This is a genomic window from Humidesulfovibrio mexicanus, assembly GCF_900188225.1.
GTDB lineage: Bacteria > Desulfobacterota > Desulfovibrionia > Desulfovibrionales > Desulfovibrionaceae > Humidesulfovibrio > Humidesulfovibrio mexicanus.
Map to the genome: position 1 here is coordinate 310,596 of NZ_FZOC01000001.1, position 115,343 is coordinate 425,938.

General features: G+C 63.7%; 96 protein-coding genes and 5 tRNA genes (1 of these 101 only partly in view). 42 read left to right on the top strand and 59 right to left on the bottom strand.

Going from position 1 to position 115,343, the window contains the following annotated elements:
* From CHB73_RS01515 to CHB73_RS01525, 3 genes are all read right to left on the bottom strand, one after another.
* Window positions 1-75: transfer RNA gene (locus CHB73_RS01515), tRNA-Gly, on the bottom strand.
* A 5-nt stretch (window positions 76-80) separates the two neighbouring features.
* Window positions 81-155: transfer RNA gene (locus CHB73_RS01520), tRNA-Cys, on the bottom strand.
* Between the two features lie 8 nt (window positions 156-163).
* A tRNA-Gly gene (locus tag CHB73_RS01525) sits at window positions 164-238 on the bottom strand.
* Window positions 239-526: 288 nt separating this feature from the next.
* Here CHB73_RS01525 and dksA point away from each other — a divergent pair.
* Window positions 527-889, top strand: a complete 363-nt coding sequence (gene dksA / locus CHB73_RS01530) for an RNA polymerase-binding protein DksA (protein ID WP_089271368.1) — start codon at window positions 527-529, stop codon at window positions 887-889.
* 156 nt (window positions 890-1,045) lie between these two features.
* Window positions 1,046-2,641 carry an NFACT RNA binding domain-containing protein gene (locus tag CHB73_RS01535; RefSeq protein ID WP_179216846.1) on the top strand — a complete coding sequence of 532 codons (1,596 nt, stop codon included), beginning with the start codon at window positions 1,046-1,048 and terminating at the stop codon, window positions 2,639-2,641.
* Between the two features lie 67 nt (window positions 2,642-2,708).
* On the opposite strand, the gene CHB73_RS01540 is transcribed toward CHB73_RS01535, so the two are convergent.
* The 4 genes from CHB73_RS01540 to CHB73_RS01555 all read right to left on the bottom strand — a co-directional run bounded on the left by CHB73_RS01540 (window position 2,709) and on the right by CHB73_RS01555 (window position 8,608).
* Complete coding sequence (locus tag CHB73_RS01540) at window positions 2,709-3,722, bottom strand: VgrG-related protein (RefSeq protein ID WP_089271372.1); 1,014 nt, start codon at window positions 3,720-3,722, stop codon at window positions 2,709-2,711.
* Window positions 3,723-3,856: 134 nt separating this feature from the next.
* Entirely contained in the window at window positions 3,857-5,011 is a 1,155-nt protein-coding gene (gene mutY / locus CHB73_RS01545; RefSeq protein ID WP_235641464.1) for an A/G-specific adenine glycosylase, read from the bottom strand.
* A gap of 17 nt (window positions 5,012-5,028) precedes the next feature.
* The gene (gpmA, locus tag CHB73_RS01550; RefSeq protein ID WP_089271374.1) at window positions 5,029-5,772 is read right to left on the bottom strand and encodes a 2,3-diphosphoglycerate-dependent phosphoglycerate mutase; all 744 of its coding nucleotides are present in this window, start codon (window positions 5,770-5,772) and stop codon (window positions 5,029-5,031) included.
* 40 nt (window positions 5,773-5,812) lie between these two features.
* Entirely contained in the window at window positions 5,813-8,608 is a 2,796-nt protein-coding gene (locus CHB73_RS01555) for a tetratricopeptide repeat protein (RefSeq protein ID WP_143337287.1), read from the bottom strand.
* 57 nt (window positions 8,609-8,665) lie between these two features.
* On the opposite strand from CHB73_RS01555, the gene CHB73_RS01560 reads away from it, so the two are divergent.
* Together CHB73_RS01560 and CHB73_RS01565 are read left to right on the top strand one after the other, a co-directional pair.
* Complete coding sequence (locus CHB73_RS01560) at window positions 8,666-9,028, top strand: molybdenum cofactor biosynthesis protein MoaE (RefSeq protein WP_089271378.1); 363 nt, start codon at window positions 8,666-8,668, stop codon at window positions 9,026-9,028.
* Between the two features lie 60 nt (window positions 9,029-9,088).
* Window positions 9,089-10,192 carry a glycosyltransferase family 4 protein gene (locus tag CHB73_RS01565; protein WP_089271380.1) on the top strand — a complete coding sequence of 368 codons (1,104 nt, stop codon included), beginning with the start codon at window positions 9,089-9,091 and terminating at the stop codon, window positions 10,190-10,192.
* Window positions 10,193-10,222: 30 nt separating this feature from the next.
* On the opposite strand, the gene CHB73_RS01570 is transcribed toward CHB73_RS01565, so the two are convergent.
* The 5 genes from CHB73_RS01570 to CHB73_RS01585 form a co-directional block, all read right to left on the bottom strand.
* Complete coding sequence (locus CHB73_RS01570; protein WP_089271382.1) at window positions 10,223-11,128, bottom strand: lytic murein transglycosylase; 906 nt, start codon at window positions 11,126-11,128, stop codon at window positions 10,223-10,225.
* Window positions 11,129-11,186: 58 nt separating this feature from the next.
* A complete protein-coding gene (locus CHB73_RS17205) occupies window positions 11,187-11,408 on the bottom strand; it encodes a dual CXXC motif small (seleno)protein (RefSeq protein WP_263598086.1) in 222 nt (73 codons plus the stop codon).
* A 9-nt stretch (window positions 11,409-11,417) separates the two neighbouring features.
* Entirely contained in the window at window positions 11,418-12,821 is a 1,404-nt protein-coding gene (locus CHB73_RS01575) for a TolC family protein (RefSeq protein ID WP_089271384.1), read from the bottom strand.
* A gap of 143 nt (window positions 12,822-12,964) precedes the next feature.
* The gene (locus tag CHB73_RS01580) at window positions 12,965-13,789 is read right to left on the bottom strand and encodes a MogA/MoaB family molybdenum cofactor biosynthesis protein (RefSeq protein ID WP_235641465.1); all 825 of its coding nucleotides are present in this window, start codon (window positions 13,787-13,789) and stop codon (window positions 12,965-12,967) included.
* A gap of 15 nt (window positions 13,790-13,804) precedes the next feature.
* The gene (locus CHB73_RS01585; protein ID WP_235641466.1) at window positions 13,805-14,542 is read right to left on the bottom strand and encodes a DUF1614 domain-containing protein; all 738 of its coding nucleotides are present in this window, start codon (window positions 14,540-14,542) and stop codon (window positions 13,805-13,807) included.
* A 185-nt stretch (window positions 14,543-14,727) separates the two neighbouring features.
* On the opposite strand from CHB73_RS01585, the gene rfbA reads away from it, so the two are divergent.
* Window positions 14,728-15,594 carry a glucose-1-phosphate thymidylyltransferase RfbA gene (gene rfbA / locus CHB73_RS01590; RefSeq protein WP_089271388.1) on the top strand — a complete coding sequence of 289 codons (867 nt, stop codon included), beginning with the start codon at window positions 14,728-14,730 and terminating at the stop codon, window positions 15,592-15,594.
* A 32-nt stretch (window positions 15,595-15,626) separates the two neighbouring features.
* On the top strand, window positions 15,627-16,067 hold the full coding sequence (locus CHB73_RS01595) for a hypothetical protein (protein WP_089271390.1): 441 nt from the start codon (window positions 15,627-15,629) through the stop codon (window positions 16,065-16,067).
* Window positions 16,068-16,094: 27 nt separating this feature from the next.
* Here CHB73_RS01595 and CHB73_RS01600 read toward each other — a convergent pair whose 3' ends face one another.
* The 5 genes from CHB73_RS01600 to CHB73_RS01620 form a co-directional block, all read right to left on the bottom strand.
* On the bottom strand, window positions 16,095-16,388 hold the full coding sequence (locus CHB73_RS01600) for a hypothetical protein (protein WP_089271392.1): 294 nt from the start codon (window positions 16,386-16,388) through the stop codon (window positions 16,095-16,097).
* 29 nt (window positions 16,389-16,417) lie between these two features.
* The gene (gene pdxA, locus CHB73_RS01605; RefSeq protein ID WP_089271394.1) at window positions 16,418-17,455 is read right to left on the bottom strand and encodes a 4-hydroxythreonine-4-phosphate dehydrogenase PdxA; all 1,038 of its coding nucleotides are present in this window, start codon (window positions 17,453-17,455) and stop codon (window positions 16,418-16,420) included.
* Window positions 17,452-19,356, bottom strand: coding sequence for a 1,4-alpha-glucan branching protein GlgB (glgB, locus tag CHB73_RS01610; protein ID WP_089271396.1), 1,905 nt, complete (start codon window positions 19,354-19,356; stop codon window positions 17,452-17,454). Before glgB ends, pdxA begins: the two co-directional genes overlap by 4 nt.
* Window positions 19,357-19,464: 108 nt before the next feature.
* Window positions 19,465-20,049 (bottom strand): GDSL-type esterase/lipase family protein, encoded by a 585-nt coding sequence (locus CHB73_RS01615; RefSeq protein WP_089271398.1) that lies wholly within the window; start codon window positions 20,047-20,049, stop codon window positions 19,465-19,467.
* A gap of 13 nt (window positions 20,050-20,062) precedes the next feature.
* Window positions 20,063-20,530: a pyridoxamine 5'-phosphate oxidase family protein gene (locus CHB73_RS01620; protein WP_179216847.1), complete on the bottom strand. Its 468-nt coding sequence runs from the start codon at window positions 20,528-20,530 to the stop codon at window positions 20,063-20,065.
* A 170-nt stretch (window positions 20,531-20,700) separates the two neighbouring features.
* Here CHB73_RS01620 and CHB73_RS01625 point away from each other — a divergent pair, with 170 nt between their 5' ends.
* Window positions 20,701-21,384: a DUF2064 domain-containing protein gene (locus CHB73_RS01625; RefSeq protein WP_089271402.1), complete on the top strand. Its 684-nt coding sequence runs from the start codon at window positions 20,701-20,703 to the stop codon at window positions 21,382-21,384.
* A 9-nt stretch (window positions 21,385-21,393) separates the two neighbouring features.
* On the opposite strand, the gene CHB73_RS01630 is transcribed toward CHB73_RS01625, so the two are convergent.
* Window positions 21,394-22,758, bottom strand: coding sequence for an aminotransferase-like domain-containing protein (locus CHB73_RS01630; protein WP_235641467.1), 1,365 nt, complete (start codon window positions 22,756-22,758; stop codon window positions 21,394-21,396).
* A 202-nt stretch (window positions 22,759-22,960) separates the two neighbouring features.
* On the opposite strand from CHB73_RS01630, the gene CHB73_RS01635 reads away from it, so the two are divergent.
* Together CHB73_RS01635 and CHB73_RS01640 are read left to right on the top strand one after the other, a co-directional pair.
* Window positions 22,961-23,599 carry a LysE family translocator gene (locus CHB73_RS01635; RefSeq protein ID WP_089271406.1) on the top strand — a complete coding sequence of 213 codons (639 nt, stop codon included), beginning with the start codon at window positions 22,961-22,963 and terminating at the stop codon, window positions 23,597-23,599.
* Between the two features lie 15 nt (window positions 23,600-23,614).
* Window positions 23,615-23,806, top strand: a complete 192-nt coding sequence (locus CHB73_RS01640; protein WP_089271408.1) for a hypothetical protein — start codon at window positions 23,615-23,617, stop codon at window positions 23,804-23,806.
* A gap of 3 nt (window positions 23,807-23,809) precedes the next feature.
* On the opposite strand, the gene CHB73_RS01645 is transcribed toward CHB73_RS01640, so the two are convergent.
* From CHB73_RS01645 to CHB73_RS01660, 4 genes are read right to left on the bottom strand one after another with little or no spacing between them, the layout of a single operon-like run.
* Window positions 23,810-24,436 (bottom strand): ABC-type transport auxiliary lipoprotein family protein, encoded by a 627-nt coding sequence (locus CHB73_RS01645; protein WP_089271410.1) that lies wholly within the window; start codon window positions 24,434-24,436, stop codon window positions 23,810-23,812.
* A gap of 15 nt (window positions 24,437-24,451) precedes the next feature.
* On the bottom strand, window positions 24,452-25,600 hold the full coding sequence (locus CHB73_RS01650; RefSeq protein WP_089271412.1) for an MlaD family protein: 1,149 nt from the start codon (window positions 25,598-25,600) through the stop codon (window positions 24,452-24,454).
* Window positions 25,597-26,445 (bottom strand): ABC transporter ATP-binding protein, encoded by an 849-nt coding sequence (locus CHB73_RS01655; RefSeq protein WP_089271414.1) that lies wholly within the window; start codon window positions 26,443-26,445, stop codon window positions 25,597-25,599. Before CHB73_RS01655 ends, CHB73_RS01650 begins: the two co-directional genes overlap by 4 nt.
* A gap of 24 nt (window positions 26,446-26,469) precedes the next feature.
* Complete coding sequence (locus tag CHB73_RS01660; protein WP_235641468.1) at window positions 26,470-27,606, bottom strand: ABC transporter permease; 1,137 nt, start codon at window positions 27,604-27,606, stop codon at window positions 26,470-26,472.
* Between the two features lie 232 nt (window positions 27,607-27,838).
* Here CHB73_RS01660 and CHB73_RS01665 point away from each other — a divergent pair, with 232 nt between their 5' ends.
* The 3 genes from CHB73_RS01665 to CHB73_RS01675 all read left to right on the top strand — a co-directional run bounded on the left by CHB73_RS01665 (window position 27,839) and on the right by CHB73_RS01675 (window position 34,781).
* Window positions 27,839-28,348: an Lrp/AsnC family transcriptional regulator gene (locus CHB73_RS01665; RefSeq protein ID WP_089271418.1), complete on the top strand. Its 510-nt coding sequence runs from the start codon at window positions 27,839-27,841 to the stop codon at window positions 28,346-28,348.
* Between the two features lie 3 nt (window positions 28,349-28,351).
* A complete protein-coding gene (gene pruA, locus CHB73_RS01670) occupies window positions 28,352-31,387 on the top strand; it encodes an L-glutamate gamma-semialdehyde dehydrogenase (protein WP_089271420.1) in 3,036 nt (1,011 codons plus the stop codon).
* Window positions 31,388-31,571: 184 nt separating this feature from the next.
* The gene (locus tag CHB73_RS01675; protein WP_089271422.1) at window positions 31,572-34,781 is read left to right on the top strand and encodes a DUF748 domain-containing protein; all 3,210 of its coding nucleotides are present in this window, start codon (window positions 31,572-31,574) and stop codon (window positions 34,779-34,781) included.
* Between the two features lie 48 nt (window positions 34,782-34,829).
* On the opposite strand, the gene CHB73_RS01680 is transcribed toward CHB73_RS01675, so the two are convergent.
* On the bottom strand, window positions 34,830-35,564 hold the full coding sequence (locus tag CHB73_RS01680; RefSeq protein ID WP_089271424.1) for a class I SAM-dependent methyltransferase: 735 nt from the start codon (window positions 35,562-35,564) through the stop codon (window positions 34,830-34,832).
* 57 nt (window positions 35,565-35,621) lie between these two features.
* Window positions 35,622-36,038, bottom strand: coding sequence for a MarR family winged helix-turn-helix transcriptional regulator (locus tag CHB73_RS01685; RefSeq protein WP_179216848.1), 417 nt, complete (start codon window positions 36,036-36,038; stop codon window positions 35,622-35,624).
* A 402-nt stretch (window positions 36,039-36,440) separates the two neighbouring features.
* On the opposite strand from CHB73_RS01685, the gene yjgA reads away from it, so the two are divergent.
* From yjgA to CHB73_RS01700, 3 genes are all read left to right on the top strand, one after another.
* On the top strand, window positions 36,441-37,025 hold the full coding sequence (gene yjgA / locus CHB73_RS01690) for a ribosome biogenesis factor YjgA (RefSeq protein WP_089271428.1): 585 nt from the start codon (window positions 36,441-36,443) through the stop codon (window positions 37,023-37,025).
* A gap of 101 nt (window positions 37,026-37,126) precedes the next feature.
* Window positions 37,127-37,390, top strand: coding sequence for a hypothetical protein (locus tag CHB73_RS01695; RefSeq protein WP_179216849.1), 264 nt, complete (start codon window positions 37,127-37,129; stop codon window positions 37,388-37,390).
* 141 nt (window positions 37,391-37,531) lie between these two features.
* Window positions 37,532-38,470, top strand: coding sequence for a sensor domain-containing diguanylate cyclase (locus tag CHB73_RS01700; RefSeq protein WP_089271430.1), 939 nt, complete (start codon window positions 37,532-37,534; stop codon window positions 38,468-38,470).
* Between the two features lie 376 nt (window positions 38,471-38,846).
* On the opposite strand, the gene CHB73_RS01705 is transcribed toward CHB73_RS01700, so the two are convergent.
* Complete coding sequence (locus tag CHB73_RS01705; protein ID WP_179216850.1) at window positions 38,847-39,665, bottom strand: hypothetical protein; 819 nt, start codon at window positions 39,663-39,665, stop codon at window positions 38,847-38,849.
* Window positions 39,666-39,726: 61 nt separating this feature from the next.
* The gene (locus tag CHB73_RS01710; RefSeq protein WP_089271432.1) at window positions 39,727-40,662 is read right to left on the bottom strand and encodes a hypothetical protein; all 936 of its coding nucleotides are present in this window, start codon (window positions 40,660-40,662) and stop codon (window positions 39,727-39,729) included.
* A 605-nt stretch (window positions 40,663-41,267) separates the two neighbouring features.
* Between CHB73_RS01710 and CHB73_RS16965 the strand changes: the two genes are divergently transcribed.
* The 3 genes from CHB73_RS16965 to CHB73_RS01730 are packed head-to-tail and all read left to right on the top strand — an operon-like array spanning window position 41,268 to window position 42,953.
* Entirely contained in the window at window positions 41,268-42,254 is a 987-nt protein-coding gene (locus CHB73_RS16965; protein ID WP_218819323.1) for a helix-turn-helix domain-containing protein, read from the top strand.
* A gap of 28 nt (window positions 42,255-42,282) precedes the next feature.
* A complete protein-coding gene (locus CHB73_RS01725) occupies window positions 42,283-42,537 on the top strand; it encodes a hypothetical protein (RefSeq protein WP_089271438.1) in 255 nt (84 codons plus the stop codon).
* 5 nt (window positions 42,538-42,542) lie between these two features.
* Entirely contained in the window at window positions 42,543-42,953 is a 411-nt protein-coding gene (locus CHB73_RS01730) for a hypothetical protein (protein WP_143337288.1), read from the top strand.
* Window positions 42,954-42,960: 7 nt separating this feature from the next.
* On the opposite strand, the gene CHB73_RS16360 is transcribed toward CHB73_RS01730, so the two are convergent.
* The 16 genes from CHB73_RS16360 to CHB73_RS01805 all read right to left on the bottom strand — a co-directional run bounded on the left by CHB73_RS16360 (window position 42,961) and on the right by CHB73_RS01805 (window position 71,910).
* Window positions 42,961-43,311 carry a hypothetical protein gene (locus tag CHB73_RS16360; protein WP_143337289.1) on the bottom strand — a complete coding sequence of 117 codons (351 nt, stop codon included), beginning with the start codon at window positions 43,309-43,311 and terminating at the stop codon, window positions 42,961-42,963.
* 102 nt (window positions 43,312-43,413) lie between these two features.
* Complete coding sequence (locus tag CHB73_RS01735) at window positions 43,414-45,207, bottom strand: GmrSD restriction endonuclease domain-containing protein (RefSeq protein WP_089271442.1); 1,794 nt, start codon at window positions 45,205-45,207, stop codon at window positions 43,414-43,416.
* Window positions 45,208-46,295: 1,088 nt separating this feature from the next.
* Complete coding sequence (locus CHB73_RS01740; protein ID WP_089271444.1) at window positions 46,296-50,540, bottom strand: Eco57I restriction-modification methylase domain-containing protein; 4,245 nt, start codon at window positions 50,538-50,540, stop codon at window positions 46,296-46,298.
* The gene (locus CHB73_RS01745; protein ID WP_089271446.1) at window positions 50,537-53,386 is read right to left on the bottom strand and encodes a helicase-related protein; all 2,850 of its coding nucleotides are present in this window, start codon (window positions 53,384-53,386) and stop codon (window positions 50,537-50,539) included. Before CHB73_RS01745 ends, CHB73_RS01740 begins: the two co-directional genes overlap by 4 nt.
* On the bottom strand, window positions 53,383-58,566 hold the full coding sequence (locus CHB73_RS01750) for a DEAD/DEAH box helicase (RefSeq protein ID WP_089271448.1): 5,184 nt from the start codon (window positions 58,564-58,566) through the stop codon (window positions 53,383-53,385). Before CHB73_RS01750 ends, CHB73_RS01745 begins: the two co-directional genes overlap by 4 nt.
* A gap of 110 nt (window positions 58,567-58,676) precedes the next feature.
* Window positions 58,677-59,393: a recombinase family protein gene (locus CHB73_RS01755; RefSeq protein WP_089271450.1), complete on the bottom strand. Its 717-nt coding sequence runs from the start codon at window positions 59,391-59,393 to the stop codon at window positions 58,677-58,679.
* Between the two features lie 768 nt (window positions 59,394-60,161).
* A complete protein-coding gene (locus CHB73_RS01760; protein WP_089271452.1) occupies window positions 60,162-61,949 on the bottom strand; it encodes a site-specific integrase in 1,788 nt (595 codons plus the stop codon).
* Window positions 61,950-62,038: 89 nt separating this feature from the next.
* Window positions 62,039-62,132 (bottom strand) — tRNA-Ser (locus tag CHB73_RS01765).
* Window positions 62,133-62,207: 75 nt separating this feature from the next.
* Entirely contained in the window at window positions 62,208-63,728 is a 1,521-nt protein-coding gene (gene der, locus CHB73_RS01770) for a ribosome biogenesis GTPase Der (protein ID WP_089271454.1), read from the bottom strand.
* A 68-nt stretch (window positions 63,729-63,796) separates the two neighbouring features.
* On the bottom strand, window positions 63,797-64,582 hold the full coding sequence (locus CHB73_RS01775) for a sulfide-dependent adenosine diphosphate thiazole synthase (RefSeq protein ID WP_089271456.1): 786 nt from the start codon (window positions 64,580-64,582) through the stop codon (window positions 63,797-63,799).
* A 210-nt stretch (window positions 64,583-64,792) separates the two neighbouring features.
* Window positions 64,793-65,833, bottom strand: a complete 1,041-nt coding sequence (mtnA, locus tag CHB73_RS01780) for an S-methyl-5-thioribose-1-phosphate isomerase (RefSeq protein ID WP_089271458.1) — start codon at window positions 65,831-65,833, stop codon at window positions 64,793-64,795.
* A gap of 15 nt (window positions 65,834-65,848) precedes the next feature.
* Complete coding sequence (gene gatB, locus CHB73_RS01785; RefSeq protein ID WP_089271460.1) at window positions 65,849-67,279, bottom strand: Asp-tRNA(Asn)/Glu-tRNA(Gln) amidotransferase subunit GatB; 1,431 nt, start codon at window positions 67,277-67,279, stop codon at window positions 65,849-65,851.
* 24 nt (window positions 67,280-67,303) lie between these two features.
* Window positions 67,304-67,960, bottom strand: a complete 657-nt coding sequence (locus tag CHB73_RS01790; protein WP_089271462.1) for a DUF4254 domain-containing protein — start codon at window positions 67,958-67,960, stop codon at window positions 67,304-67,306.
* On the bottom strand, window positions 67,957-69,306 hold the full coding sequence (locus tag CHB73_RS01795; RefSeq protein ID WP_089271464.1) for an MltA domain-containing protein: 1,350 nt from the start codon (window positions 69,304-69,306) through the stop codon (window positions 67,957-67,959). The genes CHB73_RS01790 and CHB73_RS01795 overlap by 4 nt, the downstream gene beginning before the upstream one ends.
* Entirely contained in the window at window positions 69,307-71,046 is a 1,740-nt protein-coding gene (locus CHB73_RS01800; protein WP_089271466.1) for an ARMT1-like domain-containing protein, read from the bottom strand. It lies immediately after the preceding gene.
* A gap of 6 nt (window positions 71,047-71,052) precedes the next feature.
* Entirely contained in the window at window positions 71,053-71,910 is an 858-nt protein-coding gene (locus CHB73_RS01805) for an NAD(+)/NADH kinase (RefSeq protein ID WP_235641469.1), read from the bottom strand.
* Between the two features lie 179 nt (window positions 71,911-72,089).
* Here CHB73_RS01805 and CHB73_RS01810 point away from each other — a divergent pair, with 179 nt between their 5' ends.
* Window positions 72,090-72,506 (top strand): DVU0524 family FlgM-associated protein, encoded by a 417-nt coding sequence (locus tag CHB73_RS01810; RefSeq protein ID WP_089271470.1) that lies wholly within the window; start codon window positions 72,090-72,092, stop codon window positions 72,504-72,506.
* Between the two features lie 24 nt (window positions 72,507-72,530).
* Complete coding sequence (flgM, locus tag CHB73_RS01815) at window positions 72,531-72,830, top strand: flagellar biosynthesis anti-sigma factor FlgM (protein ID WP_089271472.1); 300 nt, start codon at window positions 72,531-72,533, stop codon at window positions 72,828-72,830.
* Window positions 72,831-72,957: 127 nt separating this feature from the next.
* Here flgM and fliW read toward each other — a convergent pair whose 3' ends face one another.
* The 11 genes from fliW to flgF all read right to left on the bottom strand — a co-directional run bounded on the left by fliW (window position 72,958) and on the right by flgF (window position 83,476).
* Complete coding sequence (fliW, locus tag CHB73_RS01820) at window positions 72,958-73,446, bottom strand: flagellar assembly protein FliW (protein ID WP_089271474.1); 489 nt, start codon at window positions 73,444-73,446, stop codon at window positions 72,958-72,960.
* On the bottom strand, window positions 73,425-73,661 hold the full coding sequence (gene csrA / locus CHB73_RS01825; protein ID WP_089271476.1) for a carbon storage regulator CsrA: 237 nt from the start codon (window positions 73,659-73,661) through the stop codon (window positions 73,425-73,427). Before csrA ends, fliW begins: the two co-directional genes overlap by 22 nt.
* Window positions 73,662-73,768: 107 nt before the next feature.
* Window positions 73,769-75,415, bottom strand: coding sequence for a flagellar hook-associated protein FlgL (gene flgL / locus CHB73_RS01830; protein WP_235641470.1), 1,647 nt, complete (start codon window positions 75,413-75,415; stop codon window positions 73,769-73,771).
* A 21-nt stretch (window positions 75,416-75,436) separates the two neighbouring features.
* On the bottom strand, window positions 75,437-77,554 hold the full coding sequence (flgK, locus tag CHB73_RS01835; RefSeq protein WP_089271478.1) for a flagellar hook-associated protein FlgK: 2,118 nt from the start codon (window positions 77,552-77,554) through the stop codon (window positions 75,437-75,439).
* Window positions 77,555-78,037, bottom strand: coding sequence for a flagellar export chaperone FlgN (flgN, locus tag CHB73_RS01840; RefSeq protein WP_089271480.1), 483 nt, complete (start codon window positions 78,035-78,037; stop codon window positions 77,555-77,557). It abuts the gene before it with no gap.
* Window positions 78,038-78,144: 107 nt separating this feature from the next.
* The gene (locus tag CHB73_RS01845; protein ID WP_089271482.1) at window positions 78,145-78,936 is read right to left on the bottom strand and encodes a rod-binding protein; all 792 of its coding nucleotides are present in this window, start codon (window positions 78,934-78,936) and stop codon (window positions 78,145-78,147) included.
* A gap of 1 nt (window position 78,937) precedes the next feature.
* Entirely contained in the window at window positions 78,938-80,101 is a 1,164-nt protein-coding gene (locus CHB73_RS01850) for a flagellar basal body P-ring protein FlgI (protein ID WP_089271484.1), read from the bottom strand.
* A gap of 19 nt (window positions 80,102-80,120) precedes the next feature.
* The gene (locus tag CHB73_RS01855; RefSeq protein ID WP_089271486.1) at window positions 80,121-80,816 is read right to left on the bottom strand and encodes a flagellar basal body L-ring protein FlgH; all 696 of its coding nucleotides are present in this window, start codon (window positions 80,814-80,816) and stop codon (window positions 80,121-80,123) included.
* Between the two features lie 36 nt (window positions 80,817-80,852).
* The gene (gene flgA, locus CHB73_RS01860) at window positions 80,853-81,863 is read right to left on the bottom strand and encodes a flagellar basal body P-ring formation chaperone FlgA (RefSeq protein WP_089271488.1); all 1,011 of its coding nucleotides are present in this window, start codon (window positions 81,861-81,863) and stop codon (window positions 80,853-80,855) included.
* An 18-nt stretch (window positions 81,864-81,881) separates the two neighbouring features.
* Window positions 81,882-82,664 carry a flagellar basal-body rod protein FlgG gene (flgG, locus tag CHB73_RS01865; RefSeq protein ID WP_089271490.1) on the bottom strand — a complete coding sequence of 261 codons (783 nt, stop codon included), beginning with the start codon at window positions 82,662-82,664 and terminating at the stop codon, window positions 81,882-81,884.
* A 29-nt stretch (window positions 82,665-82,693) separates the two neighbouring features.
* Entirely contained in the window at window positions 82,694-83,476 is a 783-nt protein-coding gene (gene flgF, locus CHB73_RS01870; protein ID WP_089271492.1) for a flagellar basal-body rod protein FlgF, read from the bottom strand.
* 198 nt (window positions 83,477-83,674) lie between these two features.
* Between flgF and CHB73_RS01875 the strand changes: the two genes are divergently transcribed.
* The 11 genes from CHB73_RS01875 to pnp all read left to right on the top strand — a co-directional run bounded on the left by CHB73_RS01875 (window position 83,675) and on the right by pnp (window position 94,570).
* Window positions 83,675-83,749: transfer RNA gene (locus tag CHB73_RS01875), tRNA-Gly, on the top strand.
* A 109-nt stretch (window positions 83,750-83,858) separates the two neighbouring features.
* Complete coding sequence (locus tag CHB73_RS01880) at window positions 83,859-84,341, top strand: ribosome maturation factor RimP (protein ID WP_089271494.1); 483 nt, start codon at window positions 83,859-83,861, stop codon at window positions 84,339-84,341.
* Between the two features lie 159 nt (window positions 84,342-84,500).
* The gene (nusA, locus tag CHB73_RS01885) at window positions 84,501-85,778 is read left to right on the top strand and encodes a transcription termination factor NusA (RefSeq protein WP_089271496.1); all 1,278 of its coding nucleotides are present in this window, start codon (window positions 84,501-84,503) and stop codon (window positions 85,776-85,778) included.
* 42 nt (window positions 85,779-85,820) lie between these two features.
* Window positions 85,821-86,006, top strand: a complete 186-nt coding sequence (locus CHB73_RS01890) for a YlxR family protein (protein WP_327438364.1) — start codon at window positions 85,821-85,823, stop codon at window positions 86,004-86,006.
* 14 nt (window positions 86,007-86,020) lie between these two features.
* Window positions 86,021-89,161, top strand: coding sequence for a translation initiation factor IF-2 (gene infB, locus CHB73_RS01895; RefSeq protein ID WP_089271500.1), 3,141 nt, complete (start codon window positions 86,021-86,023; stop codon window positions 89,159-89,161).
* A gap of 61 nt (window positions 89,162-89,222) precedes the next feature.
* The gene (locus CHB73_RS01900) at window positions 89,223-89,525 is read left to right on the top strand and encodes a DUF503 domain-containing protein (RefSeq protein ID WP_089271502.1); all 303 of its coding nucleotides are present in this window, start codon (window positions 89,223-89,225) and stop codon (window positions 89,523-89,525) included.
* Window positions 89,522-89,866 (top strand): 30S ribosome-binding factor RbfA, encoded by a 345-nt coding sequence (gene rbfA / locus CHB73_RS01905; protein WP_089271504.1) that lies wholly within the window; start codon window positions 89,522-89,524, stop codon window positions 89,864-89,866. The genes CHB73_RS01900 and rbfA overlap by 4 nt, the downstream gene beginning before the upstream one ends.
* Window positions 89,838-90,806 (top strand): DHH family phosphoesterase, encoded by a 969-nt coding sequence (locus tag CHB73_RS01910; protein ID WP_089271506.1) that lies wholly within the window; start codon window positions 89,838-89,840, stop codon window positions 90,804-90,806. Before rbfA ends, CHB73_RS01910 begins: the two co-directional genes overlap by 29 nt.
* Window positions 90,807-90,813: 7 nt before the next feature.
* On the top strand, window positions 90,814-91,767 hold the full coding sequence (truB, locus tag CHB73_RS01915; RefSeq protein ID WP_089271508.1) for a tRNA pseudouridine(55) synthase TruB: 954 nt from the start codon (window positions 90,814-90,816) through the stop codon (window positions 91,765-91,767).
* A 65-nt stretch (window positions 91,768-91,832) separates the two neighbouring features.
* Window positions 91,833-92,102: a 30S ribosomal protein S15 gene (gene rpsO / locus CHB73_RS01920; RefSeq protein ID WP_089271510.1), complete on the top strand. Its 270-nt coding sequence runs from the start codon at window positions 91,833-91,835 to the stop codon at window positions 92,100-92,102.
* A gap of 230 nt (window positions 92,103-92,332) precedes the next feature.
* Window positions 92,333-94,570 (top strand): polyribonucleotide nucleotidyltransferase, encoded by a 2,238-nt coding sequence (pnp, locus tag CHB73_RS01925; protein WP_089271512.1) that lies wholly within the window; start codon window positions 92,333-92,335, stop codon window positions 94,568-94,570.
* 99 nt (window positions 94,571-94,669) lie between these two features.
* Here the strand turns inward: pnp and CHB73_RS01930 are convergent, their stop codons facing one another.
* Complete coding sequence (locus CHB73_RS01930; RefSeq protein WP_089271514.1) at window positions 94,670-95,074, bottom strand: winged helix-turn-helix domain-containing protein; 405 nt, start codon at window positions 95,072-95,074, stop codon at window positions 94,670-94,672.
* Between the two features lie 163 nt (window positions 95,075-95,237).
* Between CHB73_RS01930 and CHB73_RS01935 the strand changes: the two genes are divergently transcribed.
* The 4 genes from CHB73_RS01935 to CHB73_RS01950 all read left to right on the top strand — a co-directional run bounded on the left by CHB73_RS01935 (window position 95,238) and on the right by CHB73_RS01950 (window position 101,283).
* On the top strand, window positions 95,238-96,617 hold the full coding sequence (locus CHB73_RS01935; protein ID WP_089271516.1) for an MATE family efflux transporter: 1,380 nt from the start codon (window positions 95,238-95,240) through the stop codon (window positions 96,615-96,617).
* The gene (locus CHB73_RS01940; protein ID WP_089271518.1) at window positions 96,614-97,492 is read left to right on the top strand and encodes a DUF2156 domain-containing protein; all 879 of its coding nucleotides are present in this window, start codon (window positions 96,614-96,616) and stop codon (window positions 97,490-97,492) included. Before CHB73_RS01935 ends, CHB73_RS01940 begins: the two co-directional genes overlap by 4 nt.
* 252 nt (window positions 97,493-97,744) lie before the next feature.
* The gene (locus CHB73_RS01945) at window positions 97,745-99,055 is read left to right on the top strand and encodes an alkaline phosphatase family protein (protein WP_089271520.1); all 1,311 of its coding nucleotides are present in this window, start codon (window positions 97,745-97,747) and stop codon (window positions 99,053-99,055) included.
* Entirely contained in the window at window positions 99,052-101,283 is a 2,232-nt protein-coding gene (locus CHB73_RS01950) for an ATP-dependent helicase (protein ID WP_089271522.1), read from the top strand. The genes CHB73_RS01945 and CHB73_RS01950 overlap by 4 nt, the downstream gene beginning before the upstream one ends.
* A gap of 6 nt (window positions 101,284-101,289) precedes the next feature.
* Here the strand turns inward: CHB73_RS01950 and CHB73_RS01955 are convergent, their stop codons facing one another.
* Both CHB73_RS01955 and CHB73_RS01960 read right to left on the bottom strand, forming a co-directional pair.
* Window positions 101,290-102,168, bottom strand: a complete 879-nt coding sequence (locus CHB73_RS01955) for a hypothetical protein (protein ID WP_089271524.1) — start codon at window positions 102,166-102,168, stop codon at window positions 101,290-101,292.
* Between the two features lie 185 nt (window positions 102,169-102,353).
* Window positions 102,354-104,087, bottom strand: coding sequence for an HD family phosphohydrolase (locus CHB73_RS01960; RefSeq protein WP_089271526.1), 1,734 nt, complete (start codon window positions 104,085-104,087; stop codon window positions 102,354-102,356).
* Window positions 104,088-104,286: 199 nt separating this feature from the next.
* Between CHB73_RS01960 and CHB73_RS01965 the strand changes: the two genes are divergently transcribed.
* From CHB73_RS01965 to tsaB, 4 genes are all read left to right on the top strand, one after another.
* Window positions 104,287-105,093, top strand: coding sequence for a phosphatidate cytidylyltransferase (locus CHB73_RS01965; protein ID WP_235641471.1), 807 nt, complete (start codon window positions 104,287-104,289; stop codon window positions 105,091-105,093).
* Between the two features lie 9 nt (window positions 105,094-105,102).
* A complete protein-coding gene (dxr, locus tag CHB73_RS01970) occupies window positions 105,103-106,320 on the top strand; it encodes a 1-deoxy-D-xylulose-5-phosphate reductoisomerase (RefSeq protein WP_089271530.1) in 1,218 nt (405 codons plus the stop codon).
* Window positions 106,321-106,420: 100 nt separating this feature from the next.
* Window positions 106,421-107,482, top strand: a complete 1,062-nt coding sequence (rseP, locus tag CHB73_RS01975) for an RIP metalloprotease RseP (RefSeq protein ID WP_089271532.1) — start codon at window positions 106,421-106,423, stop codon at window positions 107,480-107,482.
* Window positions 107,457-108,275, top strand: coding sequence for a tRNA (adenosine(37)-N6)-threonylcarbamoyltransferase complex dimerization subunit type 1 TsaB (gene tsaB, locus CHB73_RS01980; RefSeq protein WP_089271534.1), 819 nt, complete (start codon window positions 107,457-107,459; stop codon window positions 108,273-108,275). The genes rseP and tsaB overlap by 26 nt, the downstream gene beginning before the upstream one ends.
* A gap of 121 nt (window positions 108,276-108,396) precedes the next feature.
* Here the strand turns inward: tsaB and CHB73_RS01985 are convergent, their stop codons facing one another.
* Window positions 108,397-109,755, bottom strand: coding sequence for a chromosomal replication initiator protein DnaA (locus CHB73_RS01985; protein WP_089271536.1), 1,359 nt, complete (start codon window positions 109,753-109,755; stop codon window positions 108,397-108,399).
* Between the two features lie 519 nt (window positions 109,756-110,274).
* Window positions 110,275-110,673 (bottom strand): Hsp20/alpha crystallin family protein, encoded by a 399-nt coding sequence (locus CHB73_RS01990; protein ID WP_179216852.1) that lies wholly within the window; start codon window positions 110,671-110,673, stop codon window positions 110,275-110,277.
* Between the two features lie 238 nt (window positions 110,674-110,911).
* On the opposite strand from CHB73_RS01990, the gene CHB73_RS01995 reads away from it, so the two are divergent.
* Complete coding sequence (locus tag CHB73_RS01995; RefSeq protein WP_089271540.1) at window positions 110,912-112,216, top strand: cytochrome ubiquinol oxidase subunit I; 1,305 nt, start codon at window positions 110,912-110,914, stop codon at window positions 112,214-112,216.
* A gap of 33 nt (window positions 112,217-112,249) precedes the next feature.
* Window positions 112,250-113,266, top strand: a complete 1,017-nt coding sequence (gene cydB, locus CHB73_RS02000) for a cytochrome d ubiquinol oxidase subunit II (RefSeq protein ID WP_089271542.1) — start codon at window positions 112,250-112,252, stop codon at window positions 113,264-113,266.
* A gap of 206 nt (window positions 113,267-113,472) precedes the next feature.
* On the opposite strand, the gene CHB73_RS02005 is transcribed toward cydB, so the two are convergent.
* Window positions 113,473-114,918, bottom strand: coding sequence for an MFS transporter (locus tag CHB73_RS02005; RefSeq protein ID WP_089271544.1), 1,446 nt, complete (start codon window positions 114,916-114,918; stop codon window positions 113,473-113,475).
* 99 nt (window positions 114,919-115,017) lie between these two features.
* Between CHB73_RS02005 and CHB73_RS02010 the strand changes: the two genes are divergently transcribed.
* Window positions 115,018-115,343, top strand: partial view of a CerR family C-terminal domain-containing protein gene (locus CHB73_RS02010; RefSeq protein ID WP_089271546.1) — the 5' portion only. It continues 319 nt past the right edge of the window; the window shows 326 of its 645 coding nt (coding positions 1-326); it begins with the start codon at window positions 115,018-115,020; its stop codon lies off the right edge, out of view.

Genomic DNA, 115,343 nt, shown 5'->3' on the forward strand with positions numbered 1-115,343 from the left:
TGGAGCGGGAAACGGGATTTGAACCCGCGACTTCAACCTTGGCAAGGTTGCACTCTACCGCTGAGTTATTCCCGCTCGTGTGGAGGCGGCATCCGGATTTGAACCGGAGAATGGAGGTTTTGCAGACCTCTGCCTTACCACTTGGCTATGCCGCCATCTCTTTTGGAGCGGGAAACGGGATTTGAACCCGCGACTTCAACCTTGGCAAGGTTGCACTCTACCGCTGAGTTATTCCCGCTCAAAAGGGAGCCCCTTTTACCTTTGCCCCCCACACCTGTCAAGCAAGGATTTTCAACTTTCCAGATTTTTTCAAAAAAACCTTTGTGGGCCAAGCCCCTCGCATGGGCGCACGAGCCGAAACCATGGCCCAAACACTCTGGGACGCCTCTGCCGCCCAAGCCAGGCCGTCACTTTCCAGGGGCTTTACAACACCTCCGGTTTCGGTTTATCACGCGCATTCGTTTGTACCCGGAGGGGCCCGACGAAGACGTTACCCGAACCGCCCCTCCCATCCAGGAGATTGCCCATGGAAGCCAAAGACATCCAATTCTTCCGGGACATGCTCAACTCCATGCTGGAGGACATCCTCCAGAAGGGACAGGCCACCATCGACGACATGACGGAAACCGTCGAGGTCTACGCCGATCCTGCCGACCGGGCCACAGCAGAGTCCGACAGGGCCTTCACCCTGAGATTGCGCGACCGTGAACGCAAGCTGATCAAAAAAATCCAGCAGGCCCTCACCCGCATCGATGAAGGCGAGTTCGGCATCTGCGTCGAGTGCGGCGAGGAAATCGGCATCGCACGGCTCAAGGCCCGCCCCATGACTACCTTGTGCATCAACTGCAAGAGCAAACAGGAAGAAGACGAAATGGTCCGGGGCGACTAGCCCGGACACGCGTATGGCCGCAGACGGAAGCACCAGGCCGTCTGCGCGTCCATGCACAGCCCACCACCACGGCCTTCCCGACCGGACGGCCCGCCCAGAGTCGATGAACCGACCGCACGTTCCCGTCGCCCCCCAAGCCCAGCACAAGGAGACCGGATGGAGGCCAACTTCTTCCGCGTTCTGGCAGACGAGCTGACAGCGGAACTCATTGGCCTGCGCATCGAAAAGATCCACGCCCCGGCCGAGGACGTGCTTGTCCTCGCCCTGCATGGGCACGGCCGATCGCGGCGGCTCTGTTTTCGTCCAGGCAGAACAGGCGGCCTGCTCTTCCTCTCCGAACAGCGTCCGACCAATCCGGCGCAGGCGTCGGCGCGGGTCATGTGGCTGCGCAAACGGCTGGTCGGACGAAGACTCCTTGCGTCCCAATCGGACTGGCCAGCGCTGCGCCTTGCCTTCGCGCTCACCCCGCGCGACCTGCCCCAGGCAGGCGGCTGGCTCGTGTTCGACCTGCGGGCCGGGCTCACCCTGGAAGAGGGGTTTCCCTGCCCCCCAGAGCCGCTGTGGCCAGATCTCGCCACAGCACTGGACGACGTCGAAGTCTGGCGCGCGTTCCCACAGCTCACCCCACCGCTGCGCCGACGCTTGGCTGCACTCGCAGCAGGCGACCCGATTGCGGCCAATGCCCTGCTTGAGCGACTGACCCAGGCACGACCGGAAGGCTTCTTCCTCCCCGCCGAGGGCGAACCTTGCGTCTGGCCGGGCGAGCAATGCGGGCCAAGCTGCGCGACCGCTCTGGAGGCGGCCCGCATCCACGGCGAGCGCACCCTGTTTTCGCAGCTTGCCCGCGCCGAAGAGAAGGACGGCCGGGAACTGGCCGCCCAGGCCAAGCGCCGCCTGGAACGCCAACTCGCCCAGCTTGAACAGGACCGCGCGCGCCATGCACGGCTTGCGGCCCTGGCCGTGGCGGCCGAGGCCCTGCAAATCGCCTTGTCCGGCCTGGAGGCCAGGCCAGGTTGCGAACGCGTCGAGCTCCCGCACCCCACCCAGGGACAGGTTGAGGTTCCCCTCGATGGGCGGCTTTCCCCGGCCGAAAACATGGCCCGGCTCTTCCGGCTGGCCGCCAAGGGACGCAGGGGGCTTGAGCATGTGGAGCGCCGCCGGGCCTTGCTGGTCTCCGGAGCCGGACTGGAGACATCGTCGACCAAGCCCACGGGCGCCGGTTCGTCCTCCCCTTCCGTCGCCCCAGTGCTGCCCATGCGCTACAAGGGCCTTTCCGTGGCCTGCTTCCGCACCACGGACGGTTTTCTCGTCCTGCGCGGCAAAAGCAGCCAGGCCAACCACGAAATGCTCTCGCGGGCGGCCAGCCCGCACGACTACTGGCTGCACGCGGCAGGCGGCCCCAGCGCCCATGTGATTCTCCGGCGCGACTATCCGGACCAGGACGTGCCGGAACGCAGCCTCGCAGAAGCCGCGACCCTGTGCGCCCTCAAGAGCTGGCGCAAGGACGACGCCAAGGCCGAGGTGCTGCTGGCCAAGGTCAAGGACGTGCGCAAGGTCAAGGGGGCGGCCATGGGAAGCGTGGCGGTTGATCAGGTGGAACGCACTCTGCTTGTGCCGCTCGATCCGGCCCTGGAAGAGCGTCTGGCCGTGACGCTGCCGGTGCTGGAGGCCATCCATCCGGCTCCGTTCAGCTCTGGCGGGGCCGCAGTGGGCCGCGGCGCTTCGAAGCGCCAAAGAAAGGACAAACGCTGAGGCGAACGCCAAAAAGCCCGCAAGACGCGGGCCGTTGGAAAATCCGACTTCCGGAAACGTCTGCGCTCTACACCACGCGGTTCATGCCCTGCCTGTCCAGCATGGCCAGCACAAGCTCTTTTTCCTGGCGCAAACGGCCACGCACACTGGCCCGGACGGCCTCCGTGCTGCCGCCGAACTGCCCCTGCCTGCGGGTGTACACCTCGCTCACCAGAGCTTGTTCCAATCCATTCGCCGCAAGATCCATTGGCCGCTGCACGCCGCCTTTTCCCAGGAACTTGTCGATGGCCTGGTTGAAAATGCGCGCCGCGCCGCTGGGACCGTGCTGCACGGCGGTGCTGAACAGCGCCTCGCGCAGGGCAGGCTTGGTGTTCTCAATGTCCAGTCCTGTGCGCTCCAGAATCTTGTCCCGCGCAGGCTGGTAATGGTCCTTCTTGATGAACTCGGTCTGAAGGGCCTCGAAACGCTCGGGCATTTCCGTGGCGATCTTCATCCACTCGGCGGGCATCCGCCCCTGTGTGGAGCCGGTGTTGGCCGGGCCGGAGCGCCGCAAGCGTTCGGCGATGGCCGGATCACGCTCGGAAAGAAAACTCAAAAAGCGGTTCATGGTGCCTGCGCGGGAGGAAATCTGGAACTTTCCGTAACTGGTGCCGCCCGTGCGGTCATAGCCAATGGCCGCCACGCCCTTCTCGCCGGACTCGAACATGGCCGCGATGGCCCCAAGCCCGTCGCCGCCCACGGCATTCGGATTGCGCGTGAAGGCCTTTTCCGGGGCCTGGGCGTATACGGGCCGCTGCTGCGGCAGGCCCTGGCCGGTGAGCCGCGCGATCGTGGACAGGGCATCCAGCATCATGCTGTCCGAGGCCATGCTCAGATCCAAACCATAGGTCTCGGCAGACGCGCCGCTCTCCGCCACATCGCCCGTGCCGATGGCCTGCTGCGCCATGCGCATCTGCGCCTGAAAGGCGATGGTCTTCGGGTCGGGCTTGGCAGGCTGGACAAGGCTTCGCCCCGGCATTGGGCCGGACTCGGCGTCCTTCAGCACGCGAATGACTTCCGCGATATTGGTGTTGCCGGACATGTCTTCCCTCCGGTGTCGGCCTGGGCGTGCGCTGCCGCGCATCGACGTTTGGGCCATGACACGATTCCGCCGACACTAAAGCATGTACCATGCCGGAGAGAAAATTCCACGCGATGACTGGCAGTTGAACACCATCAATCCGCTGCGAGAAAGGCTTCCAGGCGCAGGTCCGTCAGAAGTTTGGCCACAAGCCGGGCGTGGCCCGAGGGGAAGGCATAGGCGCGCAAGTCATCCGGGGCGACAAAACGCGCCTCGTCGGCCTCGTTCAAGCGAAAAGCCTGTTCGGGATCCACCCCGTGCGCAGCCGAGCAGAAAAAGCCATGCAGGGTGATGCGGTAGCGGGTGTAGCTGCTGCGCACCACGGCGATGCGCCCGCCGGGCAGAACGTCGAGAGCGGTCTCCTCGCGCAGTTCACGCACAAGGGCGTCCTCCGGACGTTCGCCCTCCTCCAGCACGCCGCCGGGGAACTCCCACAGGCCAGGCCACACATCGTCGGCGCGGCGTTTCTGGATGAGGATCCTGCCCCGGCTGGCCAGCACCCCGCAGGCCATCTGGATGCGCACGGTCTCCGGACCGGGGCGGAGCACCGGCCGCCGGGCCACGACCCCACGTTGGAAGGCGAGACAGAATGCCGACACCGGGCAGGCTTGGCACTCTGCCTTGCGCGGTCGGCACACCAGCGCGCCAAGCTCCATGAGCGCCTGATTGAAGGCGCGCGGCTCTTCTGGATCCAAGAGCTGTGCCGCCTCGCTTTCCATGCTCCGCCGCGCCGCTGGCGTGTCCACGGGCTGGTCCAGGTCCAGCAACCGGGCGAAGACGCGCAGCACGTTGGCGTCCACGGCGGGCACGGGCTCGTTGTAGGCCACGCTGGCAATGGCCCCGGCCGTGTACGGCCCCACGCCGGGCAGGGCGCGGATGTCGGAAAGCTGTACAGGAAACACGCCGCGGTGGCGCTCCATGATCTGCCGGGCGGCGCGACGCAGATTGCGCGCGCGCGAGTAGTAGCCAAGGCCTTCCCAGAGCTTGAGCACCTCGTCCTCGCCCGCGGCGTCCAGGCTCGCCACATCCGGGAATCGCTCCACAAAACGCTGAAAATAGCCCACGGCCCGGTCCATCTGCGTCTGTTGAAGCATGATTTCGGAAAGCCAGACATGATAGGGGACCAGCGTCCTGCGCCACGGCAGATCCCGGGCGCTGGCGGAAAACCAGTCGAGCAACTTCCGGCGGAACGTGGCGATATCGAAGCTCCAGGCGCTTCCGGTCTGGGCGGGGAGAGAGGGTTTCGGCACCGGCGCGTCCGTCTCCGCTATGCCTTGGCCTGTTCCGCCACGGCCCTGGCCGCGCGCTCCACGGCCTCCGGATCGCCCATGTAGCGGCGCCCCAGGGAACGCAAGTCCGCGTCCAGCGTATAGACCAGGGGCACGCCTGTGGGGATGTTCAGACCGGACACCTCGGCATCGCTCATGCCGTCGAGATACTTGACCAGCCCGCGCAGGGAATTGCCATGCGCGGCAACGAGCAGCCGCTGCCCCGCCCGTATCTGCGGGGCCAACACCTGATGCCAGTACGGCATGACGCGGGCGATGGTGTCCTTCAGGCTTTCGCAGCGCGGCAGTTCGGCTGCCGCAAGTCCGGCGTAACGGGGATCGTGGCCGGGAAAGCGAGGATCTGCGGGGTCCAGCGGCGGGGGCGGCACATCGAAGCTCCGCCGCCACTGGAACACCTGCTCGTCGCTGTACTGGCGGGCGGTCTCGGCCTTGTTCAAGCCCTGCAGCGCGCCGTAATGCCGTTCGTTGAGCCGCCAGCTGGTCTCCACCGGCAGCCACATGAGGTCCATGCGCTCAAGCACGAGCCAAAGCGTCCGTATAGCCCGTTTGAGGTAGGAGGTGTGGCAGCGGTCGAAGAGGAACCCTCCCTCTTTCAAGAGCCGCGCCCCTTCCTGGGCCTCGGCCAGCCCCTGGTGCGAAAGATCGACATCGGTCCAGCCGGTGAAGCGGTTCTCCAGATTCCAGACGCTCTGTCCATGGCGGATGAGCACCAACGTATGCATGACTGGCCTCCTCGGCTTGCCCTGGCCGGAACAGAAAGCGCTATTTCCCGCCGGAACGCTTGGCGCCGGGCTTGGGGGCGGGTTTGGCGGACTTGCTCCCGTCCCCTTTCTGCTTGGCGTTTTTTGACTGGGCGCCCCCCTGCTTCGAGGCGGCCTCGCCCGCGTCCTTTGGCTTCCCCTCCGCACGCCCGGCCTGCTGCTTCGCGGAAGGCTTCGCCGTGGCTTTGCGCTGCCCGGCCCTGCGGTCGGCGTCGGCCTCGAAGAGATGACGTTTCTTCTTTTCAAAGGTCAAAACGCTCAACAGCGAGGCCAAACCCAGGGCGAACAGCGTCACCAGGAAGATGAGCCCCTTCTGGAAGGCCCATTTCTGGGCCAAAATGCCGTCAATGACCCAATTGCTTGCGATTTTAGTTGAATAATAGAGCAGGACGGGAATGGTCAAGAGCGCCAAGGCCAGCCCCACCACCTCGATCCAGACGAAATTCTTGCCCATGAGCATGGCGAAAAGCGTGCTGTCGCGCACGATGCGCAACGAGACCAATCGCTTGGACAAGGACTGCAGATGGTCTTCGATCTCCGGCACGTGGCGGCGCGCGGTACGGAAATTGTCGGCCGTGCGCAGGGACTGCGTCATGATCCAGTTGATGCGCTGCACGCAATGGTTGAAGTCGCGGTTGAAGTCTCGCAGCAGTTTCGGAAAGGGGAACCAGCCCGCCTCATACTGCACCTCGCGCAGGCGCTGGGCGTAGGTGCCCACGCGTTCCTTGATGCGCTTGATCTCCTCGTCGATCTGCTTCTGCATCTCGACGGTGAAACCGTCCATGCCGCGCACCACCTCGCGGAAGGCGACATAATTCTCCGTATTGGCCAGGGCGTCCATGCGCTCAAGGTGCGCCTGGGCGGGTTTGCGGAAGGCGTGGTCCTCCTCGAACCATTGGGGCAGTTCCTTCAACAGGGACGTAACCTTGATTCCGATGTTTTTGGCCTTCACCTGGGCTTCAAGCCAGGGCTCCCAGAGGCCGGCAAGCACATGCACGCGGCCGCGGTCGGTCTCAAGGTCCACCAGAATGCGGTTGAAGAACATGGGCTCGCGGTTCACCAAGTCCGCGAAGATGTCCAGGGACTGCCCGGTGAAGCCCATTTTGACCATGCACACGCCTTCCCTGTAGGTGGGCTCCAGCCACTTTGGGGATCCCATGAGCACCTGCCGATAGAGACCCAAGGCCTCGCGGTACTCCCCGACCACCTCGCGCAGGCGCGCCTGCAGAAACAGCACATAGCACTGCTGGATGTTGGTCTCGGCCAAGCGACCGGCCTCCTGCCAATAGAACTGGGCCATGTGGTGATCGTCGGCCTCCAGCGAAACAAAGCCCTCCAGGCAGGCGGCCTCGAAGCTGCGCCCGCTCTTGGCGCACACGGCACGCAGCAATTCCTTGGATTTGTCCAATTCGCCCGAAAGCAGGGCAAAATGGGCCTCAGCCAAAGGCCATGGCTCCTCGGGGTTCAGCTGCTCGGGATCCAAAGGCCATTCCCTGGCCTTGACGCGCGGCAGCACGGGCAGAAGTCCGGGCTGGTACGGGGTGCCGATGGAAAACACGGCCCGCACGAGGTCGGCCTCCATGCTCTGCGCAGAAAGCAGCGACCCGATCTTCCCCAAGAATTTGTCCGAGTCTCCGGCCTCGTCCAGGGCTTTGAATCCCAAGGCCATGTCGGACAGGTTGGCCCGCCCCAACGCGACCCAATTCTGCGCCCGGAAGGCGGGCATGGTCCTGGACGGACATTGGGCGGACGTGTGGTTCTTCAGTCCGCAGTAGAAGCACTCCTTCCCCGCCCCGGCAAGCCAGCGCCGTGGCAACGGCATCTCGATGGCCCCTTGGCCGCCCTGGCCATCGGCCTGCCGTCTGGTGACATTGCACCAGGAGTCGAGGGACTCCTGCTCGCCGCCATAGTTCACCTCGTTCACCTTGAAGGCATCATAGAGGGAGAACCCGTCGCGGTAGCGCATATGCAGAAAATCCGGGGTCAACCGGTTCCAGTCGAGCCCCATGCGGTGCGGCAGATCCATGGAAAAACTCATGCCCCGCTGCTCGGTGACGGCGAAGACGCAAGGCCAGTAGGCCCGCTGGGTGGCTTTCAATTCCGCCAGCAGGGTGGCGAGCTCCACGCAATACTGGCGCACCTGCCGGTAGCTTTCCAACGGAAAGATGACGAATCCCTTGGCGTCATCGGCCAGATACTTGATGTTCAGACGCTGGAACACGCCCTGGACCTCGGAGAAGAAGGCCCGCCAGCCGGCGATGGCCTCGCGCTCGCCCAGGCGGCCCAGAGGTCGGATGACGCCGTACCAGTTGGTCGGCGAGGAATAATCCAGGCCCTGATCGGCCACCAGCGGCGTCCAACCGAGGTTCGCCAAGCCCTGCATGGACACGGCCTGCCCCAGCGACAGCCCATGGATGCCCCGCACCGCCTCCGCCAGCTTGGGGTGCAGCAGCACCTCCAGATCCTCCGCCACACCGGCCTGCTGGCGGGCGATCTCCCGCGGGACCGAGGCCGAGAGGCTCATGTCGTAGCCCACCAGCGCGGTGACGGGAAAGACCTGACAGAACAGAGGAAGCGGATTCAGCCTTGCCCATATCTGCAGCTTGGCCATGGCCCGGAAGACCTCTGGCGTGAAGGAAAGCCACAAGCTCTGGCAGGGATCCTCCACAAGCTGCACCAGCCCATGGTCGCGCAGGGTGTGGCCCACGGCGTTGTTGAACGATCCGGACCAGACCATCCACAACCCGTAGCCCGAGCTGATGAGCCGCGCCTGGGAGACGCCTTGAAGTCTTTCCAAGAGGGTCGAAAGGGTATACATTTCTTCTCCAGTTCAACCCCATTCCGGAGGTTTCACATGGACATAAGCCAGGCCATCGCAGAACTCAAGAAGCAGCCGGGCTTCGCGGACAACGTGGGCATGGTGCTGGTGCACAACGGAACCGTGCGGGGCTGGTCGCGCACGGACCATTCCACAGTCACCGCCATCGAAATCACGCCGGACCGCGAAAAGATGCTCGCCATCTGCCGGGAGATCGAACAGCGCCCCGGCATCTTCCGCGTTGTGGCCCACGCCAACGAGGGCCTCATGCACCCCGGCGACGACGTGCTCTTCCTCATCGTGGCCGGAGACATCCGCGAAAACGTCAAGCCCGCCCTCTCCGATCTGCTCGACCGCATCAAGAGCGAGGCCGTCACCAAGCGGGAACTCTGTGACTAGACGGTCCTGCCCACGCACTTCTCATCGGCGCGCCAGCGCCGGAGCATAAGGCCCCCCAGCATGGTCGTCGTACAGGTCGTCAACGTCCGCTGGTTCAACGCAACCGCATGGTATGGTCTTTCCCTCGCCCGGCTGCTTCAAGAGGCCGGGCATACCGTGGTCGTGCTTACCCAGGGCGGCACGGAAAGCCACAAAAAGGCCCTGGAATGGGGCCTCGACGCCCGGCCCGCCGACCTCAACACGGCCAATCCCATGCGCCTGGCCGCAACCCTGTGGCGCCTGATTCTGCTGTTGCGCACGCTCAAGCCGCAGGTGGTGAACTGCCACCGGGGCGAAGGCTTCTTCCTTTGGGGGCTCTTGAAACCCTTCTTCGGCTTCCGGCTTGTGCGCACGCGCGGCGACCAGCGCCCCCCCAGGGCCAATGCCGTAAACCGCTTCCTGCACGCGAAGGTCTGCGATGCGGTGGTCGTCACCAACTCGCGCATGGCCCGGCACTTTCTTTCGGTGATGCGCACCCCTGAGGACAAGGTTTGGCTGATCCACGGTGGAGTGGACACGGAGCGGTTCCGTTTCGATGCACCGGGTCGAGAGCGTGTGCGCGCCGAATTCGGCTTCGGCCCGAGGGAGACGGTCATCGCGCTGGTGGGCCGCTTCGACATGGTGAAAGGCCAACGCGAGACCATTGAGGCCGTGTCCCGCCTGGTCCACGCCCAGGGGATGCGCCGCGTGCGGCTCATGCTGCTGGGCTTCAGCAGCGCCACAGGCGAAGACGAAGTACGCGGGTGGATACGGCAGTTCAAAATGGAGCGCTTCACCGTGGTCACAGGCAAGCGTGACGACATACCCGCATGTCTTTCCGCCGCGGATGTCGGCATCGTCTCCTCCCTGTGGTCGGAGACCATCGCCCGCGCAGCCTTGGAAATCATGGCCTGCGGCAGGCCGCTTTTTTCCTCCGATGTGGGGGTGATGCCCGACCTGTTGCCGCCGGAGGCCCTGTTCCCGGCTGGCGACGTGGACGCCATGACCCGTCTCCTTGCCAGCGCCATGGAAGACCCGGCGATGCTCCGCGAAAACCTCCGGGCCTGCGGGCTCACCCTCTCGCAGCTCTCCGGGCGCGACTTCCTCCAGCGGACGCTCACCCTATACGAAGGCCTGGTGGACTAGCGCTCCAGGCCACCGCCGACCCCGCGGCCGCTACCACATGCCCAACGGCCCGGCTTCTCCCCGCAGGCGATCGGCGACGGCCATTATGGTGCGCGTGTAGGAATGGGAGTGGTTGTAGCGATAGATGACGACCAACTGCCTCTCGCGGGACAGGTTGGCCCGCCAGCCGTTGGCGGAAAGAAAGCGCGCGGTGCTCAAAATTGCGTCGCCAGGGTCGAAAAGGTCCACGCGGCCATCGCCGTCCAGATCCTCGCCATAGCGCACGGCGTTCGTGGGCATGAACTGGCACAGGCCTATTGCACCGTACACCGAGCCAGGAATGCCAGCCGGGTCCACACCAGCGGCCTTGGCGTAGGCCAGCAGGGCCTTGAGCTCCTTGTAGGCCCAGGCGGCCTTTTGCGCCGTACGCCAGCGCAGCCACTCGGACATGTCGGGCGAGAGATCACGGCGCTCAATGTGCGGGGCCACCAGAGAGAAATCCACGGCCAGGGCCATGCTTGCCAGGGTGGACAGAGCGCTCTTGCCGCCCAGGTTGCTGCCAAGCTTCGTCTCCACCAGCAGCAGCGCCGTGAGAATTTCCTCTGGAACGCCGTACCGTTGCCGGGCTTCGCGCAGCGAAGCCTTGTGCGACTCCATGAAGGACCGCGCCTGCATGATAAGCAGCGGATTCAGATAGCGGACGTAAACCTCTGGAGGTTCGGTCTTTGCCTTCGCCTGGGAAAGCTTCACCTCCAGCAGGGCATTCATCTTCCGGGCCATGACGAGCGGGTCGAAGCGGACCTCGGGGCGGGCGAACAAGGCGTTCATGGCCGCAGGATCGAAGCCGTCACCGGTGAGCCTGCGGGTCAGCGGATCCCAGGTCGGCTGGGCGTATGCGCTCAGGGGGAAAAACGCCAGCACCAGAAGCACAAGCGCGGCCCCGAAAGGCCGCGCCATGAGATTCCGCAGCCAAGCGGTCAGGGCCACAGGGCGGGGTTCGGCCTTGCAGGCATGGTCACAGCCTGTCCATGGGCACAAAGCCCACCTCCTCCTCGAAATCGTCGTCCAACTGCGCCGCAAAAACCTGCAACCCGTAAGATGCGCCGCACACCGTGCAGCGCAGGGACACTTCCCGTCAGGCCCGGTTGAGGACCACGCCCCCCCCGCAGGTCGGACACGCCAGCCCCGGCACGGCGCGGGGCTGCTGGCGCTTGCGAAAAGGGGACAGCAGGCTCACGCCATGTCCCTAGCGGATATCCAGAGGCGGATTCTTTTCGCCCATGGCCACATACAGGTTGGACAACGCGGTCTGGTAATCGGACAGCGCCTGGGACAGGGAGGCCTCGCTGCTGCTTACCTTTGCCTGGGCGTCAAGCACGTCGGTGTTGGTGCCCACCTGGGCCTGGTAGCGCGCAAGGGCCATACGGTAGCTCTCGCGCGCAGCCTCCACGGATTTGCGCGCCACGGTGATGCGGTCCGCGGCCTCGCGCTGGTTCAGCAGGTACTGTTTGACCTCGAACCCGGCGCCCAGCTTGGTGTTCTCCAGATCCGCGCGCATCTTGTTCACGTTCTCGCCGCCGCTCTTGTACTTGTTGTAGGTGCTGCCCCACTGGAAAAAGGTCCAGGAGGCGTTGGCGCCCACCGTCCAGTACTCCTTGGCGGAATTGGACAGATACTTGCTGTCGTTCAGGGAGGCGCTGTCGCCCTTCTTGTAATAGTTGTAGTCCGCGCTCACCTGCGGGTAGAAGGAACTGCCCGCGATGGTCTGCTCCTTCTCGGCGATGGCCACGCTCTTGACGCCGACCTGGATGTCCGGCCGGGCCTTGTAGGCGCGGTTCAGACACTCCGAGAGTTCGAGGCCGAAGGGAGTGTAGGTCAGCTCGCCCACATAGGTCACAGGCGCTTCCAGCGGCAGATTCAAAAGCGAGTTGAGCTTGGCGCGGGTGGTGTCCAGGGAGTTCTGCGCGGTGAGCAGATCCTGTTCGGCCTCGGCTTCGTCCACCTCGGCCTGCAGCACATCGAGCTTGGGCTTGAGCCCGACCTCGTAAAACGCGGTGGTGACCTTGAGCTGGGACTTGAGGCGCTCCACGGAGTCCTGCGCGCTCTTCACGTCCATCTTCGCCTTGAGGTGCGCAAGATAGTTGGTCTGGATGGCGCCGATGAGCGAGAGCTCGGCCTGGGTCATCTTGGCCTGGTTCTGTTCCTTGGCGAGCTTGGCCTTCTGGTAGCTGGACAGGAGCTGGAACCCGGTAAACACGGGCTGGTGCAGATTCAACTGGCCCGTCCAGACGGTCTGGTCCGCGCTGTTGACGCCGCCGGACTTGGGCTGGCGATCGTAGTTCAGCACACCGTAGTTGGCCGTGGCCGTGGGAAGAAAGTCGGCCAGCGCCGAGTTCTGGTCGTATTCGCTGCCCAAAAGCTGCGCACGGGCGGACACGATGGTGGGGTTGTTCGCCAGCCCGAACTCGACGGCCTGCTTCAAATCAAGGGCGGACGGAAGTCCCTGCGGCGGCTGGACCGCTCCGGCCGTGGCCGGGGGGGTGACGGGCGCGGGAGCGGCGGGGGCCGCATCCTGAGCCAGGGCTGGCGCGGCCAGGCACAGGGTCAGCGCAAGCGCGGCGAGGGTGCGGAACGGCGTTTTGCGAATCATGAGGTGTCCTTCTTGCTGCTCGGTTAGGGTAGCGGAGGAAGCCAGCCATTGTATCGGCAGCGTTTAAACACGTGTTTATACTCAACGCGCGCGCGGGACGCAAGGATCAAAAATGCTCAAATCAGCTGTGCGAATAGCGCACTTCATCCCGTGGCGCAGTCTGCCGGGTCGCCCTGCAGCTTCTCGATGGTGTGCGCAAGGGCGGGCAGCACAGCTCCCAGGCACTCGCGCACGGCCTTTGGGCTGCCAGGAAGATTCACTATGACCGCCCCGCCAAGGGTTCCGCACACTGCGCGCGACACCGCCCCGCGCGGGGTCTTGGCCAGGCTGACGGCGGTCATGGCGCGCTCGAAACCGGGCAGGCGCTTCTCTATGACGCGCAAGGTGGCCTCAGGGGTTACATCACGCGGGGCCACGCCCGTGCCGCCCGTGGTGCAGATCATGTCGAAGCCGTCCACCAGGGCCAGATGCGTCATAAGCGCCACGATGTCGCGCTCCTCGTCCGGCAGCACGAAGCCGCGCGCCAGGCACAGCTCCATCTCCGCACGCGCCAGCTCCTCGATGAGCGGGCCGGAGGCGTCGGCGCGCAGGCCCGCCGCGCCCTTGTCGCTCAGGGTGATCCAGGCCAGGGCAAAGCCCGCGCGGGACAGAGACAGGGTGCGGGTCTCGTCGGCCCCCGCAGGCGCGGGCAGCAAGGTCTCGGCCAGCCAGCAGGGCCTGCTTACGCCGCCCTCCAGCCCCGGCCACCAAACACGGCCCAGAACGCGGTGTTCCTCGCGCTCGCCGCGCAGCAGGTGCCCGGCCTTGAGGTCCGGCAGAGCCTCGGCCACGGCCAGCGGAATGCCCGTCGGCAACGGCGCGGGAGCGGCCCCGGCGAAGAGCAGGAAGCGCTCCCCGGCACATTGCCCGGTGCCCCCATCGCCATGGCGGAAGAAACGGATGTCCAAAGCGGCGGCGGATGCGTTCACGGGAGTCCTCCTAGGTCAGGCGAGCAGGACGGCGATGATGCCGGCCAGAAAGATGCCGTCAAAGGTGCCCGCACCGCCGATGGACAAAAGCGGCGCATCGAGCACGGCCAGGGTTCGGCGATTCAGCAGGTGCGCCAAGTCCGCGCCGATGAGCGTGCCCAGCGCGCCCGCCATGTAGGCCGCGCGCGGGGCAAGCGACTCGTGCCCCGGCACAAGGCTGGCGTCCGGGGCGAGCAGAATGGCGGTAAGCGCCGCCACTGCCGGTGGCAGCAGCACCGGCACCCCGATGCCGATGCCCGGCATGGGCCGCGCCAGCAGGTAGCACGCCAGGGCCGAAATGAGCACGCACAGGGCCAGCCAGGCGCCCAGCACGCCCGCAATCTGCATGTGCCACACAAACCAGGCCGAGAGCAGGCAGGGCACCACGCAGCCGCCCACGTTCACGGCCACGGTCTGCTCGGAGAGCGTCAGCTCGTCGTCCTGCCCGAAGCCAAGCGGCCCACGGCCCAAAGGACCACGGCCGAAACGAAGGCGGCCCACCTGCCCGGAAAAGCCGAACAGGCGGCTTGCGGGCGCGGGCTGGCCGCGCACCAGGCGCGTGCTGCGGTAGAGGGGGATGTTGTACCTGCTGCCGATGATGGTGAGCAGGAACACGGCCAGCCCCTGCGCGCCGGTGAGGCCCAGCTTGCCGAAGGCGGCCGCCACAAGGCTCACCGGGAGCACGACAAAGAGCCCCACAAGCAGCAGAACCACAAAAGCCAGAAGAAGGAACGGCGGCCCGGCCTGATAAAACATAACGCTCCCGCGACGAGGTGGCGGCCGCCCGCCGCGCGGCTTGGTGTTGCCAGGCGGGGGCCAAAGGGGGTATCTCCCCGGCGAGACTAGCAACCATGGCCCGCGTTGTAAACCGCGCGCGGCCCAATCACGCGGAGCAGCACATGAAGGGCATCATCCTGGCCGGAGGCTCCGGCACCCGGCTCCATCCCCTTACGCGAGTCATCAGCAAGCAGCTGCTGCCCGTGTACGACAAGCCCATGATCTACTACCCGCTCTCCACGCTCATGCTTGCGGGCATCCGCGACATCCTGGTCATCTCCACCCCGTCCGACCTGCCCCGCTTCGCAGACATGCTGGGCGACGGCTCCAGCCTGGGACTCACCTTCAGCTACGTGGCCCAGCCAAGCCCGGACGGCCTGGCCCAGGCCTTCCTCCTCGGCGCGGACTTCATCGGCCGAGACACCGTGAGCCTGGTGCTGGGCGACAACATCTTCCACGCCCAGGGCCTCTCGCATGTTCTGCAGCGCTGCGCGAAACTCGAAAAAGGCGGCATCGTGTTCGCCTACCCGGTCAAGGATCCGGAGCGCTTCGGCGTGGTGGAGTTCGACGAGGAGCAGAAGGTGCTGTCCATCGAGGAGAAGCCGCGCGTGCCCAAGTCGCGCTACGCGGTGACCGGTCTTTACTTCTACGACAACGATGTGGTGGACATCGCCCGTTCGCTCACCCCCTCGGCCCGGGGCGAGCTGGAGATCACCGACGTGAACAACGCCTACCTGAAGCGCGGCGACCTCTCCGTCGAGCTGTGCGGCCGCGGCTGGGCCTGGCTGGACATGGGCACCCACGAGTCGCTTTTGCGCGCGGCCAACTTCGTGCGCATGGTGCAGGACAACCAAAGCCTGCGCATCGCCTGCGTGGAGGAGATAGCGTACCGCATGGGCTACATCGACGCCGCGCAGTTGGAGACCCTCGCCGGTTCAATGCTCAAGAACGAATACGGCCAATACCTCATGGAAGTGCTGCGCGGGTAGCCGCTCAGAATTCGCCCCCCAAGGAAGGATGTATGCAGGAGACCTACACGCCCGCCGCCTCGTTCGACGTGCGCATCATCAATCTGCGCAGCACGCTGCACGGCATGACCGATGGCGACGTGGCGCGCCTGAACCGCCTGGTGCGGGGCCTGGGCGACGCGCAAGGGGAGGCGCCGCTGGCGAAGCTGCGCCAGGGGCTGAACCCGGCGGGCAAGACCGGGCGCGAGTTCGGCGGGCAGTGCGCCCAGGACCTGCTGGACCTGCTGGGCGAGCTTGAGACCGCGCACGGCCCGGCAAAATGCTTCGGCCTCTTCATGGACGAGCTGAACCGGCACAACGCCATGCGCAACGTGCCGGACACCCTCCAGAAGATTGAGCCCGAGCCCCTCTTCAACCCCAGCAAATGGATCGCCATCGCCATTCTCCTGGGGCTGGCGGTGTATTTCGTGCAGAAATACTTGAGCATGAAATAGGGGGGCTTACGCCCATGCAACCGTTCTCTACCGCCCCTCCCGGCACCGCACCAACTGCGCTTCGCAGTCGCGCAGGCAGTGCTTGAGGTACAGCATGTCCCCATTTTCGGCGTAGTCGTCCTTGCAGATGATGCGGCAGATGGCGAAGGCCTCCGCGCAGCAGTCGGGGTCGTCCGGGTCGCGGCCGGGGCGGCAATCGCCGCGGTAATTCTTGAGGGAAGGCGCATCGCTGCGCGGCCTGAGCGCGCCTTCGGCCGCGGCCGGGGTGGGATCGCACGCGGCCAGCGCGAGAACGGGAACAATCCACAGCCACACACGCATACGCCTCCCCCCTGCGAAATGTCAGTCCCCTACCCCGCCAGCCTGCGCGCCAAATCCAACGCGGCCTCGAAGCTGGTGGTTTTCGCCCTGCCCGTGCCCACCAGGTCGTAGCCGGTGCCGTGATCCGGGGATGTGCGGATGATGGGCAGGCCCAGGGTCACGTTCACCGCCTCGCCGAAGTGCAGAAGCTTCAAGGGGGCCAGCCCCTGGTCGTGATACATGGCCACCACGGCGGAGTAGCGCCCGCGCGCGGCGAAATGGAACAGCGTGTCCGCCGGAACCGGCCCCTCGACATTCAGCCCCGCCGCCCGCGCCTCGGCCACTGTCGGGCGCACCACGTCCTCGTCCTCGCGCCCGATGCGCCCGCTCTCCCCGGCGTGGGGATTGAGCCCGCACACGCCGATGGGGCCAAGCAAGCCCAGGCGCTCCGTGAACTCCGCCGTGTGTCGGATGGCCCGCAAAATGGCCTCCCGCGTCACAAGGCGCGGCACGTCGGCCAGCGGCGGGTGCGTGGTGACGAGGCTGACGCGCAGGGCCAGGGGGGGAGTCTGCCCCGGTTGCGCTGGTGGCGGCAACGGTCCGCACAGGTGCATGGTGACGTTCCGCGCGCCCACGCCAAGCCCCTCGGCCAGGAACTCCGTGTGGCCGGGGAAGTCGAACCCGGCCTCCTGCAACATGGCCTTGTTCAGCGGGCAGGTGACCACCCCCTGCACAACGCCGCGCCGCGCCAGGTCCACGGCAAGCCCCAGGCTTTTGCCCGCAGCCAGACCGCCCGCAGGCGTCGGGACTCCAGGCGGAAAGTCCAGCCCGGCCAGTCCCTCCGGCTCCACGAAGCAGATGCCCGGACCATGCCCGGCCAGCTCGGCGGCGAGGCCCGCACCTGCGCACAGCACATCGAAGAAGCGCGGACGCCCGGCCAATTCGCGCTCCAGCGCCGCCAGCGGGCCGATGAACAGCAGGGTTTCTCCGCGCCGCGCGCAGTCCGCCCCAGCCAGGGCCAGGCAGCGGACGACAAGCTCCGGCCCAAGGCCGCAGGGGTCGCCCAGGGTGACGGCGAGGACGCTCACAGCCCCTCCCCTGCCCGACTGAAGGCCAGGGCGGCCAGCGGCGGCAGGGTCAGGGTCAGGAAGGAATCCGGCCCATGGGTCACAGCCTCCACGCCGCCGCCGTTGCCCGCATTGGAGCCGCCGTATATCTCGGCGTCGGTGTTGAGGATTTCCCGCCACCAGCCGGGGCCTGGGCAGCGCACGCCATAGTCATGCCGCACAACGGGGGTGAAATTGAACACAAACAGCACGGGCTCGCGTCCCGGAGCCTTGCGCGCAAAGCTGATCACCGAGTTGGACCAGTCGCGGAAATCCATCCACTCGAAGCCGTCCCAGCTGATGTCGGCTTCGTGCAGGGCCGGGCGGCTCTTGAGCAGATGGTTCAAGTCGCCCACCAGCCGGGCAATGCCCGTGTGCGCGGGGAAGCAATGCAGAATCCAGTCCAGCTCGCGCTTGCAGTTCCACTCGTTCCACTGGCCGAACTCCCCCCCCATGAACAGAAGCTTCTTGCCGGGGTGCGCCCACTGGTAGGCGAAGAGCAGGCGCAGGTTGGCCAGCTGCTGCCACTGGTCGCCGGGCATCTTGGAGAGCAGCGCGCCCTTGCCGTGCACCACCTCGTCGTGGGACAGCGGCAGCACGAAGTTCTCGGTGAAGGCGTAGAGCATGGAGAAGGTGAGGCTGTTGTGGTGCCAGGCGCGGTGCACGGGCTCCTTGTGCATGTAGGAGAGGGTGTCGTTCATCCAGCCCATGTTCCACTTGAAGGTGAAGCCCAGGCCGCCGGTGTACGTGGGGCGCGAGACCCCAGGCCAGGCAGTGGACTCCTCGGCGATCATGGTTGCGCCGGGAAAATGGGAGTGCACCACCGTGTTCAGCCCCTTCAAGAGTTCGATGGCCTCCAGGTTCTCGCGCCCGCCGAAGTGGTTGGGGATCCACTCGCCCTGCTTGCGCGAGTAGTCCAGGTAGAGCATGGAGGCCACCGCGTCGATGCGGATGCCGTCGATGTGGAACTCTTTGAACCAGTACAGGGCGTTGGCCAGCAGGAAGTTCCGCACCTCGTGGCGGCCGTAGTTGAAAATGTAGGTGCCCCAGTCCGGGTGCTCGCCCTTGCGCGGGTCCTCGTGCTCGTAGAGGGCGGTGCCGTCAAAACGGCCCAGGCACCAATCGTCCTTGGGAAAATGGCCGGGCACCCAGTCCAGAATGACCCCGATGCCCTCCTGATGGCAACGGTCGATGAACTGCCGCAGTTCGTCGGGCTCGCCGAAGCGCGAGGTGGGTGCGAAATAGTGGCTGGTCTGGTAGCCCCAGCTCTCGTCCAGCGGGTGCTCGGCCAAGGGCATGAACTCGATGTGCGTGAAGCCCAGCTCCTTGACGTAGGGAATCAGCTCGTCCGCCAGCTCGCGGTAGGTGAGGAAGCGGCCGTCGCGCAGGCGCCAGGACCCGGCGTGGACTTCGTACACGGACTGCGGACGCGCCAGGGGCGGATTGTAGCGGGCGCGCTCCTCAAGCCAGGCGGCATCGTTCCACTGGTAGCCGTCGAGCGCGCAGGTGCGCGCAGCGTTGCCGGGCCGCATTTCGGCGAAAAAGGCGAAGGGGTCGGTCTTGAAGCTGGTACGGCCGTGGCAATCCTTTACCGCGAACTTGTACAGCACGCCGGACGCCAGACCGGGCACAAAGCCCGCCCATATTCCGGAAGACCCCACGGGATACAGCGGATGCGCCTTGCCCCACCAATCGTTGAACGGCCCCACCACGCTGACCTTGCGGGCGTTGGGCGCCCACACGGCGAAACGGTAGCCGGATTCGCCCCACTGCTCGTGCGGATGCGCGCCAAGAACCCGGTACAGGTCCCAGTGCTCGCCCTTGCCGAAAAGATACAGGTCAAAGGGCTCGATGAACACCGGCTGGGTGACGTGCTGGCTCATGCAAAAGGCTCCTGGTTGCGGCGAAGCAGTGGGCGGGTGCGCCGAATTCGGGCCGCATAGCCTTCTCTACCCCACTTGCCCGCCGCAGACAATCGCCGCGCCAGCCGCCTACAATCCCAAAAGCCTCGCCAGCGGAGACCAGCCGCTCAGGAGTTCGGCCATGCGCTCATAGCCCGCCGCATCCGGGTGGATGCCGTCGGCGGCGAGGGACGCCATGTACGCGGGCTCTGCGGCAAGGGGCGCGTGCAGGTCGAAGGCGGGGACGCCCAGTTCCGCGCACAGGCCGCGCACCTGCGCGCCAAGCTGGCGGATGTGCCCGCTCCAGGCCGCATCAAAGGCCGGGGGAGGAGAGGCGTACAGGGTTTGCCCAAGGGCGGCCGCGCCTTCAAGCACCTGACGCGCCGCTGTGAGGCTCTCCTCGCCGGGCAGGTCGAACTTGCCATCGGCCGCGCCGAAGCTGAACACGAAGGCCATGTCTTCTCCCTGGCGGCGGCGGCGGTCGGTCTCCTCGCGCCAGCGGACGGCGATGCGGGTAGAAGTGTCGCTGCGCAGTCCCAGGTTGCACACCGTAAGGCTGCGAGAACGTGTGGGATCCTTGAGGTAGCTTTCCCTGGCCAGGCGGCCCACCCAGCCCAAGGCCAGTTCGTCGCCAATGCCCTGGGTGAGGGAATCGCCAATGAAGCAGACAACCATGATTCCGTGCCCCCTAGGCCAGCTTGAGCCGCGCGGTGGCCTGGCCTACGCGCAGGGCCAGCACGGCGGTTTTGGTTAGAATGCCTTCGTCATAGGGGAAGTCGTCGCTCCCGGCGTACTTCGCCATGATGACGCCGAGTCCGGCGCGAGCCTCTGCCGGGTCCGACAGCTCACGCACGGTTCCGGAGCCCAGCACGCAACGGAAGGTGTAGCCCCACTGGCAGGCCTTGTCCCCGGTCTTCACCTTGAGGTCCGTGGCGGCGCTGAAGGCCACGGACGTTCCGGCCGCCTCGGCACGGCGCAGGGCCTCGATCTTCCGGCCCTTTTTGGCGGAATGAAAAAACAGCACGCCGTCCCGGCAGGCGAAGTTCACCGGCACGCAGTACAGCCCCTGCGCATCCTGCACGGCGAGACTCATGAACTCGGCCGCGCGCAGCACCTCGGCCACAATGGCCGGATCGTCGGTCACGTCTTTGCGCATCATCACTCCATACGTGTTCAGATTGCCACGACGAAGGCTTGTCTACGCCCAACTTTGGCGGGGTTCAAGACACGCCTTCAGCCAGAAAATGGGCCTATGCGGGGATTGCCAGCGGACAGAACCGGATTTACCTTCAGCGCCTTCATCATCCATTGCCCCAGGAGCCGCCCATGAAATCCGCCGTGATGCTCTTCGCCGACCACCCGCTTCCTGTACTCCAGGGCCTTGAGGCAGGGCAGGAGCCGGATCCGCTTGCCTTGGCCCTGCTTCGCGACACCCTGCGCACCCTGGCCGACGTGGCCGCGGACGTCTTCGTGTTCCTGGCTCCAAGCATGGACAAGGAACAGGCCAAGGCCCTCCTTGACCCCCATGGCGTGGGCGGATTCAAGCTGGCCAGCTCGCTGGGCAAAAGCCTCCAGGCCAGGCGGCGCAACGCCTTCCGGCTGCTGTTCTCTCGCGGGTACGAGAAGGCCCTGCTGCTGGCCAACGCCCTGCCCGACCTCCCCTCCCACGCCGTGCAGACGGCGCTCGACTCCCTGGGCTGGAAGCGCTGCTGCCTCGGACCGATTCCGGGACCGGACGGCGAGCCGGACGGGGTGTATGCCATGGGCTTCGACTTCGAGGGCTACACTACGGACGCGCTGGACATGGTGGACCCCGACAAGCCCAAGCTGTTTGGCCGGATGGAGACCCTGCTGCTGTTCTACGAGCGCACGGTCACAGTCCTGGCCCCGCACAGCCCCGTGGACGGCCCGGAAGCTGTCCCGGCCCTTGTGGCCCGCTGCCGCGACACCCGCTTCACCCTGCTGCCCTCGCTGCGCCTGGCGTCGCGGCAAAGCCAGACCGGAGCGTGAGACGCGCGCTTAGACGATGGCGCGCACCGGGCGCGGCGTCTCGCCCACAAGCTGCGCCAGCACGGCCAGCCCGCGCTCCAATTCGTCCATGCCCCGTGCAGCGGAAAGCGATACCCGCACCGCCGCGGGCGCGGCCGTCTGGCCCACGGCAAAGGCGTCGGCCCCGATGACCGTCACCCCGCGCAAGCCAGCCGCGCGCTCAAAATCCGACGCCCGCCAGGGTTCGGGCAGACGCAGCCAAAGAAAGTAGCCCTGCCGCAGCCCGGTGCAGTCCAGGCCGCACAACAGCTTCCGCGCACACGCCATGCGCCGCGTGGCCTCGGCGCGCTTGCGGCGCAGCACCACCTCGGCCGTGCCGTCGGCCAGCCACCCGGAGGCGATCTCCACGCACAGGGGCGAGGCCATCCACGTGGTGCCGGTGATGCCCAATTCAAGGCGCTCCACCATGTCCGGCGGGGCGGCCACAAAGGCAACGCGCAAGCCGCCCGCCACGGCCTTGGACACGCTGGCGATGAAGGAAGTCCGCTCCGGAGCCAGGGCCGCCACGGTGGGCAGGGGCTCCTCGGCCGTCAGGGCGTAGGCCGCGTCCTCGATGATTTGCAAACCACGCGCCCGCGCCACCTGCGCCAGGCGTTCCTGCCGGTCGGCTGAAGGCGAGGCGCTGGTGGGATTGTGCGCGCCGGGCATCAGGTACACCCCGCGCACGGTATCGCGGGAACAGGCTTCATCCAGCGATTCCGGCACAACACCTTCGGCGTCGAGGGCCACAGGGACCAGCCGAAGGCCCAGCAGCCCGGCCGCGGAGAGCAAACCCGGATAATTGAGGCAGCCCACGGCCACCCTGTCGCCGGGGCGAAAGAGCACGGAGAGCAACACCAGCAAACCGTGCTGGCCGCCCGCCGTCACCAGCACGCGCTCCGGCCCGGCCTGCACCCCGTACCGCGCGCACCAGCGCGACCCGGCCTCCCGGTGCCGGGCCATGCCGCCTGAGGGCTGGTAACGCAGCAATTCCTGCACGTCCACGCGCCGGGGCAAATCCTGCAAGGCCGCGCCCAGGTCCGGGTCCAGGCCGTACATGCCCGTCACCAAACCCAGATCGATCCCGCCAGCCCCCTCGCCGCCCCACCACGGCCCGGAAGCCTGACCAGCCGGAGCAGCCACGGTGCCGCGCCCGACCTCGCCGCGCACGGCTCCGCGCCGCGCCGCCTCCGCATAGCCGCGCGTCACCGTGCCCACCGTCACGCCAAGGGCCTCGGCCAAATCGCGGTGCGTCGGCAACCGCTGGCCGGGCAAAAGTTCGCCGCGGCACAAGGCGGCATCGATGGAATCGGCCAGGGCCAGGTACTTCGGGCGGCCAGGCGCAAGAAGGGGCATCCACATTGTCATGGAGACAATAAATACATTGACCAGCGCAAACCGTCAACATAGAAGCTGAGGCAAATCGCAATCCATATGTTTTCAAGATATTGTTGCACCATTCACAATAGAGACAATTGGAAATTGTATCCATCGCAACACTTTCGGGGAGGGTGGCGTGCCCAAGGAACCATCCCGCTCCCTGACACAGGAGAAAACCATGAGTCCGGAAATGCTGGCGTCCTTGTGCCTGTTCGCCTTCAGCACCTCCATCACGCCGGGGCCGAACAACGCCATGCTCTTCGCCTCCGGCGTGAACCACGGCGTGCGCCGCACCATGCCGCACCTGCTCGGCGTCACCCTGGGCTTCACCTTCATGCAGCTCGCCGTGGGCCTGGGCGTGAGCGCCGCCTTCGAGGTCCTGCCCGGCCTGTACCCCGCCCTGCGCGCCTTCGGGCTGGCGTACATGCTGTACTTGGCCTGGCGCATCGCCACCTCTGCCCCGGCGGAGCAACAGTCCAAAGCGCACGCCACGGGCGAGCGCCCAGGCAGGCCCATGACCTTTCTCGAAGCCTCGGCCTTCCAGTGGGTCAACCCCAAGGCGCTGATGATGTGCGTCACGGCGGCCAGCGCCTATGCGCCGCCGGACAGGCCGGTCATGGGCGCCCTGGTGGTGACGGGCGTGTTCTTCGTGGCCGGAATGCCCTGCGTGGCCCTGTGGGTGCTGCTGGGGCGGCTTATGCGCTCCATGTTGCAGGACCGGGCGCGCCTGGTGCTGTTCAACCGCGCCATGGCGCTGCTGCTGTTGGCGAGCATGGCCCCCATGGCGCAGGAAGCCCTGCGCGAAGGGCTGTTCTAGAATCGGGAGGGAGACATGGTTGCGCTCTTGTCGGAATTGTGGCGGCTGGCGGCGTACCTGCTGCGGCCGGAGGACCTGCGGGAAGGCGGGCGGACGGGCAGCTACGGACGGACGCAACGCGCGGCGTCCCTGGCCGGGCTGGCCAAGGCCGTGTTCTGGATGGCGCTCTCCGTGGCGGCCGGGCTGGCCCTTGCGCGACTGGGCTAGGGCTCAGCGTGCGGCGAGGGCCTGGCGCAGGTCGGCCTCCAGCTGTGCGAACAGGGCGGTCACGGCCTGGCGCTCGGCCCGGACCACCTCCTGCGGGGTCCGGGAGACTACGGGCGCCGTGGTGCGATACTGCCGGGTCAACAGCACGCGACGCTCGTCGGGCCCGCCGGAGAGCAGCAGGAACTGCCCCTCCGCCACGGCCTGCGGCGGGCTGGCGGCGAAGTCCGCATACAGGCCCGTGATGTTGCCTTCAAGGATGTGGCTGGGCGTGACGAGGCTGGACGGGTCCACCACGTTGGCCCACAGGCCGGAGGCCGTGAGCCAGGCCCGCAGATCCTGCGTGAGCATGTCGGCCGGGGCGACGAAGAACACGTTGTAGTAGTCGGCGGTCCAGGCCGAGGGCGCGGTGCGGTACACCAGTTCGCGCCCGGCCAGACGGGACGAGGTGGTAAGCCTGCGCACCAGCAGCACGGCCGGGGACTGGGCCTTTGTCGCCGGAACCAGCGCGCCGGGGCGCACGGTCTCCAGGGCGTAAAACCGCTTCTCAATGGGCTGGCGTTCCAGCTTCACGCAGGACGCGGCCAGGGGCAGCGCCAGGCACAGGGCGATGAGCACGGCGAGTGCGCGCATGGGGCCTCCGATTTCCTACTGCCCGCCCAGGGGCGATTTGTCCGGCGGCGGGCCGAAGAGCACGCCTGCCGGGTAGCGCTTGGCCTCGCCGGTGAGCTCGCGCAGGTTGTCCACCAGCCCGCGGGCGCTCTCCAGAATGCCTTCCACGTTGGCCTGCTGCGCTGCGGTGAGCTGCTCCACGCGTCCCAGCACGGAGTTCAGGCGCTTTGCCGCGGAGCGCAGTTCGGTGACGGTCTCCCGCGCCTGCTGCATGGCGCCGGGCATGGCGTCCAGTTGCTTGCGGGTCTCCGGGTCGGCCAGAAACTTTTCCAGGGACTTAGCCGACACCTTGAGGCTGGCTGCTGTCTCCCGTGCGTCGCGCACCAGCAGCACCGCGTCCGGCCCGGCCCCTTCCACCACTGTGCGCAGGCCCGCCACCGTGCGGGCGGCGTCCGGGACGATGGTCTCCGCAGCCGGGTTCGCAAGCAGATGGTTGATGCGCGAAAGCAGCCTGCGCGTCTCCTCTAGCGTGGCCGAAAGCCTGCCGCCCAGTTCCTTGGCGTCCGCGCCCTCAAGGAAGGTGCTGGCGCTGTCGGCGAAGCGCCGGAAGCTCTTCACCGCCTCGGGCAGCTGCGCTTCCTCAAGCCCGGTGAGGGTATTGCTGATGCCGAGCACGGCCTGCTCCACCTGGGAGAGGGTGCTGGGGGCCGCAGGCACATAGATGCTGGCCGGCTCCCAGTCTATGGGCAGGGGCTGGTAGCGGCCGGGATCCACGTAGTCGAGCCCCAGGAACTGCTGGCCGGTGAGGCCCTGAGAGATGGTGCGCGCGCGCAGTCCGCGGGCCACTTCGGCGGCTGCCTGCTCTTTGGCCGAGCCCGCTCCCATGGTGCCGAAAAGATCCTTGTCCAGGGTGCACAACACGTACACATACCGGTATCCATTGGCCTTCTGGCCGTACTTTTGGGCCACAAAGCCGATTTCGCTGACGCTGCCCACGCGCACGCCCCGGAACTTGACCGCCGTGCCCACCTCCAGCCCGTTGACGGACTCGTTGAGGTAGGTCTCCATTTGATAGGTGCGCTGGAAAAGCTTGCCCGCGCCAAGGGCGAAGAGCACCACGAAAAGCAGCACCACACCGCCGATGACAAACAGTCCGAGCTTGAAGAAATCGCCGCCGCGGTTCATGAGCGGGCCTCCGGGGCTGTGCCTGGCGCTGGTTGGAACACGTTGGGACGGTCGGACGAGGTCGCCTGCTCCGGCACCCTGGCCTCCCGGTCGAAGAAGCGGCGCACGCGCGGGTCCACGCTTGCGGCGTTGAGCTCGCGCGGGTCGCCCTCAGCCACGATGCCCTTGGCCTGCGGATCGAGCAGGATCACCCTGTCGGCTATGGACAGAATACTCGGCAGTTCGTGAGACACGATGACGAAGGTGATGCCCAGGTTCTGGGCCAGGCTGCGCACCACCCGGTCCAGTTCGGCGCTGGTCACGGGGTCGAGCCCGGCGCTGGGTTCGTCCAGAAACAGAATGGCGGGATCGAGCGCCATGGCCCGGGCTATGGCCGCGCGCTTGACCATGCCGCCGGATAGCTCGGACGGCAGCACATGGCCGAACTGCTCCAGCCCCACCAGGGCGAGCTTGACCAGGCTCACCATCTCGATGGCCTCGGGCGGCAGGTCCGTATATTCCTCCAGCGGCAGGCCGACGTTCTGCAGAACGGTCATGGAGCCGAAGAGCGCGCCCATCTGATACATCACGCCAATGTCCTTCAATATTTCCAGCCGCTCGTCGCCGCCAGCGCCCACGATGTCGCGCCCGTTCAAAAGCACGCTGCCGCCCATGGGCTCAAGCAGGCCGATCATGTGCTTCAGAAGCGTGCTTTTGCCGCAGCCGGAGCCGCCGATGACGACAAAGACCTCTCCGCGCGCCACATCGAAGGACACATCGCGCAGCACCACACGTCTGCCGTACCCGCAGGTGAGGCCGCGCACGCTGATGATGGTGTCGCCGCTCTGGCTTGTGCTGGTTCCCATGCCCTTGTCCCGCAACCACCCGTATCAGAATTTAAAATAGTAGAACAGCACCGCGAACAGCCCGTCGGCCACGGTGATGAGGATGAGCCCGGCCACCACGGCCCCGGTGGTGGAGCGGCCCACCGCATCGGCCCCGCCGCCTGTGCGCAGCCCCTTCAGGCAGCTCACCCCGGTCACCAGCACGCTGAACACCAGAATCTTGATGAGGCTGCCGATGAGGTCCGTGGCCGTGACGTTGGCGAACACGCGCGAGGTGAAGGTCACCAGTGGAAAGCCGATGGAGACCATCACCAGCGCGCCCCCCACGAGGCTGGCGAAATTGAAGAACAACGTCATCACCGGCACCACGGCCAGCGACGACAGCAGCCTCGGCCCCACCAGGAAGCGCACCGGGCTTATGCCCATGGTGGAAAGCGCATCCAGTTCCTCGTTCACATGCATGGTGCCGATCTCCGCCGCGAAGGCGCTTCCCGAACGCGCCGCAAGCAAAATGGCGGTGACCAGCGGCCCCATCTCGCGGAACATCACCAGCCCCAGCATGTTGGGCACATAGATTTCACCGCCGAAGCGCTGCAAGGTGATGACCGACTGGAAGCTCATGATCATGCCCATAAGAAAGCCGATCAAAAGCAGTATGGGCAGGCTTTCCACGCCAACGGCCACGGCCTGGCGCAGCACGTCCTTCCAGCGCACCGTGCGCGGACGCCGCAAGGCGTTCCATACGACCAGCGCGCTTTCTCCCACAAAGCTGACGAGCAGGCGCAGGTCCGCGGCCAGATGCTCCAAAGCGGCACGGGTTCCGGGCTTTGGCTGGTCGTCCTCCCGCGCGGTCCCGGCGGTGCGGGCGCGCTGGGCCAGCTCCAGCAGGTGGCGATAGCGCTCCGGCAGTCCGGAAAGGGACACAGCAACTCCGGCCGCTTCGGCCTCGGCGCGCAGGGTGACCAGCAGCGCGAGGCCCGATCCGTCTATGTAGCGCACGTCGTCCAATTTCACCTGCAAGGACGTGAGGTCGCCCGCGCGAACGCGCGCCAGGGCGGGCTCCCACAGCCTGGCCACAGTGGCGGCGCGCAACTCGCCAGAAAGGCGCACGGCCAGCGAACCTGGACCGTCCATGCTGGCTGCGAGGCCGGGTATCTCTATGGGCTGGGATGGAGGACGCATCGTGCCCTTGCGGTAGCGCAAAGTCGGGCGAAAGGCAAAGGGGGAACAGACGCACGCCGCGTTTGCGCGTTCAAGAACAGCAGGAACCGCCCTCTCAAAAGGCCCCTCATGCTCGGAATCTCGGCAAAGGGCGTACCGGGCGTTTCACCGCGAACCCACCCTCAGCACCGCACATCCTACTTGACTTTTTTCGCAAAACAGAATTTTATTCTTCAAACGGAAGGGTATCAGAATGATCGACAAAATTGACATGACCATCCTGAGCATTCTTCAGGACCAGGGCCGCACCTCCAACGCCGACATCGCACGGGCCGTGGGCATGGCCCCCTCGGCCGTGCTGGAGCGGATGCGCAAGTTGGAGCGCAAGGGCGTCATCCGCGGCTTCGAGGCCGTGCTCAGGCCCAAGGACGTGGGCTTCGCCCTCACGGCCTTCACCTTCGTCCGCGCCGATGAAGGCGTGGGCTCGACAGACATCGGCAAGGCGCTCTCCCGCGTGCCTGGCGTGCTGGAGACCCACTACACCGCGGGGCAGGACTCCTACCTGCTCAAGGTGCGCGCCCGCGACACCGAGCACCTCCAGCTCATCCTGCAGGAGTTCGGCGCCATACCCGGCGTGCGCGACACCCGCACCACCGTCGTGCTCACCACACTCAAGGAATCCCGCTCCCTGCCCCTGGCCGATGACGCCGCGACCGGCCGCCAGGAACAGCGGGGCACCACAAAAGAACAGAGCAAGGAGTAGCCAATGGCAGCCATCGACACCGCCGCCCTGGAGCCGAAGATCGTCGCACGGGGCAAGGAATTCTTCCAAAGCATCGCCGGAGAGGCCCCGTCCATCTTCAATAAGGGCTGGTGGACCGGCAAGGTTATGGACTGGGCCATGAAGAACGAGGACTTCAAGGTCCAGATGTTCCGCTTCGTGGACGTGCTCCCCTACCTGACCACCAGCGAGTCCCTGTCCCGCCACATCGAGGAATACTTCGGCGACAAGGACGCCAACATCCCGGATGTGCTCAAGTGGGGCGCGGGCAAGACCGGCTTCGGCGGCGGACTTGTGGCCATGGTGCTCAACAAGGCCATCCGCTCCAACATCGAGGGCATGGCCCGGCAGTTCATCATCGGCGAAAAGGCGTCCGAGGCGGTGAAAGGCATCCGCCAGCTGCGCAAGGACGGCTTCGCCTTCGTCATCGACCTCTTGGGCGAAGCGCCGCTGAACGAGAAGGAATGCGACGAGTATGCCGCAGGCTACATGGAGGTGCTGAACGGCATACAGGCCGAATACAAGAAGTGGGACGGCCTGGATGTCGAGAAGGGCGCGGGCGGCGACCTGGACTGGGGACACGCTCCCAAGGTCAACGTAGCCGTGAAGCCCTCGGCCTTCTATTCCCAGGCCAAGCCCGTCGACGTGGCCGGAAGCGTGGAGGGCATGTACCGCCGCATTGAGCCCATCTACCGCAAGATCAAGGAAATGGGCGGGTTCATGTGCATCGACATGGAGCAGCTCAAGTACAAGGAAATCACCATAGAGCTCTACAAGCGCCTGCGCAGCGCCCCGGAGCACCGCGATTACCCGCACTTGGGCATTGTGTTCCAGTGCTATCTCAAGTGCACCGAAGCCGATGTCTCCGGAATGATCGGCTGGGCGCGCAAGGAAAGCCTGCCCATCTCCATCCGCCTGGTGAAAGGCGCGTACTGGGATTCCGAAACCGTGCTCGCCAAGCAGAACGGCTGGGAGATCCCCGTGTGGACCATCAAGGCCGAGAGCGACATGGCCCACGAGCGCATTTCGCGCCTGATCCTGGAAAACCACGACATCTGCCATTTCGCCTGCGCTTCGCACAACATCCGCACCATCTCCAACGTCATCGAAACCGCCAAGGCCCTGAACGTGCCCGAGAGCCGCTATGAATTCCAGGTGCTTTACGGCATGGCCGAGCCCGTGCGCAAAGGCCTGCGCAACGTGGCCAAGCGGGTGCGCCTGTACTGCCCCTATGGCGACCTGATTCCCGGCATGGCCTACCTAGTGCGCCGCCTGCTGGAAAACACGGCCAACGAGAGCTTCCTGCGCCAGAGCTTCGCCGAGGGCGCGGAACTGGAGCGCCTGCTCGAAAACCCCGAAACGACCCGCGAACGCGAAGTGGCCGCGAAAAAGGCCGCGGTCGCGCCCAAGGCCGGTCCCGGCGGCTACCCTGCGTTCGCCAACCATCCAGGCGTGGACTTCACCATCCCGGCCGCCCGCGCGGGCATGGCCAACGCGCTGGCCACGGTCCGCAAGGACTTCGGCGCCACCTACCCGCTCCTCATCGGCGGCAAGGAGGTCAAGACCGCCGAGACGCTGGACTCCTACAACCCGGCCAAACCGTCGGAAATCATCGGCCGCGTGTGCCAGGCCGGAGTGAAGGAGACCCAGGACGCGTTGGCCGTGGCCAAGAAGGCCTACCTGGCCTGGCGGGACGTGGAGCCGCTGGAGCGCGCCAAGGTGCTCTTCAAGGCGGCGGACATCATGCGCCGCGACATCAACGAGCTTTCCGCCCTGCAGGTGCTTGAGGTGGGTAAGCAGTGGGACCAGGCCCATGCCGACGTGGCCGAGGCCATCGACTTCCTGGAATACTACGGCCGGGAGATGATCCGCCTTGGCGCGCCCCGGCGCATGGGCAACGCCCCGGGCGAGGTGAACCAGTACTTCTACCAGGGCAAGGGCGTCACCGCCGTCATCGGGCCCTGGAACTTCCCGCTGGCCATCAGCGCGGGCATGGCCGCCGCGGCCATCGTGTGCGGCAACGCCGTGGTCTACAAGCCCTCTGGCCTGTCCAGCGTGGTGGGCTACGGCATCGCCCGCATCTTCAAGGAGGCGGGTCTGCCCGACGGCGTGTTCAACTACCTGCCCGGCAAGGGCTCGGTCATGGGCGACGTGCTGGTGGAACATCCAGACGTGTCCGTCATCGCCTTCACGGGCTCCATGGAAGTGGGCCTGCGCATCCAGGAAAAGGCCGCCCGGGTGCAGCCCGGCCAAGTGCAGTGCAAGAAGGTCATCGCGGAGATGGGCGGCAAGAACGCCATCATCATCGACGACGACGCCGACCTGGACGAGGCCGTGACCGGCGTGCTGTACTCGGCCTTCGGCTTCCAGGGGCAGAAGTGCTCGGCCTGCTCGCGCGTCATCGTGCTGGACCCCATCTACGACCGCTTCGTGTCCCGCCTGGCGGAGGCCGCAAAGTCCATCAAGATCGGCCCCTCGGAGGATCCCTCCAACGCCATGGGCCCCGTGGTGGACACGGCCGCCCAGGCGAACATCATCAAATACGTCGACATCGCCTGTTCCGAGGGCAAGGTGCTGGTGAAGCGCACCGACTTCCCGGCCGATGGCGGCTGCTACGTGCCGCTCACCATCGTCGAGGGCATCGACAAGAGCCACCGCATCGCCCAGGAGGAGGTCTTCGGCCCCGTGCTGGCCGTCATGCGCGCCAAGACCATCGACGAGGCCCTGGACATCGCGGGGTCCACCCGTTTCGCGCTGACCGGCGCCATCTACAGCCGCAGTCCCAAACACCTGGAAAAGGCGAGAAAAGAGTTCCGCGTGGGCAATCTGTACCTGAACAAGGGCAGCACCGGCGCCATGGTGGAGCGCCACGCCTTCGGCGGCTTCAACATGTCCGGCGTGGGCTCCAAGTCCGGCGGCCCGGACTACCTGCTCCAGTTCATGGACCCGCGCCTGGTTTCCGAGAACACCATCCGCCGCGGCTTCGCCCCGGTGGAGGAGGACGACGACTGGATCGCTTAGCGCGGACGCAAAACCGAACCGCAAGGCCGGGGGTGAAAACTCCCGGCCTTTTTTACGCCTCCGGCCCGCCCCGCCAGGGCAAAGGCCGCCTTGACTTTGCCGCGCCATTGCTCAAAACTGCGCACAGAATGTGCTTTCCAGGCCTCAAAGGTCCGGACGCGAAACTCCAAACACCGGCGACACCATGAACGACACGCAGCCACACAAGCGATCGGCTCTGGACAAAGGCAAGGCCCTCCTCGGCAGCCGCGCCCTGCGCATCACCCTGGCCAGCCTCGCCGCCCTGTTCCTGCTCTTCGGCGCGCTGGGCTACTTCTGGCTTCCCGGTTTCGCCAAGGCCAAGCTGGAAACGCTGCTTACCGAGGAATTCGCCCGGCCCGTAAGCGTGGATAAAATCGAGATATCGCCGTACGCTCTCTCGCTCACGGTGCGCGGCTTCAGTGTGGGACAAAAAGGCGTCCAGCCCGGCCAGCACGCGGGCAAAGGTCCAGACGCCGAGCTCTTCGGCTTCGACAGCCTGTTCGTGGATCTTTCCACGTCCAGCATGGCCCGCGGCATCCCCGTGGTGTCCAAGGTCGCCCTCGTCGGCCCCAGGCTGCACCTTGCCCGCACGAAGGACGGTCGCCTCAACGTCTCGGACCTGCTGGACAAATGGCTCGCCGGGCCGTCCTCGCCCACACCGGAATTCTCGGTTTCCGACATCACCATTCGCGGCGGCGCTGTCACCTTCAACGACACGCTGCTTGGCGCGCGCCATGAGCTGGCCGAGCTCAACCTGGGCATCCCGTTCATCGCCAACACCTCCGGCACGGTGGAAAGCAGCGTGGAGCCCACGTTCAGCGCAAAGGTCAACGGTTCGCCGCTGAACCTTGCTGGAGCGGTGAAGCCCTTCGCCCCAGGCAAGGACGCTAGTCTGGACATCGACATCAGCGATTTCGACTTGATGCGCGTCATGCGCTACGCTCCGTCCGACCTGCCCCTGGCCCTGGAGTCCGGCCGCATGGCCGCGCAGCTCAAGGTGTCGTTCGCCAAGCCCGAGGGCACAAACGCGGCCGTGCGTCTTTCCGGAACGGCGGAACTGGACGGTTTGGCCGCCAGGCTTCCCAGGGCTCAGGGCCAGCCTCTGCGCCTGCGCCTGGACAAGGCCGCGCTCAAGCTGGACGAGGCCACGCTGGCAGGGGTTCTGCGCTGCGGCCTTTCCCTGTCTGGCGCAAGCCTGTCCACGCCGACGGCCAAGGAGCCGCTCCTGGGCTTCGGCAGGCTCGATGTCTCCGGGATCAGCGTAACTTCGGCCGGGCGCAAGGCGGAGGTTGCGGAACTGCGTCTGGACAAGCCGTACGGCCGCGTACGCAGGCAGCAGGACAAAGGCTTGGACATCGTGGCCGCTCTGGAAGGTCTGGGCCAGGGCACAGCGCCCGCTCCAAAGGCCACTGCCAAGCCGACGCCCAAACCGGCTGGCAAGACAACGGCCAAGCCTACAGGCAAGACGCCCTCCCCGTGGGCCTGGAGCGTGGGGCGCGTGGTGGTCTCCGGCGGCGGCCTGCACTACGCCGACGACAGCCTCGGCCAGCGCATCCGCCCCCTGGAGGTGCGTGAACTAGCCATTTCCGTTGCGCCGCTTGCAAGCGCGGGCCAAACGCCCTCCACGGTCTCCGTTTCCGCACGCATCAACGACCGCGGCACCCTCAAGCTGGACGGCAACGTCCGGCGGGAACCGCAAGTCAAGGCCGACCTCGCGCTCGACATGAGCCACGTGGACCTCGTCGCCTTGCAGGGGTTCGCGTCCACCGAGCTGCACGCCCTGCTCACCAGGGGCGAGGTGTCCCTCAAGGGTGCGCTTTCCGCCGATGGCCCCAAGGCCTCCTTCACGGGCGACGCGGCCCTTGTGGACTTCAGCGTGCTGGACAAGGTCAACTCCGCCGACCTGCTGCGCTGGCGCAGCGTCACAGTCTCGCGCATCAACCTGGGCACGGAGCCCCTGCGCATAGACATCGGCGAAATCGCCGCCTCCAACTTCTTCGTGCGGCTGCTGCTCACCTCGCAGGGCAGGCTCAACCTGAACGACGTGCTGCGCAAGGAGGAGGACGAACAGCGCCAGGCCCAGGCGACGGAAGCCACGTCCGGGGCCAAACCAGCCCCTGCGGTGGAAGCCGCGCCGCCCGCTGTCGCCACTGCCAAGCCGACGGCCAAGCCGACCGGCCCCGCCCCGCAAATTCGCGTCGGCCGCATCGTGCTGGCCCACGGTGGCATCAATTTCACGGACCGCTTCGTCAAGCCCAACTACACGGCCAACCTTACCGACCTTTCGGGCCGCATCGGCGAGCTCAAGGCCGGGAGGCTCACAGACATCGCCCTGCGCGGCAAGGTGGACGGCACAGGACTGCTGGACATCTCCGGCAAGGCCGACCCCCTGGGCGAGCAACTGAACCTGGATCTGCACGCAAAGGCCACGGGCATCGAAATGGCGGGCTTCAGCCCCTACTCCGGCCGCTACGTGGGCTATGTCATCGAAAAGGGCAAGCTCTCCGTCGACCTGCGCTACCTGGTCAAGGACGGGCAGCTTGAGGCCCAAAACAACGTCTTCCTCGACCAGCTGACCTTCGGCAAGAAGGTGGAGAGCCCGGACGCCCTGTCCATCCCGGTGGGGCTTGTGGTGGCGCTGCTCAAGAACTCCAGAGGGGAAATCGACATCGATCTGCCCATCAAGGGCTCTCTCGACGATCCGGAATTCAGCGTCGGCGGCGTCATCGTCAAGGTGCTCATGAACCTCATCACCAAGGCCGTCACCTCGCCCTTCACGCTCCTGGCCTCGCTCTTCGGGGGCGGAGAGGAGTTGTCCTACGTGGCCTTCGAGCCCGGCCGCGACGACCTGACGCCGGAAGCGCAAAAACACCTGGAAACCCTGGCCAAGGCCCTGCGCGACCGCACGGGATTGAAGCTCGAAATCGCCGGCGCGGCCGATCCGGCCAGAGAAGAAGACGGACTCAAGCGGGCTCGCCTTGAGACGCGCGTAAAGACCCAGAAGGCCACGGAACTGGCTCGGCAAGGCAAAACCACCGGCGGCGTGGCGGACATCACCCTGACGCAGGAGGAATACGCGAAGTACCTGGAGCGCGTGTACAAGGCCTCCGATGTCAAGAAGCCGCGCAACATCGTGGGGTTGGCCAAGAGTATTCCGGTTGAGCAGATGGAAGCCCTGCTGCTGGCGGACATGCAGACCCCGCAGGGAGCCATGGAGCGCCTGGCGCGCAACCGCTCCGTGGCGGTGCAGTCGTGGCTTGTGGAGACCGGCGGCGTGGAACAGGCCCGCGTGTTCCTGCTGGCCCCGCGCGTGGGCGTTGAACCGCCCAAGGGCGCGCCAGCCGGTGGGCGTGTCGACTTTTCCTTGCGCTGACGCCACCCCACGGCGAGTCGGCTGAAACCCTCTGGATGCGGACGGCCATCAGTCCCGCCGTACCCGCAAGCACAGGTCCCAGCCGCCCGGGGCCAGGTGCTCCTCGATCGCGCCGAAACCGGCGTGCGCAAGCCGCTGCGTGAGCGCCCGCACCTCCTCCGGGTAGAACCCCGGCGTCTTGCGCACGCGGTCGGGCCACTGCAGGTGGATGGCGAACACAACCACGCCCCCAGGCTGCACCATGCGATGCAGTTCGGCCAGACAGCGGCTTGCCGGGCGCCAGAACTGCACGTTGCTGACGCACAGCGCACGGTGGAAGCGCGCATCTGGCCAGCCGACTTCCGCCACGGAACACAGCGCCAAACGCATCCGCCCCTGGGCGATGGCCTGGGCGTTCCGCGCCGCCGCCCGCGAGAGCATCAGCACGGAGCGCTCCACCCCGCACACCATGCCACGCTCCCCCACGGCCTCGGCCAGCATTGCCAGGGCCACGCCCGGCCCAAAGCCGATTTCCAGCACGCTCTCCCCCTGCAAGGGCCAGAGCAGATCCACCGCAAAACGATTCAACGCCACATTCTTCCTGGCCATGACCAGCCCGGCAAGGCGGCCAAGTCCCCCTTCCGGCGCTGCGAAAGCGCGGAACAGCGGGTTGCCCTGGCGTTTCTCGAAAGCCCGCGCCACGATCACGTCCCCCTGTCCGCATTCCTCCAGGCTTGCGGTCTCGCAACGATGCGGAGCAAGGCCCTGGGCACTCTGTTCCGGGGAAACTTCACCTGTTTCCATAGCGGCATCCTCCGTCAGTGGAATTTTACGTTCATCGTAATAAATTTTCAAAAAAAATTACCCCTGTTTCAATTCACGGGCCACGCGTTCCAGGGTGCGCATAAACAGGGCCCGCTGCTTCTCGTCTGGCAAAGCCTGGCAACACAGTTCGGCAAGACGTTGGTCCAGGGCGCGGTGCGCCTCCTCCACAGCAAGCCCCTTCTCCGTGACCACCAAGCCGTAGGATCGCCTGTCCTCGGCGTTGATGACCCGACGGACCAGCCCGCGCCGCTCCAGCCGATTCACCGCACTGGACAACGTGCTGTTGGGAATGTCCAGAATTCTGCGCACTTCGCCAACGGTTATGCCCGGGGTGCGTGACGAATGGTGGATAATGCCGACATCCAGCGCGGCGAGACCGTCCAGCCGGGCATCCCACTTGGCAAGGTTTTGCAGGCTGAAGGCGGCCACAAATCGATGCAGCGCTTCAGCCATAGGCATGTTGTCTTTCATATCCGCCTATTACGTCCTTCGAACTATCCTTCAACCGCAATACACATCGCAACCCGGATCGTCAAGGGTTCATTCCGGTTCCGTCTCAGATGACGACACACTTCCTGGACAAGGACACGGGATTGCTGAAGTTGCCGGAACAACGCAGAGCGGCGCAAAGCCGCAGCGGCGGCGTGGAGGCCGCATCCAGCAATACGATGGCGGAGGTTCTGGCGGTCTCCGAATGCAGCCCTTTCCACCCGCGCGCTGCTTGCGCATTCCCCATGGCGCGAAGCGCATCACCCGGGCATATCGTGCAGGGGCAATGCCGCTCTTGCCTCTTGCCACAGCGGCGAAAAGCAGGGAATATGCGTCCGCGCGCACAACACGCGCTCAAGGAGACCCATGCGCAAGCCCAAGCCCTACGACTACTCCGACCCCAGGCCACCCAGCCGCTCGCAAATGAAGCGCGACAGCTCCGCATTGCAGGTTCTGGGGGGCAAGCTGGCCGATCTCCCGGATTCGGCCCTCAAACGGCTCGCGCTGCCGCAGCGCCTTGATGAAGCCATCCGCGAATACAAGAAGCTCACGCGGCACGAAGCCAGACGCCGCCAACTCCAGTTCATCGGCGCGCTGATGCGCGAGACCGACACCGAGCCCCTTGCCCGGGCCGTGGAAGACATGGAGGCGGGCAACCGCACCCAGGCCCGCGAATTCCATGAGATCGAAGCCTGGCGCGCAGCCCTGCTCCTGGGCGACGAATCCGGCCTTGAAGAGATGCTCGCCCCTGTTCCGGAACAGGACCGGGCCGAACTGCGCAGCCGCATCCGCACCCTCGCCCGCAACGCCCGAACCGAGGCGGAGAAGGCAAAGCCCCCACGCGCCGCCAAAACGCTGTTCCGCCTGCTGCGCGAATTGCGCTCCGGAGTGCGGCCCCTGGGCGACGATACGGAGGCGGAAGAGGGCGGGACACCGGAAGCCGCACCATAGGAAGCCAGGCCTTCCCCGGAGCAGCGCCCTTGACGGCGGCCTTTGGCGACTTATTCTGCACCGCAGCGCCGCCGCACCCATAGCACAGAAAGGAGCCCCCAGTGATCCACGAGTACGCAGGCATCGTCACCGAACTAGAAGACCGCGTGTGCCCCCACTGCCACAAACCCATGGAGGCATGGCTGGCGCCGCCGGACAGCGGCTGGGGAGTCATCGTCGTCTGCTTCAACAACGAATGCCCCCACTATGTCGGTTCGGACAAGGACATCGCAAACAAGCGCGACGAGTCCCGCATGGGCTGCCGCTACGCCGAAAACCCGGAGAACAACTACGCGCCGTTCAACCTCGTCGCGGTCTGTTTCTAATCGCCCGCACGCGCTGGCCACATGGACGCCCCGGACCTTTCCGGGGCGTTTTTTTTTCGCTCGCGTCGCATTGTTCTTGCGAGACCCGCGCACTCTACGTATTTACATCCTGCAAACTAATCGAACCGTCCGGAGCGCGCTGTGGACCAAGACGACTACAAATGCATCCTCGACAACCTGTTCGACGGCGTCTACTTCGTGAACGCCAAGCGGGTCATCACCTACTGGAACCACGGCGCGGAACGCATCTCCGGCTTCAGCGCACAGGATGTCGTCGGCAAAGGATGCGCTGACGGCATCCTCCGGCACATCACCGGCAGCGGCGAGGAACTGTGCACGCGTCTCTGCCCGCTGGCCAAGACCCTTGTGGACGGCGAACCGCGCGAGGACGAAGTGTTCCTGCACCACAAAAACGGGCACAGGGTTCCGGTATCGGTGCGCATCGCCCCGCTGCGAGACAAGGACGGCGCGATCATCGGCGCTGTGGAGGTTTTCTCCGACGCGACGCCACAGCAACGCCTGCGGGAAGAGGTGAACGAATTGCGCAGCCTGGCCATGACCGACCAGCTCACCGGCCTGGGCAACCGCGCCGCCGCCGGGCGACAGTTCAAGCGTCGCATGAGCGAATGCAAACGCTTTGGCGTGCCGTTCGGATTGCTCTTCGCCGACATCGACCACTTCAAGAAAGTCAACGACACCTACGGGCACGACACGGGCGATTGCGTGCTGGCGCAAATCGCCAAGACCCTCAAAAGCTCCCTGCGCGGGGTGGACGCCCTGTGCCGATGGGGGGGCGAGGAATTTGTCGCCCTGGTGCCCAAGGTCGACGAAAAGGCCTTCCACTCCATCGCCGAGCGTATGCGCCGCTTTGTGGAAGCCACATCCATTCCTTCTGGCTGCGGGCACCCTCCCCTCCGCTTCACCATCTCCGTCGGCGGCGCGCTGGCGCGGCCGGACGACACCTTGACCAGCCTCGCGGCCCGTGCGGACACCATGATGTATGAGGCCAAACGCTCCGGCCGAAACTGCATCAGGCTGGATTGCAACTGCGAAGCAGCGGGCGAAGATTCTGCGGATTGACGAGGGGAGAGTCCGGGGCACAGGTTCCGCCCCCAGGCCATGACGGCGGGTGCGTTGCGCCAGATGCGCGAACCCGTCCCTGCGGTGAGGCTCACGGCTCTGCCCGATGTGGGGTTCTGCGCGCAGCGCCGTGAGGGGGCGGAGAGACCCTAGGCGAGCCCATGTCCCCTCGTGTTCGTTAAAGGGTACAGGTCCGGGGTACGGATTTGACTTTTAAGGCCTGTTTCAGACGCAAAAAAGGGGTTACGGCGAAACCGTAACCCCTTGAAAATGGCGGAGAGGGAGGGATTCTCGTCGGGTGACAGGCGAATCCTTTTATTTCAGCCAGTTGCACTCACTGTTCCTGCACCAAATGTAACGCCCCACTGGAACAGTTTCAAGTCTTTTCCTCATCCTTCCGCCTGCGCCTGACCACCCAGCCTTTCGGATAGGGTCGAACCGCCGAGGTCCCAGGCACGCCCTGCTCACGCACGTAAGCCTGGACCTCCGCGAGGTGATGGTCCACCAGCAGCTCCACCGCCGACTCCAGGGCCTCGCCCAGGTGGCGGAGGACACGGCCACGGCTGCGGGGATACACGTGCAGTTCCTGGACCTGGGCCTGCTTCTGGCTCGGCCAGACAGGCGAAGGCACTTCTCGCACCCAGCGGCGATGTGACCCGGAGGCCATGCGGTGAACCACCTTGGCCGCCTGGACGCGCTTGAACTCGACGCTGTGAACGGGCTGAGGATCATCCAGAAGGATCAGCTCCACAGCCAACCACGCTGCGACCACCAGCCGGGGGTCGATGCCATGCTGCCTGAGCCTCGCCAGAGCCGCCTTGGCCCGCTCCTGGGGCGGCATACCTCGGAGCCGGAAGGCCTCGATGTACGGCCCGGCCTGCTGGTAGAGGCTCCGCACCCGCTGGACGGCGTTCTGCACCCAGCGGCTGTCCTCATGGGCCACAATCCACGCCAGGGCGGCCCTGCGGTACGGATTCAGCTCCCTGGCCGTGTACGACCCCTTGAGCGGGCTGCCGTGCCGCTGGTGGTGGTCGGCATGGGCGCGGCAGTACCGTTCGTCCAGGCCGTCCGAGGTTCCGGCCCTGGCAGGCCTGCCGCAGTGGATCACCCGGCAGTAGGCGTACATGTGATTCGGGACGCTGGCGCGGTCCTTCACGTCCTGCTTGCGCTTCTGGCGCTGGCTCCAGTCGGTCATGGCTTACGGGTCCCACAAATGGAGAGTGGGTGGATTCCCCTGTAGGTATGCTTGTTAATGTTCATCCTACCACCTCATCCACAAGACCCTGTACTCCCACCACCTTGAGGAAGCAGGAGAGCATGATCTCCTTGACCTTGTCCTTGTTTGACTTGGCCACCAGCACGGAGTCATGGATGGGCAGGGCATGGATTTCCAGCTCACGGAGGGTGAGCAGGACCTCCACCATCACCTGGCTCTCGATGAACTGGGCCTCGTGACCCATCCCTTTGAAGAAGCTGTCCTTGATGGCCGGGTGTGCGTCCTCGATGGCCTGCATCACCTGCTCCACCCGGTGCTGTTCCTCAAACTCCTTGCGGACGCCCTTGGGCATCCTGGTCAGGCGCTTGGTGGCGAAGATCATGGAGTTCATGACCTTCTTCACCCCTGGACGGAATCGCTGGTAGCCGGGGATGTCGTAGGCGTCGCAGTCGAGCGGCTGCGCCCCACAGAGACCGTAGAGGATGCGCGGGTTCATCTGGCCGTAGTCCAGCTCCACCACCTCCTCCCGGTTGATGGACAGGCCCTTCAGCCGGGTCTCCTTCTTCAGGTGCTGCCAGAAGCCCCCGTACAGCCTGCCCCCGCTGTCGAACCGTCCTTGGGTGAACACCCGCCGCAGACGCCGGTCCAAGGTGTCCACGGGCCTGCCATCGGGCCAGTAGCACTCGTCGAACTCGATCTCCGCCGCCTCCAGCCAGGCGTTGATGGCCCGGAGCTGCTCCCGGTAGGCGATGGTCTCCGGGGTGTCCTCGTACTCCTCCAGGCCGCCATCATCCCAGCCCCCCTGCTTGATCCGCTTGAGCTGGATCACCTCCTGGGTGTGGTCGAGGCCGAAGTCCTCTGGCTGGAGATCATGCTCCACCACACGCCGAATCAGACGCGGCCCTGCCCAGATCGTGGTCTCCTTGGCCCGCCCGAAGATGCCCTTGTGGCCCAAAACCATCACTACAAAGGCCATCTCAGGTGCCTTCAGGCAGTCCAGGATGGTCGGAAGGGACTTGGTGAAGACGAGAGGGCTGTATCGGCTCCTGCTCCCCAAGTACCTGTTGGACCGCGTGATGCGAACTCCCTCACCATGTCCCATTACATGATGGTAGACGAGATTCGAGACGATGGCCGAAACAGCGGCCTCAAATCTCTCCTGGTCAGCCCGTCTGCGACGACGCTGTCGGAGATGATGATACTCCTCGTAGGCCTGGAGTTGTTGGATGACATCCAGAGTGACCGCCTTGGCCTTGTTCGTCTTGGGTATGCGCCACGGGTTAAAGAGACGGTCACGAAGTTGCTCTTCAAACTCCGTTTCCTCAGTGCAGTTCTCGAGCGGGTCCACGAACATCCTCTCCTTGCACACAAAATGACCACCCCGCCATTAGCCACCGAGGAGTCCGATAAACGAATGAAGGCGGACTTGTCTAGAAACGGGTGCTAAACAAAATTAACCCTAACCATAGCAGACAGTTGAAGCTGAAAAGCACCTGAGATATACAGCCAACCCAGACCAGAACAATCTCCGAAGGCAGTAGGGTAACACTCTAACGACAAACACATTCTCAGGGCTTGGTCATGACTTCGAAAAAGCTAGACATCGAAAGATTTTCAAAAGTTTACAATCTCATGAATTCAACGTGTTACGATGGAGAACGGGAAGCCGCCAGAGATAGAGCTGAGGCAATTGCCTGTGCAGCAGGCATGACCTTCGAAGAGGCCGTCGACGCGATCTCTCAGCTCGAAGCACCCACGCCAATGGCAACGGAATCATTTCGTAACCCCTTTGCAGGCTTTGCTGAATACATGGAGCAACGAGAACCAGGATATATGGCTCGGGCTGCTGAGGAGGCTCGGCAACGCGAAGAAGCACGCCTTAAAGAATGCGCCAAACTCATTGAGCAGTACGGCTCAGAAGAGGCCGTCATGGCCGCATGTGAAAGGGAAGTTTTACTAGAGAAGGCCTGCGCTCATTTGGCAGAAGTGGAAGAGGACGGCTACATATCCAATTTGGACGGATGGGGACCATTGTCGAAAGATGAAGACCTTCCGGTGTCAGTCCGTCAAGCGGTAGCCGACGCCTACATCTTGCCAAAAACAGTCGTCGAAGCTTGGGAAGAATGGCGTTACTGGAACCGACGTATGCTTGAACGAAGCACACTAGATCGATACATGGATTTTCATCCACTACCGGTGAATGCTCGTGTCGTAGTTTTAGAAGAACTGTTGTTTTCCCTGCCAGCAGCAACCGTAGGAGACGTTATAGCGCGAATCGACCGGTTCGAAGAACTTTGCAATCAGGGCTGGGATGTGAAGCAAGAGGATCAGGACAAATTTATTAAGCAACTCCGTAATGATGTAGACTTTCTATCCAACAGTGTCCAAGTTGGACGACAGACTCCATTTACCAACGCCAAGAAGAGAGACGCCGTGCTGGAGTACCTCAAGTGTCCCGAGCGGTCACTGCTGTCAGACCGCGAGATTGCCCGTATCGTCGGGGTATCACCACAGACCGTGAACAACTGGCGCAAGCGGCTCAACGTCCATTTTGGACACAACCGATAAAGCTACGACCTAGACGCAGGAGATTCGAATGTACGAGATCGGATACTGGGGCCGCCCTGGTCACCCGGATGGAGCACGGCACATAATCTTCACCGTGAATGGTGAGCGCGTGACTTACTGCGGAGCGCACAAGATGCTAGTCCCAGACGTAGAGTTCACTCAGGCTGCCAGCGGGCTGGTCGAAGAAAAGGTGACCTGTGGTCACTGCAAGAGGATACTCAGCTCCCCTACGCTCCGATTGAAGCACCTGGGCGAGGAGAAGTCGGACAGCGCCAAGGACTGATGGCTATGCTGACGCTGACTCCCAGAAAATGGTTTGGCTGGCAGATGCTCCCTGGCTATGGCATGGCCCCCTATTTCTCGCCAATCAGGGTTGAGGAGATCACCGCCCTCAAGACGGGCCAGAGTATTCTCCGCCTCAGGTTCTTCAACGCGTTTTACGCCGCTGGTGTCCAGAACTTCGAGAAGACCCTGCGCGTACTCAGACGCCACCCCGAGTACATTGTCTGCGACATCATCCATGACGATGACGGACGAATGGCCATCATCACGGCCTGTACTCCTGAGTTTCTGATCAAGCATGCCGATCCAGCATATGTAGAGCAAAACCGCACATTGTTACTTAATAGCGATCTACAAGCACTTCTGGACAGTGTGTATGGTTTTGACAACTCGCTCGGCGACAGAAAGGAAGGATAGCGAGAAGCTATTTAATCCCAAAAAGCAATTTGATAAGCCTGCCAACCTGATTAATCTCTCGTTTTTGGGGATCTAGATATCCAGGCCGACCATGGCTTGGCCCATAAGAAACGTAAGCCTCAATTTCGAGATCAGTCACACTAAACGATTTATCGACATTGACGAAAACAGGTATGAAAACTGCCTCTCTATATTCAGACTGTAGCGTCACGCGATACGTGCCATCCTCTCTCACCCATTCGTTTCCATACATGTCATCACCGTAAGCTTGAGAGTCTCCATCGCTTTCATGCCATGCGATGTTCTTGATGGATTCAGGCAGAGCCAAGCCAATAACCTTACTTTGCCATGTATTCACACATCCCCCCTTGACTATACTCCATTCAACAAGCGAAACAGACTCAAAGAGGAAGAACCTCACCTTGGCAATGATGTTAAATCACCGCCCACCTGCTTCCCTCTACAACGTGTTGTAGTACGTCTTGATCTTCTGCGCCATCAGCTCTCGCCGCGCCTTGAGGAACTCCGCGTAATCCCCCTGCTCGAGATCGAGCGATGCGCCGGGGATGCAGTTCTGGATCAGGTTATTCTCCAGCTCAACTCGGTCATTGATGCCTCCCAGCTTGAGCGGCCCGCCAGCGCACTGCTCCAGGGCCTCAGCGAAGTAGGCCTTGGGGGCCTTGTTGCCGATCCGGATGTTGATCTCCGACTGGGTGAACACGAAGTTGGCGATCTGATTGTAAGCTCCCTGCTTCATGCCAAACTTCTTGAGGTAGTCACGCGGGAAGATGTGGTGGATGTCGCCCTGGTGGGCGATGAGCTGCCCCACCGTGATGTCTCTCGAAAGGAATCCACGATCCTCAAGCTTCACCTGGGCGGCCCAGAACAGGTTCAGGTACGGACTGTTCGTGCTTGCTTTCTCCAGTTCCTGCACCAAGCCAAAGCTCCAGAACGAGTCAGACAGCACGGCCTGCTCCGTCTGGGCCAGAAACTCGCTGAAGTCCCCTTCCTTGGCACGTTTGATGTCCGAGTCGAACTGACTCTCGAAGGCTCCGGAATAGCGGGCGGTGAGCAGTGAGAGGACGAACCAGCGCCTTACAGTGCGTTCGATGACTGCCGGGTCATACTTGTCCCGGCGAAGTTTCAGGTACAATGCATAGGCAAAGTTCAACGCGTTCTGGGACCGGATGAGACCAGGGGCGATGAACCCGGCGGAGCGGATGATCATGAGGAAACGCTGGAAGTGCGTCTCCTTGATGAAGTCCATGATGCCCTCGCCCAGGCGTACGAACGACTCAGCGGCGATCTCGTCCTCATACTGGCGAGTCTCGAAGTTCCTGCCCGAGAGTAGGCTCACAAGGTCCGACAGTTTGCCACGCTCAAAGGCCGCGATGCAGGCCACGCGGAGCATGTCTGTATAGGACGGATCGTAGAGGTCATCGTTCTCGTCCTTGAGCCAGGCCATCTTCTTGAACCAATCCGTGGCGGCAAACTCCGGGTCGCGCTCGGCGATTTGCCCATAGAACTCTGGCGCCACAGCCATGTGGCAGAAGTAGTCGATGGCCTTGCGCAGCATCGGCCCGCCGTAGCTCTCGCTGGCGGCGATCTTGGACATGGCGAAGTCCGACTGGTTCAGCACCACGCCTTTGGAGTTGATGCGGATGAAGATGTCCGTAACCGTTTCGATGTCCAGGTCGTGCGCCAGCTCCACAAAGCCGATCAGGTTGTTCCGAATGGCCAGCAGGTCCGTGATGGACTGCATGACCTGCTCCTGGTCCACCGTTGGGTTCTGGGCGCAGTAGGCCTTAAACACTGTGAACGGGTTGGCCGCGTTCTTCATGGCCTCGGAGATGTCCGGAATCCACGTCACGTCCTTCTCGATGGCCGGGTTGAGAACCTCAAACTTTCGGCTCAGCGGGTTGAAGGCGATGCGGATGCGCGTGAGCTTGTATTCCTTGGTGAGGACCTGATAGCCCAGCACGGCGGCCATCAGGGCCGTCACGCGCTGCTGGCCGTCGATGAGGACCTTCTTGCCCTCGCTCAGGGAGCCGTCCCGCAGACGTACGCTGGGGTTACGCCACGCGATGAGGTAGCCCACCGGGTAGCCCTGGAACAGCGAGTCCAGCAGATCACGGACGTTGGTGGCATCCCACACGAAAGGACGCTGAATCTCAGGGATGGCGATCTCCCCGGCCTTGACCCAGGACAGGATGGTTTCAACGGGATGACTGTTGACGGAATAGCATGGGGGCATTAGCGGTCCTTAACCTTCAGATATTTTTGCACTAAGTGACGGACGTTTCGGACACCTATCAGACTGGTGGCTTGGGAGGGTCGCCTTATTCATTCTCGTGTCGCACCATGGGCAAACGACCTCGTTTTTCCCCAACGGGCGCGGAATCGGATGTTGAGCAGGTGAAGCGGCTGCCACTGGTGCGGCCCTTTCCCGAGAGACTGGGGTTGAGCAGCCAGTGCAGGTCTTTGCCAGATGCGTTTTCAAATGCTCTGCCTTCACAGGTATCTGGCACCGTGGGCAGACCACAATCCCAGGTCCGAGCTTGGTAGTCAAAGTTGGCTTGACTGGAGGCTTAACCGCCTGCTTTGACACTTTGGGAGCAGCGACTGGCTTGACCTTGCCATGCAGTTTTGGACAGCGTTCACGCAAGTGGCTGTCCAAGTTGGACGCATTGACCCCTGCTTGGCAGTGCGGGCAGATAACTCGCCCAGGAATTAGGGGAACCTTGGCTTTGCCTTTGGTCCGTGGCGTTGTCGGTGTTGGTGTGGTTGGCCTGCGCTTCTGAAATGTGTGCAGTGCTGGGGTCTTCAGGTACCCGGCGATGCCACCCACGAAGTCATTCACGTAGATGGCTTGCGCCCCAAAAATCAGCTTGCCCTTTGTGCCGTGGCCATAGCCGGAGTAGGTATCCCCACGATAATTGGCGACGGAGCCGCGCACAATGGAGGTCAACTCCCCGCCAAGTCGCTCCCATGACTTTACCGGCACCGGCAGAACCTGCTGCTGTTGAATCCATTGCCGGATGCACTGACAGCAGTCGTGGACTGCTGCGGAGACCAGGAATGTGTTGGCCCCGAACTCGACAGACCAGTTTCTCTCGCCACCGTCGAGCCGGTCAGCATGCTTTGGCGCACGGACAGGCCCAGCAGGATGAGACTCCCACCACGCACTGCCCGCCACGAGGTTCTCGGCCACGTGGCGAGGCACTCTCCCGTCGCGGCTGCAAACCTCATCGAGACGCCTCAGCAATTCGTCACGCCAGGGTTTCAGTTTCTCCGACATGCCACAGACTCGCTCAGGTTTGAGTGCGTAAAGACCCCGTGCCGCTATGCGCTGTCTCTCATCGCTCCTGCCATCTCGTCATACTTCTCCAGAATCATCTCCTTGGTCCGGTAACAACCATGGGCCGCCTCGTCCTTGCGCCTCACGATGGGGAAGGTGTCCATGATGTAGTCCACGTCCTCGCGGCTGATGCCGTAGAGGTGGAAAAACGCTGCGTCGAGTTCACAGCGGATGGCGAAACGCTCTTCAAGGCTACGCGGCTGGTACGTGATGTTCAGCAACTCTGACATCTGGTAGTCGGAGGCATAGAGCGCCCTCGCCCTTGCCTGAATCCAGTCCTGAAGTGGTTCGCGCAAAGTCCACGGAGCGGGAACATCGAATTGGTTCGGGGGAAGAACAGGAATCTGCTTGAACACATGGTACTTCAAGTGCGTTCCACCAACCTTCTGCCTCGCAGCATAGTCCAAGGCGAATGACGTCAAACTTGAGGCTAGTATCGGCGATTGTTCACGGGTATTCACGGCAGGGAACATGAGCAAAAAGGTATCGCCGAATGCCGCTGCCGGTGTGATGCCGGGAATCACCGTCCGCTCGTTCGTGGTGTTGGTTATATCCCTCCACCCCATGAACCACTTGGGCGTGCGGCTGAGGACCAAGTCGCGGCCCTGTTGGATGGTATCGCCAGTCAGGGCCTGCTTGACCTGCTCGGCCTCGTCCGGCGTCAGGGGGTATTCTTCCTCCATCGCCTGGACAGCCACCCCGCCCGTGGTGGAGGCAATGAGGCTTGCCGTGCGGGGCTGCGTTGCGGCCAGGAGCTTGTTGCCCAGTTCCTTGTCGCCGTGGTTCAGGTGGTAGCCCGCCAGCCACATGACCAAGGCGCTGGTCACGAGCTTGCGCTCCGCCTCTCCTGGGTCTCGCTCAGCAGCAGCCAGGGCCTTGATGACCGCATCCGGGCAGCGGCTGGCCCGCTTGGCCACCTCCCACTCATGCACCCAGTAGCGGGGCATCACCACGAAATCCGAATCCTGCTTCTCCTCCAGAGTCACGTTCCTGGTGCTGCCATCCGGCTCGTAGGTGGCCCAGCGGTGGTCATAGTGGTGGATCATCTTGGCCTCATACAGAGGCAGGTGCGTTTCCTCGTCCTTCACGAAGTGGTTGCCGCGAAGCGTCCAGCCTGCCTGCTCAAGATCGCTCTTAAATTTGAACAAGGCGGAATCGTTAGCCATGTGAAACATCACCATAAAGCGCAGCCCCCAAGGATTGACTTCAGGCTCCTTCTCCGTGGCCTCGCGGATCAGCACCGGCACACGGCGGTAGATGCCCTTGGTGATCTCGGCATCGCGCTTGGAGCGGAAGATGGGGCAGGTGCGCGTATTCGGGTTGATGAGGGCGATATCCTCGGCAGTCAGCTTGAACCGGCGTTCCTCTTCACGAATCTCTGCCACGTCGTGCAGGAAGAAAGCGAACTCTGCTCCTCCCTTGGCCGGACGCTTTGCTCCCGTCAGCGTGAGCAGGCAGAACTTCATCCGGCTATCGACCGCAGGAAACAGGTTCTTATTCTCGAAGTCATACAGGGACACCAAGCTCTGCCGCTCAACGATGTCCTGAAAGAAGAACTTGGTCGTGTCGTCCGAGGCGATTCCCGAAGGCACAATGCAGCCCAGGCGGCCAATGGGCGACAGGACTGACCGCCCCAGCTCGGTGAAAATGGTGTAGGTATTGATGTCCCCGCGCCCGCACAGCGGATAGCGGCTGGAATTGCGCAACAGGTGGCTCTCGCCTTCGGCCTTGCGCTTGTCCTCGTTGAAGGCCTTGAGCAGGTCGGGATCGGTCTGGGCCAACTCACGGATGAGCCGTTGCCGCTCGGCGGCATTGCGGGCGTTGGCAATGTCCGGTCTCTTGCCAGCGAACCACTCCTTTTCCTGAATCTTGATGCGCTCCCACGGCGGATTGCCCAGCACCACGTCAAAGCCGCCGTCCCAGCCCGCCGGGGCATTCTCCGGTGCATTGCCCTTGCAGGGCAGGCGGAACACCTCGGGGAAGGCCAAGTGCCAGTGGAAGAACTGGTACTGCCGGGACAGCCGCTCGATCTCCTTCTGCATCCAGTCGGGGATGCTGAACGGATTCTTCTCGATGCGCCGGAACACGTCCTCGGTGATGGGATAGAACGCCTCGCCTGCCGGGGCCTTGATTTTCTTCCACACAAAAGCCGCGCACCAGGCATCAGCCCACATGCGACCAAAGCGGTATCCGCTGCCACTGGCTAGGCTCTCCCACATGCGCTGGCGCTCGCGGACACCCTCGATGGTGGAATCGTCAACACGCATGAACGCCTGCACGGACTCGGCAAGATTGCCAAGCTGGATGAACGGCTCCTCGGCGTAGGGCATCAGGCCAGAGCGCTTCAGCCGGGCCGCGTGGTCCTTGCGCTGTTCCTTGTTGCTCTTCTTGGCGGCTTGGCAGCGTTCCTTCTCGTCGCCCTCAATGGGGCTGAAGGCCTCATCCGGGATGCCAGCTCGCAACAGCGCGGGCGTGGCCCCAAGCAGACTGTTGCCGCACTGGACATGGCTGTCCAAAAAGGACAGCGGCTTGCCAGGGTCCATGGACTCCAGCCAGAGGCTCACCTTGCACAGCTCCACGGCCATGGGGTTCAGGTCCACACCGTAGATGCAACGGCTGATGATGGCGCGCTTGGCATCGCGCACGGCCTCCGGCGCTGGCTCGTCCTCGCCCGTGCGGGCAGCGGCCAGGGCCTTGGCCATGCGGTTGGCGGCGGCCAGCAGGAAGTGGCCGCTGCCGCAGGCCGGGTCGCACACCTTGAGGTCCAGGATGGCCTGCTCGGGGTTCTCCGCCTTGCGGGCCTCGGCCAGGACCGGATCAAGGGCCGTGTCCAGCAGGCTCTGGATGAGGCTCTCCGGGGTGTAGTAGCTGCCCGTGGTCTTGCGCTCGTGGCCTGCGGCGGTCTCCAGCTTGAAGCCATCGTCCATGTTGGGGTGCAGTTCCAACAGGGACTCGTAAATGCTGCCCAGCTCCTCGGCCCCAAGGTTCTTGAAGTCCACCGGGCGCAGGCCCTCAGGCCCTGTAATGGTGGCCAGATGCCGCACTGCGGCAAGCAGCGACTCATTGCTGATCCGGCACGGCTCAATGTCGGGCATGGCGGACTTCGAGAACAGCATGCTCCCAAGCGGGGCCAAGCCAAGCTCTGGGCAGCCTTCATCGGTGCCAAGGCGTTGCATGATCAAACGCAGACCTTCAAAAAGGTCATCGTGGCGGGTGCCTCGCAGGCTTGCGGCAAGAGTTCTCAGCCGGGCAGTGGAGTAGAACCTGAGGAACACCTCCGCCTGCCGGGAAGACGAATCCTTGAGCAGCAGACCGCGATCCTCGGAAACGAAAAGGAACAGCAACCGGTAGATCAGGCGGAGCAACTGGCGGAAGTAATCCTGCTTGTCCAAGGCTCCCGAAGCCAGCTTGGTTCGGATGTCCAAATTAGACGGATGTTTCAAGAAGCCCGTGCCGAGTTCGTTGATGGCGGACTCAACCCCGGTGCGGAGATGCTCAAGCACGCGGGAGCCGATGTCCCGAGCCGCCTTGGACCACTGCTCAAGGAAGCAGTCCTCTGGCCTAGCAGCTTCCACACGGGACTGATGGCATACCAGCCACAGGAGGCGGAAGTCCGGATAGACCTGGCCTTCCATCATGGCCTCGAGGTCGAACTCGACAAAGGCCTGACGGGTGAAGCTGATGTTGTCGCGCAGGATGCGCAGCTTGAGGCCGTTGGTGACAAAGGCCCAGAGGTGGTCGTCCGAGCGGTTCAGGAGTTCCTGAACAAGCCCATGAGGCGCTGCGATTGTGGCGCCCTGGATGCCCCTGGTCTTCTTGTCCAGCGGCACATTGCAACCGAGCAGATGGATGGGCGTGCTGCCCCAGCCGTGAGAGATGGAGTAGGACTTCCCGCCCAGTTCAATGGCCTTGGCTCCCAGCAAGCGGCCATAGCCCAACTCGTTGAAGAGGGGCAGGAGCCACTTCTCGCGGGTCTCGGAGGTTCCGGGCTTGTCTCCAGGTATCGCCTCGCGGACAGTCTTGAAGCTACCCCAGGCGGCCAGCAATCTGTTCCAGGCACGGTTGGTGGCCTCAGAAAGCTTCTCCCCGCCTGTGAGGTGGTAGGCTTCAGGCGTCAGGCCGGGAAGTGCCTGATCCAGGTCCGCAACCCGCTGGAGGATGTCCGGCGGCAGGGCCGAACCTTCCGTGGTGACGGTGGCGAAGATGTCGCGGGACTTCTTGATGATCATGCGGCACCTCCTGCCTGCCGAGGAACCGGCATGAAGACGTAGAGGCCCAGCACGTCAGGGGGCAACTGTGGCTCTATGGCATAGGAGACGCCCTTGTGGCGGCTCTCCGTGCGAACTCGCCTGTGGGCCGCCAGCAACTCTTCCCCCCTGCTCCTGGCGAAAGTTTCCAGTTCAGGCCAAATGGCGTCGAAGCCTTGAATTATCGGGCTGAGGAAACTCCTGGCCATGTCAGGTGGCACGCTGGCATCAGGCATTGTCAGCAACAGCTTCTCAGCTTGCTCTTCTGGAATCCAGACCATTGCATCGGGAGACCCCTCAAACCCCAAAAGGCGGCAGTCCTCAGCCAAGAGCGGCGTCTCGACCCCGTCCTTGCGCGTGATGATGTGGTAGCGAAACCGCACCATCAGGATCGTGGTGCGGGTCGTCACCGCCCTGGTGCGGATGGCACCACAGCGTTTGGCAATGCCTTCCTGGATGGGATCAAGGGCGGTATCCATGACGTAAGCGGCCAAGCTTTCGACGAAGTTATGCGTGCGGTGCAGGTATACCTCATCGTCCTGCACCGGCATGGCGAACCGAGCTTTGAGAGTATCGCTGATTGGGAGGGAATCTTTAAGCGCCTGAGGAGTCCCTCTCAGTTCGGCGCTCAAGCGCGGACCAGCCACAGAGACTGTGGCCCCCAGCGCCTGGAGGGCCTCGCGGGTGAACCGCTCCACCTCCACACCGGAACCGATGGCTGAACGCATGGCATCCAGTTCCTTGGCCACCTCGTCGGTCTTGATGGCTTCCTGGGCGAACATGGTGCGGGTGCGCTTCTCTCGCTTGGAGGCGTTCTCCCACTCGGCGTACAGGGCCTCGGCCTTGGGTTTGATGAGTTCCTCCATGCCCGGCAGGAAGAGGCTGCGCTGGCCCTGAGACTGAGCCGCGCCACCGCGCAGCAGCAAGCCCTCGAAGATGGCCTGGACCACAGCGTCGCTCTCCACGGGAACGGGAACGGAAATGCCGAGATCGTTCTTGATGGTCTTGTGCTTTTTGATGAGGATGTCGATGATGAAGCCGTCGATCTGATTGTCGATGCCGAAGTACGTCATTATGCGCACGACAGGCTTGGGCTGGCCAAAGCGGTCCACCCGGCCTTCCCGCTGCTCATGACGAGTCGGGTTCCACGACAGGTCATAGTGGATGACCGCATCAAAATGCTCTTGGAGGTTGATGCCCTCGCTAAGGCAGTCAGTGCAAACAAGAACGCGTTTGGGGGCTTTGGATAAGTCGTACACGCGCTCCTCGCGTTCCGCCGGGGGCAGCATGCCGGTGACCGAGTCGACGACAACGCCTGTGAGCTTCTTGCGCAGTTCCTCTGCAACATAATCCGCCGTTGGAATGAAACGGCAGAACACGATGGGGTGGAATCCTTCGTCCAGCAGCTTCTTCACCTCAGTCAGTATCGTCTTCAGCTTCTGGTCTTCGGCTCCCATAAGAGCTTCGGCCTCTCGTGCCATCTGCAAGAGCCGCCTGCGGACCTGGCTGTTCTCGTCTTCCACATAGACATCGCTGCCAGGGGCGACATCAAGTGCGTCTCCCCCCTCCTCGTCCAGCAGGTCCAGCACGGTCTGCCGTCCAAGCTGGTCAGCTTCCTCTGCGCTCTCCGTGTCCGCAACGCTGGCACGGCTGCGAAGCGTAGCAGCCGCAGCAGCCGGGCTGGAAGCCAGGGACCTCAACAGGCCCAGCACGGACCACCAGCGGACCCTCTGCCGATGCCTGCCTTCGTCCTGTCCAGCTTGGACGGTCTCCCGGGCGTACTCCAGCACCTTGTCAAAAAGCTTCTTATAGTTCGGAGACAGACGGTATTGGAGTTCCCGCTCTTCCCTGTCTGGGAAGGGGGTATCGGTGGAAAGGAAGTGCCGGATGTCCGCCCGCTTTCTCTGAACAAAATGGGCAGCCAGTTTACGTCTGTTCTGCTCCTGCTCAGGACCAGCCAAGTCCTCTGGCAGGTTGCTAAACTCGGGGTTGAGCAGCGACAAGAGCGAGCGGAACGCGGCGTCCTTGCCGCTATGCGGCGTAGCGGTCACCAAAACCATGTGTTGATCAGGCTTGGCGGCAAGATCCTTCACGAGGCGGTGCCGCTGATGGCGAACACCACGTCCGTCCTCGCCCCACGCGCAGGTATGAGCCTCATCGATGATGACCAACTCAGGGCAGGTTCGAATGAACTCATCGCGGCGGTGATCGGTTTTGATGTAGTCCAAGGACACAACGGAATAAGGGTAGCGTTCGAACAGGGATTCCCCCGGCCTGCAATGACGCTCCAAGCTCCTTGCCGTGGAAGGCAGGATCAACACCGTTTCGATGTTGAACTTCTCGCGAAGCTCGCCTTGCCACTGTTCAGCAAGGTGTGGAGGGCAGAGGATTGCCAACCGCTGTATTTCGCCACGGTCCAGCAACTCGCGTGCGATGAGCGAAGCCTCTACGGTTTTGCCAATGCCCACGTCGTCGGACACGAGAATACGAACAGGATCAAGCTTGAGGGCCATGAGCAGCGGAACCAACTGGTAGGGCCGAGGTTCCACCGCAATCTTACCGAACGAACGGAAAGGCCCGGCACTGGACCGGAACCCAAGCCGGACGGCATCCCGCAGCAGACGCGACGTAATGAAGTCTCCGGGCTTTCCCGGATCTGGCAGGGCAAACTGGGCAGGTCCTACAGGCTCCAGAGCAGGCAAGACACCGGCAATCTCCTTATCCGTTCCACCAAGTGGACGTAGGACCAACAAATCATCCGAAGAGTCTGGGAGCACGACCCATTCCCGGTTCCTGGCCTTGACGAGTGAACCAACGGCGTAGCTCATTTGATCTTCCCAAAGATGGATTGGTGGTTGGAGATGATGCCTGTCCACGTGGACGAGTCGCCAGGGAACCGAATGACAAGGTATCCGGCGTTGGCAAGACAGGCCTCTTGCTTGGCGTCCTTGGCCTGAACGTCGGCATGGCTATGCGGATGGCCATCAATGTAGATCGCAGCCCCCTGCCCTTCATAGAAAAAGTCTGGCCGCGTGCTGCACTCCGGGACAAGAAATTGCGCATGGCTGGGCAGCCTAAGGCCTTTTCCCTCCAGGAACATGAGCCAATCCTTTTCGAGGGTGGAGCCTGACAACTTAAGGAGGTCATCCAGGTGAGACTGCCTGGGCTTCGGCCCAGGAGACGAGGAAACAGCAGCCTGGGCCATGTCCAGGAGGAATCCTTTGATCAACTGCCGGTCAAGCAGCCCGTGGTCTCGCTGGTTGGCGTAATTCAGCAAGCAATCGTAGCAGGCCGCCTCGCACTCCTCTATGGCGCCAGGAGGCAGCCGCCTATCTTCGCCCGTATCCGGGTCAAAATGGCAAATTTCAAGCGCCAGCCGGGCGACCTCAGCAAAATCCTGAGGCCCGTCAAGGAGCCTGCGAAGCACACCAGCCCCCCCTTCAGCGGATTCATAGAACAGGATGGTCCGCCTATCACGGCTGCTGGGCAGCGGCTCGGCGGCGAGTTCCATGCTTTCAAGCTGGTACTTGACCTCGATGGCTCTTTTTAGCGCAGACTGGAGAGTAGCCATGAACTCAATGCTCAGCTCTCGCTTTGGCTCAAGGATCAAGCTGTTACGCCTGTCCGCCACGTACGGAATGACCCGCTGGGTGTTGCTGGTCATCGGATCGGTATCATCGTCATCTTCGTCTGCTTTATTCTTGGACCAAAGGCCCTTGTCCATGTCCAGAACAAAGCCATGTTCGTCCTTGTTCTTGCGCCTGCTCCAGCCCATATTGATCCGCCACAGCGTTGCACCGTGGCCATAGATCAGCCTAGCAACCTCACCCTTGTCACCGGCTACGCTTCCATGCCTGAAGGTCGGGGTGCCATCCTGGTCGTCAAACCGGACAGTGGTGACCAAGTCGAACCCGTAGCGCATCCGCTCTTCTTCATCGGAGTTGATCTTGTCTCGCCTCCGGGTGGCAACGTTCTGCATACGGAAGAGCGGGCCAAGGGGAAGGTTCAAGGGATTCTCGCACTGTTCGCACAAGTCTGGCCCCCCGGTTTCCGGGCAATTGTGCAGGTATCCGCAAAGAGGACAGATTTTGGCCTTGGTCAGCAGTGGCTCGTCTTCACTGACCGGCATGATGACCTTGTGGATCACGTACCTGGCACCTTCGTGATAGAGCACCGCCCTTGGCCCGAACTCCGAGATGGCAAGGAATCTCGGACGTGAGAGATACTCGTCCCGCTGCTTGGCCTTGCGTGCTGGGATGAAGGCTGAAAGAGGCAACCTGGGGAAATTGTAGCCAGGCAGGAAACCTTCGCTCGCAAAGTAGCGATAGCAGTAGAAATCCGACTGCTGAATGTCATCAACGTCCGCCAGCAAGGCGAGTTGTGCTTCCGCCTCTTGCCGTTGGCGTTTAGCCCTCTGCTTCTCATCGTGCGATCGTGTTGGATCGCGAATGATGTCATCTTGCTCGCCAGCCTGAGCCAATGCAGCACGATAAAGTCCGCGCCAACGATCACAAGCTTGGTCAAATCTCCGTGTGACATAGGCGAAGACACTGTCGAGCCATTTGTCATCATACCAATCCACCTGGCTCAGGTCGTCCTGAATGCTCGCAAGAACATGCCGCGCTCGAATGAGCGCCTGCTTCTTGGGTTCAAGGGCGTTCAGTTTCTCCAAAACGGAAGGCAGGAAGGGATACTGCTGCTGCCCACTGCTGAGGTCCAGGATATCCCTGAGCGACTTCTTGAGGTCGAGGTCGGACTCGGCAAGCCAAATCGCCTGCATGTGAGCGCGGACGAGGTCTTCATTCGTCAAGTCCAACCGGGGCGGAGTTACGCTTCCCGCCACCATCCTTGTCGGGCGCTTGAAGAAATATTGGTCGTGGGAACTGCCGGTGGTGCAGTAGGTGAACACAAGCGCTGGCTGACCGCCTCTACCTGCACGGCCACTGCGCTGCGCGTAGTTCGCTGGCGTGGGCGGAACATTCCGCAAGTTCACGACATTCAAGTCAGAAATATCGATGCCAAGCTCCATGGTCGGGGAACAAAACAAGATGGGGAGCCGAGCCTCGCGGAAAGCATTCTCCCGCTCCTGCCTGAGATAGTTTGGCACTTGAGCCGTATGCTCTCTGGCCAGGTATCCTTTCAGCCCGGACGCTACGATTCGATAGAAATCCACGAAGAATGGGTTTGTGCGGAGTCCAGAGTCCGAGGTACGTGGTACCCTGATTGGATCATGGTAGGCCTGGGTTCCGGCCCCAGCCTTCCAGACGAGGGCAGCGGCCCGAAGCTGGTAGCCAGGGACGTCATCCGGCTTTCGAGGTGGCCTGACAATCTCGAGCAAACCGCCTTCCGTCAAAATGCGGAGCAGCTCTGCAAATATTCCAGGCAATTCCTCCTGCTTAATACGCTCCGCGTACTCAGGAAATGTCTTTCTCCTCCCAAGGAATTGACCAAAGCCACCTCGCGGGGAGAGGTAAACGTACCCCTGATACTCTTTGGGTCGAATCCCTCTTGGATATAAGACTGAGGCATGCTCCATCTTCTTTTGCTCAGCCTCATCAAGCCCCCATGGCTCAATCAAGTACTGAGAACTCTGCTGCTGGATGGATTCCTGGATGCCGCTGTCCAGGTAGTCCACCTTCACAGCCAGATTACGCCTGAAGTAGTCCAGTAGAACCTTGCAGATGTAGGTTTTGGTCGCGACATCCGCCGAAGACAACGCAGGATGGCACCCGCCCCAGGCGGCAGCGTTGGCGCAAATGGACGGCAGTGCCGGGTAGTCAATCTCAAGTAGGCCACACTGCTCAAGGTTCGGAGACGTCACGCGCCAACCGCGCTTGAGATCATTGTAGAGACGATACCCCAGAACATTCCTCAACGCCTTGCCAGCGTTGAGCAACTGGATTTCAGAAGCATCTCGGGTCAGAGTCGAGTACTCTTCCGGATCAAGCGCCAACGCCCTGAACACGCCGGAAGTCAAATTGTCATGGGAGATTCCCTCTGGCCCGGCATCCAAGGCCGCACGGTAGAGCGCCGAGCGAAGCAGGCTTACTTCGATAAAGTCGTTGAAATGACCGGCCTGAAGCGAAGCATCCTGTCTGTTATCGGTAAAGCTGAGGAGCTTCTTGGCCTCATCGTCCAACCCCTCTTCGGCACGCAAAAGCTTAACGGTGGATAGCCCAAGGACCGTTGTCGCTGTGCTACGGCCACCAGTGGCGAGCGAACTCAACTTGGAACTGTCAGCCCGCTGGCGAGCATCGTATGCCACGCCACATTGCAGGCAGAAGCGGAATGGTGCGGGGACGAATGCGGCATCCACACCATCCTTGCTGGCAACACCTGAGCCAGCGATTCTGATCGCTTCGGGGACCCGGTCTTTGACGGTACTCTTAAGCCGCCGCTTGCCATTCTTCTCCTCAACCCAATCCTCAGGGACACGCTCGATGACCTCAGCAGCATCCACTGGCCAGGCATTGTCCTCGGATATAAACAGGAATCCTGGCAGGGATTCGTCATCCGTAAATTGGTCGGAGTAGTCGCGTGCTTCGAAGCATGTTTCACGCGTTTCTGCATTTTTAACTCTGCTGACGCTGTAGTACTCCTGGCCACATTCCCGGCAGAATACGACCGGAAACAAGACGCGGTCTCGGTTTCCTGGCACATACTTTTGCCCGTTCAGGGTAATATGGCGATCCGCAATGCCCTCAGGCGAGGCATATACTGCATCTCCCCTCGAGATGAACTGGTGGAGCCTGAAGGCGAACGGCTTGAAGCCAGTGACGGGATTCGGATCGCACTGAGTTCCGCCCAGTAGCGCCGCCTTGATCGCCATGGAACAGGTCTCGGCCCCAAGTCCGGTGAGATTGCTGAGAAGCGCGGCAGCCCCATCCTGTCCGTCAACGCTTTTGGGCGTGGCTCGAACGAGGCGGCCAGAGTCTGCCTCCTTATGGATGCCCAACGTGCTTTCAATCCAGCAGCACAGGGGATCGCGGACAAACTCATCATAGCGGACCGGAAAAGGCCGGGAAGGATCAGCAGCCCGCTCGGCCAAGTCCTTGACGAATGCGGGGTCCGCCTCATCCCGGTATGGAGTGGTCCGAAGCAAGGTCTCGCCGATAATATGCTCAGGGGCAACGTCGGCACCAAACAGTTTGGAGGCGACACCAGCCACCTCGACTCGCTGCTGCTCAAAAGTCCCAGCGCCGCCCAGCGTTGCCGAAGTGCCGACACATTGGAGGCCAGCACCGGCAAGGCGGTCTCGGACTCGCCGGACAAGCATGGCGACGTCTGCTCCCTGCCGCCCCCGGTACGTGTGCAACTCATCAAGGACCAAGAACTTCAGCCCAACTGCGGCCTTTATGAGTTCTCGTTCGCGAGGCCTTGTGAGCATCAGCTCAAGCATGACGTAGTTGGTGAGGATGATATCCGGTGGGCTGGTGATTATCTCTTGCCGGTCTTTCTCGGACTCCTGCCCAGTGTAGCGCCTGAAGGTCACCGGGGCCTTCCCGTCCGGGTACCCCAGGCACAAAAACTTCTCGAGTTCTCCGTGCTGGCTGTTTGCCAATGCGTTCATCGGGTAGATGATTATGGCTTTGGTCCCTTTCCCCGAGCCGTTGCGAAGAACAAAATCCACGATTGGCAGGATATACGAGAGACTTTTGCCGGAGCCAGTGCCGGTAGTCAGGACGTAGTTATGGCCGCTCCTGGCCGTCCGGACCGCCTCTTCCTGGTGAGTGTACAGCCGAACCGGCGTGCCTTCTCCCTTGTCCTTTCCCTTGCGGAAGATCTTTTCTGCCTCCGGGTGCAGAAGCTTTTCCGACACGAGGTCTGGAACAGACTTGCCTGGAGCATACGAGGGGTTGAGCTGAATCAGCGGATCAGGCCAGAGCCGTCCTTCGTTGATCTGTTCGGACACCTCTTGCCGAATGCGGGGATCACGGATCGTCAGAAAGCTCTTGATGTAGGTCGAGTAGTCAGCAATCAGGCGCTCTCGAAAATCGAAAATATTCATGATACCCCCAGAAGAACATCTTGATACTTCTGGGTCTATACATGGCTGACAGCCAGTTGAAAAGACAAAGATATCTCAGACGGAAAGAGGAGTGTTTGCTCACAAGGCCATCAGCCAGCAATGGAAACTTGGGCAGGCGGAGAGTTGCCCGCAATCCGGCTGATCCGCAGCAGTAGATTGGAGACCGAGGACTTGTGCCAACGCCCGCCACGAGGTGTCAGCATTCCGCGTTCGTTGAGGGATCGAGCCAAGGCTCCGAGCGATGTAACCCCCTCAGCCTGAAGGGACGCGATGACAGGCGCGAGATCTGAGGCGTGGCGATCCGCACTCGCCTTGATGCTGTCAATGCTCTGCACGTTGCCCTTCCCTGCCCGCCGCAGGGCCGCTGCACCGTTGGGATTCCCCAGACGCACGCCACGCGCCTTGGCGGATGCCAGGGCCTCTCTGGTGCGCTTTGCGATGGCCTCACGCTCCTGCTGTGCGACCAGGGCCATAATGCCCACGGTCAAGTCGTTGGCCTCAGGCATGTCAGCAGCGACGAAACGAACCCCACTGTCTCGGAGCGCGAGCAAGAAGGCCGCATTACGTGAGAGTCTGTCCAACTTTGCGATGACCAGCGTTGCGCCGGTAACCTTGGCGAGATGAAGCGCCTTAGCCAACTCAGGGCGCCCATCGACCTTTCCGCTTTCGATCTCTGTAAAGGAACCGACGAGGGTGGCGTTTTTAGAACGGACATGCTCCTGGATGGCTCGATCCTGAGCTTCCAGCCCCAGGCCACTCCGGCCCTGGCGGGCTGTAGAAACACGTTGGTAGGCGACGATCTTCACAGGAGGCCCCCTTGGTACAAAACGGAGCAATGTGCGTTAGTCCATTTTGTACCTAGCACCACTGGCTACTTGGTGGCAAGCACCTCGGCAAGCGGACGCCACTGAGGGAATCCCTGGACTCTCCCGATTAAGACTTGCGCTGCAGTAGCCTTTACGACACCACGAACCACCTGGCTACTTCCATCCTGTCTATAGCAGTCAGGCTCAAGGGCTAACCCGCATTTTGGGATTCTCAGAACGCATTGAGTCCGATGTCTCCCATTGCGAGGGCCACGTGTTGAATAGTGTGCGATATCTGCCCAGTTCATGGCCCCTCTCCATGACTTGGTAAAAAATACGCCCGAGTTGCAGTGCGTCCTCGGTACAAGTTTCTCAGACCAGACAGGACGTTTGCCTGCTATCAAACCTTCCTGGGCAATCCCGGCAAGGTTTCCGCAAATAGTGCCATGGTATACATAGCGATCGGCCTCATCACCCAAAACATTTTCAAGTGCTTTTGCAAGCACAACAGACTCGGCATTGCTATTTGCCATGTGCCATAGATGATTATACTTGAGCTGATTCAAAAAATGCTGAGCTACAGCATTTAGAAGATCCCTAACTTCGATTGATCGTCCTTGATCAAGCGCTGCGACTTGGAGATGCCGAATATGCTCGCTGCGATGCTGGCCATCGTACGACTGGTGTCGCAACGCATCGACACACTCAATTAACAACTCATCGAACAAGACATGGGGTACGGGGGGAAGACGTGAATCGACCATCATGCTACGGCCTCTCAGATTTTTGCACCAAAACATTGAGGTGCGAAAGATCGAGATCGCGGTATTTCAGTCGCCTCATCGCTTCATCAAGTTTCCTCAAGTAGTAGCCCCGCCCATAGCGCTCGGACATACCTTCCTGACCATGCCCTTGAAGGGCGTCCATGATCTCCTTGGGAATTTCGGAGTCACGACAGGCGTCTTCGAAGCTGTGCCGGAAGCTATGAAAGGCATTCTTGCGACTCTTGATTCCAACGGCCTTGAGAAAACGGCTGAAGTGCTTGGAGAATGGCGTGGAATAATATCCATCTTCGCCCATGGCGAGATCGGGGAACAAGCGCTTATGCCCTTGACGACGGCAAAACTCCACATGGTCCATGAACCCCATGTCCAAGATGGACGCATGAATCGGAATCGAGCGCTTCGAATACGTCGTCTTGAGACGTTTATCATCACCGTTGTCGTTGATATCAAAGAATAAGATCCCGTCCTCTTCACGAACATCTTCAACATAGAGCTGTATGATCTCGCCCATCCTGGCACCCGAAAAAAGGCTGATCAGTGGGACCCAGAACATCCCTGAATTGCGAGGCACAAGGCTGCCAGGATCCTTCCAGGATCTTAAAGAAGCACACCCGGTGTAGATTGGGGCATTGAAGATGGCCCGAAGCTCTTCAACGGAGAACGGGTCACGCTCGTCGCGCACTCGTTTCCGTTGCTTGATCTTGAGACCTCTAAACGGGTTTACCGGGGCTTCATCATATTGGTCTGTGGCCCAAGTCCAAAACGAGCCGACGAACCCGAGCAACTTGTTCACGTTGCTCTCGCTCATTGGCTCAAGTCCAAGCTCTTGAGCTTTCTCCGCAGCCTTCGCGAAAGGCAAGCCTTGAAGCTCTCCATACTTGACCCAATTGGCCGGTAGTTTGAGCAGCATGGCTTTGTATGCTCGGGCATCTGACTTGGTGTAGGTATCTAGCGGGCGGTCTCCGATTGAATCGAGGAAGTACCCCATCCATGCGCAATGCTCGCGCTTTGTCTTTTCGACCCAGCTTGTCCTCGACTTTTCCTCAACCCACTGCTTCACGGCCTCTGAAAGCAGCGGGGAGTTCGACTCCGGCCTAATACCCGAGGTTTTAGGCGTTTCGACCACCTCACCTTCATTCCTAGCACGAATGGCCTTTGCGGCCCTGATGGTCGCCGCCTGGAGTTCACGAGCCACTTTGCGCCAACTAGGGGAGGCAGGGTCTAAGTTCACGCTGATCTCTTCCCAGGTCAGAACCTCTTCGGCCTCGCCCATATAAAACGAGTTCACCTTGCCACGGGCATAGTCGTGGCGGGTCAACTCATCAATTGCTTCACGGTCCTCGCCGTAGCTTTCGAAAGTTGGTGGTCGGAATCCATGGTTTTTAATGATTTCATCAACATCCGAATCTGCATCGAGGACGATGGTGGAACGCTCCGAATCCGAGAACTGTTCGGAGCGAATGTTCTCATCCTCTTCAAGGAGATACGTGTAGTAGACTTCGCCGATGCGCTTAATCTCATGCTCGGACAGTTCCTTGAGCGGAGGCTTCGCCTTTTGGGCAAGCATCCTGCGATGAGCCTCGAACCTCCTATCGACCTCTGCGGCAGCGATCCGAACCCGCCTCACCGCTTCCTGATAGTCCTTTGTGTGCAGCGAGAAGGTTTCTTCGCGCTTCGGATAGGTGTCGGCTATGTCAGCGGGGATCGCAGCGCGGTGATAGTAGGTAGCACCACGACGAAATAGCCTAGGGTGTTTCGGCATCTGCTCCATACCTCCACTGTAACAAAGTACTGGAGCAGTGAAAAGAAAAAAGCCTTGTTCTCCGGCAACATACCGAGGAACAAGGCTTTTTAATTTACTGGCGGAGAGGGAGGGATTTGAACCCTCGATGGGCTTTTAAGGCCCATACCCGCTTAGCAGGCGAGCGCCTTCGGCCGACTCGGCCACCTCTCCAATTCCGCGTCCCTTTCAGGCGCGGTCGAACCCTTTACCTCCTCGCGGCTGGAAATGTCAAGCCGCAAAGTAACGTCATCCCTTTCTGCGCGCGGCGGCCGTCTTCGCCCCTGCTGCGGCCTTGGACCCTGCCCGCGCCTTGCCCGAGGTGCGCGCCGGTTTCGGCTTGGCTGACTGATGGGGCTTGTCCTCCTTGGCAGCGGCCATGTCGCGCCGGTCCTTGCCAAGCCTGGGCGCGCGGTTGGTCAGCGGGCGCTCGGCCTCCTTCTTCTCGTGGCTGGAGCGGAACACCGCCGCCAGCGGCGCCTTGCGAATGCCCAGGAGCTTGCGCAACTGCCCCTCCAGGTACTTGCCGTACGCAGACGTCACAAGCTCGGAGTCGTTGACGAAGAACACGAACATGGGCGGGTCCTCGTCCGCCTGGGTAAGGTAGTAGAACTTGGCGCGGCGGCGCTTGATGACCGGTGGCTGGTGCTTGGTGATGGCCTCGGCCATGGCGCGGTTGAGCTGGCCCGTGCCGATGCGGATGACGCACTCCCGGCGTATCTCCTCGGCCAGGGAGAGGATCTTCCCCGTGCCCGCGCCGGTGAGGGCGCTGACGTACAGCACCGGAACGTGCGCACAGATGCGCAGGGCCTCCTCGTAGGCGGCGCGCAATTCGTCCATGCGCGTCTTGTGGACCAAATCCACCTTGTTCACGGCGACCATGAACGGCGTGCGCTGCTCGGCCAGATAGGCGATGAGCCGCTTGTCCTGATGGCTCAGGCCCTGCACCGCGTCGAGCACCAGGATGGTCACGTCGGCCCGCTTGCTGGAAGAAAGGGCGCGGAACACCGAGAGCTTTTCCAGATGGTCGGTGATGACCGCCCGGCGGCGCACTCCGGCGGTGTCTACAAAAGTGTAGCGGCGGCCGTCCTTCTCGAAGCCGATGTCCACGGAGTCGCGGGTGGTGCCCGCGATGTCGCTGACGATCTGCCTGGCCTCGCCCACAAGGGCGTTGACCAGCGAGGACTTGCCCGCGTTGGGACGCCCCAACATGCACAGCTTGAGGCCCAGCTCCGGGCCGTCGGCGGGCGCGGGCTGCACAAAGGGTCTGGCCAGTTCGGCCACGCGCAGGCGCAAGTCCGACAAGCCATACCCGTGCGCGGCGGAGACCGGGGCGATCTCGAAGCCCAGGGCGTGGAAGTCCGCAAGGGCCTTGGCCTCCTGTTCCGGCCCGTCCACCTTGTTCACCACCAGCAGCACCGGCTTGCCCGAAGCGCGGATCTTCTCGCTCACGGCCTGGTCAAGGCCGGTCATGCCGTCGCGGCCGTCCACAACGAAAAGCGCCACATCGGCCTCGTCCAGGGCCTCCACGGCCTGCTGAAACACGCTTCTGTCCATCCCGCCGCCGTCATGCTCGGCCGCATCGGGCAGCATTCCGCCGGTGTCTATGACGGCGAAACGGACCTCGTCCTCCGTGGCCTCTCCGTAGATGCGGTCGCGGGTGACGCCGGGCAGGTCGTGGGTAATGGCCTTGTTCTGCCGCACCAGGCGGTTGAACAGGCTGCTTTTGCCCACGTTGGGGCGGCCAAGAAGAGCGATAATGGGCAGCATGGTCGTTTTCCAGATGCCCAGCCGCCCCCTCCCACAAGGAAGAGGCGGCCGGGACTTGGTGTTTTCGTTTACAACAGGGCGTCGATGGCCTCCGCCACGCGCACGCCGGAGAGCAGCATTCCTCCGAAGATCGGGCCCATGCGGTAGGAGCCGAAGGCCGCGTTGGCCGCCATGCCTGCCACCCACACGCCGGGATACACCTCGCGGGTGTGGCGCACGGTGTTGGCCTCGGCCACATCGGCCCACATGCTCTGCTCGCCCTCAATGCCGCCGCTGGGGGTGTTCAGCTTCACCCCGTTTTTGCGCACCAGGGTCTTGAGCATCTCCACATCGTGTCCCGTGCACTCTATGGCATGTTTGCAGTGGAGCACAAGCGGGTCCACGTGCAGCCGCGCCATCTCGACCGGGCTGGAGTTCACCACCAGGCCCATGACGCGCTTGACCCCGTCCACCTCGCGCAGCACCACGTCCTCCACGCTGGTGCAGTTGAACACGCGCGCGCCAGCGCTGGTGGCCCGGTAGGCCAGGGCAGCGGTTGCGGCCACGGAATCGGCGGTGAAATAGCCGGACTTGAACTCGCGAACGGCCACCCCCGCTTCCTCAAGGATGCCCTTGGCCTCCTCCTGCACCACGATGCTGGTCCAGGTCATGCCGCCGCCCCACATGCCGCCGCCCACGGAGAGCTTGCGCTCGAAAAGTCCCACCTTGCGGCCTGCGCTGGCCAGCTTCCACGCGGCGGTAAGTCCCGAAGGACCGCCGCCCACGATGGCCACGTCGAGGTCGAGGCTGTTCTTGAACTTCTCGAAGTAGGTGCTGGCGATGGCCTCGGACACAATTCGTTCATCAATGATCATAACGCACTCCTGCAACTGTTGATGGTTCCGGTTCAGGGCCCCAAACGAAAAGCCGCCCCGTGAAGGGACGGCTTTCCGCCAGTGCAGAATTTCCCTTCGTCGGCATTACCCGGACAGGTTCGTCGGTCGACCCCACAAGCCCGGCGCGCAGTCGGGCAAGGGGTCCTCTCAGCCCGGTTTATCCGAGCTCCCGCAGGACGGCTTTATGGACTATTTGAAAAGCTTGGCGATGGCCTCCGTGTAGGGCGCGGCAAGCACGCCGCGTTCGGTGATGATGCCGCGGATGAGCCGGTTGGGCGTCACGTCGAAGGCGAAGTTGTACACGGGCACGCCATCGGGGGTGATCTGGGTCTGGCCCACATGGGTCACTTCGCGGGGGGTGCGGTCCTCAATGGGAATGAGGGAGCCGTCGGCGGTTTCGGGGTCGATGGTGGACACCGGAGCCGCAACGTAGAACGGCACGCCGAATTCCTTGGCGATGAGCGCCACGCCGAAGGTGCCGATCTTGTTCGCCGCGTCGCCGTTGGCCGCGATGCGGTCCGCCCCCACGATGACCTTTTGCACCAGGCCGCGCTGCATCAGAAGCGCGCAGGCGTTGTCGCAGGCCACGGTGACCGGAATGCCGTCCTTGTGCAGCTCGTAGGCGGTCAGCCGCGCGCCCTGCAGGAACGGCCGGGTCTCGTCGGCGATGACGCGCACCTTCTTGCCCTGGGCAACGGCCGCGCGGATGGGAGCCAGCGCCGTGCCGTACCCGGCGGTGGCCAGGGCGCCCGCGTTGCAATGGGTGAGCACGGTGTCGCCGTCGTCGATCAAATCCGCGCCCGCCGCGCCGATGGCCATGCAGGTGGCGATGTCCTCGGCGTGGACGGTCTTGGCCTTCTGAAGCCAGAAGGCGCACAGGTCGTCCAGAGAGAATTCGGGGCGCTTGTTCCATTCGCCCTGCATCAGCCGCACGGCCCAACGCAGGTTCACCGCTGTAGGACGGGCCGAGGCCACCTGCTCCAGCTTGGCGGAAAGCGCGCCTTTCCAGTCGGCCACGCCGGAGGCCTGGACCTCGCGCGCGGCCAAATAGCAGCCATAGGCCGCGGTGACGCCGATGGCCGGGGCGCCACGCACCACCATGACCACCAGGGCCTCGCAGATGTCGGCCACGGTCTTGCAGACGAACCATTCCTCACGCGTGGGCAGGTAGCGCTGGTCAAGCAGGACAAGGGCGTCCTTCTCGGGGGAAAACTGGATGTGCTCGGTCATGGAGAGTCCTGCGTGTTATTTGAGTTTGTCCGCAAGCAGTTGGTTCACCACCGCGGGGTTGGCCTGGCCCTTGGTGCGCCGCATGATCTGCCCCACGAAGAAGCCGATGAGCTTGGTCTTGCCGGCCTTGAACTCGGCGACTTCCTTTGGGTTTTCGGCCAGCACGGCGTCGATGTCGGCCGCCAGGGCCGAGGTGTCGGAGATCTGCGCCAGGCCCTTGGCCTGCACAAGGGCCTCCGGGTCGCCGCCGCTCGCAAGCAGTTCGGGCAGAATGTCCTTGCCGCTCTTGGCGCTGATCTTGCCCTCCTCCACCAGCCGAACCAGCGCGGCCAGGCCCTGCGGGGCGAGCTTCAAGTCCGCCGCGCGACCGCCGGTGGCGTTCAGTTCGCGCAAAATGTCGGTCATGACCCAGTTGGCGATCTTCTTCGGCTCGTTGAAATCGGCCACGGCGGCCTCGTAATAGTCGGCCAGGTCGCGCTCGGCCGTAAGCACCTCCGCCGCATCGGCGGAGAGGCCGTACTGTTCCCTGAAGCGCGCCTCGCGGGCCTTGGGGAGTTCGGGCAATTCGCCCTTCCAGCGGGCCAGCCAAGCCTCGTCCAGCACCAGTGGCACCAGGTCTGGACAGGGGAAATAGCGGTAGTCGTGGGCTTCCTCTTTTCCGCGCATGGAGTTGGTCACGCCCTTGTTCGCGTCATACAGGCGCGTCTCCTGCACCACGGCCTCGCCGTCCTCGACGAGGTCGATCTGGCGCTCCACCTCGTACTCGATGGCTTTCTGCACATGCTTGAAGCTGTTCAGGTTCTTGAGCTCCGTGCGGGTGCCGAAGGCCTCCTGGCCGAAGGGGCGCACGCTTACGTTGGCGTCGCAGCGGAAACTGCCCTCCTCCATGTTGCCGTCGCAGATGTCCAGGTACACCAGGATGCTACGCAGGGCCTTCAGGTAGGCCACGGCCTCCTCGGCGCTGCGCATGTCCGGCTCGGAGACGATCTCGATGAGCGGCACGCAGGCGCGGTTCAGGTCCACATAGCTTTTGTTCTCGTGCGCGGCGTGGATGTTCTTGCCCGCGTCCTCCTCCATGTGGATGCGCGTGACGCCCACGCGCTTGGGCCCTTTGGAGGTGACGATGTCCACATGCCCGTGCTCGCAGATGGGCAGCTCGAACTGGGACGTCTGGTAGCCCTTGGGCAGGTCGGGATAAAAGTAGTTCTTGCGGGCGAAGACGCTGGTGCGGTTGATGTCGCAGTCGATGGCCAAGCCCATCTTGGCGGCGTACTCCACCACCTTGCGGTTGAGCACGGGCAGCACGCCGGGCATTCCGGAACACACGGGGCACACGTTCTCGTTTGGCTCCACCCCGAAACGCGTGGAGCAGGAGCAGAAGATCTTGGATTCGGTCTTGAGCTGGGCGTGCACCTCAAGCCCGATGACGGTCTCGTACCTGGCCATGTGCCCTCCTTCGCCCCACAGGGATTACGCCCCGGCCTTGCGGGTGTAAAGCTCCGGGTTCAGGCGCGGGTCGTTGTACATCTTGAACTGGTAGTAGACCTTGGGCCGCTTGAGCCCCACGGCGTAGTCCTCCACAAGGTCCAGCACGCTGTCCAGCAGATCGGCGCGCTGCTCCACAAGCACGGAGGCCTTGCGCTGGCACTCGGCCACGAAGTCGCTGGTCACACCCGCGCGTTCGGCCTGCTCCCCCATGTGGTAAATTTTGAGGGCCAGGATGGAGGCCCGGTCCAGGGCCACGCCGATGGTCTCGGTGTTGTAGCGCTGGCGGCCGCCCTGCGGCGCGGAGGGCAGGATGGGGGCGAAGGCGCGCACAAGGAACGTGTCCAGACGCTCGATCAAATCATTGCGCTCCTGGTTCAGCTTGTCGATGGCGTACTTGCAGTCGGCGATGAGCTCGGCCCCGGCGTCCTTCCTGCGGGCGCGGTCCTCCACGTGCCACAGGCGGAAATTGCACCAGTGCTGGCGCGAAAGCAGCTCCAGAAACCCCTCCTGGTCCTGGGCCTCTGGCAGGTCCACAGGGAAGTCGGGCTCCTGGCGGTGCCAGTCGGCCACGGTTTCGGCCTGGGCCTCAAAGGCCTTGCGGAGCAGCGAACGGATGTCGTCAAAGCAAAGGTTCTTCATTGTCCTCTCGTGTAGGCGTTGGAGCGCAGGGCGTTCTTGCTCACCAAAAGATGCAGCCCTGCGCTGGCGCGCAGGTTCGCCTCCAGGCGCGCGGCGGGCTCGCCGCCGCCAAGGTACAGGTCGAGCCGGTGCCCCCTGATGGCCGATCCGACATCCTGCGCCAAAACAAGCCCATGCAGTCCCACGGGCGCGCCTGCGTTTGATCCGGGCAGACCGAGGTCCAAGACGGCCACGGCGCCCATGGGCAGAAGACTTGGGTCTGTAGCCAGACTGACCAGCGCAGTCAACGGTTTTTCCATGGCACCAACGGTCGGGCCGCTGCGCAGCTCGAAAAAGACATAACTGCGATTCTGCGCCATAAGTTCTTTTGTACGCTCGGGATTTTCCAAGCACCAGGCCCGTATGGACTCGCGCGAGAGCCGTTCCCTGGGGAGCGCGCCATTGGCCAGCAGCAACTCTCCCAGGCCGGTAAACGCGTAGCCGTTGGACGCCGCGAATTGCACGCGGCGGCGCGTGCCATCGGGCAGGACAAGAACGCCTGCGCCCTCGGTCTGCAGCAGAAACGCGTCCACGGGGCTCGCCACCCAGGCGATCTCCAGCCCCTGGCCCGTTAGCGCGCCATTCAGGTCGATATCGCGCCGGTCGTGGTACGGCACAATGGCCCCACCCTCGGCGCGGTAGACCTTGGGACGGCCCTGGCGCTCCTCCTCGCCGCTTGCCCGGCGCAGATCCGGCGGCAGGCCGTACAACGGCGTTTCGAAGCCGGGCCGCCGCGTCAGGCTGGCGGCGACCTCCGGGCTGTAGTAGCCAGTGACGAGCGGGGCGGGCGACAACTCGTACCACACAAAATGCTCGGAAAGCAGCCCAGGGTCGGCATCAAGAGCGGGCAGCAGGTCGCGCAATTCCTGGGCGGTCTGCAGCAGTTGCCCCCAGCTGAGGCTCCCGCCCGGCTGAACCAGCGCGGCCTCGCCGTGCGGCCTGCGGGAGAGAAACGCTATGCTGTGGGCCAGCGGGGCGTCCAGATCGGCGAAGCCGGACAGGGACTGGCTTGCCGGAGCAAGACGCGCGGCCAGGCCGCGGGCGCTGCCGCCGGAACGCGGACGGAAAACCGATCCGTCCGCTTCGCCGCCCTGCCCCTCGTCGGGCAAACGGCGCACGTCCGACGTGTCCTGGATATCCATCGGCGCGGAGTCTCCCCGCGAGGCGCGGGCGCGGCGCACTTGCTCCGCCGGACGGCCCGGCGAGCTTCGGGGCAGCAGGTCCAGCAGGGCGCAGCCGCCCAGCGCACAGGCGAGCAGGACGCACAGGGCGGCCTGGAGGGCGAAGGGAAACGCCCGGAGCGGCACCTAGCCTCCCACCACCACGTCAGAGAAGCGCCCCACGCCGTACTCGCGCCGGCGCAGGAACTTCTCCGGCCCCGGACCGATGATCTGGAGCTCGGGCTGGCGCTTCTGCACGGAGAGCGCGATCTGCATCTCCTTGGTGCATCCGGTGGAATAGGTGGCGTCCTTGCCCGCCCACACGGGGGGCACCTTTTTGCCCATGAGCTGAAAACTTTCCTCGATGTCGGTGTGGGTCTGAAAACGCCAAACGTTCAGATACCCGCTGCGCTGCACCCGCTCCCACATGAACATCAGGTCGTCGGCGTCCATGCCCTCCTCGAAGTGCTCGCCGGGGTTGATGATGAAGGTGCCCTCCAGGCGGGAGCGCAGGTGCGCCACAAAGGTGTTCAGCACCTCGATGGCCGTCTTGACCTGGCCGGGAATGCTGCCCACGACGGCGCTGTAGAACATCACGGTCCTGCCCTGGGCCCTGGCCTCGCGCATCTGGGCGATGATCTCGTCGGCCTTGGCGATGATGGCGTCCTCGCTGAACTTGCGCTCGCTTTCGGGCTTGGGCTTGAAGAACATGCGGAACTTGCCCTGCTCGTCGGAGAAGAACACCAGGATGTCGCGGGTGAATTGATGGCTTGTGCCAATCAGGCGGCGATAGTGCGCCTCCCCTTTGGCCAGCACCAGATCGCACTCCTTCCAGGCCCTGGCGAAGGTGACGCTCAGGCGGTACGGGTTGAAGCGCTCGCGGGTGCCGTCGGAAATGACCACAAGCTGGTGCTCGCGGATGGCCTGCAACAACTCGTTCTTGGTCACCCTGTCGTTGTTCAGGAAAAACGCGCCCCGAAACGCCTCGGCCAGCACGGGGTCCGTGTCGATGTCCCACACGGTGGGGCTGTCGAAATAGAAGCCTTCCTTCAGGGCCAGCACCACCCTGTGCCCCTGCCGCAGCAGCGAGCGCACCACTTTCAGGTCGAGCAGGATGCCGCCGCTGGCGCGCGGCAGATACAGAATGCGCAGCGGTCCGCGATCCTGGGCGAAGATATTGCGCAAGGGGGAAAAGTCCACCCCGTCCAGGCTGTGGCGCATGGCGTCGGCGTCAAGGCCGTCTGTGGCGCAGTCATCGACCCAGAACGGCTTGTGCGTGGAGAAGAACAGAAGCCGGGCCATTTCCAGCAGGTCCAGTTCGAAGCGCAAATCGGTTATGCGCGAGCACTCGATGCGCTCTTCCGGGCAAACGTTGACCAGCCTGTTGAAAAAGGCGCTTTCCAGAAAAGCCTTGGCGCGGCGGTTCTTCGCCCGCTTCTTCTCGTGATAGGGATCGGGAATGCCGCTCAGCGCCAGAAAGATGGTCAACATGCGCTTGAGCAGGCGCGAGGGGATGAGGATGGGCGTGTTGAGCGCCATGCGGAACTTGTAGCGGCACAGACGCAGCACGCGCTTGCGGCCAGGCCCCTTGGGCATGGCGCCGCACACGGTGCGCACCAGAAGCCGCCACTGGTCCGCATATTCCCGCTTGAGGGAATCGTCCAGGCGCGACTTGAGGAGAAAATGCAGCATCCAGTCCCCGCACGGCGCGTAAAACGCGTCCTCGTCCAGGGAGACGATGAAGCGGATCTGCTCCGGCGTGGCGTTCTCTGGATCAATGGAGTGCTCCAGGCCGTTCTCGGTCATGAAATGCAGCAACAGCGCGTCAAGGACCGGGTCCGCGCCATAGCGGATCTCGCGAGCGGAATTGAAGGCGAAATCGTGCACGGGGAACTACCTTTGGGTAAAAAAGCCCTTGTTGGCCAGCTTGGCGAAATAACTGCCGCATTCCGCGGTCTGGGCCATGAGGAGATCGTCCGGGCAGCGCACAAGGCGCACAACGTCACCGTGCTCCAGGGCAAACGCCCGCTGCCCGTCGACGGTCATGCGCACCTCGCCCCTTGGCTCCTCCACCGCAATGCGCAGGGGCGCGTCAGCCGGAAGCACCATGGGGCCGAAGGTGTTCAAAAACGGGCACACCGGCGTAAGGCACAGGGCGGCAAGTTCAGGGTAGACAAGAGGACCGCCGGCGGAATACCCGTACGCCGTCGAACCGGTCGGCGTGCTGACGATAAGCCCGTCGGCACGCATCTCCCCCACGCGCTCAAGGCCGTTGGCCGACTCGCGCTCCACCTTCAGCCGGATGAGCCGGGCCATGTCGCCGCGGCTCACAACCACATCGTTCACGGCGATGCCGGAGCAGACCGTGGCGGCCCCGCGCGACACCGCATAGCCCAGGCACACCCTGCGCGAAAGGACATAGCGCCCGGACTGCAGCGCTTCCAAGCGCTTGGGCCATTTGTCGGCCCCCTCGGCCAAAAAGCCCACGCGGCCCAGATTCAAACCCAAGAGCGGGAGGCCGAGATGCAGACAGACCCGGGCCACGCCAATGAACGTGCCGTCCCCGCCAAGCACCAGGACCAGATCCCAGGGAGCGTCTTCCGGGGCCTTGCACGCCTCAAGCCCGCCGTCCACCCGGTGCTCGCACAGCGTGGCGCGCAGGCCGCGGCGCTCAAGCCAATCGGCGATTTCCTGGCCAAGGGACCTAGCCTGTTCATCGCCCGTGCGCAGCATCAACAAAAGGGACTTCAAGGTGTTTTGCATTGCACGACCCTAGACAAATCGACCAAAACATTCAACAGGCCCGGCGGGATGGGACGTCGAATCCAGACCCCTGTTCAGAACCGAAGCAAAATGATTTTTTCTTCACAACAGCCCTAAAGTAATTCACAACACCTGACGATATGGAATCCAAGCGAGGAGTGTATGGAATGGTTGTTCAACCGGTGAATGTTCGCCTGATGCTGCGCACCTACGGCAAGCAGCTCACAAGCGCCAAGCGGCTTGCCCGCTTCAAGCGTGCGCTTGCCCTCTCCGGTGCGCAGGACATGGTGAGCATTTCCCGGGAGGCCCGCCGAAGAGAACTTGTGGAGCGAATCGCGCAGGAGGTTATTGAAAACCTCCTGGTAAACGGGCAAGACAATCCTGTGGTCACACGGGTTCTGGAAGAGCTGGAACAGGAGCTTGGCGAAAAGGTGCTCTTCGACTATCCCTTGGACGGCGGCGAGGTCCAGATTCTGCGCCAAACCGACCAGGGCCCGCTTGAAATTGCGCCCGAGGAAAAGCTTGGCATCATGCGCAGGCTCTGGGAAATCACCATCGCCAACGTGGACGAGACGATGCTATAAAGCCCTCAACACGGGGGGAGAATCATGGAAATCAAGAAGGCTTATGGCGAACTGAACGCCTATTCCGCCCAGAAGCTGCAAGAAACGCAGCGGGTGCAGCAGGATCAGACGGCCAAGACCGCCCAGCAGGCTGGCGACAAGGTGGCGCTTTCCTCCGAGGCCAGGCTGCTTGCCGCGGCCAACAGCACCGCAAGCGCCGCGCCGGACGCCCGCGCCGAGAAGGTGCGCGAGCTGAAGGAGCAGGTTCAGGCCGGCACCTACAATCCCGACATCCGCAAGGCCGCCGCCAACCTCATTCGCGATGAGCTGAGCCTTCCCCGGTAAACCCGCGTTGGGGGCGATGGCCCGACTGCGCCCTCTGGAATAAAAGAATTCCCCACAGCATCACAACGCAAAACGCCCCTGCGAAACCATGGTTCGCAGGGGCGTTTTGCATTTTCGACAGTCGGCATCATCCCGCGGCGGGCTCTCCATCGGGACGGGGCGCGGCGCGCTGGGCGTCCACCAAGCGGAAGTGCAGCGGGTACTTGGAGTCCGTCTGCGGAACCTGCAGGCCTATGCGGGCCTTGCTGTTCAAAATGATGGGGCCGGAGAGGTTCAGCGTGGTCTCTTCCGGGCGGTTTCGCGGAATGGTCACCGTGACGAGCACCGCGATCTGGCGGATTGTCTCCACGCGCAGGATCTTCTTCTCCGCCTGCTCCAGCCGTACGTTGTAGTCCGGCAGAAACGGAAAAGGGTCCGCCACAAGCAGGCCGAGTCCGGGATCGGTGACGCACTGCAGCAAAAGGAAGGGGGAATTCTCGCGCACCGGGATGAGCACGAACTCGCGCTTATCGTCCAGGCCGATAAGGCCGTGCGGAAAATACACAACGCTGTCGCGCCGCACTTCCCGCTCTCCCAGCTTGGTCTGGATGACGACTACTTTTGGTCTTCCTGCCATAACGACGCCGCCGCAAGCAGATCCTGCCCACTGGCCTCAAGGGCCAGGCTGTTCTGTTCCTTGATCTTGAGGTAGACCTCTTCCCGGTACACGGTCATATCCTCAGGCACGTCCAGGCCAAGCTTGATCTGCTTGCCCTGGATGCTCAACACCTTGAGTTTGATGTTCTCGCCCAGGTAGAGACTCTCTCCCGGGCGTCTGGTGAGGATGAGCATATGCCTCGCGTTCCCGCCTGTATTTTCGTGTGCCCAATGCGATGCGAGAGGGCACGCTAGCCTATGCGGCGTTCCGTGTCCAGCGCGGATGCCGCCAAGCGCGCCGCCTAAACGTAGTCAAGCAGGCTCATCTGCATGACCATGGACGAACTCTTGAGCACGGCCTGGTATGCGGTTTCCTGCTGCGAAAGCTGTATGAGCAGCTTGGTCAAGTCCACATCCTCCACGCTGCTCAACTGCGAGGTGACGCTGTCCGAGAGGTTGCCCACGATGGTCTTGGTGGTGGAAAGCCGGTTCTCGCGACCGCCAACACTTGCCAGCGCGGTGGTGATCTGCGTCTGGCAAAGCTTGATGCCGTCCAGCGCCTGGCTGATGCCCTGCTGGTTGTTGGTCTCCATGAAGGCCACCAGGTTGCCGATGGTCTCGAAAAGGTTCTGACTTATGTTGCCGCCATTGCTGGTGTAGATGCTTGTGGCGGAGCTGAAGACGGCGGAGGCGTTGCTGCTTGAAAGGGTGAGCCTGTCGCCCCCGTTTGCCAGCACCTTCTGCGGATCCTGATAGATGCCCCCAAAAATGTCCTTGCCGACATCGTTGACGCGGATGGACTCACTGGAGCTCACCTGCAGGCTCACTGCCGCCGTGTTCGGCGTGATGAGGAACTGCGTGCCCGGCTGGAGCATGTTGGATCCGTTCGACGCCAGCGTGAGCAGACCGCCGTTGGTCAGGTTCAGCACTGTGGCGTTGGAGGTCGTGTCCGCCGAAACCTTATTGCCGGTCACCCAGGTGATGCCGTTGTCCAGGCTGTAGGAATACTCGATCTCGCCGCCCATGCTCACGGCGGTGGAGTTGTCTATGCGCACCATCGCGTTGGTGCTGAACGCCCCGCGCGCCGTTGCTGAAATCTGGTTCGCCCCGACGCCCGTGCCGCTGACCGAGGTTGCGGAGTTGTCGGCATCATCCCCGTTGTACACGGCCGAAGGACGTATCCACATCCAGGTACCGTTGGCGTCGTTGGTGTTGGTCATGCTGTTGGCCTTCACCTGGGTATCCTTGGCGAAGGTGATGGAGGTGCCGCTCTCCGGCATACTGACCACGATCTCGCCTGCGGCGTTGGTGGCCACGCTGCCGTCCAGGAAGGTCACGCCGCCATCTATGCTGTAGCGCACGTCGCACGCGCTCATAAGGGCGGAGCTGCCGGTTGTGGCGCCGCTGTTCACGAACTGCACCAGCACGGTGTAGTCGGTGTCGCCCTCAATGCGGAAGGAGTTGCTTGTGCTCAGCGACGCCTCGTTCGAAGTCATCCACAGGCATTCCGTGAAGGCGTTCTGGTCCGTCACCTGGCCGCCGTAGATGCTCTTGTTCTGGTACTCGGTGTTGGCCAGGGCGATGAGCTGTTCGTAGATCTCGCGCATCTCGTAGGCGATCTGCTTGCGGTTTTCGGCGCCCAAGGTTCCGGTGGCGCCCTGCTCCGCCAGGCCCTTGGCGCGGGTAAGCAGCGTGGACACCTGGGTCAGGGTGGTGTCGGAGGTGGACAGCCAGCCCTGCGCGGTGGCGATGTTCTCCAAATACTGGTCGTAGGTGGAAAGCGTGGTGCGCAGGTTCAATATCGTCGCCGCGCCCACCGCGTCGTCCGAGGGTCTGTTCACGCGCTTCTGCGAGGAGGCCTGTTCATTGAGTTCAGTGAGCGTGGAGAGCTTGCTGTTCAGATAGCTCACCGACTGGGTGTACATCATTTGTGTGGAGACGCGCAGCATGGGCTTCCTCCTTGAGACGCGCTAGGACTTGAGCGAGAGCAGCACCTGCATCATCTCGTCGGCCGTGGTGATGAGCTTTGCAGCGGCCGTGTACGCGTGCTGATATTTGATAAGGTTGGTCATCTCCTCGTCGATGTTGACCCCGGAGATGGCCTGCTGCTGGTCGTCGAGATCGGAGGCCAGCGCCTCTGTGTACGTGTACTTGTACTTGGACTGCGCCGTATCCGCGCCGACCTGGCTCACCAGGCCGGAGTAGAAACTGCTCAGGGTCTCGCTGACGGTTCCCTCGCGCAGGGTGTTGATGGTGACCTTCTTGTCCAGCAAATCGGAAATGGCCGTGGCGGTTGTGCCGTCGCCCTGGTTGGCCTGCCCGGCGCTGTTCACGTGGCCTGCGCACAGGCGGTCGGTGTCCGTGGTGACGGCTGTATTCAGTCCAATGTCCGAACATGAGGAGCCGGTGAAATACGTGTTCAGCCCCAGGGCCGCATACAGGCCGGTGGAGTCGGTGCCCATGTTGAACGAGTAGCCGTCATTGGCGGAGATGGTCAGCTGGTGGTTCACAATGCTGGCCGTCATGTAGGTGCCGTAGGTGTTGTTGATGGCGTCGCGCACGTCCTCCAGGGTATGCACGCTGGGGTCGAAGTTCGCGCCGCCGCCGAAATCCAGCGCACCGCCGTTGGACTGCAGGCCAGTGGTGATCTGCAGGCCGGTGGTGCTGTTATAAACGTACATGAAGGCGCTGCCGGCCGTGAGCTTGTCGCCGAAGGCCAGGCCCGCGCTGTTGCTGCCCAGCGCCATGTCATCGTGCTTCGCCGAGTAGGTTCCGTAGACATCGGTGATGTTCTCAAGCCCGGCGCCCTGGCTGTGCAGGCGGTTCACTTCCCAGACCACGGTCTCGGCCACGGCGTCGAGCTTTTCGCGATAGGCGCCCAGGTAGTCGTTCTTATAGGTGCACAAGGCCGAGAGCGTGCCGCCTGTGAGTCGCGAACTGTCGAGCACGCCCGAAGAATCCGTGTAGGGGGTGATGTTCTCCTTGATGGAGGTGTTCTCGTTCCAGTACAGCGCGCGCGTGGGCACAATGCAGAACTTGTCGCCCACGGAAAGGTTCGTCGTGGGCGCGACATCCGAATCGGAGCTGGTGCCGAACCAGATGGACAGCGCTCCAACTTCGGCCGCCGTGTCCTCATTGCGGGCGGAGACGTGCAGTTCGTTTCCATCGTCGTCCTTGAGCCAGGTGCGGCCGCCGTCCACGGAGACGCGGAACAGGGCCGCGCCGGTTCCGCTGGTCACGCTGCCCCCCTGCACGACCTCAAGGGTGTACTCCTGGTTGTCGGAACCGGAAAAATACACCTGCCCGTCAAAGGAGGACGTGCTCTTGATGTCCGCCGTGGCCTGGGGCGCGTCGTAGGAGATGGAGTAGTAGTTGAAGCCATCCACCAAAGCCTGGCCGGACTGGGTGGTGATGGTGATGTCGCCGCGGCCGTTATCAATGTAGTTGATGTCCATGTACCCGGACAGCTCCCGCACAAGCTGCGCGCGAGTATCCTGCAGGGCGTTGGTGTCGGCCAGGGTGTTGGAGATCTTCTTGTTCAGTTCGGAAATCTGCTTGAGCAGGTCGTTGACCTCGCTCACCTGCTGGATGATGGCGGCCTCGGCCTGCTGCTGCTGGGTGATGATGTCCTCGTTCAGTTCGCGCAAGGTGGAGATGAGCGTTTGGCTGTTCTCAATGACGTTGCCACGGCTGCTGGCGTTGTCCGTGGACTGGACAAGATCCTCCCAGGACTTGAAGAAGTTGCTCAAGGTCTTGGAAAGGCCATAGCCAGAGGATTCGTTGAACAGGCTCTCGGTGTTCGAAAGGTTGGTGTACAGGCTCTCCCAGCGGTCGCGCAGGGACGCCTGGTCGTAGTACTGGTTCTCGATGTACTGACTGAAATTGCGCTGAACCTCGTTGGCCCAGACGCCTGACCCCACCTGCCCGCGGACGCTGTCGTCCACGTAGGCCTCTGCGAAGCTTACCGTGCGCCTGCTGTACCCAGCGGTATTGACGTTGGTGATGTTTTCGCTGGTGACGGCAATGGCCGCCTGGGCGGCGGTGAGGCCCGTCTTGGCCACACCCATGATGGAGGTCATGCTCGACATTTAGACACCCCCGCGGAAAACCGACGCCTGTGGGGTCTTGTTGTCTGCGTAGCGGCCCCGGCGCGAATACACGTCGCTCTTGCCCGGTTCGATGGCCTTGTGCAGCCGCTTGAGCAGCGAAAGGCTCTGGTCGTAGAGCCCAAGCACCAACTGGCGGTTCTTGTCCGCCTGGATGGCGCACATCTGCTCGGCGCGGTCCAGATCGGCCAGAAGCGCGGTCAGTTCCTGCGCCTGTTCTGTGGAAAGGCCCCTGGCCACTTCGGCCACGCGGGACATGCCGGGGTAGCTCCCCGAGATCACGGCGCGCAGCGAACGGCGCTCCAGGGCTATCTGGCGCATAAGCTCCTGGATGGAAAGCTCAAGCTCGCTCACATCATGGGGCTTGCGGGCCAGCAAATGGGAAAATTCTTCTTCCAGAAGGGTGGAGAGGAGTTCCAGCGCACGAATCTGCCGGGTCAAATTTTCCTGAATGGTTGCGATCATGGCCTCGTCCCCCCTGCGGGTAGGCGCGGCAGCGCCATTTTTTCTATTCTATTTCAATCGGTTGCCGTCATCCCTTCGACACCTGTCTTGCGACGGCCATGTCGGGCCTACCCGATGATTGCAAATTTGCGGCCAGGCAAAGGCGTCTCGACGCTGGAAGCGCCATAACGCCCGGCGCGCAATTGGGCGCTCGCGGTCTCCACCTGCCTGCGGTCGTAATCGGCCTCAATGCGCCGGGCCAGCGCCTCCACATCTGCCATGTCGGCCGCGGCGACCGAGGCGGGAGGCAGCGGAACCGAACGCCCGTCCGCAACGCCAAGCGTCCTGGAGGCCTCGGAGATGGTCTGCGAGGCGGAAGCCAGGGTCTGCTCCGCAGCGCCCACGGTTTTCCGTGCGGCGGCGCCCTGGGCGGCCATACCGTTCTTCGAGGCGGGCACGGCGAAGGTCTTGGGTTCGGGGATCTTTCCGTCCGTGCCGCGCTCGTCCACCGGGGCCTTGACCAGGCTCCCGTTCAGCATCCGCTCGCCGGTGACACCCGTGCTCTTGCCGCCCCCCGTGAGCTTGTCTTGAAGCTGCGAGTACAACATGTCGCCAAGGCCGATGCCCCCGTCCCGGGCCATTTTTTCCGTGAATTCCCGGTCGAACATGGAGCGGTACATCTCCTCCTGCTGGGAGTTGAACATGCCGCTCTTGGGCACGGTGGCGCGCATCTGCTCCCACAGTTTGCTGATGAACACGGCTTCGAAGTTCTGGCAGGCCGAGCGCAGCTTTTGCCGCTTGTCCGGCCCGGGGGTCAGTTCGTTCTTGAGCTTGTCCATCTGCCGCTTGAGGGCGACAAGTTCGCTGTCCTGAGCCTTCTTGGCCGCCGTGGCGGCGTCCTGGGCGGCGATGTTCGTCATGCTAGATGACCTCCAGGTCGGCGTGGAGCGAACCGGCAGTCTTGAGCGTCCGCAATATGGAGATGAGGTCGCGCGGGGTCGCGCCGACGGAGTTCAGGCCATCCACCAGTTCCTGCAGGGTGGCGCCCTCCATGAGCAACAGACGGTTGTTCTGCTCCTTCACGTTCACGTCGGTCTGCGGGGTGACAACTGTCTGCCCGCGCTGGGCAAAGGGGCCTGGCTGGCTCACGTTGGGCGATTCGGAAACCACGATCTGCAGGTTGCCGTGGGCCACGGCCACCTTGGTCAAGCGCACGTTTCCGCCCAGCACCACAGTGCCGGTCTTTTCGTCCACCACCACGCGGGCGCGGGAATCGGGCGAGATGTCCAGATTCTCCAGCGAGGCCACCAGCGGAACGATATTGTTCTGAAACTTCTTGGGAATCGTCATCTGAATGGTGGCCGCGTCCAAGGCCTTGGCGTGGCCGCCGCCAACCGCGGAATTGATGCGGTTGACAACCTGCATGGCGGTGCCGAAGTCCGGCGTGCCGGCGATATTGATGGTGAGCCCCTCCTGCCTGTTGAAATGGAAGGGCACCTCGCGCTCGATGGTGGCGCCGTTCGGAATGCGGGCCACCGTGGTGATGTTCTTCTGGGCCGTGGCGGCCTGGCCCTCGGCCGAATAGCCGCCAAGGGTCAGCGAACCCTGGGCCACGGCGTACACGCGGCCGTCCAGTCCGCGCAGCGGGGTCAGCAGCAGCACGCCGCCAAGCAGGCTCTTGGCGTCGCCCATGGAGGAAATGGTGACATCCAGCGGCGAGCCCGGCCTGGCCGAAGACGGCATACGCGCCGTAACCATGACTGCGGCGGAATTCTTTGGCTTGAGGTTCGTGGGGTTCACGGACACGCCCATTTTTTCCAGCATGTTGGTGAGCGAGCGGATGGTGAACTCGGACGTGGTGCCATCGCCTGTGCCGGCAAGACCGACCACCAGGCCGTAGCCCACCAATTCGTTGTTGCGCATTCCGGAAAAGCTGGCGATGTCCTTCAGGCGCACGGCGTTTGCCGGAACAGCCCCGGCCAGCACAAAGAGCGCCAGGGACACGATGATGACCGCCAAGTTGCGCAGGCGCTCCCTGCGGCGCAGCCGTTCCGCCCGTGCGATGATGGAATATTGATGGCGCATGGCCTGTCCTCCTCTCCGGCTAGAACGGCCAGACGTTGTCGAGCATTCTGGAAAACCATCCAGCCCGCTGCTTGTCGGAAAGCGACCCCTGCCCGTACACCTCGATGCGGGCTTCGGCCAGGGCCGTGGACGGCACGGTGTTGTTCGCGTTGATGTCGCGCTGGCGCACCAGGCCGCGCACCACCAGGATCTGGGTCTCGTCGTTGATGCGTATCTGGCGGGCGCCCTCCACCTGCATGACCTTGCCCGGCAACATGCGGATGACGCGCGTGGCCACCGTCGCGGTAAGATTTGACTCCTGCTTGGTCTCCCCGGTGCTCTTGAGGTCGCTGGCGCTGCCTGTGCCCACCCCGGGAACGCCGACGTTGGTGACGCCGGGAACCACCTTGCCCAGCGTTCCGTACACGCCCGTCTTGGGCATGGCGGTAATGCTGTAGGTGTTGGTGTTTTCCTTCGTGGCCGTGGTGTCGGCCTTGTGCTTGCCCGTGGTGACCTCGGTGACGGAGACCATGACGATATCGCCGACCTTGTTGGCCCGGTTGTCGTCAAAAAGAAAATCCGACTGCCCGGCCTCGAAAAGCGAACCGGGGTTGTTCACCGGCTCGGGTTCGATGTTGTTCAGCGGGGTGAGCATGGGCTCGGGCATGGGCCGCTTCTCCGCGGCGCAGCCCAGCAGCAGCGTCGCCAGCAGGAGCACGGGAATGCGCGTATTCATGATAAAAACCTCTGTGTTTATCCAGGTCTGGCGCGACTAGCGGACCACAACGGTGGACGAGTCGCGCACGGTAGCCAGGATCTTTCTCTTGCTTTGCAAATTGCGGACCTCAATGGCCTGCCCCACCCCGCCATCGGCAAGGGCTTCGACCTTGACGTTCAGGCGCAGGTTCTGCCCCTCGAAAACAAGGCGCACCTTGTCGCCGCGGGCGATGACCGGCACAGGCTCGATGTCGGACATGGTGATGGCCTGGTCCACGCCGATGCTGCGGACCATGCGCCAGGGGCCGCCGGTGCCGTCCCAGGCGTTCTGGTTGTGGGCCAGGTTCTTGCGCTTGAACTGAATGTTGGCCAAGTCCACCGGCTGCAGGCGATTCAAGGGCCGCAGGGCGCAGGGCAAGGCCCTCCACACGTTGGCGAAGGCGGATGCCGCGTATCGGCGCAGCACCTTGCCGTCGCTGCCGCGCACTTCGAACAGCAGGTTGATGCGCCCGGGCTTGAGCGGACCGCCGGCGATGAGCTCAAGCCGGTCGCGTCCGTTGCCCAGAAATATCGCCGAAGGCACATGGATATCCTTTATTTCCAGCTCGCCCCCCAATTCGGCGGAGCGTTCCGTCAAATATCCGACAACACGGCGTTCGATGTCGGCTGCGGAGACAACCGACCCGCCACGCTGCACCACCAACTGGGCGGGCAAGGCGCAGGCGTCGGCCAGATCCTGCGCATGATGGCGCAGGAGCGCCAGCAGCCGCTCGCGCGAGAGCGCAGTCTGGTTCCCGGCGCGCTCCGGCGCGCTCCACAGGGGCCGCTGGGCCATCTCGCGCCAAACCTCTTGAGACATTTCTCCCTGCGGCAGGGCGATGTCGCCAAGCAGCACCTTCGGCCCCTTGGCGCAGGCCGCCTCCTTGACCTGCAGCCACCAGCCCTGGCGCATTTCCGCCGCGCGAACCTGCCCGGCGAAGGCCAGCAGGCAGGCTGCGGCCACCAGCGATGCCGCCAGGCAACGCAGCGTCCGTCGTGCACGCGCGGCGATGCGGTTGCGTTTCATGCCTGTTCCACTCCCCGGCTACCGCTTGACGTTGATGGCGGTCTGCAGCAGCCCGTCACTGGTGGTCATGGCCTTGGAGTTCACCTCGTAGGCGCGCTGGCCGATGATGAGACCAACCATTTCGTCCACCATTTCCACGTTTGATGTTTCCAGATAGCCCTGGGCCAGGGTGCCGAAGTTGGTGTCGCCGGGGGTGCCCTGGGTGGCGGAGCCGGAGCCGTCGGTCTCCACGTAGAGGTTGCGGCCCATGGCCTTAAGCCCGGACGGGTTCACGAAGTTGTAGATGGGGATGTCCGCCGAGGCGAGCTCGTTGCCGTTGGAGTCCAGCGCGGAGATGCGCCCCTTCTCGGTGATGGTCAGGGTGGTGGCGTCCGTGGGCACGGTGAATTCGGGCTGCAGCGCATAGCCGTTCGGGTTGACGATGCGGCCGTTGTTGTCGAGCTTGAAGTTGCCGGCGCGGGTGTACACGTCCTCGCCGTCCTGGTTCAGCTTGAAGAACCCCTGTCCCTCGATGGCGATGTCCAGCGTGTTGCCGGTGTTCTGGAAGCTGCCCTGGGAAAAGAACTTGTGCACGGTAACCGGCCGCACGCCCATGCCCACCTGAAAGCCCGTGGGCAGGCGGTCGCCGGACTCGTTGAGCGTGCCGGCCACGGAAAGGGTCTGGTACATCAGGTCCTCGAACTCGGCCCGGCTTTTCTTGAAGGCCGTGGTGTTCACGTTGGCCAGGTTGTTGGAAATGACGTCGATGTTGGTCTGCTGGGCGACCATGCCTGTGGCGGCTGTCCAAAGTGAGCGCATCATGTCGAGAATCCTCCTGAAAAGTGCACGGCCTAGCTTATCTGGCCGACCTTGTTGATGACGAGGGACTCCATGCTGTCCGTGGTGGTCATGAGCTTCTGGCTGATCTCGAAAGCGCGCTGGGCCTCCATCATGTTGACCATCTCGGAGACGATCTCCACGTTGGACTTCTCCAGATACCCCTGCTGCACGGCGATCTCCTCGGCCGGAATCTCCTGCGCCGGGCTGCCGGGCTGGATGCGGTAAAGATTCTTGCCCTGCTTCTCCAAAAACCTGACGTCCGAGACATCAACCAGGTCCAGTTGCGAAAGCTGCACGCCATCGGCGGTCACGCGGCCGTTGGCGTCGATCTCGATCTTGTTGTCCCGTGGCAGGGTCACGGTGGAGCCCCCATCGCCCAGCACTTCATAGCCCTGCTCGGTAATCAGCTGGCCATCCGCCCCAAGCTGGAAACTGCCGCTTCGGGTCAGCATGTCGCCATCTGGGGTGCGGACCTTGAAGTAGCCTTTGCCCACAAGCGCCAGATCCAGGGGATTTCCCGTCACCTGCAGGCCGCCCTGGCTCTGGTCGGAATACTCGTTGGAGAGCCTGGGGCGGGCCATGACGTAGGCCCTGGGCCAAATTTCCTTGTCACGCACGCTGACCCGGTCGTCCGGCAGATAGTCGTGGGCGAAGCGCTGAAAGGTGTCGTGAAAGGCGTAGGCGTCTTTTTTGAAGCCCGTTGTGTTCACGTTCGCCAGATTATTGGCGATGGTGTTGAGCCGCATCTCGTTGGACATGGCTCCGAAAAGCGCACTGTACATGCTTTCGCGCATGGGTCCCTCCTGGTCTTGCCGTAGCCATGCAAGGACTGCGCCATAAAAATCGCTCCGGCGGGCGCCCTCCCCTGCCGTCTGGCCGCCGACGTTCCGGAGCTTCCCCGGTCGGGAATTCCGCAATGGAGATAAAACTGCTTGCCCGTACCAGCTTTTTCGTTGACAAGGCCCTATGGCCCGAATAGATAGGCCGTGCGGGCGGGTGTAGCTCAATGGTAGAGTACGAGCTTCCCAAGCTCGGTGTTGCGGGTTCGATCCCCGTCACCCGCTCCAAGGCCTCAAGGATTCGACCGCCTGTACCTCGCCGGTTCCCGAGATATGGTGGGCCTTTTGGTCCACTTTTTTATTTGTGCCGGAACCGCAAGAAGAGACGGTTAGACATATGACGCACCATCCCCTGCTTGAACGGCTTGCCGGAATTGCTGCCCCGGCCCTGGAGCCCCTGGGCGTGACGCTCTGGGGCATGGAGTTCGCCTCCGCGGGCAGCCGCATGGTGGTGCGCTTATATATTGATGCCGAGGACGGAGTGAGCATTGACACCTGCGCCAAGGCCAGCCGCGCGCTGGGCGTCGTGTTCGACGCCGAGGACGTGATGCCGGGGGCCTATGTGCTGGAGGTGTCCTCTCCGGGCCTGGAACGGCGGTTCTTCAACGCCGGGCAGATGCTCCCGTATGTGGGACAGGTCGTCGATGTGCGGCTTTTCGAGCCCCAGGACGGACGCAGACACCTGCGCGGCCCGCTGGCCGCGATCGAAGGCGAGGATGTGCTGGTGGACGAGGCGGGACAGGTGACGAGGGTGGCCTTTCCGCGTGTGAAGTCGGCGCATCTTGTACACGAATTTCCCGAGCCCCGGACAAAGGCCTAGCGCCCCGGCCGGATCACCGGGCTGAAGCATTTTATGGACGGGCCGCCCCCCCAGGCCCCGTAAGGCAGGCCGCCAGTCGGCCCCAGTTGTTGCACGGACGCAGATTCTCGCGCCGGCCGTCCCGTCAGGGTCGGCTTCGGCGGCACCGGAGGGAGCGCCATGAGTTCTGAATTGAAGAAGGCCATCGACCAGATAAGCAAAGACCGCGGCATCGACCGCGATCTGCTCATCGACACGCTTGAAGAGGCCGTGCGGTCCTCCGTGGCCCGCAAATACGGCGAGCAGATGGACATCGAAGTGAATTTCAACGAGGAGCTTGGAGAGATCCAGGTGTACCAGTTCAAGGTCGTGGTCAGCGAGATCAACGACCCCGTGAGCGAAATCACCCTGGAGGAAGCGCGCGAGCACGATCCCAACATCCAGCTCGACGACGAGATGGGCTTCAAGGTCAAGATCGAGGACCTGGGACGCATCGCCGCGCAAAGCGCCAAGCAGGTCATCATCCAGCGGATGCGCGACGCCGAGCAGGAGATCATCTACGAGGAGTATCGCGACCGCAAGGGCGAGATCGTCTCCGGCATCGTGCAGCGCCGCGACCGCACCGGCTGGATCATCAACCTGGGCCGCACCGAGGCCCTCTTGCCCAAGGAAGAGCAGATCGCCAGGGAGCGCTACAAGCGCGGCGACCGCATCCAGGCATACATCATCGAGGTCCAGAAGGAGTCGCGCGGGCCGCAGATCGTGGTTTCCCGCTCGCACCCGGACTACATGGGCGCGCTCTTCGCCCGCGAGGTGCCCGAAGTCTACGACGGTACGGTCAAGATCATGGGCGTTGCGCGCGACCCTGGCCTGCGCGCCAAGGTGGCCGTCACCTCCCGCGACCGCGACGTGGACCCCGTGGGCGCCTGCGTGGGCATCCGCGGTTCGCGCATCCAGAACATCGTGCAGGAGCTCAAGGGCGAGCGCATCGACATCGTGGTCTGGAGCCCGGACATCGCCGTCTACGCCCAGAACGCCCTGTCTCCCGCAGTCATCAGCCGCATCATGGTGGACGACGAGGAAAAGACCCTCGAAGTTGTGGTGCCGGACGACCAGCTCACCCTGGCCATTGGCCGCAAGGGGCAGAACGTCAAGCTGGCCGCGCAACTGCTCGGCTGGAAGATCGACATCTTCACCGAGAGCCGTTACGGCGAACTGAATGCCGACAAAAAAGGCATGGACCAGCTGGCCAGCGTTGCCGAGGTGCCCATGGAGACCTTCATCTCCGCCGGGTTCGAGACCACGGCGCAGCTTGTCGGCGCCACCGAGGAGCAGTTGCTCACCATCTCCGGCATGACGCCCGAGAAGGTGCGCGACATGCGCGCGGCCATCAACATTCTTGGACTGGCCGCCCCCCAGGAGGCTGAAGAAACCGACAACGCCGGGGACGGCGAGTAACCGGCGATGACGACGGCCGAACTGGCCACGGGCCCTGTGCGCATGTGCTGCATTTGCAGGCAGCGTCGGGCCAAAGCCGAGCTGCTCCGGCATGTGCGGGCGGCGACCGGGGAAGGGTTTGTGCCCGACCCCAGGGGAATAATGCCCGGCAGAGGGCTGTATGTGTGCGATCAGGGCGAATGCCGCGAGAGGTTTCTCCGCTACGGGGACCGGCGGAAGAAGCGCTAACAAGGGGAACGTGAATGGTGACAAAGCTCAAGGTGAAGGACCTGGCGGCCGAACTGGGTATCGGCCAGCGGGAGATCCTGCAGCATCTGCGGGATATGGACATCCAGGTCAGAAGCTTCATGAGCACCCTGGAGGATGACGAGGCCGACCGCATCAGGCAGTCGCTTCGCGGCACTCCCGCCGCCCAGACCGAGGTCGTGCGCCGCGAGGTGCAGCCCGGCGTCATCGTGCGCCGCCGCACAGCGCGGCATGGCGCCGAGGAGCAAGCCGAAGAGCGGACCAAGCCCGAGTCCAAGCGCCAAGTAGCGCCCAAGGAGGCGGAGCTGGTCACGTCCGAGGAAGCCCCTGCGGCCGAGCCCGTGGCCGAAGAACCAGTCGAGGTCGCGACGCCCGCCACGGCATCGGCTCCCCAGGCTGCGGAGGAACAGCCCGCCGCAGAAGCCCCGCGCGAAACCGCGAAGGTGGTTCGCCGCCCGGCCGAGCCCGTGATCGACCGCCCGGCGCGCATCATCCATCGCGAAGAGCCCGCCGCAGCGAAAGCCGCCGAGGCCGCTGCCGAAACCGTGCCGCCCACGGAGCCCAGTCCCACGTCCGAAGCTCCCGTTGTGGCCCAAACGGCTGCGGAACCCGCTGCCGCTATTGAAACGCCCACGCCTGCCGAGTCTGCACCGGAAGCGCCCCAGGCCGAATCTGTTGCGGCGGAAGTCCGCCCTGTGGTCGCGGACGAAGCCGCTGCCAAGGACGCCGCAGCCGAGGCCAAGCCTGAAGCCCCGCTGGCCGAAAAGCCCCAAGCGGAGAAGGCCGAGGACCAGAAACGCAAACCCAAGCGCGAAGTTGTTGTTCCTTCCGTACCGCAGGTGCGCATCATTTCCCGGCCCGAGCCCGGCAGCACGCCCCCTGCCGCGAGCCAGAACCGGCGTCCTGAATTCTCCGCAACCCATCACGAAGGCGGCGCCCGCCCCTACACGCCCCGGCAGACTCCCGGCGGCGGCCCCGCCGGTGGCTACGGCCAACGCCGCGATGGCGCACCCGGCGGCGCACCTGGCGGAGCGCCCCGTCCTGGCGGCGGCTATGGCCAGCGTCCCGCTGGCGGCCCCGGTGGTCCCGGCGGCTACGGCCAGCGCCCCGCCGGAGGCCCCGGCGCTCCAGTCGCCCCTCCGAAGGAAGGCGACGACCGCAGCCGTCGCAAGCCTCATCGCGTTGTTGAATTCCCCGGCAGTGGCGCCAGCAGCGACGGAGACCATCGCAAGAGCGGCCCATCCACGGCCAAGAAGAAGCCCAGCTTCGCCCCTGCGCCCATCGTCTCCGAGGACGGCGACGCCCCCATGCGCCTGAAGAGCTCGCGGCACAAGAAGCGCCGCGGCGGCCAGGAGCAGCGCGAGGAGATCAAGCCGGTCGGCAAGCGCAAGATCCGCATCGACGAGCACATCCGCCTCTCGGACCTGGCGCACCAGATGGGCGTCAAAGCCCAGGCGATCATCAAGGTGCTCTTCGGCATGGGCATGATGGCCACCATCAACCAGGCCCTGGACATGGACACGGCGACCCTGCTGGCCGCCGAGTTCGGTCATGAGGTGGAGAACGTCTCCTTCGACGAACAGGAATTCCTGGCTGCGGCACCAACAGACACCCCCGAGGATATGAAGCCCCGGCCGCCCGTGGTCACCATCATGGGCCACGTGGACCATGGCAAGACCTCTTTGCTCGACGCCATCCGCAAGACCAGCATCGCCTCTGGCGAGGCAGGCGGCATCACCCAGCACATCGGCGCGTACCATGTGGCCACCAACCGGGGCGAGGTGGTGTTCCTGGACACCCCGGGCCACGAGGCCTTCACCACCATGCGCGCCCGCGGCGCCCAGGTCACGGACATCGTGGTCCTGGTGGTCGCGGCCGATGACGGCGTGATGGACCAGACCCGCGAAGCCGTGAACCACGCCAAGGCGGCGGGCGTGCCCATCGTGGTGGCGGTGAACAAAATCGACAAGGAAGGCTCCAACCCCGACCGCGTGAAACGCGAGTTGGCCGAGTTCGACCTTGTGCCCGAGGAATGGGGCGGCACCACCATCTTCGCCAACGTGTCGGCCAAACAGCGCATCGGTCTGGACGAGCTGCTGGAGATGATCCTGCTGCAGGCCGAGGTGCTGGAGCTTAAGGCCAACCCGGCCAAGCCCGCCCGCGGCCACATCGTGGAGGCCAAGCTCGACAAGGGCCGCGGCCCGCTGGGCACCGTGCTCATCCAGGAAGGCACGCTGAAAAACGGCGACGCCTTCGTCTGCGGCACAGTGCACGGCAAGGTGCGCGCCATGTTCAACGACCAGGGCCGCAAGATCAAGCAGGCCGGCCCAGCCATTCCCGTGGAGATCCAGGGCTTCGACGTTGTGCCCGAGGCCGGTGACGAGTTCGTTGTGGTGGCCGACGACAAGGTGGCCCGCAAGATCGCCGAGACCCGCGCCGCCAAGCAGCGCGAGAAGGACATGGTCGGCAAGAGCAAGCTGACCCTTGAAAGCTTCCTGGCCGCCAGCGCCACCAGCGAGGCCAAGTCCCTGAACCTCGTGCTCAAGGCCGATGTGCAGGGCTCCCTTGAGGCCATTACCGAGGCGCTCACCAAGCTCTCCACCGATGAAGTGAAAATCCAGGTGGTGCACGGCGCCACCGGCGGACTCACCGAGAGCGACATCCTGCTGGCCACCGCCAGCCAGGCCATCATCATCGGCTTCAACGTGCGGCCCACGGCCAAGGTCAAGGACATGGCCGACAGCGAGCACGTGGAGATCCGCTTCTACGACATCATCTACAAGCTCGTGGGCGAGATCAAGGACGCCATGAGCGGAATGCTCGCGCCGGACATCCAGGAGGTGTACCTGGGCCAGGCCGAGGTGCGCAACACCTTCAGCGTGCCCAAGGTGGGCACTGTGGCTGGCTGCGGCGTTGTGGACGGCAAGCTCACCAGGCAGGCCAAGGTGCGCCTGCTGCGCGACGGCGTGGTCATTTACACGGGCCAGCTCTCTTCCCTCAAGCGCTTCAAGGACGACGCCAAGGAAGTCCTGAAGGGCTACGAGTGCGGCGTTGGCCTTGAAAACTTCAACGACATCAAAATCGGCGACGTCATCGAGGCCTTCGAGACCAAGGAAGTCGCCCGCACCATAGACTAGAACCGGACCTCGCGCGCTGGCGGAACCGTCACGATCCGCCAGCGCGCGCGGACAGGGCTGTATGATCATCGGCGTCCTGACCCTGGAGTTCCGCCTGCACGGCAACAGTTCGCTCAAGGGCAAGCGGCAGGTGGCGCAAAGCCTCAAGCAAAAGCTCAGGAACACCTTCAACGTCGCGGTCAGCGAGGTCGAGTCCCAGGACGCGCATCAGAAGCTGGTGCTTGCGGTTGTGACCGTTTCAGGCGAAACGGCAAAAGTGGAAAGCCGCTTGTCCAAGGCCCTGGCCATGGTGGAAGCCATCTCCCCTGCGGAGCTGGTGCGCGCGGATACGGAAGTGTTCAGCAGCGCAGGAGAATTCGAATGAAAGCTTCAGGAACCAGACGCTCCATCCGCATGGGCGACCAGATCATGCAGGAGCTTGCCGTCATGCTTCTGGAGGAAGTCGCCGATCCGCGTCTGGAGTTGGTGAGCCTGACCGGCTGCAAGCTCAACGCCGACATGAGCATCGCGCTTGTCTCCTTCACGGTGGGCGGCGGGGCTGAGCGGCGCAAGCAGGCCCTGGACGCCTTGAACAAGGCCAAAGGGTTTTTGCGCTCCGGCCTGGCCCGGCGTATGAACATGCGCTCCCTGCCGGACCTGCGCTTCGCCCACGACGATTTTCTTGAGGACATGGTCTATGCCAAGCCCGATCAAGCGGATCGCTGATCTCATTCGGAAGACCGACGGCTTTCTGGTGGCCGCCCATGTGAACCCGGACGGAGACGCCATCGGGTCCACTGTGGCCATGGGACACATCTTGCACAGCCTGGGCAAAACCTTCTGCCTTTTCAACGCCTCCGGGCTGCCGCACCAGTTCGACTGGCTGCCCTTGCCTGGACCGGTGCACACAGGGCTGTGCGGGACCGAGGCCAACTGGATCATCGTGCTGGACTGCGGCGCGGCCAGCCGCGTGGGACCGGAGCTGCACCAGATCATGTCCAGCCGCCCGGTGGCCAACATCGACCACCACCTTGGGAACCCCTGCTTTGGTCAGCACAATTGGGTGGACGACTCCTACCCTGCCGTGGCCGCAATGATCGCCGACCTGGCCGACGAACTCGGCGTCCCCCTTACCGGACCGCTCGGCGAAGCCATATACCTGGGCATCGCCACGGACACGGGCTTCTTCACCTTCGACAACACCGACCCGCGCATCATGGAGCTCGGCGCACGGCTCATCCGCCTGGGGCTTGAGCCAGGAAAAATCAACGCCAAGATCCGCAACCAGTGGTCCATACGGCGCTTTCGGCTTTGGGGCGAAAGCTTCGCCACCACGGAGCTGCACTATGGCGGGCAGGTTGCGCTGGCCGTGGTCACTCGGGCAATGATGGCCCGCACCGAGACCAATACGGAGGACACGGAGGAGATCGTCAATTTCCTGCGCAGGCTGCGCGGCACAAGGGCGGCCGCCCTGCTGCGCGAGGAACCCAACGGCGCCTACAAGTTCAGCCTGCGCTCCACCGGAGCGGACAACGTCCAGCAGGTGGCGGCGCGCTTCGATGGCGGCGGGCACAGAAACGCGGCCGGCGGAACCATCGAAAGCGACCTGGAGACGGCCAAGAACCGCCTGGTGAAAGCCCTTGGCGAAGGCCTTGGACTGGTGTAGAGGGAACATGGGACGCAAGCGCAAGCGCAGCCCCGCGCAGCTGGACGGTCTGCTCGTGCTGGACAAGCCCTCCGGCCCCACCAGCGCAGGCTGCCTGAACAGCATCAAGCATGGCCTTGGCCAGGGTAAGATCGGCCACGCGGGCACGCTGGACCCGCTTGCCCAGGGCGTGCTGCTGGTGCTGCTCGGCCAGGGCACCAAGCTTGCCGGCTACCTCACCAGCGGTGCCAAAGTGTACACGGGCACCATGCGCCTGGGCCTCGCCACCGACACCTACGACATGGAAGGCCAGGTGGTTGAGCAAAGAGGCATAGAAGGAATTTCGCAAGACGATGTGCGGGAGGCCATCCTGGGCTGGAAGGACCTCACGGAACAGGAAGTCCCCGCATATTCCGCGGCCAAGCACGAGGGCACGCCCCTTTACGAACTCGCTCGAAAGGGCGAGGATGTGCCGGTCAAGGAAAAACGGATAGAGGTGTATGAGGTCGAACCGCTGGAAATTGAGCTCCCCTTCGCACGGTTCAGGGTACGTTGCTTGGCAGGCACGTACATTCGCTCCCTGGTCCACAGCTTGGGGATTCGGCTCGGATGCGGAGCGGCGCTTGCGCAGCTCACGCGGGAGGCGTGCGAGCCCTACGGGCTTGACGCCGCCACCAGCCTGGATGCGGTTCTTGGAGAGCCGGAGCGCTTCGCCTCGCGGGTTATCCCGCTGGGCAAGATGCTCCCGCATTGGCGCAGCATCACCCTTTCCCCCGCCCTGGCGGCCCTGGTCAAAAACGGGGCCTGGCTTCCGGCGGGCGGACCCGGCGGTGACGGGCTTACGGGGAAACCCGGCGAGCAGGTCATGCTGGTGGACGACAAGGGGGAGCCTGTTGCGCTGGCGGAGGCCAAAACCAAGGACGGCATGTTGCGCTGGACCATCCTGCGTGGATTGTGGATGGACGCCGCCCCCGCCACCTGAACGGGAGCTTGCCGGCACAGCTGTTCCGCCGCGAGTGTTGCGGACGGGACAAGGAGGAAACTGCTGTGGTTATGACGCCTGAAGGAAAGAACCAGGTCATTGAGACGTACAAGCGGCATGAAGGGGACACCGGATCTCCGGAGGTGCAGGTGGCGCTTCTGACCGAGCGCATCACCTACCTGACCGAGCACTTCAAGGTGCACAAGAAGGACTTCCACTCCAAGACCGGCCTGCTCAAGCTCGTCGGCCAGCGCCGCAAGCTGCTCAATTACCTGAAAAACAAGGACATCCAGCGCTACCGCGAACTTATCGAGCGCCTGGGTCTGCGTAAGTAGAAACCACAAAAAACCCGTCTGGCGGGGCGAAACGTATCGCCCCCGCCAGGCGGGCATTCCCGATGGCGGGGATCGTCCCGCCCACAACCGCGCCACGACGCGCATGACGCTCAAGACCCCTTTAGTTGGCTGCGGAGAGCGTTCTTGCACACCAGGCAAGAGCCCTCCCCCAAGCCGGCTAAACATCGGGCATGGAGCAGGCGTCGGGGCCGCAACCCCAAGGAGTATTCATGCTCGTTCCTTTTGAAAAGACTCGTGTTTCCGCCCGCGCGGGCGACCTGGAGATCATCCTGGAGCACGGCAAGATGGCCAAGCAGGCCAGCGGCGCCGTGTGGCTCCAGTCCGGCGGCACCGTGGTGCATGTCACCGCCGTCAGCCAGCCCCTGGAAATCGACCGCGGCTTCTTCCCGCTCACCGTCAATTACCAGGAAATGTCCTACGCCGCCGGGCGCATCCCCGGCAGCTACTTCCGCCGCGAGATCGGCCGTCCCAGCGAGCGCGAGACTCTGGTCTCCCGCCTCATCGACCGTCCCATCCGCCCCATGTTCAAAAAGGGCTTCCGCGACGAGGTGCAGGTCATCGCCACCGTGCTCTCGGCCGACAACGCCATTAACCCCGACGTGTTGGCCATCACCGGCGCGTCCGCCGCGCTGCACCTGTCGCACATGCCGTTTGAAGGCCCCATCTGCGGCGCGCGCGTGGGCTACATCGACGGCAAGTTCGTGCTCTTCCCCACCTACAAGCAGATCGCCAATGAAAGCAGCCTGAACCTCATCTTCGCCGCCACCCGTTCGGCCATCGTAATGGTTGAAGGCGGTGCCGAGTTCGTGAGCGAGGAACTGGTGGCCGAAGCGCTGGAGTGGGGCCACAAGCAGCTCACCCCGGCCTTCGACATCCAGGATGAGCTGCGCGAGAAGGTGGGCAAGCCCAAGATCGAGGTCGTCGCGCCCAAGGCCGATCCCGCCATCGCCGCTTTTGTCGAGGAGATCGCCACACCGAGCCTGAAGGCCGCCTGCGCCCTCACCGAGAAAATGGCCCGCCGCGACGCCAAGGAGACCGCCAAGAGCGAAGCCCTCAAGGCCGTGGCCGAGAAATTCGAGGAAGTCGAGAACGCCCAGAAGCAGGCCGCTGGCGTGCTGGCCGACCTGGACAAGAAGATCGTGCGCCAGCGCGTGCGCGTAGAGGGCGTCCGCCTGGACGGCCGCGACACCAAGACCGTGCGCCCCTTGTCCATTGATGCGAGCGTGCTGCCCATGACCCACGGCTCCGCCCTGTTCCGCCGCGGCGAAACCAGCGCCCTGTGCGTGGCCACCCTGGGCAGCAGCCGCGACGAGCAGCGCATCGAGACCCTGGTGGGCGAGGACACCAAGCGCTTCATGCTGCACTACAACTTCCCGCCCTACTGCGTGGGCGAGGTGCGCATCCTGCGCGGCCCCAGCCGCCGCGACATCGGCCACGGCGCCCTGGCCGAGCGCAGCATCATGCCCGTGCTCCCCAACCCTGACGAGTTCCCCTTCACCCTGCGCGTGGTCTCCGAAGTCATGGACTCCAACGGCAGCTCCTCCATGGCCACGGTGTGCGGCGCAAGCCTCGCCCTCATGGACGCGGGCGTGCCCATCAAGGAGCCCGTGGCCGGCATCGCCATGGGCCTCATGAAGGAGGAGGACGACTACATCGTCCTCACCGACATTTTGGGCGACGAGGACGCTTTGGGGGACATGGACTTCAAGGTGGCCGGCAGCGCGCGCGGCATCACCGGCATCCAGATGGACATCAAGATCACCTCCGGCATTCCCTACGATGTGCTGCGCCGCGCCCTGGCCCAGAGCCGCGACGCCCGCCAGCACATCCTGGAGCACATGAACATGTGCCTCGCCGCGCCCAGGCCGCAGCTCTCCGACCTGGCCCCGCAGATGGAGGTGGTGTTCATCAACCCCGAGAAGATCCGCAGCGTCATCGGACCTGGCGGCAAGAACATCAAGGCCATCACCGCCGAAACCCAGGCCGACATCGACATCGAGGACTCCGGCAAGGTGGCCATCTTCGCCCCCAACTCCGAGAGCCTGAACAAGGCCAAGGCCATGGTGCTGTACTACGACCAGACCCCGGAGCCGGGCCGCAACTACCTGGGCACAGTCAAAAAAATCCTGGAGGTCGGCGCCCTGGTGGAGATCCTGCCCGGCGCCGAAGGAATGCTGCACGTGTCGCAGCTTGATGTGGAACGCGTGGAACGCGTGGAAGACCTGCTCCAGCTCGGCCAGGAAGTCTGGGTCAAGGTCATCGAGCTTGAGCCGGGTGGGCGCATCCGCCTGTCGCGCAAGGCCTGGCTCATGGAGCAGGCCGGCCAGGAGGTGAACATCGACGAGTTCCGCCGGCCCGCCCCGCGCGGCGACGGCGACCGCAGGGACCGCGGCGACCGCGGCGACCGTCGCGGAGGACGCGGCGGCGATCGCGGCGGACGCCGCTAGGCCAAAAGACGAAGCAGCACGGGCCGCCTCGGGCGTGTCGGCATTCCCTTCGAGGAACCGGCGCGTCGGAGGCGGCCCGTTTCGTTGGCGGGTCCGTGCTCAGGACTTCCGGGCCGCGTCCTCGGCAAAGGGCTTGATGTCCCAAGGCAGACGGACTTTTGCGCGCTCCAAAGCAAAAGATTCCACCTCCTGGTGCCACAGGGCGAAATCCCGCAGCAAGGCTTCCGCGAGCGGTGTCAGTTCATAGCCCTTGCGCCCGCTGGCCTTTGCAAGCAAGGACTCGCCCAGGGCTTCCTCGGTTCGCTTTATGCGTCCCCAGGCGGCGCGGTAGCTCATGCCAAGCTCCTTGGCCGCCTTGTTCAGGGAGCCCAGCCGCCGCACCAAGTCCAAAAGCTGTACGCGCCCCAAGCCGAACACCATTCCCCCTCCGGACTCCAGCCACAGGTGGACGCGCAGGGTTGGCGCGTCGCCAACAGTCCGGCCCTTGGAGAGTTCTGTGCTCATTTCGTAACCTCCACAGTTGGCGCGTGAAGCGCCTGACTCATACAAAACTTATGGCAGAACTACGGTCCAAGGTAAAGAAATTCCACGCAAGCCCCTTGGCAGGTCGCATTTCGTGGCTACTTGAATCCTTCGGCCCGGGCAAAAGCGCCGCGCCAGGACAACCATGAAACCGCAATTCCCCATGAACCATTCCGCCCTTCAGATCTGGAGCCTTACCTGGCCCCAGATGCTGATGATGTTCTTCAACTTCCTGGTGGGCTTCGTGGATGTCTGGGTCGCGGGGCAGATCGACCACCGGGTGCAGGCCAGCCTGGGCATCATCACGCAGTCGCTGTTCCTGTTCCTCATCATCGTCACAGCCGTATCTGGCGGAGCGGTCGCCGCCATCAGCCAGTCCCTGGGCGCAGGCAAACGTCTGCGCGCCGACCGGTATACCGGGCTGTGCCTCGCCATCGCCGCCGTGTCCGGCCTGGCCCTGGTGGGCCTGGGCCTGCCTTTGCGCCCCCTGCTCGTCAGGGCCTTGCAGGTGCCCCAGGACATCGCCCCCCTTACCGACCATATCCTTGAAGTCTTTCTTTTCGCCCTGCCTCCCTACTACATGATGCTTATGCAGAACGCCGTGTTCAGGGCTCGCAGGCAGGTCATGACGCCGCTGTACACCATGGTTCTGGTGACGCTGGTGAACACGCTGGGCGACCTGGGGTTGGGACTGGGATTGTGCGGACTGCCGCGTCTCGGCGTCACCGGCGTCATCTGGTCCACCTTCTTTTCCGTCACCGCCGGAGCGCTGTTCGGCCTTGCGGTGTTGCGGCGCGGCGGCATTCTGCGTCGCGAAATCTTCGCTCCCTGGCGCTGGGCGCGCCGCGCCCTGCCGTATCTGCTCAAGGTGGCGCTGCCCGCCGGGCTTCTGCAGGTGGTCTGGCACTTCGGCTACCTTGTGCTGTTCGCCATCACCGCAAGCCTGCCGCAAAACAGCGTCGTCGCCTTGGCCGGCATGGCCGCTGGAGCGCGGGTGGAGTCCATGCTCTTTCTCGCTGCGTTCGCCCTCAACCTTACCGCAGGCATCCTTGTGGGCCACCTGCTCGGCGAGGGCAAGCCGGAAGAGGCCCGGCGCATGGGTCTGCACATCCTTGGCGTCGGACTTGTGGGCATCGGACTGTTCGCCATCGCCCTCTGGCCGTTTCTCGGCGACATCGCCGCCTTCATCGCCCCCAACCCCGCTGTGCGCGCAGAAGCCGAAAACTATCTCGTGTACAATGTGCTGGCCATCCCCTTCACCCTCACCACGCTTATCCTGGCGGGCTCGCTGGCGGGTGCTGGGGCGACGGTGTACAACCTCGTGGGCATGGGCCTGGGTACCTGGGTGGTGCGCCTGCCCCTGGCCTACTGGCTCGGACATGTGGTTCTCGGCACGGCGACGGGGGTGTGGATATCCATGCTTGCCTCTCAGGCGGCCCAGGCGGCCATTCTTCTATACATTTACCTCAACAAGGACTGGCAGCGCTTCGCCATGTCCAAAACCCGCAATGGAGCGCGCCCATGACCCACGGCGACACGTTCGACCACATCTGCCTGAAACACCAGGAGGCTTACCGCGCCGCGCTGGCCGCGTGCCCGCAGGTCACCTCCGACTACGCTTTCGCCAACCTGTATGGCTGGACCGGCCATTATGGCCTGGGCTGGCGGCTGGCCGACGGCCTGGTCTGGATCCGCCAGAGCCTGCCCAAGACCATTCTTTGGGCTCCGGTGGGCGACTGGGCCAAGGTGGACTGGGCGGGGCTGCCGTGCATGGCCGGGCCCATGCGCTTTACCCGCGTGCCGGAAATGCTGGTGGAAATGTGGGCCAAGGCCTTTGGAAGCCGTCTGCGCGCCGAGGAAGCCCGCGACCACTTCGACTATGTCTATTCCGTTCCTGAGCTCATGGAGCTGAAAGGCAACCGCTTCCACAAAAAAAAGAATCTGCTCAACCAGTTCGAAAAGGCCAACATCTTCGAATACACGCCCATGCAGGACGACTGCGTGGAGGAGGTGCTGGACATGCAGGCCGAGTGGCACGGCTGGCAGGAACATCCCTCCGAGGCCTTGGAGGCCGAAAACGAAGCCATTTCCCGCGTTCTGAAAAGCTTCGACCGCATGGGAGCACTCATCGGCGGCACCATCCGCGTGGCGGGCAAGGTCATTGCCTACACTGTGGGCGAACAGCTCGACCGCGACACCATCGTCATCCACTTCGAGAAGGGCGACACGCGGTTCAAGGGCGTGTACCAGGCCATCAACAAGCATTTCCTGGCTGCGCAGCAAGGCCGCTTCACCCTTGTAAACCGTGAGCAGGACCTGGGCGACGAGGGCCTGCGCAAGGCCAAACTTTCCTACAACCCGGTGCAATTCATGAAAAAATATGAAGTTGAGCTGGTATAGCAGCATCACTCCGGCCGCGCCAGCACCTGGCCGGGTGCTCCGGGGACACCCTCCGGGGGCCAAAGGGGCTTCGCCCCTCTGGACTCCCGTTATGGCTGAAACGCTCCAGCTTGCCCGGCCCAGTGTCTCCTCCCTGCGCGAATCCACGGGGCCTTGCCCCGGAGATTCGCGGCTTGGCGGGTCCAGGGGGCGCTGCCCCCTGGCCGCCGGAGGCATATTCAGCCTTTCCTCCCCCTTCCCCCCCGCCCGGCCATGAGCTCTTCCGCCCGCCCTCGCCTCGTCGTTCTCGGACTGGACGGCCTGCCGCTCGCCCTGGCCCGTGCCCTGGGTCCCGAGCTGCCCAACCTTGCGCGCCTGCTGCCCCATGCCCGCGCCATTGAAAGCGAGCTTCCGGAACTCTCGCCCGTCAACTGGACGAGCTTTTTCACGGCCGAGGGGCCGGGCGTCCACGGGGTGCACGGCTTCACCGTGCTGGACCCGCAGGCCTACACCCTGCGCATCGCCAATTTCGCAGACGTGCGCACCCCGACGATCTTCGAGCGCCTGGGCCGTGCCGGACTCGTGTCGCGGGTGCTGAACCTGCCCAACATGGCCCCGGCCACCCCGCTCAAGGGAATGCTCGTGGCGGGCTTCGTGGCGGAGAGCCTCCGGCAGGCTGTGTTTCCGCCCTTCCTGCTGGGACCGCTCACCGCCGCGGGATATGTGGTGGAAGGCGACACCACGCGCGGTGCTTTTGACCCGGAGCACCTGCTTGGCCAGCTCAGGCTTTCGCTTTCCGGGCGGCGCGCGGCCCTTGATCTGCTTTGGCCGGACCTTGCCTGGGACCTGTTTGTGTGTGTGCTGACGGAAACGGACCGCCTGTTCCATTTTCTGTTTCCGGCCGTGGAAGACGCCGCGCATCCGCTGCACGGGGACTGTCTGGCCTTCCTGCGCCAGTGGGATCAGGCCATTGGCGAGGTGCTGGACCGCTTCGACGCGCTGCCGGAGCCCAAGCGGCTGGTGAGCTTCGCGGACCACGGCTTCTGTCGCCTGGAGGCCGAGGCCGACCTGAACCGCGTGCTCTTCGAGGCCGGGTTTCTCAAATACGCACGCCCCCCAAGGGATGAATGGGACGCCGGGGTCATTGGCGAGGAAACCCTGGCCTTTGCCATGGATCCTGGCCGCATAGTGCTGCACCGGCGCGGGCGCTTCGCGCGGGGCCGCGTGGGTGATGCCGACGCCCCGGCCCTGCTGGCCGATCTGCGCGCCGTGCTGCGCGGTCTTTCGTGGCGGGGGCGCACGGTCATGGAGCAGGTGCTCGACGGTCCCGAATTGTACGGAACCACGCACGCACCGGACCTCGTCTGCGTTCCCCAACCCGGCGTGGACCTGAAGGCGCGCTTTGACCGCGCGGAGATATTCGGGCACTTTGGACGCCAGGGAATGCACAGCCCGCAGGACGTGTTCTTCGCGGACACTCGGGACGACGGCCGCCCCGCGCGCCTGCGCGACACAGGGCGTTTGGTGCTGGAGCATTTCGGACTTTGCGATACACAGGACAAGCGGAGCACCATCATCCTATGAGCATAGATTTCGAGCGGGAGCTCAATCCCGCCCAGCGCGAAGCCGCCCTGCACATGGGCGGGCCGGTGCTGGTCATCGCGGGCGCGGGCAGCGGCAAGACGCGCACCATTGTCTACAGGCTGGCGCATCTGGTGGAGACGCACGTTTCGCCGGAAAACATCCTGCTCTTGACCTTCACCCGCCGCGCCGCGCAGGAGATGCTTCTGCGCGCCGGGCATGTGCTGGGACGACCGCTCACAGGGGCCAGCGGCGGCACCTTCCATTCCTTCGCCTACTCCGTGCTGCGCCGCAACGCCTTTGACGCGGGTTACGAACAGGGCCTCACGCTCATGGACAGATCCGACTCCGAGGATCTGCTGGGTGAACTCAAGGCGCACCTGGACCTCGGCAAGGGCGACCGCTCCTACCCGAAGCGCGCCACCCTGGCCGACATCATCACCAAGAGCCGCAACAAGGAGCTTTCCATCGGCGGCATCCTGGACCGCGAGGCCTACCACCTGCTGCCCTATCAGCCGGACATCGAGCGCCTGGCCGAGGAATACGCCAGGGCCAAGCGCGCCCAGGGGCTCATGGACTACGACGACCTGCTTTTCGAACTGGAGCGCCTGCTGGTGGAGCGCCCGGAAATCCGTGACGGCCTGAGGCGGCGCTACCCCTTCGTCATGGTGGACGAATACCAGGACACCAACCTGGTGCAGGCGCGGCTGGTGCGGCTGTTGACCGGAGAGGCGGGCAACGTCATGGCCGTGGGCGACGATGCCCAGTCCATCTATGCCTTCCGGGGCGCGGTGGTGGCCAACATCCTGGACTTCCCGCAGCATTTCCAGAACGCCCGGGTCATCCGCCTGGAGCAGAACTACCGCTCCACCCAGCCCATTCTGGACCTCACCAACGTCATCCTGGCGGGCGCGCAACAAAAGTTCGACAAGCAGCTCTTCACCGAGCGCGAGGGCGGGGCACGGCCGCGCATCCTCCAGACCCTGAGCGACCAGTCCCAGGCCACCCAGGTTGTCGGGCTCATTGTGGACATGGCCTCCCGCCACCCATTGCACGAGATCGCCGTGCTCTTCCGCGCGGGCTACCAGTCCTATCCGCTGGAAGTTGCCCTCACCCGCGCCGGGCTGCCCTACCGCAAGTATGGCGGCGTGCGCTTCAACGAGGCCGCGCACGTGAAGGACCTGCTGGCCTACCTGCGCCTGGCCGCCAACCCGGCGGATCTGCTGGCCTGGCAGCGCGTGCTGGGATTCCTGAAGGGCGTCGGTGTCAAGACCGCGAGCAAGATCGCACAGGCCATATTGGGCGGAGACGCCAAGGGCCTGGACAAACACGTAAAACGCTTCCCCGACCTGCCGCCGCTATTGGCCGAGCTGGACGCCCTGCGCAAACTGGCCCACGCGCCCGCCGCCGCGCTGGACCGCGCCATGAGCTTCTACGCGCCCAGCCTCTCGACCCTGTATCCCGACGACTATCCCAAGCGCCAGGCCGGGCTGGAGCAGCTGGCGCAAATCGTGGTCAATTACGCCAGCATAGAGGATTTCCTGGCCGACCTGTGCCTGGACGGCGCCAAGGAGGAGGAGGAGCGCGCCGAAAACGCTGTGGTGCTCTCCACCGTGCATTCGGCCAAAGGGCTGGAATGGCGCGGCGTCATCATCATCGACCTGGTGGAGGACCGCTTCCCGTCCAAGAAGGCGCTGCAAAGGCAGGAGGACATGGAGGAGGAGCGCAGGCTGATGTACGTGGCCTGCACTCGGGCCAAGGACGAGCTGGCGCTCATCGTGCCGGGCTCGGTGTTCAACCGCTTCAACAACTGCCGCGAGCCCGCCGTGGTGAGCCCCTTTGTGGCCGAACTGCCGGACGCCGTGGCCGAACGCTTCGTGGAGACCTACACCGGCGGCCTGCGCAGAAAGGACGAACAGGTGCGGCCCGGCGCCATGACCCGCGACGATGGCTACCTGCCGCCGGTGGTCTGCCCGGAGCCGCCACGCAAGCCGGACTACGAGCCCGGCGCGCGGCCGGTGAGCGCGGCAGCAGCACCACGCGCGCAACACGCCGCAGCGCCGCCGCCGAAATCCTCCATGGATGCCGCGCAGTCCAAATTCGGGCTGTGCGAGCACAAAATTTTCGGGCAGGGCAAGATCATCGCCGAGATTCCACCGGACAAATACCGCGTGAACTTCCCCGGCTTCGGGCTCAAGGTCATCGTGAAGGACTACGTGAAGCTGTTGTAGCGCCCCCTAGCCTTTGCGCGCCGACACGGCCTGGAGCGAACACCAGATGAAGCCCTGCACGTCGATGCAGTCGCGCGGGGCCATGCCGCCGCGCCGCTCCAGCACACCGGCCACATAGCGCACAAAATCCTGCATCCGGGAATAGCTGCGCCAGTTGGGTCGCGAATCGTAACCGATGTCGAAGGCGTAGGCCTTGGCCGCCTCCTGCATGTTCGACGGCTTGACGAAGGGATGCCGGTCGGGGTGGGCGAGGAAAAGAAAATAGGTCGCCGTGGTCCACTTGAGTGCGTCCAGTTCCTCCAGTACGGTGGCAAAGGCCTCGAAACGGGGGCCGAAGTCACCGTCCCCGTAGAGCACATCGAAAAACGCCGTCGCAAAACGGCGCTGCTCGGCCTCCCCACGCTTCAGCCCATCGCTCAAGGCCATCTTCTCGTTGGGGAAAATGAGGTTCGTCTTGCTCACAAGGCGCTTGGCGCGCTCGCACACCTCGGCGTGAGCGCCCTGCGCAAGCAGGGACGCCAGTTCACCGGATGAGCACAACTCGGCCATCTGCGCTGCGGCGGCAACCTTGTATTCCCGCTCGGAGGACAGGTACGCGGGGTCCTCGAACCCCTGCGTGAAGGCGTCCGTGAACGCCTTCTCCAACTGCAAAAACGAGCGCACGCCCCGCACGTCCGTCCGGGCATCGACCCGCGAAAACAGCGGGTGCCTCTGCGGAGCGGATGCCGCAAGCAAAACGTCCATGGGCATCAGCCGGACGCCGCCGAATTCAAACAAGACCTGACGCTTGCCCTGGTCGCCCAAGGCCAGCACCTTGCCTGTGCCCCAGTCCGGAACCTTGCTGTTCGTCACATACGACCCAACGGGAAAAGGCGCTTCGCTCATTGTTGTCCTCGCGGGCCGTGGCGGCTCGACGGTTCTGCGTTTCCTGCCTGCGCAGGCGTATTGCCCATGTGGGGCCAAGCGGCGGCCATGGCCCGTCCCGGCCTTGAGCCATCGCCCCGGAAGGGTTGTCCTACTCCACTCCGAAACGAAAGGCAAAGCCGATGCGGCGTATCAGCCCAACACGGCTAGCCTTTCATCTGCTGCGGCGGGGAAGGCTGCGGCACCTCGTCGATCTGCCCCGCGCCCATGTGCGCTTCGGCATACTGCCTGTACACGCCGGTCTTGAAGAAGAGGTCGAAGACCTCCGGGTCCATGTGCCGGTCCTTGACCATGAAGCCCATAATCTTCATGGCCTGAGAGAGCTTCATGGGCTCCTTGTAGGGCCGGTCCTTGGCGGTGAGGGCCTCGAACACGTCGGCCACGGCCAGGATGCGCGCTTGGAGCGAAAGCGCCTCGCCGCCGATGTGGTTGGGATAGCCGGTGCCGTCGAGCTTCTCGTGGTGCGCCCCGGCGAATTCCGGCACGCGAGCCAGGCGCTTGGGGAACGGCAAGCGCGAGAGCATGTCGATGGTGACCACCGTGTGGTCTTCGATGATCTTGCGCTCGGCATCGGTGAGGGTGCCTTTGCGGATGCAGAGATTCCGGACCTCGTCCTCGGTGAGCCAGGGCTTTTCCTCGTCGCCGTCCTTATAGGTGCGCGCGGCGATGGCCTTGACCCGCTCGATGCGCTCGTCGCTCATGAACTCGCCGGGCGTGTTGCAGGAGACGATGTAGGCGAGGTCGTCCTCCAGTTCCTGCCTGCGGCGCTCCATTTCGTCGGTGACGGCGAACATCTCTTGGCGCGAGGCCCCGCTTCCGGCCAGCTCAAGCAATTTCTCCAGCAGTTCTGCCTGGATGGCCTTGCCGATGAGCCTGAAGCGCGTTTGCACAAGGTCGATGCGGTCCACTATGGCCTCGAGCTTGGTGGCCTTGTCCACCACATGCACCGGGGTGGTGATCTTGCCCACGTCGTGCATCCAGGCGGCGAGCTTCAACTCCTCCATTTCGTTCTCGTCGAAACGCACGTTCTGGAAGGGGCCGTCCTGCTGCGCGTTCACGGCCTCGGCGATGCGCATGGTCAAGTCCACCACGCGGTCGATGTGGCCGCGGGTGTATGGGCTCTTGGCGTCGATGGCCGCCGCGATGCTTTGCATGAAGGAATACAGCAGGGCCTTCAGGCCGTTGATGAGCTGGGTGTTGGTGAGGGCCACGGCGGCCTGGCTGGCCAGGGACTTGACCGCCGCCAGGCCGACGGAAGAGAAGGCCGCGACCTCTCCCGTGCGCTTGTCCTTGGCGTTCAAGAGCTGCAGCACGCCGATGATCTCGTCTTCGTGGTTCTCCAGCGGGATGACGAGCATGGAGCGTGAGCGGTAGCCGGTGGAGGAATCGTAGCGGCGCGTGCCGCTGAAATCGAAGCCCTCCGCGCAATACACGTCCTCGATGTTCACGACCTCTCTGGTAAGGGCCACATGGGAGGACACGTTGGCGTGGTTCTCCTCGCCCGCCTCGGTATACAGGTTCACCGGGGGCAGGGTGATGGGGTTGCCGCTTGCGCCGCCAAGGCGCACATTCATGGTGTCGTTCTGCAGCACCACGAATTCGAGCTTGCGGCCGGTGTCGTCCACTATGTAGAGGGTGCCCGCGTCGGCCAGGGTGATGGAACGCGCAAGGCTTACGATCATCTCGAACAGGCGGTCGCGGTTCTGCTCGCCGGAGAGCGCCAGGCCGATGTCCGTCAGGTGGCGCAGGTGCTCGCGGAGACGGGCGGCGTGGGCGCGCAGTTCCTCAAGCCCGGCATGGTCGAGGTCCAGATCGGCGTCGAAGCCGTTTCCCTGCTTCTCCGGTGGTTCGGAGCATGACGCCCCGCTCGTCTCCGCCATTGGCTCCCCCTTCGGACGTCGAGTGGACCAAAGGCCGCCTGCGCAAAACGCCGCGCGCGGCTCATCCAGTCACCTAGCACGGATCGCGGCGGCGGGGAAAGGGGGGCAAGGCACGGTTGCCCCAGGAATTGGAATGGAGTACAAGGCCCAATGTCGCGTGGGGCACAGTCTCCGCGCAGTCCGCCCACAGGGAGCTTTCGTGTCGGCATCCGCCCATCAGCAGCGCATTCTCACCGCCATTCTCGCCGTGTCCCTGGTGGCCCTTGCCCTGTGGCAGGGCGGCGTGTTCGTCCTGGCGGTCCTGGTGGCGGTAAGCGCCCTGGGCCAGTGGGAGTTCACGGCCATGTTCCGCCCCGGCCCGGAACACAGGCCCCTGCGGCTGACAGGCATGGCCCTTGGCCTGGGCCTGCTTCTGGCCGTGCGCCTGGCCGGGCAGGAGTATCTGGCCTGGGTGCTGGCCGCCTGCTTCTGGTTTCTGGCCCTGCGCTTTTTGCTGCGCTACGGCCGCGACCAGGAAGGCGCCGACTTCCACGATGAACTGATCCTCATGGCCGGGCTCATGTATCTGCCGCTCATGCTCCAGTTCTGCCTCTCCCTTTCCACGCCGGAAATCGTCCTCGTGCTTCTTTCCACTGCGGTTTCGGACACGGCGGCCTACTATTCCGGCACCTATTTCGGCAAAACCAAAATTTGGCCGCAGGTAAGCCCCAAGAAATCCTGGGCCGGAAGCATCGGCGGCTTCATTGGTTGCGTGGCCGCGGTGACGGCCTACGGCGTCTCTTTCGGCGATGCGCCCGTTGTCCTCTGGGTGCTTCTGGGAGCGCTCTTGAACATCGCGGCGCAGATGGGCGACTTCTTCGAGTCCGCCCTCAAGCGCAAACTCTGCGTCAAGGACTCCGGCACGCTGCTTCCCGGCCACGGCGGCCTGCTCGACCGCATCGACAGCCTGCTGCTGGCCCTGCCCTGCTACGCCCTGTTCAAAGAAGTCGCCCCGCTCTTCCCCTAGCAGGCCGCCATGAAAAGCTACATCTCCACCTGGCCGCAAGCCGCTCCGGATCTACCCTTTCCCCGCACGCTCGCCGTGCTGGGATGCACCGGGTCCATCGGCGTAAGCGCCCTGGACGTTGTGGGGCAGCACCCGGAACTGTTCCGCGTGGCCGCGCTGGCCGGGGGCAGGAACGCCCGCCGCCTGGCCGGGCAGGCCGCTCGTTTCCGTCCAGCGCTCCTGGCCGTGCTGGACGACGGGGTGGCCGACGAACTGCGGACGCTGTTGCCCGCGGGCTACGCGCCGGAAATCGTCACCGGCCCCGAAGGGTACACGGCCGCGGCGACGCTGCCGGAAGCAACGCTTGTGCTTTCGGCAATCGTGGGCGCCGCGGGCTTTCTGCCCACACTGGCTGCAGCCCAGGCGGGCAAACGCATCGCGCTGGCCAACAAGGAAAGCCTGGTGCTCGGCGGGTCGCTCATCCGCGAGGCCTGCCGCAAATCCGGGGCCGTGGTGCTCCCCGTCGATTCCGAACACAACGCGCTGTTCCAAGCGCTGTGCGGCCATGCGGACGCCGAGGGCAAGGAGCTGTCCCGGCTCATCCTCACGGCCTCCGGCGGTCCGTTCCGCGGGCGCGACGCCGCGTTTCTCGCCGCGGTAACGCCGGAACAGGCCATGAGCCACCCCAACTGGAGCATGGGCGCAAAGATTTCCGTGGATTCGGCAAGCCTTATGAACAAGGGGCTGGAGGTCATCGAGGCCTGCCATTTGTACGGTCTGCCGGTCCAGCGCGTGGACGTGCTCGTGCATCCGCAAAGCATCGTGCACTCCCTGGCCGAATACGTGGACGGCTCGCAGCTTGCGCACCTGGGCGTGCCGGACATGCGCATTCCCATCGCGCATTGCCTGTGCTTCCCCAGGCGGGTGACCCTGGACATGCCCCGGCTGGACCTGGCCCAGGTGGGCGGTCTCACCTTCGAACGGGCCGACGAGGCGCTGTTTCCCTGCCTGCGCCTGGCCAAGGAGGCCTACGCCGCCAGCCCCAGCCATCCGGCCGTGCTGAACGCGGCCAACGAGGCCGCCGTGGACCTGTTCCTGACCGGTGCCATCGGATTCATGGACATTCCCCGGCTCATCGAGGCGGAGTTGGAGCGCCATGCCGGACTTGGCCCTGCGCCGGACGCGAGGGCGCTTTTGGACGTGGACGCGCGAACCAGGCGGAGCGTGCGCGAAGCCGCGGCAAAATAATGCGGTCGGCGGCGAAGGCCCGGGGCCTCGCGCCGAGCTCCCCTTTTTGTCATCGTGACAACGAAAGCCGGCCCACCCCGGCAATGTGCAAGGAGTTCCTGTGGGTGTCATCGCCATTGTGCTCGTTCTGGGCGGACTGATTTTCTTCCACGAGCTTGGGCATTTCCTGGTGGCCCGCATGTTCGGCATCGGGGTCAAGGCCTTTGCGCTGGGCTTCGGGCCCAAGATCGCCAGCTTCCGTTCCGGAATGACGGAATACCGGCTCTGCGCCGTGCCCCTTGGCGGCTATGTCATGCTGGCCGGGGAATCTCCCGAGCACGACGAGGAGCCCGCCATCCCCAAGGACCTGCTTTTCAGCCTGCGGCCGGTGTGGCAGCGCATGTGCGTGGTGGCGGCCGGCCCTGTGTTCAATTTCCTGTTGGCCTGGGGCATCTATTGGGCGCTTTTCGCCACCCAGGGGCAAATGGGCCTCGCTCCCACCATCGGCCAAGTGCTGCCGGACAGCCCGGCCGCCCGCGCCGGGCTCAAGGAGGGGGACAACGTGCTGACCATCAACGGCCGCTCCGTCACCTTCTGGGACGATCTTACCGACCAGATCCAGAATTCCAAAGACCGGCCCATCGCCCTTGCCATCAAACGCGACCGCGAGCACGTCAGCCTGGAGGTCACCCCGGAGCTGCGCCAGCGCAAGAACGTCTTCGGCGAAACCGTCACCGTGCCCATGCTCGGCATCGTGGCCGCAAAAGAAATCGTGACCATGGAGCTTTCCGCCGGGCAAAGCCTTGTCCTTTCGGCCAAGGAAACGTGGCGGGCCATCGTGAACATGGTCATGGCCCTGGTGAAGATGATCGAGCGGGTGATCCCTGCTGAATCCATCGGCGGCCCCATCCTCATCGCGCAGCTCATCAACCGCGAGGCGCAGGAAGGCATTGTGGGCCTGCTGGCCCTGGCTGCGGCGCTTTCGGCCAACCTGGGCTTCGTCAATTTGCTGCCCATCCCGGTGCTCGATGGCGGGCATCTGGTCCTTTTCAGCCTGGAGGCCGTGACGCGCAAGCCGCTGAGCCTGCGCGCCCGCGCCGCCGCAATGCGCGTGGGCATCGCCCTGCTGGCGGCGCTCATGCTCTTCGCCACCTACAATGATCTGCGCAGACTCTTCCAATAGCCCGGTTCCGGACGGCGGCCTGCTCCTGGCCGTCAACGGGGCTGACGAGCGCCTGCAGGCGGCCATCGGCCATACGCAGGGCGGCGCGGCGCAGCTCTTGGCCGCGCAGGAGTGGACCGTGCCCGGACAAGCCGCGCGCTTTTTGGCTCCGGGCATCCGCAACATGCTGGACGCGCTTGGCAGGCGGGCCGCGGACATTTCGCGCATCGCCTGCGTCACCGGGCCTGGCAGCTTCACAGGGCTGCGCATGTCGCTGGCGCTGGCGGAAGGTCTGGCCGCCGGACTCGCAGGACGCGCAGGGGGCCCCCCACTGATGGCGGGCATAGGGCATTTGCAGCTGCTGGGTCTGGAGGCCGCCGAGGTGGTTCCCGGCGCGGTGCTCGCCCTGGCCTGGGCGCGCAGAGGGCAGGCGTACGCGCAGGCGTTCATGGGGCGCACAGCGCTTATGCCGCCACAGGTGGTCCAGCTTGCGGACATGCCCGCGCTCCTGGCCGGCCTCCCCCGTCCGCTTGCGCTGCTCGGCGGCGGCCTGCGCCGCAATCTGGGCTGTTTCGAAGAACTCGCACAGGCCGATCCGGCCATCAGGCTGCTGCCCGCGCATTGGGACGCCCCGCGCCCCCACGCCCTGCTCGCCCTGGCGGCACAGGCCGCTTTCGGGCCCGGGCCGCTGGCCCCGGAGTACCTGCGGGCCTCCGATGCGGAAGACAACCTCGCGGCCATCGCCGCCGGGCGTGGCCTTACCGAGGCCGAAGCCCAGGCCATTCTGGCCAAGGGCAGCCGCCCGCTCTCCTGATTCCGAGACAGGTCGGCGGAGCGCCGGGCCGACTTCCTCCCCCGTGCAGAGGCGTCCGCAACGGGTCCGGTCCGGCGCGCGCCGAAAACCTCTGCCCCTGGCGGGCAATTTCGCTAGGCTGTTATGCGGAAAGGCGGCCGATGGTGCTGGAGAGCTGCCGGCCAAGCGGGGTCTGGTGGTTGATCTCGCGCTCCACGTTGATGATGCCCTTGAGCACGGTGGAGTGCTTGCGGCCAAGGCGCTCGCCGATGGCCGCCAAGGAAAGTCCCGTGTGTTTTCGCCCAAGATAGAAGGCGGTGTTGCGCGCAAGCACGGTCTGCTGGCTGCGGCTCCTGGACCTCAGTTCCGGTTCGTCGATGCCATAGCTCTTGCAGACGAAGGACACGATGCGCTCCATGTCCGGGGCGCACACCTGGGACTGGTAGTTCTCAAGCACCTGCCAGGCAAGCTCGGTGGTGATGCGCTGCCCCAACAGCCTGGCCTTGAGCACCAGATTGTTCAGGCAGCTCTCCAACTGGCGGATGTCGGTAGTCAGCCGCTCGGCGAGAAGCCCGGCGACATCGTCGGGCACCTGGACCTGCAGGCTGCGGGCCTTGCGCCGGACGATCTCCTCGCGGGTGGCGAAGTCGGGAGCGTCCATGAGGGCCATGAACCCCGAAGCGAAGCAAGACACCAGTTGCGGATCGACCTGATCGAGCTCGCGCGGGAGAAAGGAGCTGGTGAGCACAACCTTGCAGCCCCTGGCTTGCAGGGCCTTCAAGGTCATGAGCAGCTCGTCCTGAAGCTTGCCCTTGCCCTGGAAGAAATGGATGTCCTCAAGCAGGAGCACGTCCACGGAGTCGCGGAACTCGGACTTGAAGCGCGCCGCCTCGCGGGCCTTGATGGCCAGCACCAGCCGGGTGGCGAACTCCTCCGCCGAAAGGCAGGCGATGGACAGCCTGGAACGGTTGCTGCGCGAGGCCAACTGGCGGCCAATGGCGTGCAGCAGATGCGTCTTGCCCAGGCCCGGCCCTGCGGAAAGAAACAGATGGTCCGCGGCGAGGGCGTCGTTGCACAGGCCTTTGGAGGCCGCGCAGGCCAACTCGTTGCAGGGGCCGACGACGAAGTCCTCGAAGCTGAAGCGCCAGCGGGAGTCGGCAATGGGCCGGGGCCTGTAGTCCAGAGGCAGGGCCAGGGCCGACCGCTGCTGGCGGTTCCCCCTTTCGGAGGTCTCTGCCGGGGCCGGGGCCAGGGCCGGTTCGGCCTTGCGCACAACCACACGGGCGTCGACGTGTCCGCCGACAAGTTCCTGCGCGGCGTCGCGCACGACATCAAGCAGACGCTCCCGTATCCAGGTGGCGACAAACTCGTTCGGGGCCTGGAGCTCCAGCGATCCGCCGGTGAAGGTGGCGGTCAGAGGCCTGATCCAGAGGGTGAAAAGCCCCTGTTCCAGTCGATTTTCGAGCATGAGAAGCAATTTTTGCCAGAGGTCCGCATTCATGTCGGTTCATCTACGCCGGGCGCGTGATCGCGACAATCCCGGCAAAGGTCGGAATGCATCAGGACCCAGACACGTTTCTCTACAATATAACCACCTGATATAAAAGCATTCACTGCAAATCTCTTCACTCAAATGCAGGAGGGCAATGACCGGATAACCCGCATGACACGGAGGAATCCGGCACAGTCGAGGCCGAGACAAACTTTGTGTTCAAAAAACTATCAACAAACTAAACTTCATTTTTCGCCATATTTTGAAATTTTTCACCGATTTTCTCTGTATTGAATTTTCACACGAGTCAATTCACCTGTGAAACATTTCGATAGTTGAGAGAAGCCTCACCCCCGCTGACACGGCGGAACATCATGCGACCGCACAGCCTGTCACCAACCCGGCCGACCCGTCCAAACAGCCGGGCAGTACGATTTTTATTCTTGTATTACCGATAGGTAGAACAAATACGAACAGGGCCAGAAACCGCGAAAGGGGGGAGGCCCGAATTGGAGGAGGCAAAGAAGCCTAGTCTATGCGCAGACAAAACCGCTTCGGGGTCCGAGCGCAGGCCTTGGGAATGGTGATGCTGAGCAGGCCGTCGGCAAGGCGTGCGCCGACCCTGGCCACGTCCACCCCGGCAGGCAGACGGAATCGTCTGGCGAAGCGGCCGTACACACGTTCCACCAAGCGATACACAGGGTCCGTCTCCAGGTCCTCGGGCTCATCCAGGCGAGGACACGGACGTTCACCCCGAACCACGAGATCGCCGTCGATTATTTCGACCACGATACGGTCCTGCTCCACCCCTGGCAGTTCAACCTGAACGACGATGGCGTCCCGCAGCTCCAGCACATCCGCCGCAGGCGACCAGACGAACGCGCCGCGCAGCTGCTCGCACGCCCGACGGCGCTGCTCGTCAGCCATGCGTTCCAGATGTTGCCGCGCCGGGCCTTCCGCATACCATGGTCCCCACTCGCCCTTGCCCATGGGACACCTCCGTTAGACAGGCGTTACAGGATTCGCCGTGCTCGCGCAATACGCCGCCGCCCGCGGTTTGTTGCAAACAATCGGCATGGTGCTATACAAAAGCTATTGCCACGCGCGGACGCTGTTGGTATAGATAACCATTCCTGGTTAAAACCGACACCCAAGGGGAGGGTCCATGGACGTGCTTATGCTTTCGCGGCTCCAGTTCGCAGCCGCAACGATGTTCCATTTCCTTTTTGTTCCGCTGACGCTGGGCATCTCGGTGCTCATCGCCTGCATGGAGACGGCCTACGTGCGCACGGGCAACCCTATGTACCAGCGCATGGCGAAATTCTGGGGCAAGCTCTTCCTTATCAACTTCACACTGGGCGTGGTCACCGGAATAACGCTCGAATTCCAATTCGGCACCAACTGGTCGCGCTATTCGGCCTACGTGGGCGACATCTTCGGGTCGCTTTTGGCCATTGAGGCCACGGCCGCCTTCTTCCTTGAATCCACCATGATCGGCGTATGGCACTTCGGCTGGGAAAAGCTTTCGGCCAAGGCCCATGCCGTGGTTGCCTGGCTGGTTGCCGGAGCGGGCAACCTCTCCGCCGTGTGGATCCTCATCGCCAACGGGTTCATGCAGAATCCCCTGGGATTCGAGCTGCGCAACGGGCGCGCGGAACTCACGGACTTCGTGGCGGTCATCACCAATCCCTGGGCCTGGAACCAGTTCGTCCATGTGGTTTCGGCCTCCTTCTGCGTGGCGGCCTTTTTTATGGCAGGCATCAGCGCCTGGCATCTGCTCAAGCGGCAGCACGAGGAGTTCTTCAACAAATCCATGAAGATGGCGTTGTACACCGGGCTCATCGCCTCCGCTGTGGTCATCGGCCAGGGGCATTTCCATGGCAACCTTGTGGCCGAGGTGCAACCCGCCAAGCTGGCAGCCATGGAGGCCCACTGGGAAACCAGGACCAACGCCCCCATGTATCTGCTGCAGATCCCCGATGAAAAGAACGAAAAGAATCTCGTCGAGGCCCTGCCCGTGCCCTCCCTGCTCAGCTTCCTGGCCTTCAACGATCCCGACGCCGAGGTGAAGGGCTTGAAAGACTTCGCCCCGGCCGACCGTCCTCCGGTGGGTCTCACCTTCATCGCCTTCCGCGTCATGGTGGGCATCGGGACAATCATGCCCTTGCTCATGCTCTTCGGCCTCATGAAGCGGGAGCGTCTGGTCGATTTTCCGCTGTACCTCAAGACCCTGATCTGGGCCATTCCCCTGCCCTATCTGGGAATGCAGGCGGGCTGGGCCGTGGCGGAAGTGGGCCGCCAGCCCTGGATCGTTTACGGGCTCATGCGCACGGCCGACGCCGTGTCACCCATCACGGCCTCGCAGGCGGGCGGCTCGCTGGTGGCCATGGTGCTGCTCTACACCCTGCTCGGCGCGGCCGGGGCCTACCTTATGTTCACCACCGCCCGCAAGGGCCCCCAGGGCGTCTAGGCCCGCAACCCCTACAACGCCAAGGAGTCGGACATGCTTGAGACCATCTGGTTTTTGCTCTGGGGAGTGCTTTGGGCCGTGTACTTCGTGCTCGACGGCTTCGACCTCGGCATGGGAACGCTCATGCCCTTTCTGGCGAAAAACGAATTCGACAAGCGGGCCATCTACAACGCAGGCGGCCCGTATTGGGACGGCAACGAGGTGTGGCTCATCGCCGCTGGCGGCGTGACCTTCGCGGCTTTCCCCCTGGCCTACGCCACCATGTTCAGCGGTCTGTACGCCGCGCTCATGCTGCTGCTCTTCGCCCTCATCGTCCGGGGCGTGTCCTACGAGTTCCGCAGCAAGGTGGAGAGCATCTCCTGGCGCAGCCTGTGGGACGCCTGCCACACGGTGGGCAGCTTCCTGCCCGCGCTCTTGCTGGGCGTAGCCTTCGCCAACCTGTTCCACGGCCTGCCGCTTGACGAGAACCACGTGAACCAGGCCGGGCTGGTGGACCTGCTGAATCCTTACGGCCTGCTGGGCGGCGTGTTCTTCGTGGCCATGTTCGCCATGCACGGCGCCCTGTGGCTGGCAATCCGCACAACGGGAGAGCTGCGGGACAGGGCCCTGCGCGCGGCCAAGGGTCTGTGGCCCGCCGTGCTGGTGCTGGTGCTGGCCTTCCTGGCCTACACCTGGGTCCACACGCAGCTCTTCGGCAACTACATGAAGAACCCGCACCTGTTCCTGATTCTGGCGGCCGCCGTGGCCGGACTGCTTGCCGCGCGGCTGTACATGGGCGCGGGCCAGCTGTGGAAGTCCTGGGCAGGCTCGGCAGCGTTCATCGCCTGCGTGGCGCTCTTTGGCGTGGTGGGGCTGTTCCCGGCCATCCTCATCTCCACCCTGAACCCGGCCTGGAGCCTGACCATCCACAACGCGGCCTCCAGCCAGCTCACCCTCAAGATCATGCTTGGCGTGGCGCTCGTCTTCGTGCCCATCGTCATCGCCTACCAGGCCTGGGCCATCAAGACCTTCAGCGAACCCATCAAGGACCCGGTGGATCTGCACTACTAGCCTGGCAAAGGGAACTCGATTCAAAGGGGCCGCTTCCGCAAGGGGGCGGCCCCTTCCTATAATAAGGATAGAGCACGAGGAAATGGGCTGCCGCACACGGCACGGCGGACGCCCCTGGGCAGAGGGGGCGCCAAGCGGAGAACACCCGGAGCGGAGAGCCGAACACGACACGCGGCGGCACCAGAGTCCGAGGGATCGGGTATGGGCTACAGATCTTCAGGCAAAGCGGTGCAGTCGGAACGCTTGGGGTTCTGGGCGAACAGCCTGCGGCGCAGCAGGGAAAGTCCCCCAGCGGCGCAGGCCAGCGCCGCTCCGGTGAACAGCGCCGCACGGAACCCGGCCATGAAGGCCTCCTGCGCGGGTGCCCCCAGGGAAAACTCCCTGGCCTGGCAGCCCTCAAACACGGTGATGGCCAAGGCGATGCCCGAAACCATGCCCACGTTGCGCACCAGCGCCAGCACGCCCCCCACCAGCCCCACCTTTTCCTGCGGGGCGCTAGAGAGCACGCTGTTGTTGTTGGGCGACATGAACACCCCGGCCCCAAAGCCCACGGTCATCTGGCCCAGGTACACCCGCCACAGGGCCGATTGCGGGGAAAGCAGCGCAAGCTGCGCAAGCCCGCAGCACATGATGAACAATCCGCAGGAGGTGAGGGTGGCGAAATTCACGCGCTCGGAAAGGTAGCCGCTGGCCGGCGCGGACACCGCCATGGCAAGCGGCAGCGAGGAAAGCACAAGGCCCATGACGCCGGGCTCCAGGCCAAGCATGTCGTGCAGATAAAATGGAAGCAGAATCGCATTGCAGAACATGGCCATGAAGGCCAGAAACGCCGCCACGTTGCCTGATAAAAAGGGCCAGACCCGGAACAGGGAGAGATCGATCATGGGGTGCGGGCACCTGCGCTCCCACAGGGCGAACCCGGAAAACGCCCCCAGGGCGACGCACAGGCCGCACAGCACCGCCGCCGAAGTCCAGCCCCACTCGTGCCCGCGGGTGACGGCCAGAAGCAGCCCCACCATGCCAATGGCGAACAGGGCCGCCCCGGCCAGATCCAGGGTCTCGTCCTGGCGGCGCTCCTGCCTGGGGAGAAAACGCTGCGCCAGCGCCAAGCCAAGCAGGGCCACAGGCACGGTGAGGTAGAACACGCTGCGCCAGCCCATGGCCTGGATGACGACGCCGCCAAGGCCCGGACCGGCAAGCGAGCCAAGCCCGACCGTGAGCCCCACCAGTCCAAGGGCGCGTCCCCGCGTCGGTCCGGGAAAGGCGGTCATGATGATGCCAGGGCCGTTGGCCATGAGCATGGCCGCGCCCAGCCCCTGCACCAGGCGCGCCCCGACAAGCGCCCAAAGCGTTGGGGCCGCGCCGCAACCAGCGGAGGCCGCGGCGAAAATGAAAAAACCAAACTGGACCATGCGCTTGCGACCGTACATGTCGCCCATGCGGCCAAAAAGCGGCAACAGGCAGGAAATGACCAGAAAATAGCCCGCCACCACCCACTGCACCCCGGACACCCCGGCGCCGAAGCCCGCGCCGATGGTCGGCAACGCCGTGTTGACGATGCCCGCGTCCAGGGTGGACATGAACGTGCCCAGGATGGACACGCCGAACGCGCGCCAATCATCGGTCGGTTGATCCCGCCAGTTGTTCTCCATATAGCTCCCTGCCCAAAACTGGACGGGAATCACTATTCCATTTGACTCTTTCAATCAAGCGTTTTAATCTTGCGTTTCAGTTTACTCTTGGAGGAAACAATGCCCAGCACAGATACTGGCGACACCAAGCACCGGCTCATCGAAGCCGCCGGGGAAATCTTTTCCAGCAAAGGGTTCAAGTCCGCGACGGTACGCGAGATATGCCGCCACGCCAAGGCCAACGTGGCCGCCGTGCACTATCACTTCGGCGACAAGGAAGGCCTGTACGGCACGCTGCTGGTGGAGGCCTTCGAGGCCGGGCTCAAGCGCTATCCGCCGCACATGGGACTCCCGGCGGATGCGCGCGCCGAGGAGCGCCTCCACGCCTTCGTCCATTCCTTCCTGCTGCGCATGTTGGGCGAGGGGCCCTCGGCCTGGTGCGGCAA

Coding starts and splice junctions, on each gene's coding strand:
- dksA (WP_089271368.1), top strand. CDS start 527: ATGGAAGCCAAAGACATCCAATTCTTCCGGGACATGCTCAACTCCATG.
- CHB73_RS01535 (WP_179216846.1), top strand. CDS start 1,046: ATGGAGGCCAACTTCTTCCGCGTTCTGGCAGACGAGCTGACAGCGGAA.
- CHB73_RS01540 (WP_089271372.1), bottom strand. CDS start 3,722: ATGTCCGGCAACACCAATATCGCGGAAGTCATTCGCGTGCTGAAGGAC.
- gpmA (WP_089271374.1), bottom strand. CDS start 5,772: ATGCATACGTTGGTGCTCATCCGCCATGGACAGAGCGTCTGGAATCTG.
- CHB73_RS01560 (WP_089271378.1), top strand. CDS start 8,666: ATGGACATAAGCCAGGCCATCGCAGAACTCAAGAAGCAGCCGGGCTTC.
- CHB73_RS01565 (WP_089271380.1), top strand. CDS start 9,089: ATGGTCGTCGTACAGGTCGTCAACGTCCGCTGGTTCAACGCAACCGCA.
- CHB73_RS01570 (WP_089271382.1), bottom strand. CDS start 11,128: ATGGCGCGGCCTTTCGGGGCCGCGCTTGTGCTTCTGGTGCTGGCGTTT.
- CHB73_RS01575 (WP_089271384.1), bottom strand. CDS start 12,821: ATGATTCGCAAAACGCCGTTCCGCACCCTCGCCGCGCTTGCGCTGACC.
- rfbA (WP_089271388.1), top strand. CDS start 14,728: ATGAAGGGCATCATCCTGGCCGGAGGCTCCGGCACCCGGCTCCATCCC.
- CHB73_RS01595 (WP_089271390.1), top strand. CDS start 15,627: ATGCAGGAGACCTACACGCCCGCCGCCTCGTTCGACGTGCGCATCATC.
- CHB73_RS01600 (WP_089271392.1), bottom strand. CDS start 16,388: ATGCGTGTGTGGCTGTGGATTGTTCCCGTTCTCGCGCTGGCCGCGTGC.
- glgB (WP_089271396.1), bottom strand. CDS start 19,356: ATGAGCCAGCACGTCACCCAGCCGGTGTTCATCGAGCCCTTTGACCTG.
- CHB73_RS01615 (WP_089271398.1), bottom strand. CDS start 20,049: ATGGTTGTCTGCTTCATTGGCGATTCCCTCACCCAGGGCATTGGCGAC.
- CHB73_RS01620 (WP_179216847.1), bottom strand. CDS start 20,530: ATGCGCAAAGACGTGACCGACGATCCGGCCATTGTGGCCGAGGTGCTG.
- CHB73_RS01625 (WP_089271402.1), top strand. CDS start 20,701: ATGAAATCCGCCGTGATGCTCTTCGCCGACCACCCGCTTCCTGTACTC.
- CHB73_RS01630 (WP_235641467.1), bottom strand. CDS start 22,758: ATGCCCCTTCTTGCGCCTGGCCGCCCGAAGTACCTGGCCCTGGCCGAT.
- CHB73_RS01635 (WP_089271406.1), top strand. CDS start 22,961: ATGAGTCCGGAAATGCTGGCGTCCTTGTGCCTGTTCGCCTTCAGCACC.
- CHB73_RS01640 (WP_089271408.1), top strand. CDS start 23,615: ATGGTTGCGCTCTTGTCGGAATTGTGGCGGCTGGCGGCGTACCTGCTG.
- CHB73_RS01645 (WP_089271410.1), bottom strand. CDS start 24,436: ATGCGCGCACTCGCCGTGCTCATCGCCCTGTGCCTGGCGCTGCCCCTG.
- CHB73_RS01650 (WP_089271412.1), bottom strand. CDS start 25,600: ATGAACCGCGGCGGCGATTTCTTCAAGCTCGGACTGTTTGTCATCGGC.
- CHB73_RS01655 (WP_089271414.1), bottom strand. CDS start 26,445: ATGGGAACCAGCACAAGCCAGAGCGGCGACACCATCATCAGCGTGCGC.
- CHB73_RS01660 (WP_235641468.1), bottom strand. CDS start 27,606: ATGCGTCCTCCATCCCAGCCCATAGAGATACCCGGCCTCGCAGCCAGC.
- CHB73_RS01665 (WP_089271418.1), top strand. CDS start 27,839: ATGATCGACAAAATTGACATGACCATCCTGAGCATTCTTCAGGACCAG.
- pruA (WP_089271420.1), top strand. CDS start 28,352: ATGGCAGCCATCGACACCGCCGCCCTGGAGCCGAAGATCGTCGCACGG.
- CHB73_RS01675 (WP_089271422.1), top strand. CDS start 31,572: ATGAACGACACGCAGCCACACAAGCGATCGGCTCTGGACAAAGGCAAG.
- CHB73_RS01680 (WP_089271424.1), bottom strand. CDS start 35,564: ATGGAAACAGGTGAAGTTTCCCCGGAACAGAGTGCCCAGGGCCTTGCT.
- CHB73_RS01685 (WP_179216848.1), bottom strand. CDS start 36,038: ATGGCTGAAGCGCTGCATCGATTTGTGGCCGCCTTCAGCCTGCAAAAC.
- yjgA (WP_089271428.1), top strand. CDS start 36,441: ATGCGCAAGCCCAAGCCCTACGACTACTCCGACCCCAGGCCACCCAGC.
- CHB73_RS01705 (WP_179216850.1), bottom strand. CDS start 39,665: ATGACCGACTGGAGCCAGCGCCAGAAGCGCAAGCAGGACGTGAAGGAC.
- CHB73_RS01710 (WP_089271432.1), bottom strand. CDS start 40,662: ATGGCCTTTGTAGTGATGGTTTTGGGCCACAAGGGCATCTTCGGGCGG.
- CHB73_RS16965 (WP_218819323.1), top strand. CDS start 41,268: ATGACTTCGAAAAAGCTAGACATCGAAAGATTTTCAAAAGTTTACAAT.
- CHB73_RS01725 (WP_089271438.1), top strand. CDS start 42,283: ATGTACGAGATCGGATACTGGGGCCGCCCTGGTCACCCGGATGGAGCA.
- CHB73_RS01730 (WP_143337288.1), top strand. CDS start 42,543: ATGCTGACGCTGACTCCCAGAAAATGGTTTGGCTGGCAGATGCTCCCT.
- CHB73_RS01735 (WP_089271442.1), bottom strand. CDS start 45,207: ATGCCCCCATGCTATTCCGTCAACAGTCATCCCGTTGAAACCATCCTG.
- CHB73_RS01740 (WP_089271444.1), bottom strand. CDS start 50,540: ATGATCATCAAGAAGTCCCGCGACATCTTCGCCACCGTCACCACGGAA.
- CHB73_RS01745 (WP_089271446.1), bottom strand. CDS start 53,386: ATGAGCTACGCCGTTGGTTCACTCGTCAAGGCCAGGAACCGGGAATGG.
- CHB73_RS01750 (WP_089271448.1), bottom strand. CDS start 58,566: ATGAATATTTTCGATTTTCGAGAGCGCCTGATTGCTGACTACTCGACC.
- CHB73_RS01760 (WP_089271452.1), bottom strand. CDS start 61,949: ATGGAGCAGATGCCGAAACACCCTAGGCTATTTCGTCGTGGTGCTACC.
- der (WP_089271454.1), bottom strand. CDS start 63,728: ATGCTGCCCATTATCGCTCTTCTTGGCCGCCCCAACGTGGGCAAAAGC.
- CHB73_RS01775 (WP_089271456.1), bottom strand. CDS start 64,582: ATGATCATTGATGAACGAATTGTGTCCGAGGCCATCGCCAGCACCTAC.
- mtnA (WP_089271458.1), bottom strand. CDS start 65,833: ATGACCGAGCACATCCAGTTTTCCCCCGAGAAGGACGCCCTTGTCCTG.
- gatB (WP_089271460.1), bottom strand. CDS start 67,279: ATGGCCAGGTACGAGACCGTCATCGGGCTTGAGGTGCACGCCCAGCTC.
- CHB73_RS01790 (WP_089271462.1), bottom strand. CDS start 67,960: ATGAAGAACCTTTGCTTTGACGACATCCGTTCGCTGCTCCGCAAGGCC.
- CHB73_RS01810 (WP_089271470.1), top strand. CDS start 72,090: ATGGTTGTTCAACCGGTGAATGTTCGCCTGATGCTGCGCACCTACGGC.
- flgM (WP_089271472.1), top strand. CDS start 72,531: ATGGAAATCAAGAAGGCTTATGGCGAACTGAACGCCTATTCCGCCCAG.
- fliW (WP_089271474.1), bottom strand. CDS start 73,446: ATGGCAGGAAGACCAAAAGTAGTCGTCATCCAGACCAAGCTGGGAGAG.
- csrA (WP_089271476.1), bottom strand. CDS start 73,661: ATGCTCATCCTCACCAGACGCCCGGGAGAGAGTCTCTACCTGGGCGAG.
- flgL (WP_235641470.1), bottom strand. CDS start 75,415: ATGCTGCGCGTCTCCACACAAATGATGTACACCCAGTCGGTGAGCTAT.
- flgK (WP_089271478.1), bottom strand. CDS start 77,554: ATGTCGAGCATGACCTCCATCATGGGTGTGGCCAAGACGGGCCTCACC.
- flgN (WP_089271480.1), bottom strand. CDS start 78,037: ATGATCGCAACCATTCAGGAAAATTTGACCCGGCAGATTCGTGCGCTG.
- CHB73_RS01845 (WP_089271482.1), bottom strand. CDS start 78,936: ATGACGAACATCGCCGCCCAGGACGCCGCCACGGCGGCCAAGAAGGCT.
- CHB73_RS01850 (WP_089271484.1), bottom strand. CDS start 80,101: ATGCGCCATCAATATTCCATCATCGCACGGGCGGAACGGCTGCGCCGC.
- CHB73_RS01855 (WP_089271486.1), bottom strand. CDS start 80,816: ATGAATACGCGCATTCCCGTGCTCCTGCTGGCGACGCTGCTGCTGGGC.
- flgA (WP_089271488.1), bottom strand. CDS start 81,863: ATGAAACGCAACCGCATCGCCGCGCGTGCACGACGGACGCTGCGTTGC.
- flgG (WP_089271490.1), bottom strand. CDS start 82,664: ATGATGCGCTCACTTTGGACAGCCGCCACAGGCATGGTCGCCCAGCAG.
- flgF (WP_089271492.1), bottom strand. CDS start 83,476: ATGCGCGAAAGCATGTACAGTGCGCTTTTCGGAGCCATGTCCAACGAG.
- CHB73_RS01880 (WP_089271494.1), top strand. CDS start 83,859: ATGACGCACCATCCCCTGCTTGAACGGCTTGCCGGAATTGCTGCCCCG.
- nusA (WP_089271496.1), top strand. CDS start 84,501: ATGAGTTCTGAATTGAAGAAGGCCATCGACCAGATAAGCAAAGACCGC.
- CHB73_RS01890 (WP_327438364.1), top strand. CDS start 85,821: ATGTGCTGCATTTGCAGGCAGCGTCGGGCCAAAGCCGAGCTGCTCCGG.
- infB (WP_089271500.1), top strand. CDS start 86,021: ATGGTGACAAAGCTCAAGGTGAAGGACCTGGCGGCCGAACTGGGTATC.
- CHB73_RS01900 (WP_089271502.1), top strand. CDS start 89,223: ATGATCATCGGCGTCCTGACCCTGGAGTTCCGCCTGCACGGCAACAGT.
- rbfA (WP_089271504.1), top strand. CDS start 89,522: ATGAAAGCTTCAGGAACCAGACGCTCCATCCGCATGGGCGACCAGATC.
- CHB73_RS01910 (WP_089271506.1), top strand. CDS start 89,838: ATGCCAAGCCCGATCAAGCGGATCGCTGATCTCATTCGGAAGACCGAC.
- truB (WP_089271508.1), top strand. CDS start 90,814: ATGGGACGCAAGCGCAAGCGCAGCCCCGCGCAGCTGGACGGTCTGCTC.
- pnp (WP_089271512.1), top strand. CDS start 92,333: ATGCTCGTTCCTTTTGAAAAGACTCGTGTTTCCGCCCGCGCGGGCGAC.
- CHB73_RS01930 (WP_089271514.1), bottom strand. CDS start 95,074: ATGAGCACAGAACTCTCCAAGGGCCGGACTGTTGGCGACGCGCCAACC.
- CHB73_RS01935 (WP_089271516.1), top strand. CDS start 95,238: ATGAAACCGCAATTCCCCATGAACCATTCCGCCCTTCAGATCTGGAGC.
- CHB73_RS01940 (WP_089271518.1), top strand. CDS start 96,614: ATGACCCACGGCGACACGTTCGACCACATCTGCCTGAAACACCAGGAG.
- CHB73_RS01945 (WP_089271520.1), top strand. CDS start 97,745: ATGAGCTCTTCCGCCCGCCCTCGCCTCGTCGTTCTCGGACTGGACGGC.
- CHB73_RS01950 (WP_089271522.1), top strand. CDS start 99,052: ATGAGCATAGATTTCGAGCGGGAGCTCAATCCCGCCCAGCGCGAAGCC.
- CHB73_RS01955 (WP_089271524.1), bottom strand. CDS start 102,168: ATGAGCGAAGCGCCTTTTCCCGTTGGGTCGTATGTGACGAACAGCAAG.
- CHB73_RS01960 (WP_089271526.1), bottom strand. CDS start 104,087: ATGGCGGAGACGAGCGGGGCGTCATGCTCCGAACCACCGGAGAAGCAG.
- dxr (WP_089271530.1), top strand. CDS start 105,103: ATGAAAAGCTACATCTCCACCTGGCCGCAAGCCGCTCCGGATCTACCC.
- tsaB (WP_089271534.1), top strand. CDS start 107,457: ATGATCTGCGCAGACTCTTCCAATAGCCCGGTTCCGGACGGCGGCCTG.
- CHB73_RS01985 (WP_089271536.1), bottom strand. CDS start 109,755: ATGAATGCGGACCTCTGGCAAAAATTGCTTCTCATGCTCGAAAATCGA.
- CHB73_RS01990 (WP_179216852.1), bottom strand. CDS start 110,673: ATGGCTGACGAGCAGCGCCGTCGGGCGTGCGAGCAGCTGCGCGGCGCG.
- CHB73_RS01995 (WP_089271540.1), top strand. CDS start 110,912: ATGGACGTGCTTATGCTTTCGCGGCTCCAGTTCGCAGCCGCAACGATG.
- cydB (WP_089271542.1), top strand. CDS start 112,250: ATGCTTGAGACCATCTGGTTTTTGCTCTGGGGAGTGCTTTGGGCCGTG.
- CHB73_RS02005 (WP_089271544.1), bottom strand. CDS start 114,918: ATGGAGAACAACTGGCGGGATCAACCGACCGATGATTGGCGCGCGTTC.